Consider the following 83,258-nt stretch of genomic DNA (forward strand, 5'->3'; position numbering starts at 1 on the left):
CAATACCCTGACATTCTGGAGTGCCCATATAAAAACAAAGCCCCGGCTAAAGAGCCAGGGCTTTGTCAGCAGTCTGAAAGGCGCCGAGGCGCCTTTTTTTGCAGCACTTATCAGTCAGACCGGCAATCAGACCGGAAAGGCTGGAGGATTGACGTGAGCCATGTCTTCCAGAATACGCACGACCTGACAGCTGTAACCAAACTCGTTGTCATACCAGACGTACAGAATCACGCGATTGTCGTTGCAGATGGTAGCTTCCGCATCGACCACGCCGGCGTGGCGTGAGCCCACAAAGTCGGACGAAACCACCTCTACCGAATTGGTGAAGTCAATCTGCTTGTGCAGGTCGGAGTGCAACGCCATGTGACGCAAGTACTCGTTCACCTCATCGCGATCGGTCGATTTTTCCAGGTTCAGGTTGAGAATAGCCATGGAGACATTCGGCGTCGGCACCCGAATGGCGTTGCCGCTCAGCTTGCCCGCCAGCTCCGGCAGCGCCTTCGCAACGGCCTTGGCCGCACCGGTCTCGGTGATAACCATGTTCAGCGCCGCACTGCGACCCCGACGATTACCCTTGTGGAAATTGTCGATCAGGTTCTGGTCGTTGGTGTAGGAGTGCACGGTCTCAACGTGGCCGTTGACGATGCCGTACTTGTCGTTGATCGCCTTGAGTACCGGCACAATGGCGTTGGTGGTACAGGAGGCGGCAGAAATGATCTTGTCTTCAGGCGTGATCGCTGCGTGGTTGATGCCATGCACGATGTTTTTCAGGTCGCCCTTGCCCGGCGCAGTCAGCACAACCTGGCTGGCACCCTTGCACTGCAGGTGCTGGGACAGGCCCGCCTCATCGCGCCACACACCGGTGTTGTCGACAATGATTGCGTCTTCAATGCCGTAGCTGGTGTAGTCGATGCTGGTGGGGTCGCTGGCGTAGATCACCTGAATCAGGTTGCCATTGGCGGTCAGGGTGTTGTTTTCTTCATCAATAGTGATGGTGCCCTGGAAGGAGCCGTGCACCGAATCGCGGCGCAGCAGGCTGGCGCGCTTGGCCAGATCATTGGTAGCCCCCTTGCGCACGACAATGGCGCGCAGACGCAGGCCATCGCCGGCGCCGGACTTTTCGATCATGATGCGAGCCAGCAGACGACCGATACGACCAAAGCCGTAGAGCACCACGTCGCGACCCTGACGGCGCTCGCCGGCGTGACCAATGACAGAGCTCAGCTCTTCACGCAGGAAGGCATTCAAGTCATCGTTACCGCTCTGGCGGAACTTGTTGACCAGGCGAGCCAGGTCGATGGAAGCGGGCCCCAGATCCAGTTCCAGCAGGGCCTGGATCACCGGGAAGGTGTCATGCACCGACAGCTCGGTGTCATCGATCTGACGGGCGAAACGGTGCGACTTCAGCAGGCTGATAACCGAGCGATTGACCAGGCCACGACCATAAATGGACGTCACCACATTGTGCTCCCGGTACAGACGACCGATCAGAGGAATCATGGCTTCGGCGGTCGCTTCACGATCCGTCCAGCTTTCCAGACACTGCTCGAATTGGGCTTGAGTCACGGCTTTACCTTCCAAGTCTTGATAACTAAAGGGCGCATATTATGCTGTCAGCGGCCTCGCGAGGCAATCACTCACCCAAAAACAAGGCAGAGAATGAGCACAGTGCGACTGAGGACGTTACACTTGACCCTCTTTGCAAGGCGTTGTTTCAACCGATTGAAACCGATTAAATAGTTTCGACCGATTGAGTCAGCGCCATGAAATATGACCACATGAGCCAATTGCATGCCTGCTGATACTTCCCTGCTTTCTCCCCCGCTCGCCAAAGGCCCAGGTACCAAACTGCACTGGACTGGCTTGCATGGCGCCTCGCGCGCCCTGGCGATAGCCGAAGCCGCTTCGCGGCATCAGGGCCTCAGCCTGGTGATCAGCACCGATACGTCCACGGGCGACAGCCTGGAACAGGAACTGCGCTTCTTCTCACCCGAGCTGCCCGTACTCAGCTTTCCGGACTGGGAAACCCTGCCCTACGACCGTTTCTCGCCGCACCAAGACATCATCTCGCAACGTCTGCGCACCCTGTTCCAACTGCCCCAGGTAACCCAGGGCATCCTGGTGGTGCCCATGACCACCCTGCTGCACCGCTTGCCGCCGCGCAGCTTTCTCGGCGGCTCGGTGCTGATGCTCGAGCTGGGCCAGCGTCTGGATATCGACCAGATGCGGCTCAACCTGGATGCCGCAGGCTACCGCTGCGTGGATACCGTGTATGAACACGGCGACTACGCCGTGCGCGGCGCGCTGCTCGATCTCTATCCCATGGGCAGCAAACTGCCCTATCGCATCGACTTGTTCGACGATGAAATCGAAACTCTGCGCACCTTTGACCCGGAAAGCCAGCGCTCGATCGACAAGGTGGAGCGCATCCACCTGTTGCCGGCCAAGGAGTTCCCGCTCGACAAATCGGCGCTGACCGGCTTTCGCGCCCGTTTTCGTGAGCGCTTCGAGATCGATCATCGCCGCTGCCCGCTGTATCAGGACCTTAGCGAAGGCCTGGTACCGCCCGGCATCGAGTATTACCTGCCGCTATTCTTCGAGGAGCTCGGCAGCCTGTTCGACTATCTTCCAGCCAACACCCAGCTGTTCACCATGCCGGGCATCGAGGGCAGCGCCGAGCACTTCTGGACCGATGTTCGCAACCGCCACAGCGAGCAGGGTGTGGACCCGACGCGCCCACTGCTGCCGCCCGCTGAGCTTTTCCTGCCGGTAGAAGAGTGCTTTGCCCGCATCAAGGCCTTTGCGCGCACCATTTGCCACCAGAGCGAGCTGGGAGATGGCGAGCGCGGGGAAGATCTAGGCGGCCTGCCGCCGCCCGAGCTACCTATCGACAACAAGCTCGACAACCCGCTGCAAGCCCTGCAGCGCTTCTTGCAGGCGCACAATGGCCGCACCCTGTTCGTCGCCGAAACGGCCGGCCGCCGTGAGGCCTTGATTGAGCTGTTGGCGCGCATCGAGCAACGCCCGCAGCAGGTCGACAGCTGGCTGGATTTCATTACCAGCGATCATTCGCTGGCACTGACCATAGCGCCGCTTGATCAGGGGCTGCTGACGCGTTCACCAGCGGTGGCCGTGATCGCCGAAAGCCAGCTGTTTGGCCAGCGTGTAATGCAGCGGCGCCGCCGCGGCAAGGCCACGGATATGGGCGACGCCATTATCCGCAACCTGACCGAGCTGCGAGAAGGCGCACCCGTGGTGCATATTGACCACGGTGTGGGCCGCTACTTGGGCCTGACCAACCTCACCGTTGAAGACCAGCAGACCGAATTCCTGATGCTGGAGTACGCGGACGACGCCAAGCTTTACGTCCCGGTGGCCAACCTGCATCTGATCGCACGCTACTCCGGCTCCGAGGACGAAAACGCCCCGCTGCATCGTCTGGGCTCCGAAACCTGGCAGAAAGCCAAGCGCAAGGCGGCCGAGAAAGTGCGCGATGTGGCCGCCGAGCTGCTGGACGTATACGCGCGGCGTGCGGCACGGCAGGGTTTCAGTTTCAGCGCACCGGAGCGCGACTACCAGAGCTTTGCCGACGACTTCCCCTTCGAGGAAACCGCCGATCAGGAAGCCGCCATCACCGCCGTGCTGCAGGATATGACCAACCCGCAGCCGATGGATCGCCTGGTCTGTGGCGACGTGGGCTTTGGCAAGACCGAAGTCGCCATGCGCGCCGCCTTCCTCGCTGTGCACAGCGGCAAACAGGTGGCCGTACTGGTGCCCACCACCCTGCTCGCCCAGCAGCACTACAACAGCTTCAAGGACCGCTTTGCCAACTGGCCGGTGAAGGTTGAGGTAATGTCCCGCTTCAAGTCTGCCAAGGAGGTCAAGGCAGCGGTCCAGGAGCTGGCTGAGGGCAAGGTCGACATCATGATCGGCACCCACAAGCTGTTGCAGGAAGATGTCAAGTTCAAGGATCTCGGGCTGGTTATCATTGACGAAGAACACCGTTTCGGCGTCCGCCAGAAGGAACAGCTGAAGACCCTGCGCAGCGAAGTAGACGTGCTGACGCTGACCGCCACGCCGATTCCGCGCACACTCAACATGTCGTTTTCGGGCATGCGCGACCTGTCGATCATCGCTACGCCACCGGCACGGCGATTGTCGGTCAAGACCTTCGTCATGACCCAGCAGAAACCGGTGCTCAAGGAAGCCATATTGCGCGAGCTGTTGCGCGGCGGGCAGGTGTACTACCTGCACAATGAAGTGCAGACCATTGAAAAATGCGCTGCCGACCTGGCCGAGCTGATTCCCGAGGCGCGCATTGCGGTCAGCCACGGGCAGATGCCCGAGCGCGCTCTGGAGCAGGTGATGCGCGACTTCTATCACCGCCGCTTCAATATTCTCGTGACCACCACCATTATTGAGACCGGTATCGATGTACCCAGCGCCAACACCATCATCATCGAGCGCGCCGACAAGTTCGGCCTGGCCCAACTGCACCAGCTGCGCGGGCGGGTGGGCCGCAGCCATCACCAGGCCTACGCCTATCTGCTGACGCCGGACGGCAAGAAGGTCACTCGCGACGCCGAGAAGCGCCTGGAGGCCATTGCCCTCGCGCAGGATCTGGGGGCCGGCTTCACCCTGGCCACCCACGACCTGGAAATCCGCGGCGCTGGCGAATTGCTGGGCGACGGACAGAGTGGCCAGATCCAGGCGGTCGGCTTCACCTTGTACATGGAAATGCTCGAGCGCGCCGTCAAGGCCATCAAGCAGGGCAAGCAACCGGAGCTGGACCAGCCACTGGGCGGCGGCCCGGACATCAACCTGCGTCTGGCCGCGCTGATCCCCGACGATTATCTGCCGGATGTACACGCGCGACTGATTCTCTACAAGCGCATTGCCAACGCCACCGATGACGAAACACTGAAAGACCTGCAGGTGGAAATGATCGACCGCTTTGGCCTGCTGCCCGAGCAGGTGAAGACGCTGTTCCGCGTCACCGCCCTCAAATTGCGCTGCGAGCCACTCGGCATTACCAAGGTAGATGTGGGCGCCGAGCATGGGCGTATCGAATTTGGCGCGCAAACCGAGATCGACCCCATGGTACTGGTGCGCATGATTCAGGATAATCCGCAGCGCTACCGGCTTGAAGGTGCCACCGTATTCCGCTTCAATGCCCCCATGGGCGGCGCTGAACTGCGCCTCAATACCGTAGAGGCTTTACTCGACCGACTGGCGCAAGCGCCACAGGAAACAACCCCGAAAGGCAAAGGAAAACGCCCATGAAACACTTGTGCAAGAAGATCGGCCTGGTATTGTTGGCCTCCCTGGCGAGCACCCTGGCATTGGCGCAATCAGCCGATGAATACCTGGTCGAGGTGGTCTTCTTTGGTCAGCCTTCAGCCCCGCTGGTAGCCGGCACCCCGCCCGATCTGGATTGGGCCGAGAACGCCGTCAAGCTGGATGACACGACCCGCAGCGATGTGCGCGCCATAGATCCGACCCGTTATCAGCTCGATCAGGATGTCCGCAAGCTGGAACAGAAGGGTTACCAGATTTATCTGCACCAGGCCTGGTCACAGCCGCTGGACAACAACCTGGATCTGGCCCTGAGCAAGGGGCAAGCTGACAACGGCATCTACCCTGTCCAGGGACTGGTGAATCTGAGCCAGGACAAGCTGATGGAAGTTGCCGTCTCGTTCTGGCGCAATCGCAACGCCAATGACGTACAGATGAGCGGCGCTTCGGTCATATCCGAAAATCTGCATCAACGCCGCGCGCTGCGTCTTAATGAAACCCACTACCTGGATCATCAGAGCCTGGGAATGCTGGTCCGCGTCAGTCGCTAAGCGGCTGGCGATAGCCCGGGGCGAGCGGCGCGTTGCGCCGTTTGCCCTACCCTGCCCTGATCAGCGGTCGATGAGCGCCACCAGTACCTCTTTGACCTGACTCATGCCTTGAGTTATCACCGCCTCTATGGCGGCCATGGTGATCAACTCGTCCGACTTGCCAGCAGCCGGATTCACCACCAACGCCAGACAGGCATAGGGCAGTTCCAGTTCTCGTGCCAGTGCCGCTTCCGGCATGCCGGTCATCCCCACGAGATCAGCGCCATCGCGCTCCATACGGGCGATCTCGGCCGCCGTTTCAAGGCGCGGCCCCTGGGTAGCGGCATAGACACCGCCCGGATGATGCGGCAGTTTGTGCTGTTGCAGTATGCCTACCAGCCGCTGCGACAGCTCGGCGTCGTAGGGCCAGGAGAAATCGACGTGCACCACGTGCTCCAGATCATCCTCAAAGAAACTCGAGGCCCTACCCCAGGTGTAATCAATAATTTGATCCGGCACGCAAAAGACGCCCGTGCCCAGTGCCGGATGAATCCCGCCCACGGCATTGACTGCCACAATTCGCTGCGCACCTGCCGCTTTCAGCGCCCAGAGATTGGCCCGGTAGTTGATCCGGTGCGGTGGTATGCAATGCGGCTTGCCGTGGCGCGCCAGAAAGATCACCTCCTGCTCACCCATGCGGCCGTGCACCAGGGGCGCAGATGGCTTGCCGAAAGGCGTGTCCGGCCAGTCCTGCCCTAGCAATTCCAGACCTGCCAGCTCGGTCAGCCCGGTGCCGCCAATGATTCCCCAACTCATACCGGACTCCGATCAGGCGCCTGAACCTGAGCTCGCGGCTTCGACTGCTGGTCATCTGTCGCAGCCGCGGTGCGCAGGGAAAGCGGATCCGGCAGATGCAGCGTGGATGTGGGAAAGGCTACCTGCGCTTCGTGATCTTCTATAATCGTCAGGATCTTCAGCAGCACATCCTCTTTCACTCGGTGATATTCGGCCCAGACCGGGGTGGTAAAGCAGTAAATGAAGAAATCTACCGAGGACGGCGCGCAACGGTCGAAGAAGACCATCTGCGTCTGATCCTGATCGATATCCTCATGCCCCTTCAGCATCTCACGCACCTTGTGCACAATCGGCTCCATGTGGCCGATATCCGCATAACGAATGCCAATGTGCTCGTAGATACGCCTGTGAGTCATGCGCGAAGGGTTCTGTACCACTATGTTGTTGAAGATGGCGTTGGGTACGTAGAGAGGACGCTTGTCGAAGGTACGAATACGCGTCAGCCGCCAGCCGATGTGCTCCACTGTCCCCTCGATGTCCCGATCCGGCGAACGTACCCAGTCTCCCACAGCAAAGGGACGATCAAGATAGATCATCAGCCCGCCAAAAAAGTTGGCCAGCAGATCCTTGGCGGCGAAACCGACGGCAATGCCACCGATACCACCAAAGGCCAGCACACCCGAAACGCTGTAGCCCAGTGACTGCAATACCACCAGAGCAGCGGTAATGATTACCGAAGCACGCAGCAACTTGCCGATGGCGCTGACGGTGGTCTGGTCCACCGGCTTTTCGCGATAGCGCGGATCCACCAACCGCTCTTCGATCTGTTTCATCAAGCGCAGAATGAACCAGCACAGCAAGGCTATGAGTAGAATACGTTGGATCTGATCCAGCACCTGCGCCAAGCCTTCGTCCATCTGGTGCGCGGTGATTCTCGACGCCCACAACAGCCCCATCGACCAGATAGCCACCCAGGCCGGACGCCGCGCCGCATAGACCAGCGCGTCATCCCACATGTTGTGGGTCCTTTGCGCCCGGACTTCGACGTGATCCAGTATCCGCTTGACCACGTAGGCCGCCACCAGGGCAGCCAGCACCACGGCAAAGACCTGGTAGATCCAGGTTTCTCCAATCAGCGGCAACTGTTCAAGATTCAGTTGCGCCGTCAGCTCATCAATCGTTTCCATCAAACCAGATCCAGCTCTCTGAGTAAGGAATAATGCTCGCCCCATTCCGGGCTCGCCTTGTAGTCGGCAGGCACCGTGCGCTCAGCACGCATACGCGCAAGGCCTGCGGGCGGTAGCAATTTCAGCGCCTGGGCATGCGCCAGTCCCTGCTCGGCGGCGCCGCGATCATTGCAGATCAGCAACATGTCGCAACCCGCCGTGACGGCAGCGTCGATGCGCTGGGGTATGCCACCCACAGCATGAGCACCGGCCATGGTCAGGTCGTCGCTAAAAATCACCCCGGTGAACCCAAGCTCCTCACGCAGCACTGTCTGCAGCCAATAGCGGGAGAAGCCGGCGGGCGAGCTGTCGACCTGCGAATACACCACGTGCGCTGGCATCATCCCGCCCAGGCGGTCGGCCAGCAGCGCAAAAGGTTTGAAATCGGCATCCCGAATCTGCGCCTCGCTGCGCTCATCGACCGGCAGCGCAAAATGTGAATCGGCTTCAGCCCAGCCATGGCCGGGGAAATGCTTGCCGGTGGCAGCCATTCCTGCCTGGGTCAGGCCGTCGATATAGGCGCTGGCTAAAAAGCTGACCTGTTCCGGATGACTGCCCAGGGAGCGGTTACCGATCACTTGGCTGCGCCCGTAATCAAGATCCAGCACCGGAGCGAAACTGATATCCACCCCGCAAGCCAGCATTTCAGTGGCCATCAGCCAACCGGCCGCGCGCGCGGCCGCAGCCGCTTGCTCGCCGCCCTTGCGGGCAATGTCAGCCAATGCCGGCAGGCGCTGCACGCCACGGCGCAGACGCTGCACCCGCCCGCCTTCCTGGTCGATGGCAATCAGCATATCGGGCCGCACCGCACGAATGGAGCGTACCAGTTCACGTACCTGCCGAGGCGATTCAGTATTGCGCGCAAACAGAATCAGGCCACCAACCTGCGGCTGACGCAGCAAAGCGCGATCGGCCGACTCCAGCCACAGACCCGGCAAATCCAGCATCAAAGAAGCGTGTTTCAAACGAATATCTCCCGGTAAAAACTCGGAACAGAACGCTCAGTCTGCGTCTATCTGAACGGTACAGCCTGCAGGGGTGAGGTCGAACAACTCCAGGATGTCGGCGTTACGCAGGCGAACACAGCCGTGCGACAAGGGTTGCCCCATCGGCTGATCATCGCCAGTGCCGTGCAGATAGATGTAGCGGCGCTGCGAATCCACCTCACCGCCGCGATTGAAACCCGGCGTGTTGCCGCATAACCAGAGTATGCGGGTGAGTATCCAGTCACGCTGCGGATGCGCTGCTGCCAACGCCGGCGACCATATCTCACCGGTCGGCCGGCGACCAATGTACACGGCACCCAGTGGCTGACCCTCGCCAATGCGCGCGCGAACCCTGTGTTCGCCTCGCGGCGTGCAACCCGAGCCCGAGCGCTCACCCGCGCCACTCAGTGCAGTAGAGACAGGATAGCGGCATAACACTCGCCCGGCGCCATAGCCGGTGAGCTGCTGCGCGGCAATAGATATGTGAATGTGATCCAGCTGCATGCTCATCTCCGTTATCAGCGCACACGATAACGGATCAGGCAGCATGAGGTAAGGGCAAGGCACTAAACGGCGGCGCTTTTCATCTCGAAGGTCTTGGCAGGCAGACTGTCGGCGCGCATGCCCGCTGCCAGGAATGGCACCATCAGACGCAGCACCTCGTCCACTGCGCGATGTTCGGCAAACTCGGCCTCGGCGATGGCACGCAGGGCCTTCATGCTCGACATGGTAAATGCAGCACTACCCAGCATGAAATGCACGCGCCAGAAAACCTCCTGCGGAGGAATGCTGGGTACCGCGCTCACCACCAATGCCATATAGCGCTGGAAAACCTTGCCGTACACCTCGGCAAGATATTTGCGCAGATGCCCCTGACTCTGGCTGAACGCCAGGCCGAGCAAACGCATGAAGGTAGAGAGATCGTTGCCGCTACGCGGCTTGACGGTCAGGGCCTGGTCAACCAGCATTTCCAGCAGCGACTCCAGACTCAACTGGCGCAGATCGCCGCGCTGCTCATGCAAATCCAGCTCGCGCTCAAGGCTGCTGACAAAGGGATCCAGAAAGCGCACGAAGACCGCTTGAATCAGCGATTTCTTCGAGCCGAAGTGATAATTGACCGCAGCCAGATTGACGCCAGCCTTGCTGGTAATCAGACGCAACGAGGTTTCGGCAAAGCCTTTCTCGGCGAACAGCTGCTCTGCTGCATCCAGTATGCGTTTAACGGTATCAGACTGCGCCATGCGGCCCCCAGGGTGCAAACAATTGTTTCAAACATACGTTTAAAACAAATACCCTGTCAAGCTTGTGCGAACTAAACGCACTGTCGCACTAAATGTCGCTCTCGCCAACCCCACTACGAGTTTTCCTCATCAAGGGGGTTGCCCACCCTCAACAACTGTATATAATCACAGCTACTGGATAAACAAACAGGCTCATCTCCATGCAGAAGCTTACCGCACGACAACAGCAGGTACTGGCCTTCATCAAGGAATACATGGATGGCAATGGCTACCCACCTACCCGGGTAGACATCGCCAAAACCCTGGGCTTCAAGTCGCCCAATGCCGCCGAAGATCACCTGCGTGCGCTGGCCAAAAAAGGTGCCATCGAGATGATACCTGGTGCTTCGCGCGGCATCCGTCTGCCCGATGAACCGGAAGCCAATGATGATCGCCTGCCCGTTATCGGCCGCGTTGCCGCTGGCGCACCGCTATTGGCACTGGAGAATATTGAAGATCATTGCCATATCGACCCCGGTTTCTTTCACCCCCGCGCCGACTATCTGCTGCGCGTAAAAGGCGAAAGCATGAAGGATATCGGCATCATGGATGGCGACCTGCTGGCGGTACACCGTACCAGTGAGGCGCGAAACGGCCAGGTGGTGGTTGCGCGCATCGGCGATGAAGTTACCGTGAAGCGCTTTCAAAAGCAGGGCCGCAAGGTTTCGCTGATTGCCGAGAACCCCGAATTCAAGCCGATTGAAATCAATCTGGCCGAACAGGAACTTACCATCGAAGGTTTGAGCGTCGGTGTGATCCGTCGCTGAGGAGCTGAGAATGCAGTACGCCCGCCCTGACCAACACACACTGACCCAGGCTGACCTGTTTCATAACGCCTTGATGGCGACCCGCGTGGAACACAGCCATTTTTTCCGCCCGCAGCCACAAAAAGCCCCTGCCGCTCCAGAAGAGCAGGAATACGGCTTCAGTGAAATAAGTCTGCAGGGCGCCACCCGACAGTGCCTGCAATGGCTTGCGCCGGTACTGCGCGATCTCAGCAACAGCGCAGCTCCACGCTGGCTGACACTGATCGATCCGCCAGCGAGCCTGAGCAATCAGTGGCTGCGTAACGCCGACCTTGACCCTTCACGCATCATGATAGTGCGCTCCAAGCCGGGCATGGACGCCACCAAACTCTGCTGCGACCTGCTCAAGCTGGGTGGCAGTCACACCGTGGTGAGCTGGCTGGCCCCCGACGCCAGCACTGCGCCGCGACTGGAGCGCGCTGCGCAGATCGGACGCTGCCGCAGCCTGAACGTACGCCTGCAGGCAGTCTGAGCCACAATAAAAAAGCCGCAAGGTCATGGACCTGCGGCCTTTATCTGTTTCTCTGCGTTTGCTTTATTGCTTTTAGGCAAAACGTCACAGGGAGTGCGGCAGATGTGTCCAGAGCTGACTGGACGTCAGGCAAACCTCAGTGCAGCACCCGATCTTCCGGGATATGTTCGTCGTCGTCCTCGTCCATCATCTGACCAGCCATCTGCATGCCAGCGCTGATCATGGCCTTGGCCACCTCAATGTAGTTGCCTTGCAGGTAGTCCTTGGCATCAACCGAGAACTCGATTACCAGCAAGGGCTCTCCCTCTTCATCGGAGCGACGCAGGGCCACCTTGCCGTTGGCTAGCTCTACGATCTCAAGAAAGGGTGAAGGCATCTGATCTGGTCTCCTGTAATGCAGGCGCGCAGTGTATCACAGCGCACCTGTGGCCGCAGCACCGCACCGCGCTACCACTCCATCATGCCTTGGCGATAGCTACGCACCCGCTCCGAGAGAGCAGAACAGCCTTCCTGACCATCTTCCAGCGTCCACTCGCCACGCCTGACCGCGCTGCTGGCGATCAAGGTCGGCGCGGCCGTCTCTGGCAGCGGTGGCGCCTGCAACTGCTGCCAGGCGGCCAGCAGCTTGGCCAGCCAAGTATCGGCGTTTTCAGCCAACTCAGTCAGCTCAGCAAGTTCCGGCCCCGGAAAACGCGCTACCACAGCGGGCGACAGCGCTGCCTCCACCTGCCGAAGGTCCACCAGCGGCCAGCGATAACGGTCAGCCACCTCATGCACTACCGCGAGGACGCCACGATACAAATGAAACAGAGCATGCTCACGGTGATACTGAACCTGACTCAGGGCATCCAGGGCATCGGATGCCTGTGCTTCCGACCAGGCGTCCAATGCCTTGCGGGCAAAGAACAAGGCTTGATTGGTCCGGGTATAGACTTCATTGGCCATGGCGTTCTATCTCAACCCTTGGCTTTCTTGCGGCCATCATCCACCGACCACTTCTTGCCGTCGTGAAAGGCGCGCCATCCACTGGGCTTGCCGTCGATCTCGCTCTGCACGTACTGCTCTTTGGTTTTTCGACTATAGCGCACTACGGTCGGATTACCGTCCGGGTCGGCTGCCGGAGCATCCATCAGGAAGTGATACTTGGGGTCGATTTCACTCTTGTGCGGCAACAGTTCCTTGACCAGAGGCGCACGCGTCTCCCGATTCTTGGGGAACTGGCTGGCCGCCAGGAACAGACCCGAGGCGCCATCACGCAAAATATAGACGTCGTCCACCTTCTCGCACTTCAGCTCGGGCATGGGCACCGGGTCCATTTTTGGCGGTGCCGCCTCCCCGCTCTTGAGCAGCTTACGGGTATTCTTGCAGTCGCTGTTGGTGCAACCAAAGTACTTGCCGAAACGGCCGGTTTTCAGCTGCATTTCGCTGCCGCACTTGTCGCATTCGAGAACCGGGCCGTCATAGCCCTTGATCTTGAACTGCCCGGTCTCGACTTCAAAGCCGCTGCAATCGGGACTGTTGCCGCAGACGTGCAGCTTGCGCTTCTCGTCTACCAGGTAGCTATCCATCGCGGTGCTGCAGATCGGGCACCGGCGCTTGGCGCGCAATACCCGCGACTCACCTTCGTCATCATCGGCGGCCACTTCGTTGCCCGGCACCAGATTGATGGTTTCCTTGCAACGCTCTTTGGGTGGCAGGGCGTAACCTGAACAACCGAGGAACACGCCAGTGGATGCGGTACGAATCATCATCGGCCGACCACAGACCTGGCACGCGATATCAGTGGGCGTCGGCTGATTGGCGCGCATACTGCGGTCATCGTCCGAGGAGGACGCTGCCTTCAGCTTGGTACTGAAATCGGCATAGAAATCGTCCAACACCTGCTTCCAGATGACTTCGCCCTGGGCAACGTCATCGAGGGACTCTTCCATGCGCGCGGTAAACCCGTAGTCCATCAAATTGGGAAAGCTTTCACCCAGTCGCTCAGTAACGATATCGCCCATCTTCTCGGCGTAGAAACGGCGATTGTTCAGGGTCACATAACCCCGATCCTGAATGGTCGAAATGATCGAGGCATAGGTAGAAGGACGACCAATACCGCGCTTTTCCAATTCCTTCACCAAACTAGCTTCGGCATAGCGCGCTGGCGGCTTGGTGAAATGCTGCTTGGGCTCCAGCGCCTGCAAGGCAAGCATGTCATCCACATTGATTTCCGGCAGTACTTCATCCTCACCGCCCTTGCCCTGCTGCGGCAATACCTTGGTGTAGCCGTCGAACTTCAGGATCCGGCCCTTGGCGCGCAGCTCAAAATCGCCAGCGCCTACCTGAATACTGGTAGACAGATATTTGGCCGGCGTCATCTGACAGGCCACGAACTGGCGCCAGATCAGTTCATACAGGCGCTCGGCATCACGCTCCATACCCTTGAGGTCGGTCTGCTTGAGCTTTACGTCCGAAGGACGAATGGCTTCGTGAGCTTCCTGCGCGCCTTCCTTGCTGCTGTAGGAGTTGGGCTTCTCCGGCAGGTAATCCTTGCCGAAGGTTTTTTCGATATAGCCGCGCGCCATGCTGACCGCATCGGCCGAGAGATTGGTCGAGTCGGTACGCATGTAGGTGATGTAACCCGCTTCATACAACCGCTGGGCCATCATCATGGTCTTCTTCACACTGAAGCTCAGGCGCGTACTGGCCGCCTGTTGCAGGGTGGAGGTAATAAAGGGTGCATTGGGCCGGGAGCTGGTCGGTTTGTCTTCACGCTTGAGGACGCGGTAATCGGCTTTGTTCAACAGAGCCAGGGCAGCGTCCGCCTGCGCCTTGTTTGTCGGCCTGAAGGCCTCTCCGGACTGCTTGACCACTTCAAAGCGCACAGCTTCCGCCTTGGGCGTATGCAACTGCGCATGAATTTCCCAGAACTCTTCTGGAATGAAGGCGCGAATTTCCCGCTCGCGATCCACAATCAGCTTGACCGCCACCGACTGTACTCGTCCGGCCGACAGACCGCGGGCAATCTTCTGCCACAACAGGGGCGAGACCATGTAGCCGACTACACGGTCAAGGAAGCGACGGGCCTGTTGAGCATTGACCCGGTTCAGATCCAGCTCGCCGGGCTTCGAGAAGGCGTCCTGAATGGCCTTCTTGGTAATTTCGTTGAACACCACGCGCTTGTAGCGACCTTCATCGCCGCCAATGCTTTCGCGCAGGTGCCAGGCAATCGCCTCCCCTTCACGGTCCAAATCCGTCGCGAGGTAAACGGTATCGGCGTCCTTGGCCAGGCGGCGCAGTTCGTCTACCACCTTTTCCTTGCCGGGTAGAATCTCGTAGTGCGCCTGCCAACCGTTCTCAGGATCGACGCCCATACGCTTGACCAGTTGCGCGCGCGCCTTGGCCTGCTTCTCCTGCTCGCTGGCGGGCGCGGCCTTGCGACCGCCCTTGGGTTTGCTCTCGGTCTTGGCGCTGCCACTGGTGGGCAAATCACGAATGTGGCCAATACTCGACTTCACGATGAAATCGTTGCCAAGGTACTTGTTGATTGTCTTGGCCTTGGCCGGCGACTCCACAATGACCAGTGCTTTTCCCATAGGTAATCGTTTTCCTGACTCAAGCTAGTTGAATGGCCCACAGATTCTGCTGCACCAGCATCATGGATATGGCTGGCGGGCGGAGGGACCAGAGCCTACACGTCTTCGCAGATAAAGGTAAAGCGTGGATATGCTTTGCCGTCAACCTCGACCATCTCTTCAAACATCGCCTGCGGTCGCACCCAAAGATCAAAATTGCCGTACAAGGTCCGGTAAACCACCAGCCTCTCTTCGGTCTCCGAGTGAGTGGCCAGGCCAATCACTTCGTAGTCCTTTCCTTTATAGTGCCGATACCGTCCGCTACGCATAGGCGCGCCTCCTTTACTCAGAACAGAGCGCGATTCGGCGCTCTGCCAGCCATAAAAAAGCCGAGGCACAAGGCCTCGGCTCTGATCAGACCCCGACTGTCTTAAACGCGTTCAAAGACAGTAGTAATGCCCTGGCCCAGACCTACGCACATGGTCGAGATACCGATGGTGCCGCTGTTCTGCTTCATCACGTTCAGCAGGGTGCCTGAGATACGCGCACCGGAGCAACCAAAGGGGTGACCCAAAGCGATAGCGCCGCCGTGCAGGTTCACTTTCTCTTCCATCTTGTCGAGCAGTTTCAGGTCCTTCAGCACCGGCAGCGCCTGTGCGGCGAAGGCTTCGTTCAGCTCAACGAAGTCAACATCGTCCATGCTCAGTCCAGCGCGCTTGAGCGCCTTCTTGGTAGAAGGTACCGGACCGTAACCCATGATCGCCGGATCAACACCAGCCACTGCCATGGAGCGAATGACCGCCAGTGGCTCCAGACCCAGGGCCTGGGCGCGCTCGGCAGACATCACGATCATGCACGAAGCGCCGTCAGTGATCTGCGAAGAAGTACCCGCAGTCACGGTGCCGCCCTTGGGATTGAACGCCGGACGCAGAGCGGCCAGGCTTTCCAGGGTGGTTTCCGGGCGAATGGTTTCGTCAGTGGTGAACAGTTTCAGGAAGCCGTTCTCGTCGTGACCTTCCATCGGGATGATCTCGTCCTTGAAGTTGCCTTCAACGGTCGCCTTGTGCGCCAGACGGTGAGAACGCTCACCGAAGGCATCCTGCTGCTCGCGGGTGATGCCGTGCATCTTGCCCAGCATTTCAGCAGTCAGGCCCATCATGCCGGACGCCTTGGCGGCATACAGCGACATGGCCGGGTTCGGATCAACCCCGTGCATCATGCTGACGTGCCCCATGTGCTCCACACCACCGACCACAAACACATCACCGTTGCCGGTCATGATGGCCTGGGCGGCAGTGTGCAACGCGCTCATGGACGAACCACACAGACGGCTGACCGTCTGCGCTGCGCTGGTGTGCGGGATAGGGGTCATCAGCGATGCCATGCGGGCGATGTTCCAGCCCTGCTCCAGGGTCTGGTTTACACAGCCCCAGATTACATCTTCCACTTCCGCCGGATCGATCTTCGGGTTACGTGCCAGCACACCGGTGATCAGGTTGGCTGACAGGGTTTCAGCACGTACGTTGCGGTACATGCCGCCCTTGGAGCGGCCCATCGGGCTGCGGCCGAAGTCGACAATAACAACGTCTCTCGGATTCAGGCTCATAGATTTACTCTCGCTGTTAACCGAAGAATTTCTGGCCGGTCTTCGCCATCTCACGCAACTTTTCAGTCGGTGCATACATGGCGCCGAACTCGGCGTATTTGTCTGCCATGGCCACAAACTCAGCCACACCAATGGTATCGATGTAGCGCAGCGCGCCACCGCGGAAGGGCGGGAAACCAATACCGTAGATCAGGCCCATGTCGGCGTCAGCTGCGGACTCGACAATGCCGTCTTCCAGGCAACGTACGGTCTCCAGACACAGCGGCACCATCATGATCTCGAGGATTTCCTGATCGGTGAACTCGCGCTGTTCCAGCACTACCGGCTTGAGCAGCTCGTAGGCTTCAGGGTCGACAACCTTCTTCGGCTTGCCCTTCTTGTCCATCTCGTAAGCGTAGAAGCCCTTGCCGGTCTTCTGGCCCAGACGATTCGCTTCATACATGACGTCGACAGCAGTCTTGGTCTTGTCAGCCATACGGTCGGGGTAACCTTCAGCCATGACATCACGGCCGTGGTGACCGGTGTCCATGCCAACCACGTCCATCAGGTAAGCAGGACCCATCGGCCAGCCAAACTTCTCCATGATCTTGTCGACGCGCTGGAAGTCTGCACCCATGTTGATCAGGCGGGCAAAGCCACCAAAATAGGGGAACAGAATACGGTTAACCAGAAAACCCGGGCAGTCGTTGACCACAACCGGAGTCTTGCCCATTTTCTTGGCGTAGGCGACGGTAGTGGCAACCGCTTTCTCGCTGGACTTCTCGCCACGGATGACCTCAACCAGCGGCATCATGTGTACCGGGTTGAAGAAATGCATGCCGCAGAAGTTCTCGGGACGCTTGAGCGCCTGGGCGAGATAGGTGATAGAGATGGTAGAGGTGTTGGAGGTAATGATCGCATCGTCGCGAACCTGACCTTCCACCTCAGCCAGCACCGCGTGCTTGACCTTGGGATTCTCTACGACCGCTTCAACCACGATGTCAACTTCCTTGAAGTCGCCATAGGACATGGTCGGACGGATGGCGTTCAGCGCCTTGGCCATTTGCTCAGGCTTCATGCGGCCTTTGGCAACACGCTTGCCCAGCAGCTTGGAGGCTTCGTCCAGACCCAGCTGGATGCCTTCCTCGCGGATATCCTTCATCAGGATCGGAGTGCCCTTGACGGCAGACTGGTAGGCGATACCGCCACCCATGATGCCTGCGCCCAGTACGGCAGCCAGCTTCACATCACCAGCCTGCTTGTCGTACTTCTTGGCTTTGTGCTTGAGCACCTGATCGTTCAGGAACAGACCAACGAGGCTGGCAGCAACAGAGGTCTTGGCCAGCTTGGCAAAACCGGCAGCTTCAATTTCCAGCGCCTTTTCACGGCCGTGGTTGGCGGCCTTCTGGATGGTCTTGATCGCTTCAACCGGTGCCGGGTAGTTCGGGCCAGCCTGACCGGCGACGAAACCCTTGGAGGTTTCAAACGCCATCATCTGCTCGATGGTGTTCAGCTTGACCTTTTCCAGTTTGGGCTGACGCTTGGCCTTGTAGTCCAGCTCGCCGGCGATGGCACGCTTGAGCACGTCAATGGCAGCCGCCTTGAGCTGGGCATCGGCAACAACCGCATCAACTGCACCGGCTTTCAGAGCCTTGTCGGCACGCTGCTCGGTACCGCCGCAGATCCACTCGATGGCGTTGTCCACGCCGATCAGGCGCGGCAGGCGAACGGTGCCGCCGAAGCCCGGGTAGATACCCAGTTTGACTTCCGGCAGACCGATCTTGGCGCTGGCGGCCATGACACGGAAATCGGCAGCCAGACACATTTCCAGACCACCACCCAGCGCGATGCCATTGATGGCAGCAACGGTGGGAACGTTCAGGTCTTCAAATGCGTTGAAGATCTTGTTGGCTTCCAGGTTTCCGGCAACCAGATCTTCTTCCGGCAGCTTGAACGTACCAACGAATTCGGTGATGTCGGCGCCGACGATGAAAACGTCCTTGCCGCTGGTGACAACAACGCCGGTGACATCGGCATTGTTCTGGATGGCCTCTACCGCCGCCTGCAGCTCGGACAGAGTGGCGCTGTTGAACTTGTTGACCGACTCGCCCTGCAGATCAAATCTGAGCTCGACGATGCCGTCTTCAAGGCCTTGAACCGTGATGGCTTTACCTTCGTAAATCATCAACTGATCTCCACGCTATGAAAGCACATGAGAAACACCAGCGGCGCGCCCAGCCAAAGCCGGCGCAACGCTGATGTCATGAACGATCCCGATACTCGGGGAAACGATGAACTAAAAAATTCATACAACCGTTTGATTCGGGTGCGCACACCTTCTTCCAAAAGCGCGCTCTTGTCAATCAGACCGCAGCCAGGCGCACTTGGTGCAATTTGTCGGTGCGGTGGAAAAATATTAATTTATTTATTAATAAACAAAGACTTATGAGCATAAATTGAGAGTCGATGAGAGTCTGAAACAAAAGCATAGCTCATCCTCAGGAGCACCTACTCTAGCAGCTCAATGGCTGCCAGCAAGCTACCTCGATAGCCGCAGTCACATTGCGGGCGCTTGCGCTGCATCGCGTGCTATACCCTGTCCGGCAACAGCGTTATGCTGATTTGCAACCCGCAGCAAAACAGGCTGCACGCAGCGCAGCAACACTGCTAGTATCCGCAAAAAAAGGAGAAATGCCGATGCTGTACTCACACGTGCTGGTCGCGGTGGATTTGATCGAAGAATGCCGCGCCGTTGCCGACCACGCCATGAAGCTGGCCAAGGCATTGGATGCCAAGCTGTCACTTTTGCATGTGGTCGAGCCGCTGGCCATGGCCTACGGCGGCGACGTACCTATGGACCTGTCCATGTTGCAACAGCAGCAATTCGAGCAGGCCAAGGAGCGTATGCAGTTGTTTGCGGCAGATTACAATTTGCCAGAAGACTGCCTGCAGATTGCCTTCGGCCATCCGCGCCAGGAAATTCATCGGGTAACTGAAGAACAGAGCTGCGACCTGATCGTGGTTGGCAGTCACGGCCGCCACGGCCTCGCCCTGCTGCTGGGCTCAACCGCCAACGACGTCCTGCACGGCGCACCCTGCGACGTTATCGCCGTGCGCTTGGGAAAGAAAAGCTGAGACTTTTCTTTCCAGCGGCAAGCTTTAAGCTTCAAGCCACAAGTTCAAATCCCAAACCAGCGCGCGCTGCTTGTAGCTTGTAGCTTAAAGCTTGCCGCCGAGTAGCGGGCAGGCGGCTCAGCCGCCAGCCTGCTCCTCCAATTCCGCCCAACGCTCCAGCGCTGCATCCAGCTCCTGCTGTTTCTGCTCTGCCTGTGCCAGCACCCTTGCGGTTGCATCGTGTGACTGCTGATAGAAGCCCGGATCGGCAATTTGCTGTTGCAGCGCTTCCAGTTCGCTTTCCAGCTTTTCCAGCATAGCGGGCAAGGCATCCAGCTCGCGTTGCAGCTTGTAGCTGAGTTTGACCTTGGGTGCTGGCGCAGCGGCGGCTGGAGCTGCTGGCGCAGCGGGCGGCTCAGGCTCGGCCTGGGTCTTGCTGTCTTCGCCCCATTCCGCCAAGGATTCGATACGCCCACCCTGGCGCAGCCAGTCGGCATAGCCCCCAACATACTCACGCACCTTGCCCTGACCTTCAAATACCAGGCTGCTGGTTACCACGTTGTCCAGGAAGGCGCGGTCGTGACTGACAATCAGCACAGTACCATCGAAGCCGGCCAGTACCTCCTCCAGCAATTCGAGTGTTTCCACGTCCAGATCGTTAGTTGGCTCATCCAGCACCAGCATGTTGGCCGGCTTGCTGAACAAGCGCGCCAGCAGCAGACGCGCGCGCTCACCCCCCGACAGCGCCTTGACCGGCGTGCGAGCACGCTCGGGGGAAAACAAAAAATCACCCAGATAGCTGATCACGTGGCGGCGGTCGCCGTTGATCTCGATGAAATCGCGGCCCTCGGAAATATTATCGATAACCGTTTTTTCCGGTTCCAGCTGGTCACGCAGCTGATCGAAATAGGCCACTTCAAGCTTGGTGCCGCTGTGAATCTTGCCGCTGTCGGGTTGCAGTTTGCCCAGTAGCAATTTGAGCAGCGTGCTCTTGCCGCAGCCGTTGTTGCCGATCAGGCCAATGCGATCGCCACGAATGACATTGAGCGACAGGTCCCGTACCAGGGGCGTGCGGCCCGGCCAGGCAAAGTTGATATGCTCGACCTCGATGACCCGCTTGCCCGAGGCATCGGCGGTTTCCAGCTGAAAGCTGGCCTTGCCCTGGCGTTCGATGCGCTGAGCACGCTCATCGCGCATGGCCTTGAGAGCCCGAACGCGGCCTTCGTTGCGGGTACGCCGCGCCTTGATGCCCTGACGAATCCACACCTCTTCCTGGGCCAGCTTTTTGTCGAACAGTGCGTTGGCCGTTGCTTCGGCGGCGAGCTGCTGTTCCTTGTGGTCCAGAAAGCTGCGGTAATCACCGGCCCAGTCAATCAACTGGCCCCGGTCCAGCTCCAGAATGCGCGTGGCAAGAGCCTGCAGGAACTGACGGTCGTGGGTGATGAAGAGCACGGCGCCGCGGAAATCCAGCAGCACCTGTTCCAGCCAGGCGATAGTATGAATATCCAGATGGTTGGTGGGCTCATCCAGCAGCAAGACGTCAGGCTCGGCGACCAATGCCTGCGCCAACAACACGCGACGGCGCCAACCGCCGGACAGCTCGGACATGCTCTTGTCGGCCGGCAGCCCAAGGCGTGTGAGGGTGGTTTCCACCAATTGATCCAGGCGCCAGCCATCCTTTGCCTCGAGGCGCTCCTGCACCTTTTCCAGACGCGCAAGCTCGGCATCGCCCATGTCGCCGGTAATCAGATGATGGTACTCGGCGAGCAGCTCGCCCACGCCGGCCAGACCAGCGGCCACCACATCGTAAACGGTCTTGTCGTCAGCCTTGGGCAGCTCCTGGGGCAACTGACCGATCTTCAGGCCAGGGGCGTACCAGATTTCGCCCTCATCAGCTGGCTGATCGCCATCGATCAGACGAAACAGGCTCGATTTGCCCGTGCCATTGCGACCGATCAGGCATACCCGTTCACCCCGATCAAGCTGAAAGCTGACCTTGTCGAGCAACGGATTGAGGCCATAGGCCAGCGAGACATCGGTAAAGGAAAGAAGAGCCATAGAACACCTGTGATTGAATCAGACGCGCATTCTACCTGTAGCAAGGCCGCTCTGTAACAAATGCCCACTAATTCACAGCCTGCCCCTTTTTCCACGCAGGGCAAAAAGCTAAGCTGTGGGTACAGGTTTGTCGTCCGCAACTTCCGTTTGCGAGCACCTGACACTCACCCGGCCATTTGTCGCCTTCCCGGCAGGATCACTATGCACAGCAACACCCGTTTTCGCTCCGCTGCATTGCTCTGTTTTCTGGCTATCAGTTTGTCGCTATCCAGCTTCTTTGCCCAAGCCGGCAAGCTGGAAACTCAGCGACTGCTCTACGATCAGGCCATGGGAGCGATCGAAAAAGGCGACATGGCTCGCTACCGCCAGCTTGAAGCGGGTTTGCGCGACTATCCGCTTTACGGTTACCTGGTGCTGGCTGACCTGAATCGCAACTTTGATAGTGCCAGCGATGAGCAACTCAGAGTGTTTCTGCGCACCTACGGCGATCTGCCTTTTGCCAACCGCTTGAAAGCACGCTGGTTGAGCCGTCTGGCCAGACAGGGCAAGTGGAACGAATTCACCCAGAATTATGCGGCCGCCGACAAGAGCGCCGCTTTCGATTGCCAACTGGCGATGCATCAATGGAATAGCGGAGATCGAGCGCACGGCATGCAACAGGCCCAGGCGCTATGGACCGTGGGCCGTTCCCAGCCCAATGCCTGCGACCCGCTGTTTGAGCGCTGGCAACAGGCCGGTGGCCTGACCGAAGACATTGTCTGGCAACGCCTCCGTCTTGCCCTGCTCTATCGTCAAGATGGGCTGGCCCGCTATCTGACCAAACAGATGCCCAGCCAGCAAGCGCTGGCAGAGCGTTTTGTCGATACGGCAACCAAGCCCACCCTCCTGCGCCAGACCGCAAACTACCGCGTCAGCGCCAGCCAGCCGGCAAACAAGGTGACCGACATCGCTACCGTTGCCCTGCGCCGCCTGGGTCGTGACGACAGCCAGGCTGCGCTGGAAATCTGGCCGCTCTACAAGGATCTGCCCTACACCGAAGAAGATCGCCTGGCCATTACCCGCGACATCGGCGTTCGACGGGCGCGCAAGATAGACCCGGCCGCCCTAACCTTCATGGCCACCAATGATCCATTGATGAAGGACGATGAAATCAGCGAATGGCGCATTCGCCTGGCCCTGCGTACCCGCAACTGGGAGATTGCCCGCTCCCTGACCCAGCAGATGCCCGCATCAATGGCCAGTCAGAGTCGGTGGCGCTACTGGAAGCTGCGCAGCGCGCAGTTGGCGTCCAGCGAATCCGGCGAACTCATCAATGAGTACAAGGCGCTGGCCCAGGAACGCGATTTTTACGGTTTTCTCGCTGCCGAGCGCAGCGGCCAGCCCTACGCCTTGAATCACGTCAGCGCGCCGGTGTCCGACCAGCAACTGGCAGAACTGAAGGCTCTACCCAGCACCCAGCGCGCCTATGAATTTCTGGCCCGCGATGAAGTGGTCAACGCCCGCCGCGAGTGGTATCACGCCGGCGACAACTTCAGTCGCGAGCAACTGATGGCGCAAGCCAAGCTGGCAAGGGAAATGGCCTGGTACTTCCCGGCCATTCGCGGCATCAGCATCGCCGAATACTGGGACGACCTGGATATCCGCTTCCCGATGGCCTATCAGGAACCGATCATGCAGCAGGCGCGGGCGCGGCAGATCAACTCGACCTGGGTTTACGCCATCACCCGCCAGGAAAGCGCCTTCATGGCAGATGCCCGTTCGCACGCCGGCGCCATGGGCCTGATGCAATTGATGCCCGCCACTGCCCGCGAAACAGCGCGCCAGTACGACATCCCTTACGGAAGCGCCAACGATGCGCTGATACCCGAGCGCAACATAGCCATAGGTACGGCTTATCTGTCGCGCCTCAACGGGCAATTCAAAGGCAACCGGGTGCTGGCCTCGGCTGCCTACAACGCCGGTCCCGGCCGTGTGCGGCAATGGACCAACGGCATGGGTAGCCTGCCGGCTGATGTGTGGGTAGAGGCTATTCCGTTCGACGAGACGCGCAAGTACGTGCAAAGCGTACTCAGCTATGCGGTGATCTACGGTGAGAAGCTGGGTATCAAGCAGAGCGTTATGGAGCAGCACGAGCGCTATCTGGAGTTCTGAGTGCTCAGGCCTCCAGCAACTGCAAACGGGCGCGCACGGTTTCCACCAGTTGGTCGGGCTGGAATTTGGAGAGGAAGCCGTCGCAACCCACCTTTTCCACCATCGCCTTGTTGAAGTTGCCCGACAATGAGGTATGCAGCACCACAAAGAGGTCTTTCAGGCGGGGATCCTTGCGGATCTCTGCCGTGAGGCGGTAGCCGTCCATCTCCGGCATTTCGGCATCGGTAATCACCATCAATAGCCGCTGATTCATGTCCTCGCCGCTGTCGGCCCAGGCTTGCAGCATGCGCAGCGCCTTGAGTCCGTCGGTAGCAACATGCATGGTCAGTTGCAGTTGAGAAAGCGTGTCGCGCAGCTGATTGATACCCGTCGGAGAATCATCCACCAGCAGCACTTCGCGGCCATGTGCCTTGCTCAGCAACGGATCTTCCAGTAGCTCTTCACTCACGCGCGTATTGAACGGCACGATCTCCGCCAGCACCTTCTCCACATCAATGATTTCAACCAGGCGCATGTTTTCCAGGCGGGTGATGGCGGTGAGGTAATGCGCTCTACCTGCCCCCTTGGGTGGTGGCTGCACGGTGTCCCAGTTGAGATTCATGATGCGATCGACGCTGCCGACCAGAAAGGCCTGCACCGAGCGATTGTATTCAGTCACGATGATGGTGCTGTCGCGCCGCGCTTCGATCGGCTGCAGGCCGATAGCGCCGGAAAGATCGATAACCGGGATGGTCTGACCCCGCAGATGAATCACCCCTGCCACGTGCGGATGACGCTGCGGCATCTGCGTCAACGCCGGCAGAGTGAGCACTTCACGGATTTTGAAAACATTCAGCGCAAAAAGCTGCGGACCGGACAGCTGAAACAACAAGATTTCCAGCCGGTTTTCGCCAACCAGCCGGGTACGCGAATTGACCGTATCCAGAACCCCTGCCATAACCTGTGCCTCGCAACGTTCAGCGCCAGATAGCAAGATGCCATCTGTTTTTTCCCAGTATAGCCACAGTTCTCCATCAGAGGACAAGAGCCGCAGCGTTAGCAGCGATTAAACGGCCATTAATAGTAGGCGTTTTCCGTTACCGTGTGGTCGGTTGAGTCGCGTACACCGGTGAGCTCCGGAATGCGGGCAACCAGAGTCTTCTCGATACCTTCCTTGAGCGTGACGTCCACCATACCGCAGCCCTGACAACCACCGCCGAATTGGAGGATGGCAATACCACCTTCCACTACATCGATCAGCTTCACGTCACCGCCGTGACTGGCCAGACCCGGGTTGATCTCGGTCTGCAGCAGGTAGTTGATACGCTCATTCAAGGGGCTGTCTTCATTGACCATGGGGACCTTGGCGTTGGGCGCCTTGATGGTCAGTTGGCCACCCATACGGTCGGTGGCGTAGTCCACCATGGCCTCTTCCAGGAAAGGCTCGCTGACCGAGTCAACCCAGACATTGAAGGCCTCCAACGCGATCAGGCGATCTTCCGGCTTCTCTTCGCCCGGCTTGCAGTAGGCGATACAGGTTTCTGCGTAGGGCGTCCCTGGCTGGGTAATGAACACCCGAATACCTACCCCGTCCGTGTCCTGCTTGGAAAGCAGATCGGCCAGATAGTCCTGTGCGGATTGGGTGAGAATAATGCCTGCCATGAAATGCCTCTTGCCTAATGACTTGGATGCCTAGTGTAAGGGATGCCCGGCCACGAATAAAGTCCCACCTTTTTACTTGGTTATTATTCAGCCCGACTGCAACCTGTAACAGCCCGGCCCCTGGGCAATTCAGAGTTGCCACTGTGCGTGCTATCATTGCCGGCTTTTCGGCGTGTAACTCTGGAGTACCCATGTCTGACCGCATCGCTCGCTTGACCGCACTCACTGAGGCTCTGCAACAACGCATTCTGATCCTCGACGGCGGCATGGGCACCATGATTCAGGCCTACAAGCTCGAGGAAGAGGACTTTCGCGGTGAGCGCTTTGCCGACTGGCCAAGCGACCTCAAGGGCAATAACGACCTGCTGGTACTGACTTGCCCCGACGCCATTGGCGCGATGGAAAAGGCCTACCTGGATGCCGGCGCCGACATCATCGAGACCAATACCTTCAACTCGACCCGGGTATCGCAAGCCGATTACGGCATGCAGGAGCTATCCTACGAGCTGAACCTGGAAGGCGCCCGTCTGGCGCGCAAGGTCTGTGACGCAAAAACCCTGGAAACGCCTGACCGACCGCGCTTTGTAGCCGGCGTACTGGGGCCGACCAGCCGTACCTGCTCCATCTCGCCGGATGTGAACAACCCCGGTTTTCGCAATGTCACCTTTGACGAGCTGGTGGAGAACTACGTCGAGTCCACGCGCGGGCTGATCGAGGGCGGCTCTGACCTGATTCTGATCGAAACCATCTTCGATACACTCAATGCCAAGGCGGCGATCTTTGCCGTGCAGCAGGTGTTCGAGGACATGGGCGTCGAGTTGCCGATCATGATTTCCGGCACCATTACCGACGCCTCCGGACGCACCCTCTCGGGTCAGACCACCGAGGCCTTCTGGAACTCGGTACGCCACGCCAAACCGATTTCCGTGGGGTTGAACTGCGCCCTGGGTGCCAAGGACCTGCGCCCCTATCTGGAGGAGCTGTCAAACAAGGCCGAGACTCATACCTCGGCGCACCCCAACGCCGGCCTGCCCAACGAGTTTGGCGAGTACGACGAAACGCCCGAAGAAATGGCCGTGGTGGTTGAAGAGTTCGCCGCAGCCGGCTTTCTGAATATCGTCGGCGGTTGTTGCGGCACCACCCCTGCACATATCAAGGCGATTGCCGAGGCGGTGGCCAAATACCCGCCGCGCGCCATCCCCGATATACCCAAGGCCTGCCGCCTGTCGGGGCTGGAGCCTTTCACCATCGACCGCAGCTCGCTGTTCGTCAACGTCGGTGAGCGCACCAACATCACCGGCTCGGCCCGCTTTGCCCGGCTGATCCGCGAGGACAACTACACCGAGGCACTGGAAGTCGCGCTGCAGCAGGTTGAAGCCGGCGCGCAGATCATCGACATCAACATGGACGAGGGCATGCTCGACTCCAAGGCGGCGATGGTCACCTTCCTCAACCTGATTGCCGGTGAACCGGACATCTCCCGTGTGCCGATCATGATCGACTCCTCCAAGTGGGAGGTGATCGAGGCTGGCCTGAAGTGCATTCAGGGCAAGGGCATCGTCAACTCGATCTCCATGAAGGAAGGCGTCGAGCAATTCAAGCAGCATGCTCGTCTGTGCAAGCGCTATGGCGCCGCCGTGGTGGTCATGGCGTTCGACGAAAAGGGCCAGGCCGATACCGCCGCGCGCAAGCAGGAAATCTGCCAGCGCTCCTACGACATCCTGGTCAATGAAGTCGGCTTCCCGCCGGAAGACATCATCTTCGACCCCAATATCTTTGCCATCGCCACCGGCATCGAAGAGCACAACAACTACGCGGTCGATTTTATCGACGCCTGTGCCTACATCCGCGATAACCTGCCCTATGCGCTGACCTCTGGTGGCGTGTCGAACGTGTCCTTCTCGTTCCGTGGTAACAACCCGGTGCGTGAGGCCATCCACTCGGTATTCCTCTACCACGCGATCAAGAACGGCCTGACCATGGGCATCGTCAACGCCGGCCAGTTGGAAATCTACGACGAGATTCCCGCCGAGCTGCGCAACTGCGTGGAAGATGTGGTACTCAACCGCAGCGAAGGCGGCACCGAAGCGCTGCTGGATATCGCCGACAAGTACAAAGGCGACGGCAGCGTCAAGGAAGCCGAAACCGAAGAGTGGCGCACCTGGGAAGTCAACGCCAGGCTGTCGCATTCGCTGGTCAAGGGCATTACCGCCTGGATCGTGGAAGACACCGAAGAAGCGCGGCAACAGGCCAACCGACCCATCGAGGTAATCGAAGGCCCGCTGATGGCCGGCATGAACGTGGTTGGCGATCTGTTCGGCTCGGGCAAGATGTTCCTGCCGCAGGTGGTGAAATCCGCCCGCGTAATGAAGCAGGCAGTAGCGCACCTGATCCCCTTCATCGAGGCAGAGAAAGGCGACACGCCCGAGGCCAAGGGCAAGATCCTGATGGCCACGGTCAAGGGCGACGTGCACGACATCGGCAAGAACATCGTCGGCGTCGTGCTCGGCTGTAACGGCTACGATGTGGTCGATCTGGGCGTGATGGTGCCGGCGGACAAGATTCTGCAGACTGCGATTGATGAGAAGTGCGACATCATCGGCCTGTCTGGCCTGATCACCCCCTCGCTGGATGAAATGGTGCACGTGGCGCGCGAGATGCAGCGCCGCGACTTCCATCTGCCGTTGATGATTGGCGGTGCGACTACCTCTAAGGCGCACACCGCGGTCAAGATTGATCCCAAATACCAGAATGATGCGGTCATCTACGTGACCGACGCCTCGCGCGCGGTGGGCGTGGCTACCACCCTGCTGTCCAAGGAGCTCAAGCCCGACTACGTACGACAGATCCGTGAAGACTACGCCGTGGTGCGCGAGCGCACCGCCAATCGTAGCGCGCGCACCGAATACCTCAGCTACCCACAGGCCATCGAAAAGGGCCCGCAGCTGGACTGGCAGGATTATCAGCCGCCCGCACCACGGACCCAGGGCGTGCAGGTGCTCGACAATATCGACCTCAGCGTGCTGGCCGAGTATATCGACTGGACCCCGTTCTTCATTTCCTGGGACCTGGCCGGCAAGTATCCACGCATCCTGGATGACGAGGTGGTGGGTGAAGCCGCGCGCTCACTGTTCGCTGATGCGCAGGCGATGCTGCAGAAGATGATCAGCGAAAAACTGGTTACCGCGCGCGCCATATTCGGCTTCTGGCCGGCCAATCAGGTCGATCATGACGATATCGAGCTGTACGACGACGCCGGACAACCCATCGCCAGGCTTCATCACCTGCGTCAACAGACGATCAAGCCCGACGGCAAGCCAAATCTTTCACTGGCCGACTTTGTCGCACCGAAGAGCAGCGGCAAGACCGACTACGTTGGCGGCTTTATCACCACCGCCGGCATCGGCGCTGAAGAAGTGGCCAAGGCTTACCAGGACAAGGGTGACGACTATAACTCCATCATGGTCAAGGCCCTGGCTGACCGCCTGGCCGAGGCCTGCGCCGAGTGGCTGCACGAGCAGGTGCGCCGCGAGCACTGGGGCTACGCACCGGACGAAGCACTGGAGAACAACGACCTGATCCGCGAAAAGTATCGCGGCATCCGCCCGGCTCCAGGCTACCCGGCCTGCCCGGACCACACCGAGAAGGCCACCCTGTTCAGCCTGCTGGACCCGCAAGGCACCTCGGGCGTCACCCTGACCGAGCACTTCGCCATGTTCCCGGCGGCGGCGGTCAGCGGCTGGTATTTCGCCCATCCGCAAAGCCAGTATTTTGCTGTCGGCAAGATCACCCGCGATCAGGTTGAGTCCTACGCCGCCCGCAAGGGCGATTCGCAGGAGAGCGTCGAGCGCTGGCTCGCGCCCAACCTCAGCTACGACAACTGAGTCGGGTGACGCTGCTTCCCGACAGCCGTCGCCTGAAGCGCATTGCCGTGCTGGGATTGCCGATCATGGGCGGCATGCTCAGCCAGAGTCTGTTGAATCTGGTGGATGCCGCCATGGTCGGCCACCTCGGCAGCCAGGCACTGGCCGGCGTAGGCCTGGGCAGCTACGCCAACTTCATGGCCGTTGCGCTGGTGATGGGGCTGGGCGCTGGTGTGCAGGCCATGGTAGCGCGGCGCAACGGTGAAGGCAGTACCAGCCAGATCGCTGCGCCGCTGAACGAAGGTCTCCTGATAGCGCTGCTGCTCGCCCTGCCCCTCACGCTGGTGTGCTGGGCCTTGGCCGAGCCGATCATCCGCCTGCTGGCCGACGATCCCGCGGTAGTGGGCATTGGCGCCAGCTATTTCCAGTGGCGCATCCTGGCGATAGCTGCAGTGGGCTTCAACTTCGCCTTTCGTGGCTACTGGAACGGTATTCACCGTTCCGGCATGTATCTGCAGATTCTGATCATCACCCATCTGACCAACATCCTGGTCAGCTACGGGCTGATTTTTGGCCGCCTGGGCCTGCCAGAGCTCGGCGCCGAAGGCTCCGGCCTGGGCACCGCCATTGCCATGCTGTTTGGCTCACTGATGTATTTTGTAGTGACCTGGCGCGCCGGCCACGAGCATGGCTTTCTGCGCGTGCGGCCAGGCTGGCGAGGCGTTCGCGCCATGTTGCAGCTATCCATGCCGAATTCGCTACAACAGTTCTTTTTTGCGTCCGGTATCACCATGCTGTTCTGGATCATCGCCCAGATAGGCACACCGGAGCTGGCCATAGCTCATGTGCTGATCAACCTCGCACTCTTCCTGATTCTGCCCGGCGTTGGCCTGGGTATGGCCGCCACCACGCTGGTCAGCCATAGCCTGGGCGCGCGCCAGCCGGACGAAGCCTACCGCTGGGGCTGGGATGTAACCCGTGTTGCCGTAGTAACGCTGTTTGTGATGGGCGCACCCTTCTGGCTGGCACCCCACCTGGTGCTCGGCCTGTTTACTCAGGACCCCCAGTTGCTCGCGCTGGGTGAATGGCCACTGCGTATAACCGGCGTGGGCATGAGCCTGGATGCCACCGCTCTGGTGCTGACGCAGGCCCTGCTGGGCGCCGGTGCCAGCCGCACCGTGATGCACGTGAATCTGGGCAGTCAGTGGCTGGTCTTCCTGCCTTGTGCCTATCTCGCTGGCCCGGTCCTGGGCGGCGGATTGCTGACCGTATGGCTATTGCAAACCCTGTACCGCTGCATGACCTCGGTTATCTTTGCTGTCATGTGGCGTCGCCGAGGCTGGCTAAGTATCCGCCTTTGACCAAGGCGCATGGACCGGATCAGGCTTAGCAACTAAGCTGGTCGCAGACCCTGCAATACCATTGACGCTAACGGGAGGATTCGCATGAGCAAGGAGCAGAAGCAGCCCGCCGCGCCCCCAATGCGCTTTCGTGACACCCTGGTGAGCGTACTGGCGGCGGCGCTGGGGGTGCAAAGCAGCAAGGCGCGCGAACGCGACTTTACGCACGGCAAGCCGAGCCATTTCATTCTGTTGGGAGTCGGCTTTACCGCAGTCTTCGTGCTGGTAATATTCGGGGTAGTCAAGCTGGTGTTGCGGCTATCGGGCGTCAGCTGACCACCCCCGGACTAGCTGCCGGGCTACTGACCGCTAACCCAGAAGACCGCAGTGGCCACGGTCAACAAAATGAGCATCACCGCGGCAAATGCATCCAGCCCGCTGTCTTGATGTGGATCGTCCTGCAGGTCATGGTCGTTCATGGGATGGCCATCCTCTGTTATTGTTTTATATAGCCCGTTGCTGCGGGCTACCCTCAGTTAAGACCATTACCGCGAGGGGCACAAGAGGCGGCGAATATGTGCAAAAACAATCTAAAGATATAGATAAACATTCCTTTTGTGCATATCCGAAAACTGCTATTGTCTGCCCGCCCGAGCCTGAAGGGACATAACTAGTTAAGGAGCCAGCAGCGCTCCAAGCACAGGTTTCTGTATGTATATCTACGACGACTATGATCAGCAGATCGTTGAGGACCGCGTAAAGCAGTTCCGCGATCAAACCCGCCGCTATCTTGCTGGCGAGTTGAGTGAAAGCGAATTCCTGCCGCTGCGCCTGCAGAACGGCCTGTATGTGCAGCGCTATGCACCCATGCTGCGCGTTGCCATTCCTTATGGACTGGTCTCGGCCAAGCAGATGCGCAAGCTGGCCTTTATTGCCCGCCAGTACGACAAGGGCTATGCCCATTTCAGTACCCGCCAGAATGTGCAGTTCAACTGGCCGGAACTGGAGAACGTGCCCGAGATTCTCGCTCACCTGGCCGAAGTGCAGATGCATGCCATTCAGACCAGCGGCAACTGCATTCGCAACACCACCACCGATCAGTTTGCCGGCGTCGCTGCCGACGAGCTGGTGGACCCGCGCCCCTGGTGCGAGATCATTCGTCAGTGGTCGACGTTCCACCCCGAGTTTGCCTTCCTGCCGCGCAAGTTCAAGATTGCCGTCAATGGCGCCGAGCAGGACCGCGCCGCCATTGGCGTGCACGATATCGGCCTGAACGTGATCAGGAACGAAGCCGGTGAAATCGGTTTCCGCGTACTGGTTGGGGGCGGCCTGGGGCGCACCCCCATTGTCGGCTCGCAGATCTGCGACTTCCTGCCCTGGCAGCATCTGTTGACCTATCTCGACGCCATCCTGCGTGTATACAACCGCTATGGCCGTCGCGACAACAAGTACAAGGCGCGTATCAAGATACTGGTCAAGGCGCTTACGCCTGAAGTCTTCGCCGAAAAGGTCAACGCCGAGTGGGCGCACACCAAAGACAGCGACACCACACTGACCGAGCAGGAAGTGCAGCGCGTTGCCGCCCACTTTACCGCGCCCGACTACGAAAGCTTTGCCGGCGATGACGCGGATTATTTGGCCAAGCGCGACAGCGAGAAGGGCTTCAACAACTGGGCCATGCGCAACCTGCAGGCGCACAAGGTACCCGGCTATGCAGCCGTGACCCTGTCACTCAAGCCCACCGCAGTCGCCCCAGGCGATGCAACAGACAAGCAGATGGAAGCCGCCGCCGACCTGGCCGAGCGCTACAGCTTTGGCGAGCTGCGCGTGACTCACCAGCAGAACCTGGTACTGGCCGATGTGCGTCAAAGTGACCTCTACGCTCTGTGGCAGGAGTGCAAGGAGCTGGGGTTCGCCACACCGAACGTCGGCCTGCTGACCGACATCATCTGCTGCCCCGGTGGCGACTTCTGCGCCCTGGCCAACGCCAAATCGATTCCCATTGCCGAAGCCATTCAGCGCACCTTCGATGATCTGGACTACCTGCACGACATCGGCGATCTGGACCTGAACATCTCCGGTTGCATGAACGCTTGCGGTCACCACCACGTTGGTCACATCGGCGTGCTGGGTGTCGACAAGAAGGGGCAGGAGTTCTATCAGGTATCGCTGGGCGGTAATAGCGGTCGCGACGCCTCTATTGGCCAGATTCTCGGGCCATCCTTCGCCGCCGACGAAATGCCGACCGTGGTCAGCAAGGTGATTGACGTCTACATCCAGAACCGTACCCCAGAAGAACTGTTCCTCGATACCTTCCAGCGTATCGGCATGGCACCTTTCAAGGAGCGCGTTTATGCAGCGGCTAATTAAGAACGGCCAGATCATCGACGAAACCTGGCACCTGCTGCCCAAGGACGCCACGCTTGATGGCCTGTCCAACAGCGATGACCTGATCGTGCCTGTGGGTCTGTGGCTGGATCACGCTCACGCCCTCAAGGCGCGCGATGGCGGCCTGGGTGTCTGGCTCGACAGCGACGAAGAAGTGGAAGCCATTGCCGACGACCTGGAGCATTTTCAGGTCGTGGCGTTGAACTTCCCGGTCTTCAGCGATGGCCGCAACTACTCCAACGCACGCCTGCTGCGTGACCGCTACGGTTACCAGGGCGAGGTACGCGCCATTGGCGACGTGCTGCGCGATCAGTTGTTCTTCATGCGCCGCTGCGGCTTTGATGCCTTTGCGCTGCGTGCAGATCGCGACCCGGTCGAGGCGCTGGAAAGTTTCAACGACTTTTCCAATACCTACCAGAGCGCCACGGACCAGCCGCTGCCGCTGTTCAGGCGGCGCCAGGCTTGAATGACGCACATTAAAAAACCCGCCTCGGCGGGTTTTTTAATGTCGCAACTAATCAAATGAGCTTGACCAGGGTTCTGCCCACCATCTTGCCCCCCAGAATGCGCTCGATCTCGGCCGGCAGATCATCCAGCGTGATCTCGTGCACCAGCGCTTCGAGGTCCAGCTTCCACTGTACCGAGAGGCGGTCCCACATGGAGGCCTTGACTACCAGAGGTTGTTCGACCGAATCGATACCCATCAGGTTGACGTTGCGCAGGATGAAGGGAAATACGCTGCCCTGGAACTGCCCGCCGGCAGTCAAGCCGCAGCAGGCCACGCTGCCGCCGTAACACAAGGCCTTGACCACGTTGAACAGAATCTCGCCGCCCACGGTATCAACCGCGCCAGCCCACTGCTCTTTCAGCATGGGTTTGTCTTTACCTGCTTCCAACGCGGTGCGGTCCACGATCTGGCTGGCGCCCAGGCCGGTCAGGAAGTCCGCCTGCAACGCCTTGCCGGTCGCTGCAGCCACCTCATAACCCAGCGTCGACAACAGAGCAACTGCAATACTACCCACGCCGCCAGTAGCGCCGGTCACCAGTACCGGCCCCTGATCCGGGCTGACCCCTGCCTGTTCCAGCTTGTCGACACACAGGGCTGCCGTGAGGCCCGCGGTGCCCAGTATCATGCTTTCACGCAGCGACAAACCCTCAGGGCGCTTGAGTACCCAGGCAGCCGGCACACGTATGTACTGCCCAAAACCGCCAGCCGTATTCATGCCCAGATCGTAACCGGTGATGATGACCTCATCGCCGATGCTCAGCTCAGCCACCGAACTGGCTTCCACCACACCGGCGGCATCAATCCCGGGCGTGTGCGGAAAGCTGCGAGTGACGCCCTTGTTACCGGAGGCCGACAATGCATCCTTGTAGTTCAGCGAGGAATAATGCACACGGACCAGCACATCGCCCGCCGGCAAATCATCGATATGCCGGCTCGTTACCGAAGCAACGTATTTGCCGGCATCTTCGTTCACTACCAAAGCCTTGAATTCGGACATAATCCGCTCCTACCAGAATCGTTGATTGTGAAAGCGCGAAACCCAGGTCAATAGCAATCGATCCACTGCCTGGGCCATGCCGCCGGATAACCGGTCCTGCAAGCGCTTGCGCTGTTGGTAATTGAGCTCGAACACGTCTGCCTCGCGCACCCGCTCGCTCAGATACTGATCACTGGTTTTCACCTCATCGGCCAGTTGTTTATCCAGCGCCTCGGTGCCGAACCAGACCTCGCCGGTGGCGACCGACTCGACGTCCAGCGCGGGTCGGTACTGGGCGACGAAGCGCTTGAACAACTGGTGAATATTTTCCAGGTCTTCCTGAAACTTCTCGCGATCCTTGTCGGTGTTTTCTCCGAACAGTGTCAGGGTGCGTTTGTATTCGCCAGCCGTAAGCATCTCGAAATCCACCTGGTGCTTTTTCAGCAGACGATGGAAATTGGGCAGCTGCGCGACCACGCCGATGGAGCCAAGCATGGCAAAGGGGGCAACCAGAATACGATCGGCAATGCACGCCATCATGTAGCCGCCGCTGGCCGCCACCTTGTCCACCGTAATGGTCAGGGGGATGCCTGCATCACGTATGCGCACCAGTTGCGACGCCGCCAATCCGTAGGCGTGCACCATGCCGCCGCCACTTTCCAGACGCACCAGGATCTCATCCTGAGACCTTGCGATATCCAGCACAGCAGTCACTTCGTGGCGCAGGTTTTCCAGCGCGCTGGCCTTGATGTCGCCATGAAAGTTAAGCACAAAGACGCGACCCTTGGCGTCATTGTCCGCCGCTTTGGCTTTTGCCTTGGCGTCCTGCTTGCGCTGCTTGTCCTGCGCCTTGCGCGCGCTCTTGCTCAGTACCGCCTGCCCCAGGCGCTCGGCCATGCGGCTGAAGCGGTCATTCACGCGAACCACGCTCAGAGTGCCTTCACTGCGCCGCGGCCGGCCTTTGCTGGCAGCGATGGCCAGCACAATCAGCAATACCACCACCAGCACCGTCACAGCCTTGGCCAGAAAGAAAAAATACTGATCAAACCATTCCACAGGCATCTCCACAGTCATCTTGCAGTTAGCGATCTGCGCTCTAGCATACAGGATGCGAGCCCAGGGCGAACATGCCGAGCCGGAGCAGATTCAAACGCTCGTATGATTTCTTGTTGACAGCCTTGCCGCTCTCCACCTAACCTCAGGGCAGATTCGAAAACAGGTAGAACACCGTGGGCAGTATCTATTTAATCCGGCATGGCCAGGCCTCGCTCGGCGCCGCCAACTACGATGTACTTTCACCCCTGGGCATACAGCAGTCGCGGCTGTGTGGCGAGTTCTATCAGCAGCAGGGTCTGCGCTTGGATCACTGCTACGCCGGGGAGATGCAGCGCCAGATTGACACCGGTCGCCACGCGCTCGCCGCCATGCAGCAGAACGACTGCCCCATGGATATCGATAGCGCATTCAACGAGTACCATTCCGATCAAGTGCTCACCACCTACCTGCCCAAGGTCATCGAGCGCATTCCCGAAGCCGAGTTCTACGTCAGCAATGCCGGTCAGCATCGCAAGGAGTTCCAGCAGGTGTTCAGCAGTGCCATCAACCTGTGGATCACCGATGTCACCGACAACGCCGAATGCCCACCCTGGTCCGGCTTCGTCGCTCAGGTCGAGGCGGGGCTGCAGCGGGTCATGGCGAAGCACACCGCCAGCGGTCAGAACATTGCCATATTCACCTCGGGCGGCGTGATTACTGCTGCCCTGCAGCTCATCACGCAGATGCCGGCCACCAGCGCTTTCGAGCTGAACTGGCAAATCGTGAACACCTCTGTAAGCCGTCTACAATACCGTAAGGACAAACTGAGCCTGGCCGCCTTCAATAGCCAGGCCCATCTGGATGTCCACCAGCGGTCCGAATGGGTCAGCTTCAGATAACCCGGCCGGCACACTTAACTCATTAAGTACCGTCCACCCAATCCAGCAAAGGAACGACAGATGACTAGCGTTGCAGAAATCACCAGCAAGATGGAAACCAAGTTCAACTCAGCCGCTGCCGCCGGCCTGGATCTGGTTTTCCAGTTCAACATCGAAGACGACGAGAACTTCAACGTAACGGTCAAGGACGGCACTTGCGCCGTAGCTCAGGGCAACGCTGAAGATCCCAACGTTACCCTGATCATGGACAAGGATACCCTGGAAGGTGTCATGACCGGCGAGACCGATGGCATGCAGGCATTCATGTCGGGCAAGCTGCGCGCCGAAGGCGACATGATGCTGGCGCTGAAACTGGGCGAACTCTTCCCGGCCTGATCCCGTCTGGGCAATGAAACCGGAGCCTGGCTCCGGTTTTTTTATACCTGTTGCCGCCTCGCCATAGACCACACCCATTGGCCTGCAACACCCAGTCTGATTAACCTTCGATGGCCTTGTTCGCCAGGCCTCCGGTGGATTAGATTAACCGACTGCATCAGCCTGCCCGCACGCCAATGGGCGGCCTGTATCTGTTTTGCCGGCTTCTGCCGACACCCAACAAGGAACACAGCCATGCAAAAAACCCAACTCTTTGATCTCGACGGCAAGGTCGCGCTGGTTACTGGCGCCAGTCGCGGTATCGGCGAAGCCATCGCCAAACTGCTCGCACAGCAAGGCGCCCACGTGATCGTGTCCAGCCGCAAGATTGACGACTGTCAAAAGGTTGCCGATGCCATCACAGCCGCCGGCGGCAAGGCCAGCGCCATGGCCTGTCATATCGGTGAGATGGAGCAGATCGTCGCCACGGTCGCGGCCATTCGCGAGCAGTTCGGCAAGCTGGACATTCTGGTCAACAATGCCGCCACCAACCCCTACTTCGGCAACGTGCTGGATACCGACCTGTCAGCCTTCCAGAAGACCGTCGACGTGAACATTCGCGGTTACTTCTTCATGTCGGTCGAAGCCGGCAAACTCATGCGCGAGAACGGCGGCGGCGCCATTCTCAACGTCGCCTCGGTCAACGGCATGGTCCCTGGCGACATGCAGGGCATCTACTCCATCACCAAGGCTGCCGTCATCAATCAGACCAAGGTCTTTGCGAAGGAGTGCGCGCAGTTTGGCATCCGTTGCAACGCCCTGCTGCCCGGCCTGACCGATACCAAGTTTGCCTCGGCGCTGACCACTAACGATGCCATTCTCAAGAATGCTCTGCAGCGCATCCCACTGCGTCGCGCTGCCGATCCGTCAGAGATGGCGGGTACCGTTCTGTATCTGGTAAGTGATGCGTCCAGCTACACCACTGGCACGGCTATCAATGTCGATGGCGGCATGCTGGCGTAAGCCGACGAAGAAGCAAAACCGGATGGCCGCCGGACGCACCGGCGGCTGTCAGTTGAAGCGTTTCATTGCCGCCGTTGCGGCAGGATTAAGCGGCACTGGCGTAAGGCCTGTAGGCCCCAATTCCAGCGAAAACTGCGCACCGTCCGTCAATGGTATAAAACGCACCTCGAAGGCATCTGCCTCAAGCAGTCGATGCGCTTCAATATTATCTATCCATGCCCAGAGATCACGCCATGGCGGCGTGCTATGCAAATTGGGAAGCAACTCGCGACCATTGGCGCTGCTATCGTGTTGCTGCTCAAGCGCCAGGTAACGCCCAAGTAAACGGTGCAGACGATAGCCATCGACCAACCCTAGCGCCCCTGGCAGTCCATGCCAGCGCAATACTTCGACCTCCAGCTCCCAAAGATCGCCGGCAATACGCACCGTCTCATTGCCCTGCGGCCCGGTGAGCACGGCTTCGTACTGCTGATTGCCCACCTTGTTGAAGCTGAGCGTGCCCACAGTAGCGGCCCTGGGTTCGATTTCGGTAAAGTTCTGCAGATCCCAGGCCGCCAGGCCAAGCATCACGGCCGCAGCCAACAGCGCCAGCAGCACATTACCCTTGAGCCAGCCCAGCAGCCAACGCAGGCGCCAACCAAAACGCAGCGCCAGCACAGCCAGCAATAGCGCCACACAGCCTACAAGCACCGCCAAGACAAGATACTGCATACCTGCTCCCTGGTTCATTTCAGACGGGCACCGGGGGCGCTTCTCTGCCCTCCAGGCGCGCCAGATAAGAGTCAATCAGCCAGCGCGAGATGGTGCCACGTGGCGGAATGCTGGGCAGACTGTCGACTGGCCACCAATGCGCCTCCTCAATCTCTCCCGGCTGCGGCACTATTTCGCCACCGGCATACTCCGCATGAAAGCCGAGCATCAGCGAATTGGGGAAAGGCCAGTTCTGGCTGCCCAGATACTGCAGATTGTCCACCTCCAGGTTGACCTCTTCCTTCACTTCACGATGCAAGCAATGCTCGACCGATTCACCAGGCTCGATAAAGCCGGCCAGGGTGCTGAAAAAACCAGGCGGAAAATGCGGCGAGCGCGCCAGCAATACCTCCTCGCCCCGGGTCACCAGTACTATGATGCAAGGCGCAATCTTGGGGTATTCACGACGCTCGCACGCCAGGCACTCCATGGCACGCTCGTCACTACGCAACTGCATTTGCTGCCCGCAGCTACCGCAAAACTGATGCGTTTGATACCAGGCATTGAGTTGCTGTGAAAATCCCAGTAGCCGAAACAGCTGGTCATCAATCTGTCCAATCAGACTGCGCAGCCCGTGCCAACTGAGCCCGGGCATGCTCATGCTCTCGCTCAGGCAAAGCAACTCGCACTGACGTCCGTCCACCAGACCCAGCGCCAGGCGGTGCGCGCTGTCACCAAAATAGATGGCCTGGTCAGCGTCGTGCAGCAAGCTGCCGTCATACATGGCGAACTGGTTCTGATGAATGACGACTACCAGCGCTTCTGTGGCGGCGCCGCGCGCAAAACTGACTGCGGGCTCGAATTGGCGAACAAAACGCATTAAGACTGTGTCCCCGAAACGGCATAACCCAATTCGGCCAGGCTTTCCTCGGCCAGTGTCAGCACATCGCCGGTGGACACTGCCGCGCGCTCGGCCGATTCCAGATAGAACTCGATACTGGTGAGGGCATCGGCCAGCACCTCCAGCTGCTGATCCTTGGGCACCTGCTTGCGCTCGAGCATGGTTTCACGGATAAAGCTTGCGGCCATGTGGATTACATTGGCGGCGCGACTCATGCCCAGGAATACCAGACCACCGCGGACGGTTTCCAGCGAGGGCGGCACGTTCAGCAAGTGCATCGCATCATTGCCCGACTCCATATAGGCGGTAATCGCGCGCTTGGCCAGGGCCAGTCCGGCCTGTGATTCCTCGATCAGCACAATACGCGCCTCTTTCAACTCCAGGGGCTCGCTGAAACCGTCTGGCCCCACGGCGGCCTGTTCGTTGTCATCACCGCGCGCATCCAGATGATTGACCGCGGTTTCGGCGCGCAGCACCGCATCGGCGACGTGCTCCAATGTTTCCAGCGATTGCGGACTTTCGCTGCTCCAGCCAGCAATCTGTCCGCAGACCGCCTGAATGGCCTTGGACTCGGCCTGCAGATCAAGCATCCCCAGCGTCTTCCAGAGCCGCTCTAGCCCGATAGACAGGGTTTCCAGCGACTGGTCGGCATCCCCCGCGTTACGCGCGAGCAGATCCAGCAAATCCTTGATGGCAGTTATTTCTTCGCGCAACGCCTCGGCTACCGAGTGCATGACATCCACGCCCGGACCGCGCAGACGTCCGAAGGCGTTCTGTATTTCCAGTTCGGTGAAACCGGGATCAGGTAACTGGTAAGCCTGCGCGACCTCCTGGCTGCGCGCACAGTTGCCGTCAGCCAGGGCAACCAGATACAGCAGTTCATGCAGCAGCTGGGCATTGATGCTGTCGGCTCCGCCCCGCGCAGCTCGCCTTACCTCGCGATCAAGCATTGAGAACAGACGCTTGCGTGGAGCGGTCAACTCCAAGGGCGTCTGCTCGATGGCTTCCAGCGCCGCACTGGCGACCCAACACAGGGTTGCTGTCTGGGCGCCAAGGCTGCGTTCGAAGCGTTGCAGGGCGCGTTGCATCAGTGGGGTCGCAGACGCCAGACCGTCATCACGGATCAGGCCCAACAAGCCCAACTGATACATCTGCCGCAGACGATTGAATACCTTTGCCTCCAGCCGCTCGTCAGTGCCGGAGCGAAAGTTGGTGGGCAGACCCGCAACCGGCAGGGGGTAGAAGTGGCTTTGCGGCAACACGGGCACACCGGGGCGATGCGCGCGCAGCTGATTGATGGTGGGTAGCAGCAATTCGGGACGTTCCCGGCCGGTCTGGCGTGCCTGGTCGAGATAACGCTCTAGTAGAAACAGCGCATCGCACAGTGCAGAAAGCTGTTCATTGCGCTCATCACCATCATGCGTGGGAATGTCGGTTGCCAAGGCGACCATTTCGTCCAGCAGCTCGGCGGCGCCCTTCAGCTCGATCAAGGCGAGCGTACCGCGCAGTTGCTGCAAACCTTCTATTGACTGCTGCAACAGGTTGCCGTTCTGCCGGTCATCCAGGAAGCGCTGCAGCTGCTCCTCGACTTCACCCATGCTGGCGAACAGTTCATCCCTGATCAGATCTAGTGACGTGGTACCGGTTAACATAGCATTCGCTCTCCCACCATCCCTGCGTACGTCCGCGGCCGCTCAGTCAGCAAACTCGGGAGTTTGCTTGCTCATGTGCGCAGCCATCGCAATTTTCATGTCTTCCGACTGCAGCATGGCTGCATTCCAGGTCGCGATGTAATTGAGACCATCTTCAACGCTGTGGTCGCGGCTGAAACGAATCATTTCCTTGGTGCCCCTGATCGCCACGGGCGATTTAGCGGCAATGCTCTGCGCCACTTCCATGACCCCGGCCAGCAAGGCAGCGTGGTCTGCATAGGTTCGGTTCACCAACCCGATGCGCGCAGCTTCTGCGCCATATACGGCGCGGCCGGTGTAGGCCATCTCTCGCATCATGCCATCGCCGATCAGCCGCGGCAATCGCTGCAGGGTGCCCACATCGGCGGCCATGCCCATGTCGATTTCCTTGATCGAGAAATGCGCGTCCTCGGTGCAGTAACGCATGTCACAGGCGGTGATCAGATCGATTGCGCCACCAATGCAGTAACCCTGAATGGCAGCAATCACCGGTTTGCGGCAATGATCAATGACATTGAACGAATGCTGCAGATGTAACACGTGGCGGCGAATGGCTTCGGCCTTGCGGGCAATATCCATGTTCATCTGTGACGCGGCCTGTCCCAGCATGGTCAGGTCGATGCCGGCGGAGAAGTGCTTGCCTTCACCGGATATGATGGCGCAACGGATGCTGTCGGTTTCATCGACCCAGCCGAAAACCTCGATCATCTCGGCCCAGAACTCGCGATTCATCGCATTGATCTTCTCTGGGCGATTGATACGAATGTGAGCCACTTTACCGGTCTGCTCGACCAGCAATGTCTTGAATTCAGGCATACTCGACCTTCTTTTTATGTCAGCAAAATCACCGAAGCGTCGGACAATGCCAAACAGCCCGCGCTTTTTTCTTGCATGACTATATCAAGCTAAAAGCAGAACACCATAACCAATCACTGAAGAATATGACCCAAGCTACTGAAAAAGCGCATGGCTTGTACGTCGGATGAGTTTATTCGCGGCCCCATTCCGGTACTATCGCGATGCCTGCAGTATCTTGCCTGCCGCTGCCATACGGCCAGGCCAGTGCATGCGACTCCGGTCGCTGGCTACTTTTTCCAACAATATGACAGGAACTCACCATGTCTAACGCCATGTTACCGGCCCTGGGGCATAACTTTCTTGGCCAGGCGCCCAACTGGTACAAACGTACCATTGTCGCCTTCCTGCTGCTCAATCCGTTGCTGCTGTGGGTCTGCGGCCCCTATGTCACCGGCTGGGTACTGGTACTGGAATTCATCTTTACCCTGGCCATGGCGTTGAAGTGTTATCCCCTGCTGCCCGGCGGGCTTCTGGCAATTGAAGCATTGCTGATCGGCATGACCTCTACCGAGGCACTGTACCGGGAAGTACTGGGCAACTTCCCCGTCATTCTGTTGCTGATGTTCATGGTGGCGGGCATCTACTTCATGAAGGATCTATTGCTGCTCACCTTCACCAAGCTGATCCTGGGCGTCCGCTCCAAGTCTCTGCTGGGCCTGTTGTTCAGCCTGGTCGCGGCGGTGCTCTCGGCCTTCCTTGATGCCCTGACGGTCACCGCCGTGATCATCAGCGTTGCGGTGGGCTTTTACGGGGTGTACCACAAGGTGGCGTCCGCCGGTGCTGGCACAGACAACCAGGATGGCCACCCGGCCGAAGACCCATTGCACCGCGAACATCTGGAAGAATTCCGCGCCTTTTTACGCAGCCTGCTGATGCATGGCGCGGTAGGCACCGCATTGGGCGGTGTCTGCACGCTGGTTGGCGAGCCACAGAACCTGCTGATTGCCAGTGTGGCTGGTTGGGATTTCATCGAGTTTTTCCTGCTAATGGCGCCCGTCAGCATGCCGGTGCTGGCCGCTGGCCTGCTTACCTGCCTGGTGCTGGAGAAGACCGGCTGGTTCGGCTATGGCGCACGCCTGCCACGCCCGGTGCGCCATGTGCTGGAAGAGTTTGCCGCAGCCGAGCAGGCCAAGCGCAAGGCACCCCAACGGGCCGCGCTGATGGTGCAGGCGCTGGCAGCCCTGCTGCTGGTACTGGGACTAGCGTTTCACCTGGCAGAGGTCGGTTTTATCGGGCTGATGGTGATCATCCTGATCACCTCGTTCAACGGCATCATCGATGAGCACCAGATCGGCAAATCCTTTCAGGAGGCTCTACCCTTCACCTCCTTGCTCGTAGTGTTTTTTGCCATAGTGGCAGTGATCCACGAGCAACACCTGTTCAGCCCTATCATTCACGCAGTACTGGCCTTGCCGCCAGAAAGCCAGCCAAGCATGTTCTTTCTGGCCAACGGCATTCTGTCGATGATCAGCGATAACGTGTTCGTGGCTACCGTCTATATCTCCGAGGTAAAAGAAAGCCTCGACAGTGGCGCCATCAGCCGCGAACAGTTTGATCGTCTGGCGATTGCCATCAACACCGGCACCAACCTGCCCAGCGTGGCCACGCCCAACGGCCAAGCCGCTTTCCTGTTTTTGCTGACCTCGGCCGTTGCTCCGCTAGTGCGGTTGTCTTATGGACGCATGGTGGTCATGGCGCTGCCCTACACGCTGGTCCTTGGCGGTGTGGGCCTGCTGGCCGTATCGCTATGGATCTGACGCTGCTGCAGTATTGAAAAAGCGAGGCCGGCATCAACCATTGTGCCGGCCTCGCTTTACCCATCTGGATCACCCCTGCGGAGCCTGACTACGGCCCAGGGGCGGGACCATTCCACAACGCAAAACCGGCAGTTTTCTCGATCGCAGCCAGACGCTCCTCATGCTGCTGCAACTCTCCGGCGCTGGCTCGCAGCACTTTCAGACCTGCTCGCAGCTCAGGGTTCAGGCGACGAATACTGCTGGCCGAATCACTGCCATCCTCGTTGCTCTGGCCGTTGGCCGCCAGCGAGAGCGCAGTCTGCCCGCCGGTCATCAGCAGGTAGACGTCGGCGAGAATCTCGGCATCGAGCAAGGCGCCGTGCAGGTCACGCTGCGAGTTGTCCACCCCGTAGCGCTTGCACAGGGCATCCAGACTGTTGCGCTGTCCCGGATGTTTCTCGCGCGCCATCAACAGCGTATCCAGCACGCTGCAATGCTCGGCTACCAGACCATGGCCCTTGCCCAGGCGCTCCAGCTCGCTATCGATGAAACCGACGTCAAAGGCCGCGTTATGGATGACCAGCCGCGCACCACTGATGAAATTCATGAAATCATCGGCGACATCGGCAAATAGCGGCTTGTCGGCGAGAAACTCACTGGAAATACCGTGCACCGCCTGCGCTCCTTCGTCGATGTCACGTTGCGGATTGAGATACACGTGGTAATGCCGCCCCGTGAGCCGACGGTCAACCACCTCGACACAACCGATCTCGATGATTCTGTGGCCTTCCTTGTGTTCAATACCCGTGGTTTCGGTATCCAGTACTACTTCACGCATGCGCCGCCCCTTTGTTCACTGAGGATGTGCTGCACACCCAGATTGGCCAGTTCGTCTGCAATTTCGTTCTCGCGGTGCCCGGTGTGGCCACGCACCCAGCGCCACTCCACTTCGTGCTCATTCACCAGAGCATCCAACTGCTGCCACAGGTCGACATTTTTTACCGGCTGCTTGCCAGCAGTCTTCCAGCCGCGCTTTTTCCAGTTGGGCATCCATTCGCAGACGCCCTTCATTACATACTGCGAATCGGTGGTCAGAACCACCTTGGCCGAACGCTTCAGCGCTTCCAGGCCGCGGATGGCCGCCAGCAATTCCATGCGATTATTGGTGGTGTTCAACTCGCCGCCATACAGGCTCTTTTCGTGCTCGCCCAGGCGCAGCAAAGCACCCCAGCCGCCAGGACCGGGATTGCCCTTGCAGGCACCGTCAGTAAATATTTCGATCGCTTGGGTCATTACCTTTCTCGTTTGTGCGTATGCCGGCTGCCCGCCGCCAGCGGCGGCAGGGTCAGCGTCGGAAAAGCCATGCCGCGCTGCCGTTGCGGCAACGCGCCATACATCTGCCGGCGGGCCAGCAGACAGTAAAATCCACCACCGGGCAGCAGGCGCTGCTCGCCCAGACGCTCAACAAAGGAAAGCCGCTGCAGCCAGGCCGGTGACAGGAGCGGCGGACGATAGCATCCATCCAGCCGTTTCTCCACCGCAAAACCCAGCAGTTCAAGCCAGTCTGCCAAGCGGCCGGGACGTACAAAACCAGCCTGCCCGAGCCAGCTCTGCCCCAGATAATGCGGCACGCCCCAGCTACTCAGCGGATTGAAGCCGAAGATCAGCAGGTGACCGCCGGCGCGCACTGCCTGGCTGGCTTCACGCAGCAGGGTTTGCGGCGACAGACTGAAATCCAGGCCGTGATGCAACACCACAGTATCCAGCGATTGCGGCGAAAACGGCCAGCGCGCCTCTTCGACGGCCAAAGTGCCGGGGCGCGTCTCCATATCCAGGTGCCAGTGATGGCGCATTACCTTGTCGTCAGGATCCAGCAGCCACGGTGCCAGGCCATACTGCACCAGGTGCTGACCAAAGCATTGTGGCAGCACCTCGCGCTGGGCTGCCCGTTCGGCCTCCAGCAGCATCTGCCCGGGCGCCGAATCCAGCCAGGTGCGCGCCTCGCGCAGCAGGCGCAGCAGATCGGCCTGACTGATGGAGCGAGAGGGCTGCAGACGTGCCATGGATTCTCCGTTAGCGATTGATACCGCAGTCCGTCGGGGGCTGACGATCCGCGCAGCGGTGATTGTCCTGGCGCAGCTGACTGCTCGCCATACGGCCCGTGCCGGAAAAACTGTCGGTGGCGCGGTTGTGATCGAACCGCAACAGACTCTAAGATGACTCTACAGATTACGGAATAGGCTATACATGTCTACATTTATTGCGCTACCGGCTTTCAATGACAACTACATCTGGCTACTGCTGGCCGAAGACGGCGAACGGCTGGCCGTGGTTGACCCCGGCGATGCCAAACCCGTCATCAACTGGCTGGGCAAGCACCCCGAATACCGTCTCACCGACATTCTGGTTACCCATCACCATCCCGATCATGTCGGTGGCGTTGCGGCGCTGAAGGCCGGTACCGGCTGCAAGGTGTGGGGGCCGTCCGCCGAGAACATCCCGGCGCGCGACCGGGCGCTGGATGATGGCGATACGCTCAAGCTCTTCGGCCAGACCCTGGAAGTGATTGCCGTACCCGGCCATACGCTGGGGCATATTGCCTATTATTGCGAAAACCAGGGCGACCCCTGGCTGCTGAGCGGCGACACCCTGTTCGCTGGCGGCTGTGGCCGGCTATTCGAGGGCACAGCTGAACAGATGCATAGCTCGCTGAACAAGCTTGCCGCCTTGCCTGCGCAAACCCGGGTGTACTGCGCCCATGAATATACCCAGGCCAATCTGCGCTTTGCCCAGGCAGTGGAGCCGGAAAACGCGGACATCCGGGTACGCCTTGAAGTGGTCGACGACCTGCGAGCGGCCGCGCGTATGACGCTGCCCAGCGACCTGGCCCTCGAGCTGCTTACCAACCCCTTTTTACGCGCCGATTGCGAGGCCGTGACACAGGCCGCAAGCGCCCATGCCGGAAAGCCGCTAAGCCCCGGACTAGAGACCTTCGCTGCTGTGCGCGCATGGAAGGACAGTTTTTGATCCCAGCGCGTCTTGACCCCACCAGGGTGACTCCATAGAATCACCCTCATTTTGTGGGGGCTAATATGCGTTATTCGGTTGTTGCCATCTTGCCCAAGCCTCTGGTGCTGGGCGCCCTTGCGGGGCTGCTAGCACTCACGGGCTGCCAGACAACGGAGCAGTCTGATTATCGCGCGCTGGGGCAGACACAGCAGCGACAATGGCAGCAAATGCCGCCAAGCCAACCAGCTGTCCACCCCTCTACCGCGGTTATCAGCGTTGAACCTCAAACCCCGGCCACTCTCTGGGGCCGCATCCGCGATGGATTCCTGCTCGATCCCGCTCTGATTGACAACCCGCGCATAGACCAGCAACGCCTCTCCTTCGCCAGCCAGCCCCGCTACTTCGAACTGACCACCCCTCGCGCGCAACGCTACCTTTATTATGTGGTGCAACAGCTGGATGAACGGCAAATGCCGCAGGAGCTGGCGCTGCTGCCCTTTATCGAAAGCGCCTATAACCCGCAGGCCCTGTCCAGCGCCAAGGCCGCCGGTCTGTGGCAGTTCATTCCATCCACCGGACGCAATTTTTCCCTGCGCCAGGATTGGTGGTACGACGGCCGCCGGGACGTGACAGCCTCCACCCAGGCGGCACTCGACTATCTCAATTTACTGCATGACTACTTTGACGGCGATTGGCTGTTGGCCCTGGCCGCCTACAATTGCGGCGAAGGTTGCGTCGGCCGCGCGGTCAAGCGCAACCAGGCGCTGGGCCTGCCCACTGACTACTGGAACCTGCAGCTGCCTCGCGAAACCATGAATTACGTGCCCAAGCTACTGGCATTGGCACAGATCATCGATAGTCCCACGACCTATGGCACGCACCTGCCAGAATTGGCCAACGAGCCCTACTTTGCTGAAATCACCGTCGATCAGCAGATTGACCTGCACAAGGTTGCGGAGATGGCCGACATCCCGACCGAGGAGCTGCTCAGCCTCAACCCGGCGTTCAATCAGCGGGTCACAGCGCCGCAGGGTGAGTATCAACTGCTGATCCCCATCGATCAGGCCGAACAGTTTACCCAGGCATTAGCCGAATTGCCGGACGACCAGCGCCTGAACTACCAGCGCTACCAGGTACGCCGTGGCGATACCCTGTCGCAGATAGCCCGTCGTTACCAGCTTTCGGTGGGCGTTATTCGCGACGTCAATGCTATCAACGGCAACCTGTTGCGGGTAGGCCAGACCCTGATGCTGCCCCAATTCGGCAGCACGCCGCTGCAGCTGCCGACGCCAGCTCAGGCACTGGCCTCCAACGCAGCACTCAGCTACCGCATTCAACCGGGTGACAGCCTGTGGAGCATTGCCCGCGCGCACGGCACCACGGTAAATCGCATCAAGCACTACAACGACCTCAGCGGCAACGCCCTCAGTGTCGGCTCTACCCTGATGCTGCCCGGTAATGGCGAGGACAACCGCAGCGTGACCTACACAGTCAGATCCGGTGATTCACTCTCGGCCATTGCCGCGCGCTTTAATGTACAGGTGGACAATATCCGCAGCTGGAACAAACTGGAACGCTATCTCAAACCTGGGCAACAACTGACCCTGTTCGTCCCCTGATTGCGGTCTGGCCCTTCCGTCTCACTGGCGACAATGATAGCGTTGAGCAATTGACGACAGGCGGACGATCAGAGCCCAAGCCGGGCTGATCGGCCGCGTTGCCGCCCGCTGGCTCTATCCACGCAGGTATTCATGACGCCGCAGTTTCGCCTTCCCCACCTTGCCGCGCTCTTGCTTTGCTGGCTGATTGCCTTACCCGCCAACGCGGCCGTGCACAAGCAGCACGGCTACGCGTTATATGGTCAGCCAAAATATCCGGACAGCTTCGAGCACCTTGATTACGTCAACCCGGATGCGCCCAAAGGTGGCACCTTGCGCGTCATGGGCAGCGGCACCTTCGATACGCTCAATCCTTATACCCTCAAGGGCACCAGCCCCATCAATACCGGCGACTTTGCTCAGTACGGCATCAACGAGCTGAACGAACCACTGATGGTCGGCAGCGGCATTTATGACCCCTCGGGTGATGAACCCTATTCCGCTTACGGATTGATCGCCGAAACCCTGGAATTTGCCGACAACCGCAGCTGGGTCGTCTTCAATCTGCGGCCGCAAGCCCGTTTTCACGACGGCACCCCCATTACCGCTTCGGACGTGGCCTTCAGCTATCGGCTGTTGCGCGACAAGGGCCACCCCAACTATCGCTCCATGCTGCAGGACATAGAACGGGTAGATATCCTCAGTGAACACCGTATCCGTTTCGTGTTCTCACGGGCCAACAACAGCCTGCTGATTCTGCGTCTTGGCGAGCTACCGGTACTGTCCGAGCGCTACTGGCAGGCACATGAATTTGGCGAAACCACCTTCCAACCTGGACTCAACAGCGGTCCCTACCGGGTGGTACAGGTAGACCCTGGCCGCAGCCTGACGTATGAACGGGTAAAGGACTATTGGGGCGCTGATCTGCCGATCAACCGAGGCAAGTACAACTTTGATCGCATGGAAGTCGAGTTCTACCGTGACAACAGTGTCGCCTTCGAAGCCTTCAAGGCAGGAGAGTTCGACCTCTATATCGACCACAAGGCCAGCAACTGGGCCAATGCCTACAATTTCCCGGCGGTCGCCAGCGGCGAGGTGCTCAAGCGAGCCATCGAGCACGAGATACCCAGCTCGACCCAGGCACTGTTCTTCAACACCCGCCGGCGCCCCTTCGACAACCTGCAGCTGCGCAAGGCATTGGGCATGCTGTTCGATTTCGAATGGTCCAATCGCGTGCTCTTTTACGGGGCGTATCAGCGCTCGCTGAGCTATTACCCCAACAGTCCGTTCAGCGCCAAGGGTATACCGGCGGGCCAGGAATTTCTGTACCTGTCGCCGCACCGTGAGGCACTCCCGCCGGAACTCTTCCTGCAGCCATTCAGTCTACCTGTCACCGATGGCCGGGGCATTCCGCGTGAGACCCTGCGCCAGGCGGTAGAACTGTTTGCGCAGGCGGGCTGGCAACTGCGCGAGGGACGATTGGTCAACGATGCCGGCAAGCCGCTGGTGTTCGAGGTGCTACTGGTTAATTCCAGTCTGGAACGAATCCTGCAGCCATACCGCATGAATCTGGCTCGGCTGGGCATCGATATGCATATCCGTACTGTAGACCGTGCGCAGTACAAGGCGCGACTGGATCAATTCGATTACGACATGATTCTGGGCACTCTGCCCCAGGGGCTGTCCCCTGGACTTGAGCAGTTCGGCTATTTCCATTCCAGCCAGCGCAATGTCAAGGGTAGCCGCAACTACGCAGGTGTGAACAATCCGGTGATCGACGACCTGATCGACAAATTGAGCGGCGCCACCAGTCGCAGCCAACAGGTAGCCGCCACCCGCGCCATCGACAGAGTACTGCTGTGGAATCACTATACAATCCCGAACTGGTATATAAACTACCATCGCATCGCCTATCGCAGCTGGCTGCAGACGCCAGATATACCGCCGTACTCCCTGGGTCTTCGCAGCTGGTGGCAAGCGCCAGCTGCACACTAGAACAATAAGGTCTCCGAATGCCTTTCTCGTTGAAATCCATTTGTCTGCTTTTATTTACCTGCTACGCGGTTACTGCCCTTGCGCAACCAGGGCAGCACGCTCTCACGCTCTACGGTGAGCCGCCCAAATACCCGGCAGACTTTCAGCACTTCGATTACGTCAATCCCGAAGCCCCCAAGGGCGGCACTCTGCGGTTGGCCGGCTTCGGCAGCTTCGACTCGCTCAATCCCTATATCAGCCGCGGCACCACTGCTGAAAACCTGGCGCTGATCTACGACACCCTCACCTTTCACGCCCTGGATGAACCCTTCACCGAATATGGCCTGATTGCCGAACGCATGGAAAAGGCACCAGATGGCACCTGGGTACGCTTCTATCTGCGCCCCGAGGCGCGCTTTCATGATGGCGAACCCATCACCGCCGCCGACGTCGTCTTTACCTTCAACACGCTGATCACAGATGGCGCCCCCTTCTACCGCGCCTATTACAGCGACGTCACCGAGGTGGCAGCCGAGGATGAGCGAACCGTAACCTTTCACTTTCGCGACGGCACCAACCGCGAACTGCCGCTGGTGGTTGGCCAGTTGCCGGTGCTGCCTCAGCACTACTGGCAGGATCGGGATTTTACTCGCGGCTCCCTTGACGTTCCGCTCGGCAGCGGCCCCTACCGCATCGGCCAGGTACGCCCCGGCCGCAGCGTCAGCTTCAAGCGCGACCCAGACTACTGGGCAAAGGATCTGCCGGTGCAGCGCGGCTTTTATAACTTCGACCGGGTAGTGGTGGACTACTACCGCGACACCAGCGTCACCCTGGAAGCCTTCAAGGCCGGCCAGTTCGATTTCAACGAAGAGATGGTTGCCAAGAACTGGGCCATCGGTTATGAGAGCCCTGCTCTCAGCGCGGGCCGCATCATCAAAGAAGAGCTGCCCAACAGCAACACACGCGGCATGCAGGGGTTCGTCTTCAACATGCGCAAGCCCTACTTCGCGGATGTGCGCGTGCGCCAGGCCATCAGCCTGCTGTTCGACTTCGAGTGGGCCAACGCCAAGCTGTTTCACCACGCTTATACGCGCAACCAGAGCTACTTCGACAATTCCGAATTGGCCGCCCAGGGCGAACCCGATGCCGCCGAACTGGCGCTGCTGGTGCCATTGCGCGACCAACTGCCCGCTGCGACTTTCGGCCCCGCTTATGTGCCTCCGAGAACCGACGGCAGCGGCAATCTGCGCGAGCTGAGACGCCAGGCCTATGCCCTGCTACAAGAGGCAGGCTGGAATATCGTCAACGACCAACTGGTCAATGCCGAGGGCGAGCCGCTCAGCTTCGAATTTCTCCTGGTGCAAGCCGACTTCGAGCGAGTACTGCTGCCCTTCAAGCGCAACCTGGCTTCCCTGGGCATCGACATGACACTGCGCCGGGTAGATGTCTCCCAGTACATCAATCGCCTGCGTTCACGCGACTTCGACATGATCGTCAGCAGCTTCGCCCAATCCAACTCACCGGGTAACGAGCAGCGCGAGTACTGGCACTCATCCAGCGCCGACAACCCCGGCAGCCGTAACCTCATGGGGCTGAAGGACCCGGCAATCGATGCGCTGGTAGAAGGGCTGGTGCAGGCAGACAGTCGGGAGGCGCTGGTGACCCATACCCGCGCCTTGGACCGCGCCCTGCGCGCCCAGCACCTGGTGGTCCCCAACTGGTATACCAGCGTCTACCGTGTGGCTTACTGGGACAAGTTCGAGCACCCAGAGGTTACCCCCAAGTACAGTCTGGGCCTGTGGACCTGGTGGGCCGACGCCGACAAGGCGGCGACTGCCGCCCCTGAAGAAACCCAGGTGCCTGCAGTTACCATCCCTGTTGGCGAGGACCAATAAGCATGCTGGCTTACATTGTTCGCCGCCTGCTGCTGATCATCCCCACGCTGTTCGGCATATTGCTGATCAATTTTCTGATTATCCAGGCAGCACCCGGCGGCCCGGTCGAGCAGATGATCGCCAACCTTGAAGGCTTCGAGGGTAGCGCAACCAGTCGAGTATCCGGCGGTGGCGGCGAGGTGGCGAGCGGTGGCAACTACCGCGGCGCCCAGGGGCTGGACCCGGAGATCATCGCCGAGATCGAAAAAATGTACGGCTTCGACAAGCCGGCCCATGAACGCTTCTGGATGATGATCAAGGGGTATCTGCAGTTCGATTTTGGTGACAGCTTCTTTCGCGATGCCAAGGTCACCGACCTGATTCTGGAAAAGATGCCGGTTTCCATTTCGCTGGGACTATGGACCACGCTCATCACCTATCTGATTTCCATCCCCCTGGGCATTCGCAAAGCCATTAGGCACGGCTCCGCCTTTGATATCTGGACCAGCTCGCTGATCATCGTCGGCTACGCCATACCCGGCTTTTTGCTGGCCATACTGCTGATAGTGCTGTTTGCTGGCGGCAGCTATCTGGACTGGTTCCCACTGCGCGGGCTCACCTCCAACAACTTCGACGAGATGAGCACCTGGGAGCAGATCGGCGACTATTTCTGGCATCTGGCGCTACCGGTGTTTGCCATGGTAGTGGGCAGCTTTGCCACACTGACCATGCTGACCAAGAACTGCTTTCTGGACGAGATCGGCAAGCAGTACGTGACGACCGCGCGCGCCAAGGGCTTGTCCGAGAGCCGGGTGCTTTATGGTCACGTGTTTCGCAACGCCATGCTGCTGATCATTGCTGGCTTCCCGTCCGCGCTGATCAGCATCTTCTTCACCGGTTCGCTGCTGATCGAGGTGATCTTTTCGCTGGACGGCCTCGGCCTGCTGGGTTTTGAGGCCGCCATCAACCGCGACTATCCCGTCATGTTCGGCACTCTCTTCATCTTTACCCTGCTGGGTCTGGTAGTGAAGCTCATTGGTGATATCACCTACACCCTGGTGGACCCACGCATCGACTTCGACAGCAGGGAGGGTTGAGCATGCAACTGATCAAGCTGTCTCCGCTCAACCAGCGCCGCTTCGCGCGCTTCCGTGCCAACAAGCGCGGCTGGTGGTCGCTGCATCTGTTCATGGTGCTTTTTGTACTCAGCCTGGGCGCCGAGCTGATCGCTAATGACAAGCCCCTGGCAGTGGGCTTTCAGGGCGAGCTGTATTTTCCGGTATTCGAACGCTACCCGGAGACCGCCTTCGGCGGTGAATTTCCTATCGAGGCCGACTATCGCAGCCCCTATATCCAGCAATTGATCAAAGAGGATGGCGAGGGCTGGATGCTCTGGCCGCCCATCCCCTACCACTACGGCACCATCAACTACGATCTCGACGTGCCTGCCCCGGCGCCGCCCTCAGCAGACAACTGGCTGGGCACCGATGACCAAGCGCGCGATGTGATGTCCCGGGTCATCTACGGCTTTCGCATCTCGGTGCTCTTTGCCCTCACATTGACTATCTTCAGCTCCATCATCGGTGTCATCGCCGGCGCCATTCAGGGTTTTTACGGTGGCCGTATCGACCTGTTGGGGCAGCGCTTCATCGAGGTATGGTCCGGGCTACCGGTGCTCTATCTGCTGATCATTCTGGCCAGCTTCGTACAGCCCAACTTCTGGTGGCTGCTCGGCATCATGTTGATGTTTTCCTGGATGTCGCTGGTGGACGTGGTGCGCGCCGAATTCCTGCGTGGCCGCAATCTCGAGTACGTGCGCGCGGCCCGGGCCTTGGGTGCCAGCAACGCCACCATCATGTTCCGGCATATTCTGCCCAACGCCATGGTGGCGACTCTGACCTTTTTCCCGTTCATTCTGACCGGCGGGGTGATTACCCTCACCTCGCTGGACTTTCTCGGTTTCGGCCTGCCGGCGGGCTCGCCCTCGCTGGGCGAGTTGATCGCCCAGGGCAAGGCCAATCTGCAAGCGCCCTGGCTGGGCCTTACCGCCTTTGTTGTGCTGTCACTCATGCTGAGCTTGCTGGTGTTTATCGGCGAGGCCCTGCGCGACGCTTTCGACCCAAGGAAATGAGATGACAGATACGCCCCTCATCAGCATCCGCAACCTCAGCGTGGCCTTCAACCAGGGTCCCAGCCAGGTCAATGCCGTGCATGATGTCAGTTTCGACATTTACCCTGGCCAGACGCTCGCCCTGGTTGGCGAGAGCGGCTCCGGCAAATCGGTGACCGCACATTCGATACTGCGTCTGCTGCCCTACCCTGCGGCACATCATCCCAGCGGTGAAATCCACTACGGCGGCCAGGATCTCCTGCACGCTGACGAAAAAACCCTGCGCAAAGTGCGCGGCAATCGTATCTCGATGATCTTTCAGGAGCCCATGAGTTCGCTGAACCCGCTGCACACGGTCGAGCGGCAGATCAACGAGGTGCTGGCCTTGCACAAGGGGCTGAAGAAAAAAGAGGCGCGCGCGCGCACCCTCGAGCTGCTGCATCTTGTGGGTATCCCCGAGCCGGAGAAGCGCCTGGCGTCCTACCCCCACGAGCTGTCCGGCGGGCAGCGGCAGCGGGTGATGATCGCCATGGCCCTGGCCAACGAGCCGGAGCTGTTGATTGCCGATGAACCTACCACCGCGCTGGATGTGACGGTACAGCTGAAAATTCTCGATCTGCTCAAGGAATTGCAGCAGAAACTGGGCATGGCGCTGCTGCTGATCAGCCACGATCTGAACCTGGTACGCAAGATTGCCCACCGGGTATGTGTCATGTATCAGGGTCGCGTCGTCGAAGAGAATGATTGCGCCACGCTGTTCAGCGATCCGCAGCACGACTATACCCGGCAATTGCTGGCGGCGGACCCAAGCGGCGAGCCAGTGCCAGTCGAGGCCGGCGCACGGGAGATACTGCGCGCCGAGCAGGTCAGGGTCTGGTTTCCGATCAAGAAAGGCGTGCTCAAGCGTACCGTGGATCACGTCAAGGCAGTCACCGACATCAGCTTCAGCCTGCCCGAGGGACAGACTTTGGGCATCGTCGGCGAAAGCGGTTCGGGCAAGACTACCCTGGGCATGGCGCTGTTGAGGCTGCTGGACAGTCAGGGCGTGATCGAATGTAACGGCAACCGGCTGGATAATCTCAGCCAGCGTGAAGTTCGGCCTTTGCGACGCGAGTTCCAAGTGGTGTTTCAGGATCCCTTTGGCAGCCTGAGCCCGCGCATGTCGGTTGGCCAGATTATCAGCGAAGGGCTGGAAATCCATCGCATCGGCACTGCCGAAGAGCGCGAACAGATGGTGATTCAGGCGTTGCAGGAAGTCGGCCTGAACCCCGACACCCGGCATCGCTACCCGCACGAGTTTTCCGGCGGACAGCGCCAACGCGTTTCCATTGCGCGCGCGCTGGTGTTGAAGCCCAGGCTGATCCTGCTGGATGAGCCGACCTCGGCGCTGGACCGCACCGTGCAGGGCCAGGTGGTCGAGCTACTGCGCGAACTGCAACAGAAGTACAATTTGAGTTATTTATTTATCAGCCACGACCTGGCGGTGGTAAAGGTCCTCAGCCATCAGCTGATGGTCATTCGCCAGGGGCAGGTAGTCGAACAGGGACCGGCAGGCGAGATTTTTGCGTCACCGCAACATGACTATACTCGTCAGTTGCTGGATGCGGCTTTTGCCATACCCAATACCCTTAACAAGGCCACGACGGCCCCGTAACAAAACAGGAAAGCACTATGGGATTTCTCAGCGGAAAGCGCGTACTCATCGTTGGCGTTGCCAGCAAACTCTCCATTGCCTCCGGCATTGCCGCCGCGATGCACCGCGAAGGTGCCGAGCTGGCCTTCACCTATCAGAATGAAAAACTGAAGGCGCGGGTCGAAGAATTCGCCGCCGGCTGGGGCTCGGGCCCCGAGCTCTGCTTCCCCTGTGATGTTGCCAACGATGCCGAGATCGAGCAGGTATTCGCCGAGCTGGGCAAGAAGTGGGACGGTCTGGACTGCATCGTGCACTCGGTCGGCTTCGCACCCGGCGATCAACTGGACGGCAACTTCGCCGAAGTCACCACCCGGGAAGGCTTCCGCATCGCTCACGATATCAGCGCCTACAGCTTCGTCGCCCTGGCCAAGGCCGGTCGCGAAATGATGAAAGGCCGCAACGGCAGTCTGCTGACGCTGTCCTACCTGGGCGCCGAGCGCACCATGCCCAACTACAACGTCATGGGTATGGCCAAGGCCAGCCTCGAAGCCGGCGTGCGTTATCTGGCCACCAGCCTCGGCCCGGAAGGCACCCGGGTCAACGCAATCTCTGCCGGGCCGATTCGTACCCTGGCCGCCTCCGGCATCAAAAGCTTCCGCAAGATGCTGTCGCACAACGCCGCGCAAACACCGCTGCGCCGCAACGTCACCATCGATGAAGTGGGCAATGTTGGTGCCTTCCTCTGCTCCGACCTGGCCTCGGGCATGTCCGGCGAGATTACTTATGTCGACGGTGGTTTCAACATCACCGCCATGGGTAACCTCGAAGAGTAAGTCTGCAGCATAAAAAAACCGGGCGCATGCCCGGTTTTTTTATGCTCTGCAAACGCAGCTCAATCTTCGGAGATCGCCCCGATCTTGTGTATCGAGAGGTCAGCACCCTGAAACTCGTCTTCCTCGCTCAAGCGTATGCCGACCATTGCCTTGATCGCACCGTACACCAGCAGGCCACCCAACAGCGCAACAACCACACCCGCAGCAGTACCCACCAGTTGCGATAGCATGCTCACCCCGCCCAGGCCGCCAAAGGTCTGCAAGCCAAAGATACCCGCCGCAATACCACCCCATACCCCGCACAGACCATGCAAGGGCCACACGCCCAGTACGTCGTCAATCTTGAAGCGGTTTTGCGTGAGTATAAAGGTCCAGACAAACAGCCCGCCGGCGACTACTCCCGTAGCCAGTGCTCCCAACGGATGCATCAAATCCGAGCCCGCGCACACCGCTACCAACCCGGCCAGCGGCCCGTTGTGAATAAAGCCGGGGTCCGCTCGGCCCACCAGCAGCGCCGCCAGGGTGCCGCCGACCATGGCCATCAGCGAGTTGACCGCTACCAGGCCACTGATGCCCTCCAGCGTTTGCGCCGACATCACGTTGAAACCGAACCAGCCGATCGACAGGATCCAGGCGCCCAGCGCCAGGAAGGGTATGTTCGATGGCGGCATCGCTACCACGTGGCCATCGCGATAACGTCCACGCCGTGCCCCCAGCAGCAGCACCGCGCCCAGCGCCAGCCAGCCGCCCACTGCATGAACTACCACCGAGCCGGCAAAATCATGGAAGGGCGCGCCAAAGCTGGCTTCCAACCAGGCCTGAAAGCCGTAGTTGCCGTTCCAGACAATCCCCTCGAAGAAAGGATATACCCCCCCGACTATCAGCAAGGACGCACAGAGCTGAGGGGCAAACTTGGCGCGCTCGGCGATACCGCCCGAGATGATCGCCGGAATGGCGGCAGCGAAGGTCATCAGGAAGAAGAATTTGACCAGCGCATAACCGTTATTCTCGGACAGAGTGGCGGCGTCGACGAAGAAGTTGGCCCCGTAGGCGATCCAGTAGCCGATAAAAAAATATGCCAGGCAGGAAATAGCAAAGTCGCTGATAATCTTGGACAGGGCATTGACCTGGTTCTTCTGCCGTACCGTGCCTACTTCCAGGAAGGCAAAACCGGCGTGCATAGCCAGCACCATGATCGCGCCCATCAAGATAAACAGGGTGTTGGCGCCGTGAACCAGGGTTTCCACAGCGCTGTTCAGGTTTTCCATTCAGACAGCCTCATTAAAGAACATCCAGAGCGCACTATTTATGTGCAATATCTAAGCTTGTGCTCCATCCAGGTGCCAAAGACCACCTGAGCTGAAAACGGCCAAACCTGGCCGCACATTTGCGCCCGCCAATTTTATTTTTTATTTTCATAACGTTATGGGTTACTCAGCGCCTCAGCCTTGGTGGCGAAGCACTTTATCGGGGCATAGATCAAGCCTCCAATCCCCCAATGAGTGCAATCCTCATACCAAAAACACCAATTCCTGCACCGATAGCGAACACAGCAGTGATTCTCGTCCTGCTGTCTGCGTCTGCCCCCTGATAGCGGCAGCTTCAGGCGCCTTGGCTATAATCTTGCATACCGCTACCGGCCCTCATCCGACTCGGAGAATAATGTGTTTAATGGTCAGCCACTGCCGTACTTCCAGCCTTTGATCGATACCGCCACGGGGCGTATCGCCGGCTATGAAGCGCTAGCCCGTCTACGCGACGACGATGGCAACGTAACCAGCGCCGGGCCGCTGTTTACCGATCCAGAGGTAGACCCCGCCGATCTGCTGGAGCTGGACCGTTGTATTCGACGCATGGCACTGGAACGCTTTCGCGATACCCCGGATGGCTTCATCAGTCTTAATATCTCGCCGCTGTGGGTGAGCCAGCTGCAGCCGGGCCAGCCCCTGCCCAGCCTGCAACTGCTGGAGGAAATAGGTCTGCCTGCTGATCAGGTGGTATTCGAGATAACCGAGCTGCAAGGCAGCATCGAGCAGCTGCGCGACGTAGTGCAGCGCTATCGCCAGGCCGGTATTCGCATTGCCATCGACGACTTCGGTGCCGGCTATTCCATGCTTGATCGCGTGTTGGCCTTGGAACCGGATATTCTCAAACTCGACATCCAGCTGTTCCGCAAGGCGGCCAGCGGCAACGGCAATAGCGGCGACTTTGTCAGAGCACTGGCGTTGATGGCGGAAAAAAGCGGCTGCTGGATCATTGCCGAGGGAGTGGAAACCGAACAGGAGCTGCATTTCGCCCTGGAGTGCGGCGCGCGCTATGTACAGGGCTACCTGTTTGGCCGACCGGACGAGAACTTCCTGCCCGCCGAAGCGGTGCAGGAAAGGTTTTCGGAGATGCGCGATCACTATGTGCACGAGAAGCTTGCCGAGCGCGCCAAGTTAGCCAAGTTGCGCAAATCGCTGGGCGAGCTGTTCGGCGAACTACGGGTGTGGCTGAGCAAGGGCGCGCAGCCGGCTCACCTGCCTTCGCCAGAGGCTTACCCCTGGCTACTACGCTGCTTTCTGTGCGACTCGCACGGCACGCAGATTTCGCCCAACTATGAATGGACAGGCAACGCCTGGCAAACCGATCCGCGCTACCTTGATCACAACTGGTCGTGGCGGCCCTATTTCTATCAGATCCTGGCCGAAGCCGGCGAGGACAGCCGAGTGATACTGTCCAACCGTTACCGCGACGCCACCACCAACCAGTACTGTCTGACCTCGGGTCTGTTTATCGACGACAGCCGGCATCTGTTGCTGGTCGACATCGACACGTCCTACCTCTGACGCGGCCGGGGCTGCGCTGACGCCTCCGGGCGGCGGTTGACGCCGTGCGCCCACCACTGGGCAGGTGGCTGAGCCATATCCGCTCAGCTGCGCAGCGGCAGATTGACAGTTACCAACAAACCGCCCAGGTTAGAATCCGCCAACTGCAAGTGGCCTTCATAGGCCGCAACCAGGTCAGTGACTATGCCCAGGCCAAGGCCGTGCCCGGGCATCTGCCGGTCCAGCCGCGCGCCCCGCGTGAGCACCTGCTCGCGCGCCTGCGGGGCAATCCCGGGGCCATCATCCATTACCTGCAATTGCAACTGCCCTTGCGCCAGGGTCCAGCTCACCACTACGGTACTGCTGGCCCATTTGCAGGCATTGTCGATCAGGTTACCCAGCAGCTCCTGCATGTCTTCTCGATCAAAGGGCCATTGGGCTTGCCCATCGCCACGCACGCTGATCTGAATGTGCCCGTACAGCGATTGCACCGCCGCCACCAGCGCCTGCATGTCAGCCGGAGCCTGAAAGCGTTCAGCGCGCTGTTGCTCCGGAGCAAGCCGTGCGCGCTGCAGGCTGCGTTCAAGCTGCGCGTGGATAATCTCCAGCTGATCGCGCAGCGGCTGCAACTGCTCGACTGCAAGCCCCTCGCCAATATGCCCAAGGCGACTCTCAAGCACTGCCAGCGGCGTTTTCAGCGCATGACTCAGATCGCCTGCACTGCTGCGGGCACGCGTCAGCACGCGCTCCAGCTGGCGTCCCAGGTGATTGATCTCGCTTACCAGGGGTTGCAACTCCAGCGGCACCGCCTCACTCAACTGCACGCGCTGGCCTGTGCGCCATTCCGCCAGCTCGGCCTGGGCTTGACGCAGCGGCCTTAGCGCCCGCTGCAGCAGCCATTGCTGCGACAGCAGCGCAAGCAGAATGACCGTGGTTCCCAACCCCCACAACCACCAGCGCGCGCGTTGGAAGCTTGCCAGCAGCGGTTGGTAATCCAGTGCCACCGTGATGATCAACTGCTCACCATGACTGCTGTAGCTCTGCGACCAGAGCAGCAACTGTTGACCCTGTGGGCCCGGCACCAGCTCGGTGGTCTGCGTGTGGCCTGGCTGGCTGACCGGTAAACGCTGGTCCCAGAGCGAGCGCGAACGCCAGCGCTCCCGGCCCTGGACAATGAAATAACGGCCCGAGTAAACCCGCTGATAGTCCGGGTCTACCTTGTTCGCATCCAGATATAAACCCTCGCGGCCAGGCACCATGGCCGCCAACAGACTGTCGGCTTCGCCTTCCAGCAAGCTGGTCAGGTAGATACGTTGCGCCCGGTCGTACAGCCAGACACTGCCCTGCCCGATCAGCATCACACTGAGCAACATGATCAGCAGCAGGCCGACACCCAGGCGACGGCCAATGGATATCACGGTGCCCGCCCCACCAGCACATAACCCTGCCCGCGGCGAGTCTCTATCGCGGTGCGCCCCAGCTTGCTGCGCAGATGGTTGATCTGCACCTCGATCACATTGGAGTCACGCTCATCCTCATAGTCATACAGATGCTCGGCCAAGCGCGTCTTGGACAGCACCTGCCCCGGATGCAGCATCATGTAGCGCAGCAGCTTGAACTCGGTCGCCGACAAGGCAACCGCAGAAAGTCCCGCGCCACTGATCCGCTGGGTATTCTCATCCAGTTGCAAACCGCAGGCGTTGAGCACGGCACTCGGCTCCCGGCCGTGGGCACGACGCAGCAGGGCCTGCATGCGCAGCAACAACTCTTCGTCATGAAAGGGTTTGGTCAGGTAATCATCAGCGCCAGCTTGCAAGCCAGCCACGCGTTCGGTCCAGCGGCTGCGCGCGGTGAGCATCAGTACGGGGGTGTTCAGGCCGCTCTCGCGCCATTGCCTCACCACCTCCAGCCCGTCCATGCCAGGCAGGCCAAGATCGACTATGGCCAGGTCATAGGGCTCCTGCTCACCCAGTATCAGCGCATCGCGGCCGTCGGTTCGCCAGTCGACTGCATAACCGGCGCGCTTGAGGGTCAAGGCGAGTGTCTCCGCCAGTGCAACGTTATCCTCGACCAGCAGTATCCGCATCAATCATCCTCTTCGACCTCAAGCAATTCGCCAGTAAGGGCATCATACTCGAGTTCCATCACTTGCCGTTGCGGGCTGATCACTTCAATCTCGTAGACATAGCGTCCGTCGTCATGCTCCAGCTCGGCGCTCAGAAAACGGCCGGGGTAACGCGACAGCGCATCGTCAATGAACTGTTGGAGGGGCGCTATGCTGCCCTGCTCCACCAGTTGCAATATTTCATCCTGACCAATCTCGTCAGCTTGGCCAGCGCTACCGAACACAAAAAGGCCCAGCATCAGAATGCCGGGCCGCAGCAGAGGACTATCAGTCATCCTGCTTGTGTTCGAGTACTTCGCCATTGCTGGCATCCAGATCCACATCCCACTCCTGACCCTGTGCATCCTTGATTTCAACCTGGTAGATATAGCGACCATAATGCTTGTCCAGATCGGTGTCGGTGATGGTACCGGGCTGCACGCTCAGCGCCTTGTCGTTAAGCTCGTCGAACTTCTTGATGCTACCCTGCTCAATCAGCGTGTTGGCTTCATCCATACGCACGTCATCATCGGCCAGCAAAGCTGTGCTGCCCAGACCAAGGAAGGTTGCGCAAGTCAATACGATGGCTTTTTTCATCTGTAGTACCTCTGTCGTTTTAGGGTGTAGGCACAGAGTATAGTCAGCAGCTGAATCCAACCTTAAAATCCCCTGTTTGCCCATTTCGGCTATAAAAGGAACCGCCCCGACATGACCGCAATCCATGTTCGCGCCCCGGCATTGACGTTACGCGCCGGGCCCAGGGCCCTGCAGCATATCCGCCAGAACGGCCTGAGCCCGGCCGATGTGCATATGATCCCCGGCGCGGCCGGAGGGCCCAAAGCGCTCGGCATTCAGGGGCTTGACCTGGCCCTGTTCGGCGACTGGCTGCCCCGTTCACTACAGATGCGCAGCCTGATCGGCGCTTCCATCGGCAGCTGGCGTTTTGCCAGCGCCTGCATGCCGGATCCGGTGCATGCCCTGCGCCAGCTGGGCGAACTCTACACCAGCATGCGTTTCCCCAAGGGCGTGAGCATTCAGCGCATCAGCGCCGCCTGCGGTGAGATGCTGGATGAACTGCTCGGCGGTCAGTTCGAGAGTATTCTCGCCAACCCCCACTACCATCTCAATATCGTTGTGGTGAAAAGCCTGGGGCTGCTGCAACATGATTCACGCACCCGGCTGGGACTGGGCCTGAGCGGCGTGATTGGCGCCAATCTGCTGGGTCGCCGTCACCTGGGCCGGTTTTTTGAACGGGTAATTCTGCACGACCCACGCCAGCGCCCAGCTCTGGAGGAACTGCATGACTTCAAAAGCAGTCACGTCGACCTCAGCCCGCTCAACCTGCGCGCCGCGCTGCTGGCCTCCGGCTCCATCCCGATGGTGATGGAAGCTGTGCGCGATATTCCCGGCACCGCCACCGGCGTCTATCGCGATGGCGGCCTGCTCGACTATCATCTCGACCTCCCCTACAAGGCGCCGGGCGTGGTGCTCTATCCGCACTTTCTGGATCGCGTGGTGCCCGGCTGGTTCGACAAGACCTTGCCTTGGCGCAAAGCCAACCCTCTGCAAATGCGCGATGTGCTGCTACTCGCACCATCACGTGAGTACCTGGACACTCTGCCCTACCGCAAACTGCCGGATCGCAAGGACTTCAACCGCTTTGTGTACGACAACGATGGCCGCGAGAAGTATTGGCGCAAGGCAATGAGCGAGAGTGAACGTCTCGGCGATGATTTTCTGCAGCTGGTCGACTCGGACGAACTAATCAAACGCGTGCAACCACTATGATAGAGACCCCCGCGTATTCGCGCTGCCCACTCTGCCAGGCCAGTGCTGCCTGGTTCCACAGTGATGCCAGACGTCCCTACTACCAGTGTTCTGACTGCCTGTTGGTGCACGTTCCTGCCGCCTGGCATCTGAGCCCCGCCGAAGAGCGCGCCGAGTACGACCGGCACGAGAACCAACTGGATGAGGCGGGCTACAGAGGTTTTCTTTCGCGCCTTGCCGATCCCTTGTTGGCACGCCTGCAACCCGCCAGCCAAGGCCTGGATTTCGGTTGCGGTCCAGGCCCCGCGCTGGCAGCCATGCTGCGCGAACAGGGGCATGAAGTGGCCTTGCACGACCTCTACTATTACCCCAACCCGCAGCATCTCGCTCAGCAGTGGGACTTCATAACTGCCAGCGAAGTAGTCGAGCATCTGGCCCGGCCATTACTGGTGCTGGATCAACTCTGGGGTTGTCTGCGCCCTGGCGGGTGGCTCGGTTTAATGACCAAGCGGGTGACGGACCAGCAAGCTTTTGTGAACTGGCACTACAAGAGCGACCCGACGCACATCAGCTATTTCAGTGAGCGCAGTTTTCACTGGCTTGCGCAGCGCTGGGATGCCCATCTGGAAATAATCGGTGCGGATGTCGTGTTAATGCGCAAGCCTGAAACAGCTTAGCGCCTCGCGAGGACCTGGCCGCCGAGGCAAGCGATCAAAAATGCACCTGAGCGCAACCACCCAGGCGCAATTGGAACGCTATTACCACTTGGCGCCGCGCAGCTGATCCACACTCCAGGCGCCGCCGCCAGCGAAGAACAGATACAGGAAGACGAAGGAAAACAATGCTGCCAGTTCGCCGCCATTGGCCAGCGGCCAGAGAGCCTGGGGCGCATGGGCGATGAAATAGGCAAAGGCCATCAGACCCGAAAGCAGGAAAGCCACCGGCCGCGTGAACAAACCGATAAGCACGAGAAAGCCGCCCACCAACTCCAGACTGCCCGCCACACCCGACATCGAGAACAGATCGAACTCGCCGCGCGCGGCGACCGGAAAACCAAAGATCTTCTGCATGCCGTGCTGCATGAACAATAACGCCGTAACGATGCGTAGCACACTCAAAATACGCGGTTGCCAGGCAATCAGAATCGCGTGCATAGAAACATCCCCTTTCCAGTTGAATCATCCAGGCAGCCAGCGGACGCACATCCCTGGCTGGCTGTTCAGCGGTGCCATGAGCATCGTGCGCTCAGATTAATAGCTCAACAGCCGGTAGTCACGCAGCTTTGTTCTCATGCCTGCAGAGACGTTCGCGAACAGCCCGGACCAGCATCCGAGGCGCAAGCCTATTTATCGGCCATCCACTTCGCCACATCGTTGCCCAAGGTGTTGGTGCAGCGATACAACACCTCACAGGAGCCTTTGAACGGCCCGCCGAAACCGCCACTGGAGTTACGTGTCTGCCGATAGGTATCTATCAACTGGCCGTTCTCGTACAGCTGCGCCATGATCGAAACCGATTTGCGGTGACCAAGAAAGGCGTTCCCTGAACTCAGGGCGTTGATTACCTGCAGCTTGATTTGCTTGCCGTCTCCTGCTGCCGGCTCGGCATTGAGCGGTACGACGCTCCAGCCCTGTTCGCGCAGATACTTTTCAGTCGACCTGGAGAAGCTGGCGCCAAGCTCGGTGCATTCGGAGAGGATATTGTCCGCGATAACCTGGGGGTCGTAATAAGAGGCACTGGAGCTGAGGGCCAGACTTCGGTCTGCAGCCTGCACCTGGCCTAGCGAAAGCAGCCCCAGCAGAGTGGCACCAAGTACTCGGTATTGCATATCAAATTCCTTTTTTTTTATATGCCGCTCAAGCGAGCGACCTTCCTTGTTTAGTCTTTCCAGCCTGGCCTCACTGCGTCCGCCAGACTTGGTGAATCAGCCTGCGTGGCGGCAGCTCACAAAATCGATCACGCGGCCAATGTGTGCCTGGCGCTGAATACGGACAATGGCATAGCGCCAACCACCTGGTGCGGATCAGTTACTGCTGAGCACGCGCCGCGCGCCTTTGAAGCTGCGCTGCCAGAAGTTGTCGCCCAGCTCATCCACTCGTACGCTGCCGCCAGTGCTCGGCGCATGCAGGAAGCGGCCTTCGCCGATGTAGATGCCCGCATGATTGACTCTGCCACCGTTCATGGCAAAGAGCACCAGATCGCCCGGCACCAGAGCGCTTTCACTGGGTTTGGCGGTGCGCATGGAAGTGAGGCCGGCGGTGGTGCGCGGCAGACTGACGCCAGCCGCTTCTCGGTACACATACTGGATCAGCCCGCTGCAATCAAAGCCGGTATCGGGGGAGGTACCACCGTAACGGTAGGGCGTACCGATAAGACTGAAGGCCTGAAAAACGATGTCATTACCCAATATCTCCGAGGAGTCGGACCGGGTAATCTGAGGCAAGGGAGTACGCACATCGGTCGCAACAGGCCGTTCGGGCGGTGTTCTGGGCGCACTGCTGCAACCGGCAAGCAGAGCCATAAGAATCAACATCAGTAAAGCGCCTGCCCGCATCCAGATACCTTCAAGGTTTGGCAAATGTGGTTAAAAAATGTACGACACGCCCCAGAATGTCAAGATTTTACTTTAACTAGCCGCGCCAAGTCTCAGTGATTTACCGTAAAAGCCAACATGGCAGAGAGCTGGCACAGGGGCCTGCCACTCTGCTCACGCCAGTGGTTGAATGCTGCCTGAGCGGCATTCTGATCACGCTGGCTGGTCGGCGCCTTGTCGATGATGCCCTGCGCCTTCAAGGCGGCTACCACGTCGTCAGTCGCCACCCAGGTGTCCTTGCCGACCATGCGCAGAAAACGCGGGACAGACTGGCCGCCAAGCTGACTGCCGCGCTTGGCCAGCGTGCGCCAGAGGCCCACGATGTCTTCTGCGGGCCACTCGGCAATGAAGTTGCCCACGCTGCCATGTTCGGCACTGATGTCCAGTAGCATCTGCGCATTGCGGGGCACGCTGCGCAGCTTGCCCAGATGACGGATGATGCGCTTGTCAGCCATCAACCGCTCAAGATGCTCGGCGCTCATGAGTACCACCTTGTGCGGCTCAAAACCGAAAAACACTTCTTCAAAGGCCGGCCACTTGGCATCCACCAGGCTGTGCTTCAGGCCAGCACGGAAAACGCGCAGTGCCATGCTCGACAGGTAACGGTCATCGCGTATTTCGCGCAGCCCTTGCGCTGGTTTCGGGCTTGGCAACCGGGCTTCCAGCGCCGCTTTTGAACCAAAGCGATTGAGGCAGTAGCTTTCCAGCCAGCGATAATCCTGCACGGTCAGGCTCCTTGGTAGCGCGGAGTCAAAGGTTCATCACGTTGAGAAAACGCGGTGCAACGGACTCATCAATACTCAGGCTGGCAAAATCGAACAGTTTGGTATCAGCCAGTTGCGATGGCTGCACATGCTGCAGCGCGCGAAATACGTTGTCGAGGCGACCCGGTGTCGCACGCTCCCAGCCCTGCAGCATTTCCTTGACCACCTTGCGCTGCAGATTCTCCTGCGAGCCACATAGATTGCACGGGATGATCGGAAAGCCCTGCAGCTCGGCATAGGCCGCGATATCGGCCTCATTGCAGTACGCCAGCGGCCGGATCACCACATTGCGGCCGTCATCGGAGCGCAACTTGGGCGGCATGGCCTTGAGGTTGCCGCCATAGAACATATTGAGGAAAAAGGTTTCGATGATGTCGTCGCGGTGATGCCCCAGCGCCATCTTGGTGGCGCCTATCTCGTCGGCAAAGGTATAGAGGTTGCCACGGCGCAGCCGCGAGCAGAGCGAGCAGGTGGTTTTGCCTTCCGGCACCTTCTCCTTGACGATGGAATAGGTGTCGCGTTCCAGGATGTGATACGCCACACCCAGTTCATCCAGATAGGCTGGCAGCACATGCTCGGGGAAACCGGGCTGCTTCTGATCCATGTTGACCGCCACCAGTTCGAACTTGATGGGCGCTACCTTCTGCAGATGCAGCAGCACATCCAGCATGGTGTAACTGTCCTTGCCGCCCGACAGACAAACCATCACCTTGTCGCCGTCTTCAATCATGTTGTAGTCGGTCACGGCTTCGGCGGTAAGGCGGCGCAGACGCTTCTGCAACTTGTTCTGGTTAACGCTGAGACGGCTCATGGGGGAGGTACACCGGATAAAGTAAAACGCGTATTTTACTGGAAACCGCTGTACATAAAAACATCAACCCCTGGCGAGATGCTCGGCAGGGGTTGAGATGTGTCACGATAAAACTAGCGCAGGTAGACCGGGCCGACGCCAAAGCCCCAGAAAATCACCGACGTAGCCATCATCGCGACCAGCACTACCAGACCTACCGCGAGAATGGAGCTGGAAAACAGGAAGCCCTCATCGCTGGGAATATCCATGAAGATGGGAATGCCCTGATACAACAGATATACCGTGTAGGCCACCGCAGCGGTGCCCACCAGCATGCCGAGCCAGAGACTGGGATAAAGCGCAGCCAGACCGGCAATGAAAAGTGGCGTGGCGGTATAGGCGGCGAAGACAACGCAGTCATTGAAGCTGGGGGTGGAGTCGTAGGTACGCGCCATCCAGTGAATGAATGCGCCCATCACGGCGACGCCGGCGAGCATGGCAAGATAGGACAGCACCGTCATCGAGAGTGCGCTGGCCTGGGTAAGCTTGACGGCTTCCTGGGTACCTATCGCCCATCCTACCTGGGTGGTACCTATGTAAGCGGAAACGACCGGGATGGCTGCGAGAATCAATACATGGGTCAAATACATGTGACCTATGCTTTCCTCCTCGCCCTTGATTTCTTTCCATTCCTCATCGGGATGGGTGAATAACCCCAAAACATGGTGGATCATGGCCTGACCTCCTCATTATTATTCAGCGCCGCGAGCTGCGCTCGCCGCACCACGAGCGCCTGCATTCAGCACTCTGCATTGACTATAGCGAAAAAATAATGGGGCCAAACCGATTTGCTTAGAGAGATTGGCAACTTCAAGCGCGGCCGTAATAGCGTTCCAGAATTAGCATGGCCTGATTGATCGCTTGCACCCGTTCAGTACTGCCACCGCGATCCGGATGATGCACCCGCACCAGCGCGCGGTAGCGCTGTTTCACCGCACGGGCGTCGGTCGGCTCCTGCAAATCCATCACCTGCAAGGCTTGCTGCACTTCGCCGGCCGCCACCTGTGGTCTTCCCTGTTGGCGCCAGAAACCGTCCAGCAGATGCTGCACATCCTCGGCGTGGGTGTCGCGCCATTGCCGCCAGTCCAGGTAATAACGCCGTAGCGGATCGTCGGTCACCAGGCCAGGCGTTGCGGTCTCGCGCGGCTGCAAGCAGATACTCAGGGTATTGATGCTCAGAGCCTGTCCTTGCTCGGCCAGCTCGTCGGCCAACCGGTATAGCAGATGAAATAGCAGAAAGTGCAGTTGAAACAGACGCAGCGGGTCGCGCAGCGCGCCAGGCTCGGCAAACAGCGACTCGGGGTAGCGCTCGGCCAACTGGCCGATGAGCTGGTACTCACCCAGGCCTTCGGGCGCAGCGCGCAACATGGCCAGAAGCTCGCTCTCAAAGCCGGGCGGCAGCAGGTGATGGGGTTGCAGTTCATCCATCTGCGCAGTGTATCAGCCGCCTGGGTGCAGAACGAAACCCCTTGGCACCATCACCAAAGTGAAATCAAAGGGTAAAGTGCCTGTCACACAATCTGCGTATCAATGTCACTTTCGTTTAACTCGGGGAAGGGACAAAGATAATGAACAAATGGATCATTGCTGCCAGCAGCGTTGCCATGATGGCCGCCGTTGCCGGTTGTAACAGCGGCAGCGACGACGATGATGAGAACCTGCCGGAAACGCCGGAAGTGGTTACGCCAGAGAGCATCTCGCTGGCCTATCTGGGGCGCTACAGTTCCGGCGTGTTCGGCGCGAGTGCGGCAGAAATTCCAGCCTATGACCCAGTCAACCAGCAAATTTTCATCGTTAATGCGCAAAAAGGCGCGGTCGATGTGCTGGACGCCTCCGACGTTGCCAACCCCACGCTGGTCCAGACCTTGACGGTCGAAACTGTGGCTGCGGGCGCGGTGGTCAATAGCATCGCGTACAAAGGCGGCTACCTGGCTGTAGCTATAGAAGCAGCGACCAAGACCGATCCGGGCTACGTCGCACTGTTCGACGCCACTACCCTGGAGCTGCTGGCCTCCGAACAGGTCGGCGCTCAACCGGACATGTTGACCTTCACTCCGGACGGCAGCTACCTGCTGGTCGCGAACGAAGGCGAACCCAGCAACGATTACAGTGTTGACCCGGAAGGCTCCATCAGCATTCTCAGCATCAACGAGGCAGACCTGGTGGAAGTCAAGACCGCCGGCTTCGCCGCCTTCAATGCGCAGAAGACTGCCCTGCAGCAAGCTGGTGTACGCATTTTTGGTCCTGGCGCCTCCGTAGCCCAGGATCTTGAGCCGGAGTACATCGCCATCTCGGCTGATAACACCACCGCCTGGGTTTCCCTGCAGGAAAACAACGCCTTGGCCAAAGTGGATATCGCCAGTGCCACCGTCACCGAAATACTACCGCTGGGCTACAAGGATCACGGCCTGGCTGGCAACGGTATCGACGTCAGCGACGAAGACGACGCCATCAATATCCAGCTCTGGCCCGGTCTCATGGGTATGTATCAGCCTGACGCCATCGCTGCCTACGAGACGGCCGGCAAGACCTACCTGATCACCGCAAACGAGGGCGATGCTCGCGCCTGGGGTGAGGACGACCAGGCCTACTGGGACGGCGACGCCAGCAAGGGCTTTGTGGAAGAGTTCCGCATGAAAAGCCTGACCGACAGCCGTGGCTTCAACCGCCGGGTGGGCGATGACCTTGCGCCCCAACTGCACGCCATGGCCGAGGGCGCGCTGCTCAATCCTGAGGTATTTGCTTACTGCGGTGCCACCACGACCGACCGCGGTGGTTGCGGGGAAGATGAACAACTGGGCCGTCTCACTGTGGCCTGGACCGACGGCTACCGCAAGAACGAGGACGGCACCCCGATGATGTTCGACACTACCGGTATTGCCAACCCGGCCGGCGACCGTCTGATGTACGACAACCTCTACGCCTATGGCGCCCGCTCCTTCTCGATTCGCGATGAAGACGGCAACCTGGTGTGGGATTCCGCCGATCAGTTCGAGCAGTATTTCGCCAGCGCTGATTGCATGCTCGGCAGCAACCGCGACATTCCCTGCGTGGACTATTTCAACGCCACCCATGATGAAGGCGACACCTTCGATAACCGCAGTGACAACAAGGGCCCCGAGCCCGAAGGCGTCACGCTTGGCAAGCTGGGTGAGAAAACCTTCGCCTTCATCGGACTGGAGCGTATTGGCGGTGTGATGGCTTACGACGTGACCGATCCGACTGCGCCGGTATTCGTGGACTATCTCAACACCCGTGAAGACTGGACCAGTGAAGATCCTGAAGCAGTACTGGCCGACGCGGGTGATCTTGGCCCCGAGGGTCTGGTATTCATCAGTGCGGAGGATTCGCCCAACGGTGAGGCCTTGCTGGTGATCGGTAATGAAGTCAGCGGCACCACTGCGGTTTATCAGGTCAACCAGATAGTCGAGTAATACCTTTCTGCAATGGCACCCGCGGCGGCTGACTATCGACTCTAGTCAGCCGCCTTTTCTCAGGCCACCTCCTCGGCCAGATGTTCCAGCGCCAGTGCGCGCGCGTTCCGCACCCCCGCCAGAAACTCATCACCCCAGCGCTTGATGTCATTGTGCTGCACCACGCCAAACAGCTCCTTGAGGCGCGCCTCCCGCTCTGCCCTGCCCAGCGTCAGACCTATATAAAGAGTGTCGCGCAGGTCATGCGGATCGTGCGGGTTGGTCAACAAGGCGCCATGCAGCTCGGCCGCCGCACCGGCAAACTCCGAGAGCACCAGCACCCCGGTACCGTTGCACAACCCCTGAGTAGCCACGTACTCCTTGGCGACCAGATTCAGGCCATCGCGCAGCGGTGTAATCCACATCACATCGGCCATCAGGTAATAGGCAATCAACTCATTGAAAGGAACCGCGCGGTAGAAAAACTGCACCGGGGTCCAGCCGACCCTGGAGAAGCGGCCATTGATACGCCCAACCGCCTGCTCGATCTGGCTCAGCAGTTCGGCATAGATAGTCATTTCGCGCGCAGCTGGCACACAGATGGTGATCAGCGTGACCTTGCCGATCAGCTCCGGGTGCGCTTCGAGCAAGGCTTCAAAGGCCAGCAGCTTGGCATGAGTACCCTTGGTGTAATCCAGCCGCTCGACTGACAACACCACCCGTATGCCCTGCAACTGCTCGCGCAGTTCGCCAATCTGCTGTTGGCAGGCCTCGGTTGCGATCAGCTTTTTGACCCGTCCCACATCCAGCCCTACCGGATGCGCGCCCAGGCCAATCGGTCGGCCGTGTACCGAGATCATGGTGGTCATGCGGTCCAGTCCGACCGCGCAACCGTAGGTTAGATAACGCGGGGCGCAGCCTTTCTCTTCCAGCACTTCAATCGGCGCCACGCCGCGCACCACGTCGACAAAGTTTTCCGCCTGCCGTGGAATGTGAAAGCCGACGTAGTCGCATTGCAGCAGGCTGCCAATGATCTCGCGGCGCCACGGCAACACATTGAACACGTCCGCCGAGGGGAAGTAGGTGTGGTGAAAGAACGCGATATTCAGGTCGGGACGCAGCGGCCGCAGGAAGGCCGGCACCATCCACAGGTTGTAGTCATGCAGCCAGACCACCGCGCCCTCGGCAGCCTCGGCGGCGGTACGCTCGGCGAACAGGCGGTTGACCTTGAGAAATACCGCCCAGTCCTCCTCGCGAAACACAGCGCGCTCCCAGAAGGTGTGCAAGGTCGGCCAGAAGGCTTCCTTGGAGAAGCGCTTGTAGAACACATCCACATCGTTCTTGCTCAGTGCCACCCGCGCCGCCACCAGATTGGGATAATTCTCGGCATCCACCTTGGTGTGCACCTCGAAGGCCTCGCGCTGGCGCGGATCGTGAATCGACCAAGCCACCCAGGAGCCCTGTTGATTGCCACCAAAGAAACTCAGCAGCGTGGGCAGGATGCCGTTGGGCGATGACGGCGGCCGGCGCACCAGCTTGCCGTCTTCAATGACTTCTTCGTAGGGCAGACGATGGTAGACCATGACTAGGTCGGCCTTGCCCTTGATCTGCAGGTCCCGCAGTTCGGAGTCCACACCCAGAGGGCCGAGGAAGCCGAAGTGCGAAATTGCTTCCAATATACCGCCACAGCCGCTGAGGCGCGCATGCAATACCTTGGCCCGGTCGGCCGTGGCTTCCAGCAGTGCAGGCTCAGACTCGCCAACGCATACTCCCATGAAGCCCTGCTCGTACATCGACAGATCGTTGAGCGTATCACCGGCGACCAGCACCTCTTCCATCGAGGCGCCAAGGTGCTCGACCAGCCGCTTCAGGGTCGAGCCCTTGTTGACGCCGCGCGGCAGACAATCGAGATACATGCCAGCGGAAAACAGCAGATCACAGTCCAGCCCCTCCATGGCCGCGCGCACCTCCTCGGTCACCGCGTCTGGCTCGCAGAAGTAGGAACAACGCCGCTGCTGCGGTACGTCCTGGCGCTCCAAACCGGGGAAAACCGAAAGCCTTTGCGCCACAACCTGCTCGCCAGGCCAATTGGCCTCGATCGCGCTCTGCAGCGGGTAGACCGGTTGCAGGGTTTCGCCATCCAGCACCGTGGAGCCCACATCGCAGATGATGTAGTCCGGTCGTGGTATGGCCGGGTCGGACAGCAGCGGCACCACCACTTCCAGTCCGCGCCCGGTCACAAACACCAGGGTGATACCCGGATGCGCGTTGATCAGCTGATACAGCCGCTGCCGGTTATCGGGGTCGCCCCCAAGAAAAGTGCCATCCAGATCGGTCGCCAACATCATAGCCCTGTACTCCCTGTCATAATTTGCCTGTCATCATTTGCTAGTTGGTATCGGGTAAACGCTAATGGCGCTCATCCGGAAATTCGTCGCTCGCGTCTGCCTGATCACCCTGCGGCTCGGACGGCGGCGCCGATTCTTGCGATCGGTTTGCGCCTGGCGACTGCTCGCCGTGGGTTGCATCATCGAGCATCATTTCCAGCACAGCCGTGGAGGTGCGCACCATGGGCACGTAGTGCGCCGCTTCGTCGACAATCTGGTCGCTGCCCTGACGTGACTGCCACAGGGCGTAAAGCGAGCAGAGGCCAAACATCAGGAAAAAGGTTACCGGTAGGGCCGCTGGGGACGTCAGGCCCATGAACCAACCGGCCAGCGCCGGACCGATGGCGGCGCCCACCCCGTGCAGCATCAACAGCGCCGCATTGCCGGATAAAATATCTTCCTGGTGTAAATGATCTATCAGATGCGCCACCACTGCCGGGTAGACCGCAAAGGAGCCCGCACCAAACACGGCGGCCGCCACCAGCAACCATTGGCCGAACGGCCCCAGCGCGGCCATCAGTAAGCCGCCCACCGCCGCCATGCCGCTGATCAGTGCCAACGCCTTGCGTCTGTCAATCCGGTCGCACAAGCGCCCCATCGGCCACTGAGCCAGGGCACCGGCAATAATCACCAGAGAAACGAAGCCAGCAATCTCGCCTGTATCCATACCCATGCGGCCGGCATAGACCGCACCCAACCCCCAGAAGCCGCCCATCGCCAAACCGGACAACAGCGCTCCGGCACAGGCGACCGGCGCCGCCTGCCAGAGACGTTTGAGCGAGAGCGCAGGAGTATCTGTTATCACTGGCTGAGCCAGGCGGGTCGCCGCCACCGGCATGACGGCGAGCATGATCAGAATGGCGGCAATGGCGAAAAGGGTGAAGGCCAGGGGGCTATCCCAGCGCAACAGTTGCTGGGCCAGGGCCAGCGAGCCAAGATTCACTGCCATATAGCAGGCAAAGATCTGGCCCCGACGCTCAGGCGGCGCCGTGGTATTGAGCCAGCTTTCGATCACGGTATAGATGCCCACCAACGCCACACCGGTGATCACCCGCAACACCAGCCACATACCCGGCTGCACCCAGAGCACGTGAATGAGCACACACACCGCTTCGGCCGCGGCGAGAAAGGTAAAGGCACGCACATGCCCCATGCGGCGAATCAGCCGCGGGCAGATAAAGGTCCCGAGTATAAAACCGGCAAAGTAGGCAGAGCCCAGCAAACCCAGGGTCTGATCGGCAAAGCCCTCGGCGCTGCCACGCAGGGCCAGAAGCGTATTGAACAGTCCGGTGCCCAGCAACAGCAGAGCCACACCGGTAAGCAGTGCCCCAATGGGCACCAGAAGCCTAATCATGGAGCCGCAATCTCCCCTAAAGGTGGTCGTCGATTCCAGGCAGGATGGGTGTCAAAACGTGCGTTTATGCATCTGTAATTTATATCCAGCTGTAAACACCCTACCCCACTCAGCCGCCGCTGACCAGCCTCGATTCAGCCACCACCAAGGCTTCATCTGCTCTAGAGTGCTTCTATCAAGGGCAATTAAGAGGCTACACTGGCGGCAGCATTATCTGCGTTCCCTTACACAACGAATGACACAGTCGGTCCACGCCATGTCCAGTCTGAAAGACACCGCCCGCAAGCTCTGCTCGCCGCTGCTCAAGCCGCTGGAGAACAGCGATGCACCCTATCACTACACGCCCAGGAGCCGCGCCATTCTGGTGATCATGAGTGTGATGTTTCTAATGCTCGCCACGGGCCTGGCGCTATTTCTGCCCTCCGGCATAGAGCGCACCTTTCTGATTCCGGTCAGCGTGTTCGGGCTGATCGGCGTGCTGGGACTGTTGGTAGCCTGGCTCGGCAGCGAGCGCGCGGTGGCCCGGCTGTGGAACAGCCGGCAGGGCTGACGGAGGCCAGATGAGCAGCAAGACCCTACTCATAGTCGCGCACGCCCCGTCTGACAACACCCGCGCATTGGTGCAAGCGGTGCTGCGCGGCGCGCGGCATTGCGAGGTTGAAAATGTAGCGGTCATTTACAAGTCACCACTCGACGCGGGCCCGGACGATGTGCTGAAAGCCGACGCCATCATCCTGGGCACCACCGAAAACCTCGGCTACATGAGCGGCGCACTGAAGGATTTCTTTGATCGCAGTTATTATCCCGTGCTGGAGCAGAAGCAGGGATTGCCCTGTGCGCTCTATATCCGCGCTGGCATGGATGGCACCGGCACCCGTCGGGCGGTGGAATCCATAGTCACCGGTCTGCGCTGGAACTGGGTACAGCCGCCCCTGACCTTAAAGGGCGACTGGCAGGAGAGCTTCCTGCAGCAAGCTGAAGAGCTCGGGCTCTACATGGCCGCAGGTCTGGACAATAGCGTTTTCTGACCTGAAGCCGCTTCTGGCCAACGTCTGGCGACGTTATACTTGGCGCCATGGACCGTATTCTTGCCCGCCTTGAAGACTGCTATCAGCTCGCCGAGCAGCACTTCTCTCGCCCCTTTCCCCGCCCGGATATCACCCTGGATCTGCGCGGCCAACGCGCGGGCGTAGCCTATCTGAACCGCAATCTGCTGCGCTTCAACGGTCAGATGTACCGCGACAATACCGAGGACTTTCTGCTGCAGACGGTGCCACACGAAGCTGCGCACCTGATCGCGCACCTGGTCTACGGGCCCCGTATTCGGCCGCATGGCCCGGAGTGGCGCGGCGTCATGAGTGGCCTGTTCCGCCTGCCGGCCAACCGCTGCCACAACTACGAGGTAGCAAGGCGCCGCGCTACACGCTATCTCTACCGTTGCGCCTGCCCCGACCACATGCCCTTCACGCCGCAGCGTCACGCGCTGGTCAGGAAAGGTCGCCGGTATCAATGCCGCCGGTGCGGCGATTTGTTGCACTTCACTGGGCAGCAGATGGCGCAGGCGGTTTAAGGCTCCAGCAAGTCGGGCGCCTCGCCGGCGCGCCGCAGTGACTCGATATAGGGGCGCAGCGAATAACCCAGTTGCGGCTCCATCCTATCTGCCCACTGGCGCATGGCATCCAGCTCGAGCGGCAATTCACCGGCCTGCGGAATAAACAGGATGATGTTGCCCTCTTCCACTTCCACCTGCAGATAATGGCTGCCAAATAACCGGCGCAAGCGGCTGGCCGCGTAGGGCTGGCCGCTTTGTCCCAATTGCCATTGATTGACCACCAGCAGACCACCCGGGCGCAACGCCGCTCGGCACGCAGCGAAAAAGTCTGCCTGCAATTGCAGCCGGGCAATGCCTCCTTCCAGGTAGAGATCGAGGAACAGCAGGTCGCAGCTGTTTTCGCGGTTGGCCAGATAACTGTCAGCGCTCGCGACCACCACTTCCAGCCGCGGGTCGCTACTCAGGCCAAACCAGCGGCGCGACAGCTCCACCACCTTGGCACGCAGCTCAACGGCGATCATTTTTTGCGGCTGCAGGTACTCCAGTACAGCATTGGCCAAGGTGCCGCCACCCAGGCCCATCAGCAGCACCTGCGGCGCCTGGCTACGCCAATAGCCGGCCAACAGCATGGCCCGTGTGTAGTCGTACTCCAGCCAGGCAGGATTATCCACCAAGCCGCAGCTCTGCTCGGTTTCGGTACCAAAATAGAGATAACGCAGCTCACCCTGCTCACTCACCCAGAGCGAACCGAAATCATCCTGGCAGCGTTCGAGTTCCTTCTCTGCCAACGCAGCGGGCTGGCTGAGCAGGAAGCGATAAAAACGATTGATCCAGCCCATAGGCTGTTTAACCCCCATCGCCCGCGCTACCATTCAGCATCACGAGCCCATTGACCGCATTCAAGTAGAAGAACCCATGACAGCAATCTGGACCCCCGACAGCTGGCGCAGCAAACCCATACTGCAACAACCCACCTACCCCGACCCGCAAGCCCTGCTGGCGGTAGAACAGAGTCTGGCCAGCTATCCTCCGCTGGTGTTTGCCGGCGAGGCCCGCGAGCTGCGTCGGCAGTTTGCCGAGGTCATCAATGGCCGTGCCTTTCTGCTGCAGGGGGGCGACTGCGCCGAGAGCTTTGCTGAATTCTCGGCGCCGAAGATTCGCGATACCTTCAAGGTCCTGTTGCAGATGGCTGTAGTCATGACCTTTGCCGCCGGCTGCCCGGTGGTCAAGGTAGGCCGCATGGCTGGCCAGTTTGCCAAGCCGCGATCGGCCGATGACGAAACCCAGGGCGGCGTGACTTTACCCGCTTACCGCGGCGACATCATCAACAATATAGCCTTCGAGGCTGATGGCCGCGCACCGGATCCGCAGCGCCTGCTTAGCGCCTACCACCAGTCCACCGCCACACTGAACCTGCTGCGCGCCTTTGCCCAGGGCGGCTTTGCCAGTCTGGACCAGGTGCATCAATGGAATCTGGACTTCATTGCCAACTCTGCAATGGCCGATCGTTTTCAGCAATTGGCCGACCGCATCGATGAAAGCCTGGCCTTCATGCGCGCCTGCGGCTTCGACAACGCACACAGCCCGCAGTTACGCGAGACGGCATTTTTTACCGCTCACGAGGCGCTGTTGCTGAATTATGAGCAAGCGTTCACCCGTCGCGACAGCTTGACTGGCGACTGGTTTGACTGCTCGGCGCACATGCTGTGGATTGGCGACCGCACCCGTCAGCTCGACGGTGCGCATGTCGAATTCATGCGTGGCATCAACAATCCCATCGGCATCAAGGCCGGCCCCACCACCGACCCGGACGACCTGTTGCGATTGATTGATCGGCTCAACCCAGACAACCGCGATGACCGACTCAACCTGATAGTGCGCATGGGCGCCGACCAGGTAGAGCGGCACATGCCGGCACTGGTGCGCGCAGTAGAACGTGAGGGCAAAAAAGTGCTGTGGAGCTCTGACCCGATGCACGGCAACACCATGAAGGCCTCCAGCGGATACAAGACGCGCGACTTCGCCCGCATTCTGGCCGAGGTGGAGCAGTTCTTCGCCGTGCACCACGCCGAGGGCACCTGGGCCGGCGGCATTCATATCGAGATGACCGGACAGAACGTGACCGAGTGCATCGGCGGCGCCACACCGGTGACCGAAGACGGCCTGTCGGACCGCTACCACACCCATTGCGATCCACGCCTGAACGCCGACCAGTCACTTGAGCTGGCCTTCATGATTGCCGAAACGCTGAAAAAGGTCCGCCGCTGAGTGCCGCCACCCGGCTTGCCGGCTGCGGTATATCGTCAGCCAAGCGCCTTTCCCTTTACCCATCATGCGCCCGACCCCTGGCGCATGACACCTTGACCCGGATTGCCCATGCACGAAGAAAGTAGCGTTCTGCAGGTTGCCGTGGTGTTTCTGCTGGCGGCGGTCGCCGCGGTGCCCCTGGCCAAAAAGCTGCGACTGGGCGCCGTTATCGGCTACCTGCTGGCGGGCGTGGTCATCGGTCCATCGGCGCTCAACCTCATCGATCACCCGCAAGATATCAGCCACATCTCCGAACTGGGCGTTGTTCTGCTGCTGTTCATCATCGGCCTGGAACTTTCGCCCCGGCGCCTCTGGGTAATGCGTAAATCGGTATTTGGCGTTGGCCTGGCCCAGGTCCTGGTGTGCGGCAGCGTGATTGGCGGCGTCGCCTACCTGGGGCTGGATCAGCCGGCCAATACCGCCGTGGTGCTGGGACTGGGGCTGGCGCTTTCTTCCACCGCCTTTGGTCTGCAGATTCTGGCCGAGCGCAAGGAACTGACCAGCCCGCACGGGCGTCTTGCGTTTGCCATACTGCTGTTTCAGGATATCGCCGCCATTCCGCTGATTGCCCTGATTCCGCTGCTGGGCAGCGCTGCAACCGGCGGCGACGGCAGCAGCAATCTGGAGCAGTTCGTGCGGATCGCCGGCAGTATCGCCATTATCGTCATAGGCGGCCGTTATCTGCTACGCCCGGTGTTTCGCATCGTTGCCAAGACCAAACTGCAGGAAGTCTCTACCGCCACCGCCCTGCTGGTAGTGATAGGCACCGCCTGGCTGATGCAGAGTGTGGGTGTTTCCATGGCGCTGGGCGCCTTTCTGGCCGGGCTCTTGCTGGCCGATTCGGAGTACCGCCACGAGCTGGAGTCACAGATCGAGCCCTTCAAGGGGTTGCTGCTGGGACTGTTCTTTATCAGCGTGGGCATGACCGCCGACATCGGCCTGCTGCGTGACAGTCCCGCTGCGGTGCTGCTGCTGACCGTCCTGATTGTCGGCTGCAAGCTGCCGCTCATCTATCTGGTTGGCAGAGCGGCCGGCGGGCTGAACCGCCTCAGCGCCCTGCGCCTGGGGGTGGTGCTTGCCGCAGGCGGCGAGTTTGCCTTTGTGGTGTTCCAGATGGCCCGCGATCAGCTGTTGTTCGATCAGCAGATGCACAGCACACTGGTGCTGGCGATTACCTTGTCGATGGCCATTACGCCGCTGATCATTCTGCTGCTATCGCAATTGGTCAAAGCCAAACCTGTTCCGGTAAGCGTGCCCGAGGAATATCAGCAAATTGATGCCGACACGCCCCGCGTGGTCATCTCGGGCATGGGCCGCATGGGGCAGATCATTGCCCGTGTATTGCGCGCGCAGGGCATTCCCTACATCGGGCTGGAGACCTCGGTCGACAGCATAGAGCTGTCGCGCAGCCTGAGCAGCGATATGCCGATCTTCTACGGCGACCCACTGCGCGCGGAGATCCTGCGCGCCGCCCAGGTCGACAAGGCGGAGTTCTTCATCATCGCCACCGATGATCCCGACACCAACCTGAAAACAGCCGAACTGGTACGGCGGCTTTACCCGCAGGTGACCATTATTGCCCGCGCGCGCAACCGTCAGCATGTGCACAAGCTGATCGACCTCGGCGCGCTGGCCGTGCGGGAGACCTTCCATTCCAGCCTGGAAATGAGCAAACAGGTGCTCACCGGCCTGGGCCTGAGCGACGCTCAGGCCGATTCGCGCATTACCCGCTTTCGGCAGCACGATGAGCAGGTGCTGGCTGCCCAGCATCGGGTGTATGACGATGCCGCCGCGGTAATGCAGACCGCCCGCGAAGCCCGCGCCGAGCTGGAAACCCTGTTCGATTCCGACCAGATCGAAACCCGCAGCGTGCCAGAGCTGCTGCCACCCAAACCAGAGCAATAGGCCCTGCGAGCGCAAGCCTGGGCCTGCTACAATGCGCGCTCATCAGATCAGGAATATACGCATGGCCGATATAGGGCGCTTCAACCGACTGCAGGTCGTCAAACATACCGGGTTCGGCCTCTATCTCAATGGTGGCAACGATGGCGACATTCTGCTGCCCAAGCGCTATATCCCCAAGGATGAGCCCAGTGAAGTGGGCGACTGGCTGGATGTATTCATCTACTTCGACAGCGAAGACAAGATCATCGCCACCACCGAGCAGCCCAAGGCTCAGGTAGGCGACTTTGTCAGCCTGAAAGTGATCGCCAAGAACAACGTCGGGGTATTTCTCGACTGGGGCCTGCCCAAGGACGTGCTGCTGCCCTTCTCCGAGCAGAAAAAACCGTTGGAAGTGGGTGACTACGCCGTGGTGCACCTGTATCTCGACAAGCATACCAGCCGGGTGATCGCGACCAGCCGCCTGGATCGCTACCTCGACAAGACGCCGGCGCGCTACAAGGCCGGCGAGCAGGTCGAGCTGTTGATAGTCGAGCGCACCGACCTGGGCCACAAGGCAATCATCAATGGGCTGCATTGGGGCCTGGTGCACAAGAACGAAGCCTTCAAGTTCCTGCGCGGCGGTCAGCGCGAGCAGGGCTACATTCGCGAGATGCGCGCCGACGGCAAGATCAGCCTCAGCCTGCAACCCGTTGGCGCTGCCGCTGCCGATCAACTGCAGGATCAGATCCTGCAGAAGCTGCTGGACAACGATGGCACCCTGCCGCTAAGTGACAAGAGCACGCCGGAAGCCATCAGCCGCGCCTTTGGCGTTAGCAAGGGCAATTTCAAGAAGGCCATCGGCGGCTTGCTGAAGCAGGAAAAGATCAGTATTCACAGCGACCATATCGAGCTGTTGTAGCCGCTGATGTCAGGCCGCGCGGTAGAACGCGCGGTACTGCCCAGGCGTCAGCGCGGTACGCAATTTGAAGTGGCGCTGAAAATGCGCCTGATCGGCAAAGCCCAGATCCAGCGCCAAGGCATTGAGGCTGCAATCGCCTCGGCGCAACCTCACCCGTGCCAGCTTGATCCGCGCATCCAGCTGGAAGGCATGCGGCGCCTGACCAAATTCGCGTTTGAAGCTGCGGATCAGCTGATAACGATTGAGGCCCGCGACGCCAGCCAGGGTATCGAGCTGCAGATTGCTATCGAGTTGATCCATGATCAGATCCCGCGCCAGCAGGACGCCTGGGTGCCTGCCCGGCACAACCGCTGTGGCTGCGCCGAACAGCGGCTGCAGCAGCTCGATCAGCCCGGTTTCCGCCGCCAGCGCGGTATCGCCGCCGAGCAGCTTGGCGCACAGCTGATCAAACTGCTTCACGGCGTTCGGTCGTGCATTGGTAGTGGCCGGAAAGCACCGATAATCGGCGCTCCCGCCGAGCAACTCGCGCTGAAACTCGCCCAGCCACGCCGCATTCAGAAACAACATGCGGTAAGACCAGAGCCCCGCCGCCGGGTTGCATGAATGCACCTCCCCCGGATTGACCGTGACCATGCTGCCTGCCCCGATGCGTTGCGCCTTGCCGCGATTGCGATACAGGGTGTGGCCCTGATCGATCACGCCGAAGGAGAATTCATCGTGGGTGTGTTGCTGATAGCACGCGCTGGAGCGGTCAGCCTGACGTAGCTCGACAAAGGGCAGCGCGGGGCTGCGCTGCAGGAAATGTTCAGACATGGCTAATGCTACCCCTTGATCAATACCACAGAATCACCGCAACGCTGACCACCAGCAGCGCCGCCATACCGCGATTGAAACAACGCATGGCTCTCGCCCCCGGAAGCCGTTGCCCCAACAGATGACCGGCCAAGGCCCAGCTACCCACACCGAGCAGGCACATCAACAGCGACAGCATACAGAACAGCAGCAAAGTCTGGGTACTGGCGGGGTTGCCGCTGACAAACAGGCCAATGCCGGACGTGGAAAATAACCACGCCTTGGGGTTAAGCCACTGGGCCAGGGCACCGGCCCAGAAGCCGGGCACCTGATCTGCTGCGTCGCTGCCCGCCAACGCGACCTGCGCGGTGGCAAGGCGCCAGGCAAGGTACAGCAGGTAGCCCGCGCCCAGCCAGCTTAAAACCCGCACCAGCTGCGGCTGGTGCTGCAGACTGCCGAGCAGACCCAGGCCTACCAGCAGAACCATAAGCGTGTAACCCAGCGATGCGCCAAGCACATAAGCTGAACTCCGCCATAAGCCAGCCTGAGCACCAGCCGCCACGGCTACCACGCAAACCGGCCCTGGGGCAACGGAGCCAACCAGGGAGAACGCCAACATCGAACAAACCAGGGTCAACATGCACTCACTCCACCACGCGCTCGCTTCAGCGCCCATGGTCGGCATGTTGGCCTGTACGGCTTCCCCTGTATTGAACGAAATTGCGCCTCGGCGCAGGGACACGCCTCGGCAACAGGCCAGGTTGCAGCGATGCCCAGATGCAACTCCACCGAGGGCAAGCTCCGTCTCGACCCTGGGAGATTAAATCAGCTCCGCTGGCCGAGATGGAACTCGATGAGATGGTCTCCTCCCTCTCCCTTCTACGGCGTCGATGCGCCAAGGGATAGATGCTAAACATCTACTGAAACCGAACGGAGACAGGAGGAGACCATGAACAAATTTATGACAATTGGCATC

The 83,258-nt window shown here is 59.7% G+C and carries 74 protein-coding genes and 1 pseudogene; 34 read left to right on the top strand and 41 right to left on the bottom strand.

Annotated features, from left to right (window positions below):
- Positions 1-126: 126 nt before the first annotated feature.
- Positions 127-1,566, bottom strand: a complete 1,440-nt coding sequence (locus tag V7756_RS14185; protein WP_335610844.1) for a glyceraldehyde-3-phosphate dehydrogenase — start codon at positions 1,564-1,566, stop codon at positions 127-129.
- 225 nt (positions 1,567-1,791) lie between these two features.
- On the opposite strand from V7756_RS14185, the gene mfd reads away from it, so the two are divergent.
- On the top strand, positions 1,792-5,283 hold the full coding sequence (gene mfd / locus V7756_RS14190) for a transcription-repair coupling factor (protein ID WP_335610845.1): 3,492 nt from the start codon (positions 1,792-1,794) through the stop codon (positions 5,281-5,283).
- The gene (locus tag V7756_RS14195; RefSeq protein ID WP_335610846.1) at positions 5,280-5,846 is read left to right on the top strand and encodes a CsiV family protein; all 567 of its coding nucleotides are present in this window, start codon (positions 5,280-5,282) and stop codon (positions 5,844-5,846) included. Before mfd ends, V7756_RS14195 begins: the two co-directional genes overlap by 4 nt.
- A gap of 60 nt (positions 5,847-5,906) precedes the next feature.
- Here the strand turns inward: V7756_RS14195 and V7756_RS14200 are convergent, their stop codons facing one another.
- The 5 genes from V7756_RS14200 to V7756_RS14220 form a co-directional block, all read right to left on the bottom strand.
- A complete protein-coding gene (locus V7756_RS14200; RefSeq protein ID WP_335610847.1) occupies positions 5,907-6,641 on the bottom strand; it encodes an S-methyl-5'-thioinosine phosphorylase in 735 nt (244 codons plus the stop codon).
- Positions 6,638-7,807, bottom strand: a complete 1,170-nt coding sequence (locus tag V7756_RS14205; RefSeq protein ID WP_335610848.1) for a mechanosensitive ion channel family protein — start codon at positions 7,805-7,807, stop codon at positions 6,638-6,640. The genes V7756_RS14200 and V7756_RS14205 overlap by 4 nt, the downstream gene beginning before the upstream one ends.
- Positions 7,807-8,793 carry a beta-N-acetylhexosaminidase gene (nagZ, locus tag V7756_RS14210; RefSeq protein ID WP_335610916.1) on the bottom strand — a complete coding sequence of 329 codons (987 nt, stop codon included), beginning with the start codon at positions 8,791-8,793 and terminating at the stop codon, positions 7,807-7,809. The genes V7756_RS14205 and nagZ overlap by 1 nt, the downstream gene beginning before the upstream one ends.
- Positions 8,794-8,847: 54 nt before the next feature.
- A complete protein-coding gene (locus tag V7756_RS14215; protein WP_335610849.1) occupies positions 8,848-9,336 on the bottom strand; it encodes a L,D-transpeptidase in 489 nt (162 codons plus the stop codon).
- 62 nt (positions 9,337-9,398) lie between these two features.
- A complete protein-coding gene (locus V7756_RS14220; protein WP_335610850.1) occupies positions 9,399-10,073 on the bottom strand; it encodes a TetR/AcrR family transcriptional regulator in 675 nt (224 codons plus the stop codon).
- Positions 10,074-10,273: 200 nt separating this feature from the next.
- On the opposite strand from V7756_RS14220, the gene lexA reads away from it, so the two are divergent.
- Positions 10,274-10,879 carry a transcriptional repressor LexA gene (lexA, locus tag V7756_RS14225; protein ID WP_335610851.1) on the top strand — a complete coding sequence of 202 codons (606 nt, stop codon included), beginning with the start codon at positions 10,274-10,276 and terminating at the stop codon, positions 10,877-10,879.
- A 10-nt stretch (positions 10,880-10,889) separates the two neighbouring features.
- Positions 10,890-11,390, top strand: coding sequence for an SOS-induced cell division inhibitor SulA (gene sulA, locus V7756_RS14230; RefSeq protein WP_335610852.1), 501 nt, complete (start codon positions 10,890-10,892; stop codon positions 11,388-11,390).
- Between the two features lie 136 nt (positions 11,391-11,526).
- On the opposite strand, the gene V7756_RS14235 is transcribed toward sulA, so the two are convergent.
- The 6 genes from V7756_RS14235 to fadB all read right to left on the bottom strand — a co-directional run bounded on the left by V7756_RS14235 (position 11,527) and on the right by fadB (position 18,717).
- Positions 11,527-11,766 carry a hypothetical protein gene (locus tag V7756_RS14235; RefSeq protein WP_335610853.1) on the bottom strand — a complete coding sequence of 80 codons (240 nt, stop codon included), beginning with the start codon at positions 11,764-11,766 and terminating at the stop codon, positions 11,527-11,529.
- A 71-nt stretch (positions 11,767-11,837) separates the two neighbouring features.
- Positions 11,838-12,335, bottom strand: a complete 498-nt coding sequence (locus V7756_RS14240) for a DUF6586 family protein (protein ID WP_335610854.1) — start codon at positions 12,333-12,335, stop codon at positions 11,838-11,840.
- A gap of 11 nt (positions 12,336-12,346) precedes the next feature.
- Positions 12,347-14,968 carry a type I DNA topoisomerase gene (topA, locus tag V7756_RS14245; protein WP_335610855.1) on the bottom strand — a complete coding sequence of 874 codons (2,622 nt, stop codon included), beginning with the start codon at positions 14,966-14,968 and terminating at the stop codon, positions 12,347-12,349.
- 95 nt (positions 14,969-15,063) lie between these two features.
- A complete protein-coding gene (locus V7756_RS14250; protein WP_335610856.1) occupies positions 15,064-15,276 on the bottom strand; it encodes a DUF1653 domain-containing protein in 213 nt (70 codons plus the stop codon).
- A gap of 101 nt (positions 15,277-15,377) precedes the next feature.
- A complete protein-coding gene (fadA, locus tag V7756_RS14255) occupies positions 15,378-16,553 on the bottom strand; it encodes an acetyl-CoA C-acyltransferase FadA (RefSeq protein ID WP_335610857.1) in 1,176 nt (391 codons plus the stop codon).
- Positions 16,554-16,569: 16 nt separating this feature from the next.
- Entirely contained in the window at positions 16,570-18,717 is a 2,148-nt protein-coding gene (gene fadB / locus V7756_RS14260) for a fatty acid oxidation complex subunit alpha FadB (RefSeq protein ID WP_335610858.1), read from the bottom strand.
- A 512-nt stretch (positions 18,718-19,229) separates the two neighbouring features.
- Here fadB and V7756_RS14265 point away from each other — a divergent pair.
- Complete coding sequence (locus V7756_RS14265) at positions 19,230-19,667, top strand: universal stress protein (RefSeq protein ID WP_335610859.1); 438 nt, start codon at positions 19,230-19,232, stop codon at positions 19,665-19,667.
- 117 nt (positions 19,668-19,784) lie between these two features.
- On the opposite strand, the gene uup is transcribed toward V7756_RS14265, so the two are convergent.
- Entirely contained in the window at positions 19,785-21,704 is a 1,920-nt protein-coding gene (gene uup / locus V7756_RS14270; RefSeq protein ID WP_335610860.1) for an ATP-binding cassette ATPase Uup, read from the bottom strand.
- Positions 21,705-21,905: 201 nt separating this feature from the next.
- On the opposite strand from uup, the gene V7756_RS14275 reads away from it, so the two are divergent.
- Positions 21,906-23,855, top strand: a complete 1,950-nt coding sequence (locus tag V7756_RS14275) for a transglycosylase SLT domain-containing protein (RefSeq protein WP_335610861.1) — start codon at positions 21,906-21,908, stop codon at positions 23,853-23,855.
- Between the two features lie 4 nt (positions 23,856-23,859).
- Here the strand turns inward: V7756_RS14275 and V7756_RS14280 are convergent, their stop codons facing one another.
- Together V7756_RS14280 and nfuA are read right to left on the bottom strand one after the other, a co-directional pair.
- Positions 23,860-24,792 (bottom strand): chemotaxis protein CheV, encoded by a 933-nt coding sequence (locus tag V7756_RS14280; protein ID WP_335610862.1) that lies wholly within the window; start codon positions 24,790-24,792, stop codon positions 23,860-23,862.
- 119 nt (positions 24,793-24,911) lie between these two features.
- The gene (nfuA, locus tag V7756_RS14285; RefSeq protein WP_335610863.1) at positions 24,912-25,496 is read right to left on the bottom strand and encodes a Fe-S biogenesis protein NfuA; all 585 of its coding nucleotides are present in this window, start codon (positions 25,494-25,496) and stop codon (positions 24,912-24,914) included.
- 191 nt (positions 25,497-25,687) lie between these two features.
- Here nfuA and metH point away from each other — a divergent pair, with 191 nt between their 5' ends.
- The 5 genes from metH to V7756_RS14310 all read left to right on the top strand — a co-directional run bounded on the left by metH (position 25,688) and on the right by V7756_RS14310 (position 33,553).
- Complete coding sequence (metH, locus tag V7756_RS14290; protein ID WP_335610864.1) at positions 25,688-29,380, top strand: methionine synthase; 3,693 nt, start codon at positions 25,688-25,690, stop codon at positions 29,378-29,380.
- Between the two features lie 5 nt (positions 29,381-29,385).
- On the top strand, positions 29,386-30,720 hold the full coding sequence (locus tag V7756_RS14295; protein ID WP_335610865.1) for an MATE family efflux transporter: 1,335 nt from the start codon (positions 29,386-29,388) through the stop codon (positions 30,718-30,720).
- Between the two features lie 84 nt (positions 30,721-30,804).
- A complete protein-coding gene (locus V7756_RS14300; protein WP_335610866.1) occupies positions 30,805-31,035 on the top strand; it encodes a DUF2970 domain-containing protein in 231 nt (76 codons plus the stop codon).
- Between the two features lie 375 nt (positions 31,036-31,410).
- Positions 31,411-33,069, top strand: a complete 1,659-nt coding sequence (locus V7756_RS14305; protein WP_335610867.1) for a nitrite/sulfite reductase — start codon at positions 31,411-31,413, stop codon at positions 33,067-33,069.
- Positions 33,053-33,553: a DUF934 domain-containing protein gene (locus V7756_RS14310; protein WP_335610868.1), complete on the top strand. Its 501-nt coding sequence runs from the start codon at positions 33,053-33,055 to the stop codon at positions 33,551-33,553. The genes V7756_RS14305 and V7756_RS14310 overlap by 17 nt, the downstream gene beginning before the upstream one ends.
- Positions 33,554-33,605: 52 nt before the next feature.
- On the opposite strand, the gene V7756_RS14315 is transcribed toward V7756_RS14310, so the two are convergent.
- Positions 33,606-34,592 (bottom strand): YhdH/YhfP family quinone oxidoreductase, encoded by a 987-nt coding sequence (locus tag V7756_RS14315; protein ID WP_335610869.1) that lies wholly within the window; start codon positions 34,590-34,592, stop codon positions 33,606-33,608.
- Positions 34,593-34,601: 9 nt separating this feature from the next.
- Positions 34,602-35,627, bottom strand: coding sequence for a protease SohB (sohB, locus tag V7756_RS14320; RefSeq protein ID WP_442909009.1), 1,026 nt, complete (start codon positions 35,625-35,627; stop codon positions 34,602-34,604).
- Positions 35,628-35,800: 173 nt separating this feature from the next.
- Between sohB and V7756_RS14325 the strand changes: the two genes are divergently transcribed.
- From V7756_RS14325 to V7756_RS14335, 3 genes are all read left to right on the top strand, one after another.
- Positions 35,801-36,505 carry a histidine phosphatase family protein gene (locus V7756_RS14325; protein WP_335610871.1) on the top strand — a complete coding sequence of 235 codons (705 nt, stop codon included), beginning with the start codon at positions 35,801-35,803 and terminating at the stop codon, positions 36,503-36,505.
- 60 nt (positions 36,506-36,565) lie between these two features.
- Positions 36,566-36,880, top strand: a complete 315-nt coding sequence (locus V7756_RS14330; protein ID WP_335610872.1) for an SCP2 sterol-binding domain-containing protein — start codon at positions 36,566-36,568, stop codon at positions 36,878-36,880.
- 234 nt (positions 36,881-37,114) lie between these two features.
- Positions 37,115-37,882 carry an SDR family oxidoreductase gene (locus V7756_RS14335; RefSeq protein WP_335610873.1) on the top strand — a complete coding sequence of 256 codons (768 nt, stop codon included), beginning with the start codon at positions 37,115-37,117 and terminating at the stop codon, positions 37,880-37,882.
- 48 nt (positions 37,883-37,930) lie between these two features.
- Here V7756_RS14335 and V7756_RS14340 read toward each other — a convergent pair whose 3' ends face one another.
- The 4 genes from V7756_RS14340 to V7756_RS14355 are packed head-to-tail and all read right to left on the bottom strand — an operon-like array spanning position 37,931 to position 41,980.
- Positions 37,931-38,593, bottom strand: coding sequence for a hypothetical protein (locus tag V7756_RS14340; protein ID WP_335610874.1), 663 nt, complete (start codon positions 38,591-38,593; stop codon positions 37,931-37,933).
- A 19-nt stretch (positions 38,594-38,612) separates the two neighbouring features.
- The gene (gene nudC / locus V7756_RS14345; protein ID WP_335610875.1) at positions 38,613-39,452 is read right to left on the bottom strand and encodes an NAD(+) diphosphatase; all 840 of its coding nucleotides are present in this window, start codon (positions 39,450-39,452) and stop codon (positions 38,613-38,615) included.
- Positions 39,452-41,125, bottom strand: coding sequence for a ferrous iron transporter B (locus V7756_RS14350; protein WP_335610876.1), 1,674 nt, complete (start codon positions 41,123-41,125; stop codon positions 39,452-39,454). The genes nudC and V7756_RS14350 overlap by 1 nt, the downstream gene beginning before the upstream one ends.
- A 42-nt stretch (positions 41,126-41,167) precedes the next feature.
- Positions 41,168-41,980: a crotonase/enoyl-CoA hydratase family protein gene (locus V7756_RS14355; protein WP_335610877.1), complete on the bottom strand. Its 813-nt coding sequence runs from the start codon at positions 41,978-41,980 to the stop codon at positions 41,168-41,170.
- A gap of 302 nt (positions 41,981-42,282) precedes the next feature.
- Between V7756_RS14355 and nhaB the strand changes: the two genes are divergently transcribed.
- A complete protein-coding gene (gene nhaB, locus V7756_RS14360; protein WP_335610878.1) occupies positions 42,283-43,779 on the top strand; it encodes a sodium/proton antiporter NhaB in 1,497 nt (498 codons plus the stop codon).
- Positions 43,780-43,867: 88 nt separating this feature from the next.
- Here the strand turns inward: nhaB and dnaQ are convergent, their stop codons facing one another.
- The 3 genes from dnaQ to V7756_RS14375 are packed head-to-tail and all read right to left on the bottom strand — an operon-like array spanning position 43,868 to position 45,821.
- Positions 43,868-44,596: a DNA polymerase III subunit epsilon gene (gene dnaQ, locus V7756_RS14365; RefSeq protein WP_335610879.1), complete on the bottom strand. Its 729-nt coding sequence runs from the start codon at positions 44,594-44,596 to the stop codon at positions 43,868-43,870.
- Positions 44,584-45,051, bottom strand: a complete 468-nt coding sequence (rnhA, locus tag V7756_RS14370) for a ribonuclease HI (protein WP_335610880.1) — start codon at positions 45,049-45,051, stop codon at positions 44,584-44,586. The genes dnaQ and rnhA overlap by 13 nt, the downstream gene beginning before the upstream one ends.
- Entirely contained in the window at positions 45,051-45,821 is a 771-nt protein-coding gene (locus V7756_RS14375; protein WP_335610881.1) for a class I SAM-dependent methyltransferase, read from the bottom strand. Before V7756_RS14375 ends, rnhA begins: the two co-directional genes overlap by 1 nt.
- Before the next feature lie 184 nt (positions 45,822-46,005).
- Between V7756_RS14375 and gloB the strand changes: the two genes are divergently transcribed.
- The 8 genes from gloB to fabI all read left to right on the top strand — a co-directional run bounded on the left by gloB (position 46,006) and on the right by fabI (position 56,789).
- Entirely contained in the window at positions 46,006-46,785 is a 780-nt protein-coding gene (gloB, locus tag V7756_RS14380) for a hydroxyacylglutathione hydrolase (RefSeq protein ID WP_335610882.1), read from the top strand.
- 65 nt (positions 46,786-46,850) lie between these two features.
- The gene (locus tag V7756_RS14385; protein WP_335610883.1) at positions 46,851-48,386 is read left to right on the top strand and encodes a LysM peptidoglycan-binding domain-containing protein; all 1,536 of its coding nucleotides are present in this window, start codon (positions 46,851-46,853) and stop codon (positions 48,384-48,386) included.
- A 132-nt stretch (positions 48,387-48,518) separates the two neighbouring features.
- A complete protein-coding gene (locus tag V7756_RS14390) occupies positions 48,519-50,360 on the top strand; it encodes an extracellular solute-binding protein (RefSeq protein ID WP_335610884.1) in 1,842 nt (613 codons plus the stop codon).
- Positions 50,361-50,377: 17 nt separating this feature from the next.
- On the top strand, positions 50,378-52,234 hold the full coding sequence (locus V7756_RS14395) for an extracellular solute-binding protein (RefSeq protein WP_335610885.1): 1,857 nt from the start codon (positions 50,378-50,380) through the stop codon (positions 52,232-52,234).
- A 2-nt stretch (positions 52,235-52,236) separates the two neighbouring features.
- Positions 52,237-53,310, top strand: a complete 1,074-nt coding sequence (locus V7756_RS14400) for a microcin C ABC transporter permease YejB (protein ID WP_335610886.1) — start codon at positions 52,237-52,239, stop codon at positions 53,308-53,310.
- 11 nt (positions 53,311-53,321) lie between these two features.
- Positions 53,322-54,344: an ABC transporter permease gene (locus V7756_RS14405; RefSeq protein ID WP_335610917.1), complete on the top strand. Its 1,023-nt coding sequence runs from the start codon at positions 53,322-53,324 to the stop codon at positions 54,342-54,344.
- 1 nt (position 54,345) lies between these two features.
- A complete protein-coding gene (locus V7756_RS14410; RefSeq protein ID WP_335610887.1) occupies positions 54,346-55,977 on the top strand; it encodes an ABC transporter ATP-binding protein in 1,632 nt (543 codons plus the stop codon).
- A gap of 17 nt (positions 55,978-55,994) precedes the next feature.
- Positions 55,995-56,789, top strand: a complete 795-nt coding sequence (gene fabI / locus V7756_RS14415; protein ID WP_335610888.1) for an enoyl-ACP reductase FabI — start codon at positions 55,995-55,997, stop codon at positions 56,787-56,789.
- Positions 56,790-56,848: 59 nt separating this feature from the next.
- Here the strand turns inward: fabI and V7756_RS14420 are convergent, their stop codons facing one another.
- The gene (locus tag V7756_RS14420) at positions 56,849-58,057 is read right to left on the bottom strand and encodes an ammonium transporter (protein ID WP_335610889.1); all 1,209 of its coding nucleotides are present in this window, start codon (positions 58,055-58,057) and stop codon (positions 56,849-56,851) included.
- A gap of 396 nt (positions 58,058-58,453) precedes the next feature.
- Here V7756_RS14420 and V7756_RS14425 point away from each other — a divergent pair, with 396 nt between their 5' ends.
- The gene (locus V7756_RS14425; RefSeq protein WP_335610890.1) at positions 58,454-59,617 is read left to right on the top strand and encodes an EAL domain-containing protein; all 1,164 of its coding nucleotides are present in this window, start codon (positions 58,454-58,456) and stop codon (positions 59,615-59,617) included.
- A gap of 83 nt (positions 59,618-59,700) precedes the next feature.
- Here V7756_RS14425 and V7756_RS14430 read toward each other — a convergent pair whose 3' ends face one another.
- The 4 genes from V7756_RS14430 to V7756_RS14445 are packed head-to-tail and all read right to left on the bottom strand — an operon-like array spanning position 59,701 to position 62,297.
- Positions 59,701-61,014: an ATP-binding protein gene (locus V7756_RS14430; protein WP_335610891.1), complete on the bottom strand. Its 1,314-nt coding sequence runs from the start codon at positions 61,012-61,014 to the stop codon at positions 59,701-59,703.
- A complete protein-coding gene (locus tag V7756_RS14435) occupies positions 61,011-61,682 on the bottom strand; it encodes a response regulator transcription factor (protein ID WP_335610892.1) in 672 nt (223 codons plus the stop codon). Before V7756_RS14435 ends, V7756_RS14430 begins: the two co-directional genes overlap by 4 nt.
- Positions 61,682-61,996, bottom strand: a complete 315-nt coding sequence (locus V7756_RS14440; RefSeq protein WP_335610893.1) for a PepSY domain-containing protein — start codon at positions 61,994-61,996, stop codon at positions 61,682-61,684. The genes V7756_RS14435 and V7756_RS14440 overlap by 1 nt, the downstream gene beginning before the upstream one ends.
- The gene (locus V7756_RS14445) at positions 61,989-62,297 is read right to left on the bottom strand and encodes a PepSY domain-containing protein (protein WP_335610894.1); all 309 of its coding nucleotides are present in this window, start codon (positions 62,295-62,297) and stop codon (positions 61,989-61,991) included. Before V7756_RS14445 ends, V7756_RS14440 begins: the two co-directional genes overlap by 8 nt.
- Before the next feature lie 111 nt (positions 62,298-62,408).
- Here V7756_RS14445 and V7756_RS14450 point away from each other — a divergent pair, with 111 nt between their 5' ends.
- Complete coding sequence (locus tag V7756_RS14450) at positions 62,409-63,488, top strand: patatin-like phospholipase family protein (protein WP_335610895.1); 1,080 nt, start codon at positions 62,409-62,411, stop codon at positions 63,486-63,488.
- On the top strand, positions 63,485-64,144 hold the full coding sequence (locus V7756_RS14455) for a class I SAM-dependent methyltransferase (RefSeq protein ID WP_335610896.1): 660 nt from the start codon (positions 63,485-63,487) through the stop codon (positions 64,142-64,144). Before V7756_RS14450 ends, V7756_RS14455 begins: the two co-directional genes overlap by 4 nt.
- Before the next feature lie 81 nt (positions 64,145-64,225).
- Here the strand turns inward: V7756_RS14455 and V7756_RS14460 are convergent, their stop codons facing one another.
- The 7 genes from V7756_RS14460 to V7756_RS14490 all read right to left on the bottom strand — a co-directional run bounded on the left by V7756_RS14460 (position 64,226) and on the right by V7756_RS14490 (position 69,102).
- The gene (locus tag V7756_RS14460; RefSeq protein WP_335610897.1) at positions 64,226-64,621 is read right to left on the bottom strand and encodes a DoxX family protein; all 396 of its coding nucleotides are present in this window, start codon (positions 64,619-64,621) and stop codon (positions 64,226-64,228) included.
- Between the two features lie 188 nt (positions 64,622-64,809).
- Positions 64,810-65,295 carry a hypothetical protein gene (locus V7756_RS14465; RefSeq protein WP_335610898.1) on the bottom strand — a complete coding sequence of 162 codons (486 nt, stop codon included), beginning with the start codon at positions 65,293-65,295 and terminating at the stop codon, positions 64,810-64,812.
- Positions 65,296-65,490: 195 nt separating this feature from the next.
- Positions 65,491-66,000 carry a C40 family peptidase gene (locus tag V7756_RS14470; RefSeq protein WP_335610899.1) on the bottom strand — a complete coding sequence of 170 codons (510 nt, stop codon included), beginning with the start codon at positions 65,998-66,000 and terminating at the stop codon, positions 65,491-65,493.
- Positions 66,001-66,113: 113 nt separating this feature from the next.
- Positions 66,114-66,785 carry a DNA-3-methyladenine glycosylase I gene (locus V7756_RS14475; RefSeq protein WP_335610900.1) on the bottom strand — a complete coding sequence of 224 codons (672 nt, stop codon included), beginning with the start codon at positions 66,783-66,785 and terminating at the stop codon, positions 66,114-66,116.
- A 25-nt stretch (positions 66,786-66,810) separates the two neighbouring features.
- A complete protein-coding gene (gene ttcA, locus V7756_RS14480; protein ID WP_335610901.1) occupies positions 66,811-67,635 on the bottom strand; it encodes a tRNA 2-thiocytidine(32) synthetase TtcA in 825 nt (274 codons plus the stop codon).
- Positions 67,636-67,748: 113 nt separating this feature from the next.
- Complete coding sequence (locus tag V7756_RS14485; RefSeq protein WP_335610902.1) at positions 67,749-68,348, bottom strand: Yip1 family protein; 600 nt, start codon at positions 68,346-68,348, stop codon at positions 67,749-67,751.
- A gap of 136 nt (positions 68,349-68,484) precedes the next feature.
- Positions 68,485-69,102, bottom strand: a complete 618-nt coding sequence (locus V7756_RS14490; RefSeq protein ID WP_335610903.1) for a DNA-J related domain-containing protein — start codon at positions 69,100-69,102, stop codon at positions 68,485-68,487.
- A 140-nt stretch (positions 69,103-69,242) separates the two neighbouring features.
- Between V7756_RS14490 and V7756_RS14495 the strand changes: the two genes are divergently transcribed.
- Positions 69,243-71,108, top strand: coding sequence for a choice-of-anchor I family protein (locus V7756_RS14495; protein WP_335610904.1), 1,866 nt, complete (start codon positions 69,243-69,245; stop codon positions 71,106-71,108).
- 59 nt (positions 71,109-71,167) lie between these two features.
- Here V7756_RS14495 and ggpS read toward each other — a convergent pair whose 3' ends face one another.
- Both ggpS and V7756_RS14505 read right to left on the bottom strand, forming a co-directional pair.
- Positions 71,168-73,435 carry a glucosylglycerol-phosphate synthase gene (ggpS, locus tag V7756_RS14500; RefSeq protein ID WP_335610905.1) on the bottom strand — a complete coding sequence of 756 codons (2,268 nt, stop codon included), beginning with the start codon at positions 73,433-73,435 and terminating at the stop codon, positions 71,168-71,170.
- Positions 73,436-73,496: 61 nt separating this feature from the next.
- Entirely contained in the window at positions 73,497-74,828 is a 1,332-nt protein-coding gene (locus V7756_RS14505) for an MFS transporter (protein ID WP_335610906.1), read from the bottom strand.
- A 256-nt stretch (positions 74,829-75,084) separates the two neighbouring features.
- On the opposite strand from V7756_RS14505, the gene V7756_RS14510 reads away from it, so the two are divergent.
- Genes V7756_RS14510 through V7756_RS14520 form a run of 3 tightly spaced genes read left to right on the top strand, consistent with a single transcriptional unit; the run spans position 75,085 to position 76,398 of the window.
- Positions 75,085-75,378, top strand: coding sequence for a hypothetical protein (locus V7756_RS14510; RefSeq protein WP_335610907.1), 294 nt, complete (start codon positions 75,085-75,087; stop codon positions 75,376-75,378).
- A 10-nt stretch (positions 75,379-75,388) separates the two neighbouring features.
- The gene (locus V7756_RS14515; protein WP_335610908.1) at positions 75,389-75,856 is read left to right on the top strand and encodes a flavodoxin family protein; all 468 of its coding nucleotides are present in this window, start codon (positions 75,389-75,391) and stop codon (positions 75,854-75,856) included.
- Positions 75,857-75,903: 47 nt separating this feature from the next.
- On the top strand, positions 75,904-76,398 hold the full coding sequence (locus V7756_RS14520; RefSeq protein WP_335610909.1) for a SprT family zinc-dependent metalloprotease: 495 nt from the start codon (positions 75,904-75,906) through the stop codon (positions 76,396-76,398).
- Here the strand turns inward: V7756_RS14520 and V7756_RS14525 are convergent.
- Positions 76,395-77,219, bottom strand: coding sequence for a methyltransferase domain-containing protein (locus V7756_RS14525; RefSeq protein ID WP_335610910.1), 825 nt, complete (start codon positions 77,217-77,219; stop codon positions 76,395-76,397). The two genes, V7756_RS14520 and V7756_RS14525, sit on opposite strands and share 4 nt — an antisense overlap.
- Before the next feature lie 76 nt (positions 77,220-77,295).
- On the opposite strand from V7756_RS14525, the gene V7756_RS14530 reads away from it, so the two are divergent.
- The 4 genes and pseudogenes from V7756_RS14530 (at position 77,296) to V7756_RS14540 (ending at position 81,490) form a co-directional block, all read left to right on the top strand.
- Positions 77,296-78,648: a class II 3-deoxy-7-phosphoheptulonate synthase gene (locus V7756_RS14530; RefSeq protein WP_335610911.1), complete on the top strand. Its 1,353-nt coding sequence runs from the start codon at positions 77,296-77,298 to the stop codon at positions 78,646-78,648.
- A gap of 108 nt (positions 78,649-78,756) precedes the next feature.
- A pseudogene (locus tag V7756_RS19125) lies at positions 78,757-79,881 on the top strand (monovalent cation:proton antiporter-2 (CPA2) family protein); the annotation flags it as partial.
- Positions 79,870-80,592: an NAD-binding protein gene (locus V7756_RS19130; RefSeq protein WP_442909010.1), complete on the top strand. Its 723-nt coding sequence runs from the start codon at positions 79,870-79,872 to the stop codon at positions 80,590-80,592. The pseudogene V7756_RS19125 and the gene V7756_RS19130, both read left to right, overlap by 12 nt.
- A 61-nt stretch (positions 80,593-80,653) precedes the next feature.
- A complete protein-coding gene (locus V7756_RS14540) occupies positions 80,654-81,490 on the top strand; it encodes a CvfB family protein (RefSeq protein WP_335610913.1) in 837 nt (278 codons plus the stop codon).
- Positions 81,491-81,499: 9 nt separating this feature from the next.
- Here V7756_RS14540 and V7756_RS14545 read toward each other — a convergent pair whose 3' ends face one another.
- The gene (locus V7756_RS14545; protein ID WP_335610914.1) at positions 81,500-82,303 is read right to left on the bottom strand and encodes an AraC family transcriptional regulator; all 804 of its coding nucleotides are present in this window, start codon (positions 82,301-82,303) and stop codon (positions 81,500-81,502) included.
- 19 nt (positions 82,304-82,322) lie between these two features.
- Positions 82,323-82,922, bottom strand: coding sequence for a LysE family translocator (locus V7756_RS14550; protein ID WP_335610915.1), 600 nt, complete (start codon positions 82,920-82,922; stop codon positions 82,323-82,325).
- Positions 82,923-83,258: the final 336 nt, after the last annotated feature.

Origin of the sequence: Halopseudomonas sp., assembly GCF_036961105.1 — a bacterium.
Taxonomy (GTDB): Bacteria; Pseudomonadota; Gammaproteobacteria; order Pseudomonadales; family Pseudomonadaceae; genus Halopseudomonas.

Bases quoted from the DNA above. Each gene is read 5' to 3' on its own strand.
- topA (WP_335610855.1), bottom strand. From the start codon at position 14,968: ATGGGAAAAGCACTGGTCATTGTGGAGTCGCCGGCCAAGGCCAAGACA.
- uup (WP_335610860.1), bottom strand. From the start codon at position 21,704: ATGGCTCTTCTTTCCTTTACCGATGTCTCGCTGGCCTATGGCCTCAAT.
- V7756_RS14435 (WP_335610892.1), bottom strand. From the start codon at position 61,682: ATGCGGATACTGCTGGTCGAGGATAACGTTGCACTGGCGGAGACACTC.
- sulA (WP_335610852.1), top strand. From the start codon at position 10,890: ATGCAGTACGCCCGCCCTGACCAACACACACTGACCCAGGCTGACCTG.
- V7756_RS14470 (WP_335610899.1), bottom strand. From the start codon at position 66,000: ATGTTGATTCTTATGGCTCTGCTTGCCGGTTGCAGCAGTGCGCCCAGA.
- V7756_RS14485 (WP_335610902.1), bottom strand. From the start codon at position 68,348: ATGATCCACCATGTTTTGGGGTTATTCACCCATCCCGATGAGGAATGG.
- V7756_RS14335 (WP_335610873.1), top strand. From the start codon at position 37,115: ATGCAAAAAACCCAACTCTTTGATCTCGACGGCAAGGTCGCGCTGGTT.
- V7756_RS14375 (WP_335610881.1), bottom strand. From the start codon at position 45,821: ATGGCACGTCTGCAGCCCTCTCGCTCCATCAGTCAGGCCGATCTGCTG.
- V7756_RS14505 (WP_335610906.1), bottom strand. From the start codon at position 74,828: ATGATTAGGCTTCTGGTGCCCATTGGGGCACTGCTTACCGGTGTGGCT.
- V7756_RS14200 (WP_335610847.1), bottom strand. From the start codon at position 6,641: ATGAGTTGGGGAATCATTGGCGGCACCGGGCTGACCGAGCTGGCAGGT.
- V7756_RS14515 (WP_335610908.1), top strand. From the start codon at position 75,389: ATGAGCAGCAAGACCCTACTCATAGTCGCGCACGCCCCGTCTGACAAC.
- V7756_RS14420 (WP_335610889.1), bottom strand. From the start codon at position 58,057: ATGGAAAACCTGAACAGCGCTGTGGAAACCCTGGTTCACGGCGCCAAC.
- rnhA (WP_335610880.1), bottom strand. From the start codon at position 45,051: ATGACCCAAGCGATCGAAATATTTACTGACGGTGCCTGCAAGGGCAAT.
- nudC (WP_335610875.1), bottom strand. From the start codon at position 39,452: ATGCGTTTTGTTCGCCAATTCGAGCCCGCAGTCAGTTTTGCGCGCGGC.
- V7756_RS14445 (WP_335610894.1), bottom strand. From the start codon at position 62,297: ATGAAAAAAGCCATCGTATTGACTTGCGCAACCTTCCTTGGTCTGGGC.
- V7756_RS14385 (WP_335610883.1), top strand. From the start codon at position 46,851: ATGCGTTATTCGGTTGTTGCCATCTTGCCCAAGCCTCTGGTGCTGGGC.
- V7756_RS14530 (WP_335610911.1), top strand. From the start codon at position 77,296: ATGACAGCAATCTGGACCCCCGACAGCTGGCGCAGCAAACCCATACTG.
- fabI (WP_335610888.1), top strand. From the start codon at position 55,995: ATGGGATTTCTCAGCGGAAAGCGCGTACTCATCGTTGGCGTTGCCAGC.
- V7756_RS14390 (WP_335610884.1), top strand. From the start codon at position 48,519: ATGACGCCGCAGTTTCGCCTTCCCCACCTTGCCGCGCTCTTGCTTTGC.
- V7756_RS14350 (WP_335610876.1), bottom strand. From the start codon at position 41,125: ATGTTAACCGGTACCACGTCACTAGATCTGATCAGGGATGAACTGTTC.
- V7756_RS14195 (WP_335610846.1), top strand. From the start codon at position 5,280: ATGAAACACTTGTGCAAGAAGATCGGCCTGGTATTGTTGGCCTCCCTG.
- V7756_RS14340 (WP_335610874.1), bottom strand. From the start codon at position 38,593: ATGCAGTATCTTGTCTTGGCGGTGCTTGTAGGCTGTGTGGCGCTATTG.
- V7756_RS14355 (WP_335610877.1), bottom strand. From the start codon at position 41,980: ATGCCTGAATTCAAGACATTGCTGGTCGAGCAGACCGGTAAAGTGGCT.
- V7756_RS14280 (WP_335610862.1), bottom strand. From the start codon at position 24,792: ATGGCAGGGGTTCTGGATACGGTCAATTCGCGTACCCGGCTGGTTGGC.
- ggpS (WP_335610905.1), bottom strand. From the start codon at position 73,435: ATGATGTTGGCGACCGATCTGGATGGCACTTTTCTTGGGGGCGACCCC.
- V7756_RS14265 (WP_335610859.1), top strand. From the start codon at position 19,230: ATGCTGTACTCACACGTGCTGGTCGCGGTGGATTTGATCGAAGAATGC.
- mfd (WP_335610845.1), top strand. From the start codon at position 1,792: ATGCCTGCTGATACTTCCCTGCTTTCTCCCCCGCTCGCCAAAGGCCCA.
- V7756_RS14205 (WP_335610848.1), bottom strand. From the start codon at position 7,807: ATGGAAACGATTGATGAGCTGACGGCGCAACTGAATCTTGAACAGTTG.
- gloB (WP_335610882.1), top strand. From the start codon at position 46,006: ATGTCTACATTTATTGCGCTACCGGCTTTCAATGACAACTACATCTGG.
- fadB (WP_335610858.1), bottom strand. From the start codon at position 18,717: ATGATTTACGAAGGTAAAGCCATCACGGTTCAAGGCCTTGAAGACGGC.
- V7756_RS14495 (WP_335610904.1), top strand. From the start codon at position 69,243: ATGAACAAATGGATCATTGCTGCCAGCAGCGTTGCCATGATGGCCGCC.
- V7756_RS19130 (WP_442909010.1), top strand. From the start codon at position 79,870: ATGGCCATTACGCCGCTGATCATTCTGCTGCTATCGCAATTGGTCAAA.
- V7756_RS14275 (WP_335610861.1), top strand. From the start codon at position 21,906: ATGCACAGCAACACCCGTTTTCGCTCCGCTGCATTGCTCTGTTTTCTG.
- V7756_RS14315 (WP_335610869.1), bottom strand. From the start codon at position 34,592: ATGTCCGAATTCAAGGCTTTGGTAGTGAACGAAGATGCCGGCAAATAC.
- V7756_RS14465 (WP_335610898.1), bottom strand. From the start codon at position 65,295: ATGCAATACCGAGTACTTGGTGCCACTCTGCTGGGGCTGCTTTCGCTA.
- V7756_RS14455 (WP_335610896.1), top strand. From the start codon at position 63,485: ATGATAGAGACCCCCGCGTATTCGCGCTGCCCACTCTGCCAGGCCAGT.
- nhaB (WP_335610878.1), top strand. From the start codon at position 42,283: ATGTCTAACGCCATGTTACCGGCCCTGGGGCATAACTTTCTTGGCCAG.
- dnaQ (WP_335610879.1), bottom strand. From the start codon at position 44,596: ATGCGTGAAGTAGTACTGGATACCGAAACCACGGGTATTGAACACAAG.
- V7756_RS14410 (WP_335610887.1), top strand. From the start codon at position 54,346: ATGACAGATACGCCCCTCATCAGCATCCGCAACCTCAGCGTGGCCTTC.
- V7756_RS14540 (WP_335610913.1), top strand. From the start codon at position 80,654: ATGGCCGATATAGGGCGCTTCAACCGACTGCAGGTCGTCAAACATACC.
- V7756_RS14450 (WP_335610895.1), top strand. From the start codon at position 62,409: ATGACCGCAATCCATGTTCGCGCCCCGGCATTGACGTTACGCGCCGGG.
- V7756_RS14310 (WP_335610868.1), top strand. From the start codon at position 33,053: ATGCAGCGGCTAATTAAGAACGGCCAGATCATCGACGAAACCTGGCAC.
- V7756_RS14305 (WP_335610867.1), top strand. From the start codon at position 31,411: ATGTATATCTACGACGACTATGATCAGCAGATCGTTGAGGACCGCGTA.
- V7756_RS14250 (WP_335610856.1), bottom strand. From the start codon at position 15,276: ATGCGTAGCGGACGGTATCGGCACTATAAAGGAAAGGACTACGAAGTG.
- nagZ (WP_335610916.1), bottom strand. From the start codon at position 8,793: ATGCTGGATTTGCCGGGTCTGTGGCTGGAGTCGGCCGATCGCGCTTTG.
- V7756_RS14215 (WP_335610849.1), bottom strand. From the start codon at position 9,336: ATGCAGCTGGATCACATTCACATATCTATTGCCGCGCAGCAGCTCACC.
- ttcA (WP_335610901.1), bottom strand. From the start codon at position 67,635: ATGAGCCGTCTCAGCGTTAACCAGAACAAGTTGCAGAAGCGTCTGCGC.
- lexA (WP_335610851.1), top strand. From the start codon at position 10,274: ATGCAGAAGCTTACCGCACGACAACAGCAGGTACTGGCCTTCATCAAG.
- V7756_RS14300 (WP_335610866.1), top strand. From the start codon at position 30,805: ATGAGCAAGGAGCAGAAGCAGCCCGCCGCGCCCCCAATGCGCTTTCGT.
- V7756_RS14235 (WP_335610853.1), bottom strand. From the start codon at position 11,766: ATGCCTTCACCCTTTCTTGAGATCGTAGAGCTAGCCAACGGCAAGGTG.
- V7756_RS14520 (WP_335610909.1), top strand. From the start codon at position 75,904: ATGGACCGTATTCTTGCCCGCCTTGAAGACTGCTATCAGCTCGCCGAG.
- V7756_RS14240 (WP_335610854.1), bottom strand. From the start codon at position 12,335: ATGGCCAATGAAGTCTATACCCGGACCAATCAAGCCTTGTTCTTTGCC.
- fadA (WP_335610857.1), bottom strand. From the start codon at position 16,553: ATGAGCCTGAATCCGAGAGACGTTGTTATTGTCGACTTCGGCCGCAGC.
- metH (WP_335610864.1), top strand. From the start codon at position 25,688: ATGTCTGACCGCATCGCTCGCTTGACCGCACTCACTGAGGCTCTGCAA.
- V7756_RS14550 (WP_335610915.1), bottom strand. From the start codon at position 82,922: ATGTTGACCCTGGTTTGTTCGATGTTGGCGTTCTCCCTGGTTGGCTCC.
- V7756_RS14525 (WP_335610910.1), bottom strand. From the start codon at position 77,219: ATGGGCTGGATCAATCGTTTTTATCGCTTCCTGCTCAGCCAGCCCGCT.
- V7756_RS14510 (WP_335610907.1), top strand. From the start codon at position 75,085: ATGTCCAGTCTGAAAGACACCGCCCGCAAGCTCTGCTCGCCGCTGCTC.
- V7756_RS14545 (WP_335610914.1), bottom strand. From the start codon at position 82,303: ATGTCTGAACATTTCCTGCAGCGCAGCCCCGCGCTGCCCTTTGTCGAG.
- nfuA (WP_335610863.1), bottom strand. From the start codon at position 25,496: ATGGCAGGCATTATTCTCACCCAATCCGCACAGGACTATCTGGCCGAT.
- V7756_RS14490 (WP_335610903.1), bottom strand. From the start codon at position 69,102: ATGGATGAACTGCAACCCCATCACCTGCTGCCGCCCGGCTTTGAGAGC.
- V7756_RS14460 (WP_335610897.1), bottom strand. From the start codon at position 64,621: ATGCACGCGATTCTGATTGCCTGGCAACCGCGTATTTTGAGTGTGCTA.
- V7756_RS14400 (WP_335610886.1), top strand. From the start codon at position 52,237: ATGCTGGCTTACATTGTTCGCCGCCTGCTGCTGATCATCCCCACGCTG.
- V7756_RS14220 (WP_335610850.1), bottom strand. From the start codon at position 10,073: ATGGCGCAGTCTGATACCGTTAAACGCATACTGGATGCAGCAGAGCAG.
- V7756_RS14440 (WP_335610893.1), bottom strand. From the start codon at position 61,996: ATGACTGATAGTCCTCTGCTGCGGCCCGGCATTCTGATGCTGGGCCTT.
- V7756_RS14330 (WP_335610872.1), top strand. From the start codon at position 36,566: ATGACTAGCGTTGCAGAAATCACCAGCAAGATGGAAACCAAGTTCAAC.
- V7756_RS14395 (WP_335610885.1), top strand. From the start codon at position 50,378: ATGCCTTTCTCGTTGAAATCCATTTGTCTGCTTTTATTTACCTGCTAC.